The sequence below is a fragment of the Paraburkholderia diazotrophica genome, from assembly GCF_038900755.1.
GTDB classification, from domain to species: domain Bacteria; phylum Pseudomonadota; class Gammaproteobacteria; order Burkholderiales; family Burkholderiaceae; genus Paraburkholderia; species Paraburkholderia diazotrophica_A.
The window spans coordinates 229,944-345,286 of sequence record NZ_JBBPEN010000006.1; the positions used below are offsets into that span (position 1 = coordinate 229,944).

General features: G+C 62.8%; 103 protein-coding genes and 1 pseudogene (2 of these 104 cut by a window edge). 54 read left to right on the forward strand and 50 right to left on the reverse strand.

The features are described 5' to 3' along the window. From AABE10_RS20590 to AABE10_RS20600, 3 genes are all read right to left on the reverse strand, one after another. Positions 1–408, reverse strand: partial view of an ATP-binding cassette domain-containing protein gene (locus AABE10_RS20590; RefSeq protein ID WP_342935097.1) — the 5' portion only. Its footprint begins 414 nt before the window's first position; only the first 408 of its 822 coding nucleotides appear in the window; the start codon lies at positions 406–408; its stop codon lies off the left edge, out of view. Positions 409–430: 22 nt separating this feature from the next. Further along, complete coding sequence (locus tag AABE10_RS20595) at positions 431–1,420, reverse strand: ABC transporter permease (RefSeq protein ID WP_342935098.1); 990 nt, start codon at positions 1,418–1,420, stop codon at positions 431–433. A gap of 150 nt (positions 1,421–1,570) precedes the next feature. After that, the gene (locus tag AABE10_RS20600; protein WP_342935270.1) at positions 1,571–2,557 is read right to left on the reverse strand and encodes a sugar ABC transporter substrate-binding protein; all 987 of its coding nucleotides are present in this window, start codon (positions 2,555–2,557) and stop codon (positions 1,571–1,573) included. A 497-nt stretch (positions 2,558–3,054) separates the two neighbouring features. On the opposite strand from AABE10_RS20600, the gene AABE10_RS20605 reads away from it, so the two are divergent. From AABE10_RS20605 to AABE10_RS20630, 6 genes are all read left to right on the forward strand, one after another. Continuing rightward, positions 3,055–3,948 carry a YihY/virulence factor BrkB family protein gene (locus tag AABE10_RS20605; protein WP_342935271.1) on the forward strand — a complete coding sequence of 298 codons (894 nt, stop codon included), beginning with the start codon at positions 3,055–3,057 and terminating at the stop codon, positions 3,946–3,948. A 240-nt stretch (positions 3,949–4,188) separates the two neighbouring features. After that, on the forward strand, positions 4,189–6,579 hold the full coding sequence (locus AABE10_RS20610; protein ID WP_342935099.1) for an ATP-binding protein: 2,391 nt from the start codon (positions 4,189–4,191) through the stop codon (positions 6,577–6,579). A 17-nt stretch (positions 6,580–6,596) separates the two neighbouring features. Then, the gene (locus AABE10_RS20615; protein ID WP_342935100.1) at positions 6,597–7,331 is read left to right on the forward strand and encodes a methyl-accepting chemotaxis protein; all 735 of its coding nucleotides are present in this window, start codon (positions 6,597–6,599) and stop codon (positions 7,329–7,331) included. Beyond that, positions 7,328–7,867: a hypothetical protein gene (locus tag AABE10_RS20620; protein WP_342935101.1), complete on the forward strand. Its 540-nt coding sequence runs from the start codon at positions 7,328–7,330 to the stop codon at positions 7,865–7,867. Before AABE10_RS20615 ends, AABE10_RS20620 begins: the two co-directional genes overlap by 4 nt. 76 nt (positions 7,868–7,943) lie before the next feature. Continuing rightward, the gene (locus tag AABE10_RS20625) at positions 7,944–8,309 is read left to right on the forward strand and encodes a response regulator (RefSeq protein WP_152755941.1); all 366 of its coding nucleotides are present in this window, start codon (positions 7,944–7,946) and stop codon (positions 8,307–8,309) included. A gap of 200 nt (positions 8,310–8,509) precedes the next feature. Beyond that, positions 8,510–8,821, forward strand: a complete 312-nt coding sequence (locus AABE10_RS20630) for a DUF4148 domain-containing protein (protein WP_342935102.1) — start codon at positions 8,510–8,512, stop codon at positions 8,819–8,821. Here the strand turns inward: AABE10_RS20630 and AABE10_RS20635 are convergent. Beyond that, entirely contained in the window at positions 8,815–8,961 is a 147-nt protein-coding gene (locus tag AABE10_RS20635; protein ID WP_342935103.1) for a hypothetical protein, read from the reverse strand. The genes AABE10_RS20630 and AABE10_RS20635 overlap by 7 nt on opposite strands. Positions 8,962–9,484: 523 nt before the next feature. Here AABE10_RS20635 and AABE10_RS20640 point away from each other — a divergent pair. After that, on the forward strand, positions 9,485–10,060 hold the full coding sequence (locus tag AABE10_RS20640) for an H-NS family nucleoid-associated regulatory protein (protein WP_342935104.1): 576 nt from the start codon (positions 9,485–9,487) through the stop codon (positions 10,058–10,060). A gap of 322 nt (positions 10,061–10,382) precedes the next feature. Here the strand turns inward: AABE10_RS20640 and AABE10_RS20645 are convergent, their stop codons facing one another. Then, a complete protein-coding gene (locus AABE10_RS20645) occupies positions 10,383–10,643 on the reverse strand; it encodes a DUF1488 domain-containing protein (protein WP_087737022.1) in 261 nt (86 codons plus the stop codon). Positions 10,644–10,878: 235 nt separating this feature from the next. Then, positions 10,879–11,754, reverse strand: coding sequence for a LysR substrate-binding domain-containing protein (locus AABE10_RS20650; RefSeq protein ID WP_342935105.1), 876 nt, complete (start codon positions 11,752–11,754; stop codon positions 10,879–10,881). A gap of 122 nt (positions 11,755–11,876) precedes the next feature. On the opposite strand from AABE10_RS20650, the gene AABE10_RS20655 reads away from it, so the two are divergent. The 3 genes from AABE10_RS20655 to AABE10_RS20665 all read left to right on the forward strand — a co-directional run bounded on the left by AABE10_RS20655 (position 11,877) and on the right by AABE10_RS20665 (position 15,664). Next, positions 11,877–13,397 carry an MFS transporter gene (locus AABE10_RS20655; RefSeq protein ID WP_342935106.1) on the forward strand — a complete coding sequence of 507 codons (1,521 nt, stop codon included), beginning with the start codon at positions 11,877–11,879 and terminating at the stop codon, positions 13,395–13,397. 69 nt (positions 13,398–13,466) lie between these two features. Continuing rightward, positions 13,467–14,888, forward strand: a complete 1,422-nt coding sequence (locus tag AABE10_RS20660) for a PLP-dependent aminotransferase family protein (protein ID WP_342935107.1) — start codon at positions 13,467–13,469, stop codon at positions 14,886–14,888. A 308-nt stretch (positions 14,889–15,196) separates the two neighbouring features. Further along, positions 15,197–15,664: a PRC-barrel domain-containing protein gene (locus AABE10_RS20665; protein WP_342935108.1), complete on the forward strand. Its 468-nt coding sequence runs from the start codon at positions 15,197–15,199 to the stop codon at positions 15,662–15,664. Positions 15,665–15,753: 89 nt separating this feature from the next. Here the strand turns inward: AABE10_RS20665 and AABE10_RS20670 are convergent, their stop codons facing one another. Continuing rightward, positions 15,754–16,650: a fructose bisphosphate aldolase gene (locus AABE10_RS20670; protein ID WP_428983360.1), complete on the reverse strand. Its 897-nt coding sequence runs from the start codon at positions 16,648–16,650 to the stop codon at positions 15,754–15,756. A gap of 299 nt (positions 16,651–16,949) precedes the next feature. Here AABE10_RS20670 and AABE10_RS20675 point away from each other — a divergent pair, with 299 nt between their 5' ends. Next, positions 16,950–17,531, forward strand: coding sequence for an SRPBCC family protein (locus AABE10_RS20675; protein ID WP_342935109.1), 582 nt, complete (start codon positions 16,950–16,952; stop codon positions 17,529–17,531). A 26-nt stretch (positions 17,532–17,557) separates the two neighbouring features. On the opposite strand, the gene AABE10_RS20680 is transcribed toward AABE10_RS20675, so the two are convergent. Further along, entirely contained in the window at positions 17,558–18,445 is an 888-nt protein-coding gene (locus tag AABE10_RS20680; protein WP_342935110.1) for a DMT family transporter, read from the reverse strand. A 499-nt stretch (positions 18,446–18,944) separates the two neighbouring features. Here AABE10_RS20680 and AABE10_RS20685 point away from each other — a divergent pair, with 499 nt between their 5' ends. Next, a complete protein-coding gene (locus AABE10_RS20685) occupies positions 18,945–19,214 on the forward strand; it encodes a DUF1488 family protein (RefSeq protein ID WP_342935111.1) in 270 nt (89 codons plus the stop codon). A 535-nt stretch (positions 19,215–19,749) separates the two neighbouring features. Here AABE10_RS20685 and AABE10_RS20690 read toward each other — a convergent pair. From AABE10_RS20690 to AABE10_RS20725, 7 genes are all read right to left on the reverse strand, one after another. Then, positions 19,750–20,760, reverse strand: coding sequence for a DUF2891 domain-containing protein (locus AABE10_RS20690; protein WP_342935273.1), 1,011 nt, complete (start codon positions 20,758–20,760; stop codon positions 19,750–19,752). Positions 20,761–20,925: 165 nt separating this feature from the next. Beyond that, a complete protein-coding gene (locus tag AABE10_RS20695) occupies positions 20,926–22,362 on the reverse strand; it encodes an aspartate aminotransferase family protein (RefSeq protein WP_342935112.1) in 1,437 nt (478 codons plus the stop codon). A 59-nt stretch (positions 22,363–22,421) separates the two neighbouring features. Beyond that, entirely contained in the window at positions 22,422–23,756 is a 1,335-nt protein-coding gene (locus AABE10_RS20700) for a glutamine synthetase family protein (protein WP_342935113.1), read from the reverse strand. A gap of 16 nt (positions 23,757–23,772) precedes the next feature. Then, positions 23,773–24,570 (reverse strand): gamma-glutamyl-gamma-aminobutyrate hydrolase family protein, encoded by a 798-nt coding sequence (locus AABE10_RS20705; RefSeq protein ID WP_342935114.1) that lies wholly within the window; start codon positions 24,568–24,570, stop codon positions 23,773–23,775. A gap of 341 nt (positions 24,571–24,911) precedes the next feature. Next, entirely contained in the window at positions 24,912–25,118 is a 207-nt protein-coding gene (locus AABE10_RS20710; RefSeq protein WP_342935274.1) for a hypothetical protein, read from the reverse strand. Positions 25,119–25,645: 527 nt separating this feature from the next. Further along, complete coding sequence (locus tag AABE10_RS20720) at positions 25,646–25,897, reverse strand: hypothetical protein (protein WP_342935115.1); 252 nt, start codon at positions 25,895–25,897, stop codon at positions 25,646–25,648. Then, complete coding sequence (locus AABE10_RS20725) at positions 25,894–26,427, reverse strand: MarR family winged helix-turn-helix transcriptional regulator (RefSeq protein ID WP_342935116.1); 534 nt, start codon at positions 26,425–26,427, stop codon at positions 25,894–25,896. The genes AABE10_RS20720 and AABE10_RS20725 overlap by 4 nt, the downstream gene beginning before the upstream one ends. 209 nt (positions 26,428–26,636) lie before the next feature. On the opposite strand from AABE10_RS20725, the gene AABE10_RS20730 reads away from it, so the two are divergent. Beyond that, complete coding sequence (locus AABE10_RS20730) at positions 26,637–27,203, forward strand: glycine zipper family protein (protein ID WP_428983361.1); 567 nt, start codon at positions 26,637–26,639, stop codon at positions 27,201–27,203. A 138-nt stretch (positions 27,204–27,341) separates the two neighbouring features. Here AABE10_RS20730 and AABE10_RS20735 read toward each other — a convergent pair whose 3' ends face one another. From AABE10_RS20735 to AABE10_RS20745, 3 genes are all read right to left on the reverse strand, one after another. Further along, positions 27,342–27,743, reverse strand: coding sequence for a PRC-barrel domain-containing protein (locus AABE10_RS20735; protein ID WP_342935117.1), 402 nt, complete (start codon positions 27,741–27,743; stop codon positions 27,342–27,344). A 101-nt stretch (positions 27,744–27,844) separates the two neighbouring features. Then, a complete protein-coding gene (locus AABE10_RS20740; RefSeq protein ID WP_342935118.1) occupies positions 27,845–28,015 on the reverse strand; it encodes a hypothetical protein in 171 nt (56 codons plus the stop codon). Between the two features lie 77 nt (positions 28,016–28,092). Continuing rightward, complete coding sequence (locus AABE10_RS20745) at positions 28,093–28,872, reverse strand: TetR/AcrR family transcriptional regulator (protein ID WP_342935119.1); 780 nt, start codon at positions 28,870–28,872, stop codon at positions 28,093–28,095. Between the two features lie 304 nt (positions 28,873–29,176). Between AABE10_RS20745 and AABE10_RS20750 the strand changes: the two genes are divergently transcribed. The 4 genes from AABE10_RS20750 (at position 29,177) to AABE10_RS20765 (ending at position 34,888) form a co-directional block, all read left to right on the forward strand. Next, the gene (locus AABE10_RS20750; protein WP_342935120.1) at positions 29,177–30,358 is read left to right on the forward strand and encodes an isovaleryl-CoA dehydrogenase; all 1,182 of its coding nucleotides are present in this window, start codon (positions 29,177–29,179) and stop codon (positions 30,356–30,358) included. 30 nt (positions 30,359–30,388) lie between these two features. Further along, positions 30,389–31,996, forward strand: coding sequence for a carboxyl transferase domain-containing protein (locus AABE10_RS20755; RefSeq protein WP_342935121.1), 1,608 nt, complete (start codon positions 30,389–30,391; stop codon positions 31,994–31,996). Between the two features lie 26 nt (positions 31,997–32,022). Next, a complete protein-coding gene (locus AABE10_RS20760) occupies positions 32,023–32,808 on the forward strand; it encodes an enoyl-CoA hydratase/isomerase family protein (RefSeq protein ID WP_342935122.1) in 786 nt (261 codons plus the stop codon). Between the two features lie 67 nt (positions 32,809–32,875). Then, the gene (locus AABE10_RS20765; protein ID WP_342935123.1) at positions 32,876–34,888 is read left to right on the forward strand and encodes an acetyl/propionyl/methylcrotonyl-CoA carboxylase subunit alpha; all 2,013 of its coding nucleotides are present in this window, start codon (positions 32,876–32,878) and stop codon (positions 34,886–34,888) included. Between the two features lie 28 nt (positions 34,889–34,916). Here AABE10_RS20765 and AABE10_RS20770 read toward each other — a convergent pair whose 3' ends face one another. The 7 genes from AABE10_RS20770 to AABE10_RS20800 all read right to left on the reverse strand — a co-directional run bounded on the left by AABE10_RS20770 (position 34,917) and on the right by AABE10_RS20800 (position 42,469). Continuing rightward, entirely contained in the window at positions 34,917–35,705 is a 789-nt protein-coding gene (locus tag AABE10_RS20770; protein ID WP_342935124.1) for a phosphate/phosphite/phosphonate ABC transporter substrate-binding protein, read from the reverse strand. 74 nt (positions 35,706–35,779) lie between these two features. Beyond that, positions 35,780–36,607: an ABC transporter permease gene (locus AABE10_RS20775; protein WP_342935125.1), complete on the reverse strand. Its 828-nt coding sequence runs from the start codon at positions 36,605–36,607 to the stop codon at positions 35,780–35,782. Positions 36,608–36,661: 54 nt separating this feature from the next. Continuing rightward, positions 36,662–37,918 (reverse strand): ABC transporter permease, encoded by a 1,257-nt coding sequence (locus tag AABE10_RS20780; protein ID WP_342935126.1) that lies wholly within the window; start codon positions 37,916–37,918, stop codon positions 36,662–36,664. A gap of 39 nt (positions 37,919–37,957) precedes the next feature. Beyond that, positions 37,958–39,013, reverse strand: a complete 1,056-nt coding sequence (locus tag AABE10_RS20785) for an ABC transporter substrate-binding protein (RefSeq protein ID WP_342935127.1) — start codon at positions 39,011–39,013, stop codon at positions 37,958–37,960. A gap of 2 nt (positions 39,014–39,015) precedes the next feature. After that, positions 39,016–40,218: an ABC transporter ATP-binding protein gene (locus AABE10_RS20790; RefSeq protein WP_342935128.1), complete on the reverse strand. Its 1,203-nt coding sequence runs from the start codon at positions 40,216–40,218 to the stop codon at positions 39,016–39,018. Between the two features lie 44 nt (positions 40,219–40,262). Then, positions 40,263–41,414: an SRPBCC family protein gene (locus AABE10_RS20795; RefSeq protein WP_342935129.1), complete on the reverse strand. Its 1,152-nt coding sequence runs from the start codon at positions 41,412–41,414 to the stop codon at positions 40,263–40,265. 131 nt (positions 41,415–41,545) lie between these two features. Beyond that, the gene (locus tag AABE10_RS20800) at positions 41,546–42,469 is read right to left on the reverse strand and encodes a LysR family transcriptional regulator (RefSeq protein ID WP_342935130.1); all 924 of its coding nucleotides are present in this window, start codon (positions 42,467–42,469) and stop codon (positions 41,546–41,548) included. A gap of 219 nt (positions 42,470–42,688) precedes the next feature. Here AABE10_RS20800 and AABE10_RS20805 point away from each other — a divergent pair, with 219 nt between their 5' ends. The 4 genes from AABE10_RS20805 to argE are packed head-to-tail and all read left to right on the forward strand — an operon-like array spanning position 42,689 to position 46,334. Next, entirely contained in the window at positions 42,689–44,047 is a 1,359-nt protein-coding gene (locus tag AABE10_RS20805) for an NAD(P)/FAD-dependent oxidoreductase (RefSeq protein ID WP_342935131.1), read from the forward strand. Beyond that, positions 44,047–44,478, forward strand: coding sequence for a RidA family protein (locus AABE10_RS20810; protein ID WP_342935132.1), 432 nt, complete (start codon positions 44,047–44,049; stop codon positions 44,476–44,478). Before AABE10_RS20805 ends, AABE10_RS20810 begins: the two co-directional genes overlap by 1 nt. A 10-nt stretch (positions 44,479–44,488) precedes the next feature. Continuing rightward, on the forward strand, positions 44,489–45,166 hold the full coding sequence (locus tag AABE10_RS20815) for a DUF1028 domain-containing protein (RefSeq protein WP_342935133.1): 678 nt from the start codon (positions 44,489–44,491) through the stop codon (positions 45,164–45,166). Next, the gene (gene argE, locus AABE10_RS20820) at positions 45,159–46,334 is read left to right on the forward strand and encodes an acetylornithine deacetylase (RefSeq protein WP_342935134.1); all 1,176 of its coding nucleotides are present in this window, start codon (positions 45,159–45,161) and stop codon (positions 46,332–46,334) included. Before AABE10_RS20815 ends, argE begins: the two co-directional genes overlap by 8 nt. 106 nt (positions 46,335–46,440) lie before the next feature. Here argE and AABE10_RS20825 read toward each other — a convergent pair whose 3' ends face one another. The 4 genes from AABE10_RS20825 to AABE10_RS20840 form a co-directional block, all read right to left on the reverse strand. Continuing rightward, positions 46,441–47,880, reverse strand: coding sequence for a sialidase family protein (locus AABE10_RS20825; RefSeq protein WP_342935135.1), 1,440 nt, complete (start codon positions 47,878–47,880; stop codon positions 46,441–46,443). A 497-nt stretch (positions 47,881–48,377) separates the two neighbouring features. Further along, entirely contained in the window at positions 48,378–49,706 is a 1,329-nt protein-coding gene (locus AABE10_RS20830) for an MFS transporter (RefSeq protein WP_342935136.1), read from the reverse strand. A gap of 85 nt (positions 49,707–49,791) precedes the next feature. Beyond that, positions 49,792–50,772 (reverse strand): 4-hydroxythreonine-4-phosphate dehydrogenase PdxA, encoded by a 981-nt coding sequence (locus tag AABE10_RS20835; protein WP_342935137.1) that lies wholly within the window; start codon positions 50,770–50,772, stop codon positions 49,792–49,794. Positions 50,773–50,870: 98 nt separating this feature from the next. Further along, the gene (locus tag AABE10_RS20840) at positions 50,871–51,800 is read right to left on the reverse strand and encodes a LysR family transcriptional regulator (RefSeq protein WP_342935138.1); all 930 of its coding nucleotides are present in this window, start codon (positions 51,798–51,800) and stop codon (positions 50,871–50,873) included. Between the two features lie 113 nt (positions 51,801–51,913). Between AABE10_RS20840 and AABE10_RS20845 the strand changes: the two genes are divergently transcribed. The 3 genes and pseudogenes from AABE10_RS20845 to AABE10_RS20855 all read left to right on the forward strand — a co-directional run. After that, positions 51,914–52,423, forward strand: a complete 510-nt coding sequence (locus AABE10_RS20845; protein ID WP_342935139.1) for a hemerythrin domain-containing protein — start codon at positions 51,914–51,916, stop codon at positions 52,421–52,423. Between the two features lie 56 nt (positions 52,424–52,479). Further along, positions 52,480–53,676 carry a 5-demethoxyubiquinol-8 5-hydroxylase UbiM gene (ubiM, locus tag AABE10_RS20850; RefSeq protein WP_342935140.1) on the forward strand — a complete coding sequence of 399 codons (1,197 nt, stop codon included), beginning with the start codon at positions 52,480–52,482 and terminating at the stop codon, positions 53,674–53,676. 51 nt (positions 53,677–53,727) lie between these two features. After that, a pseudogene (locus AABE10_RS20855) lies at positions 53,728–53,955 on the forward strand (IclR family transcriptional regulator domain-containing protein); the annotation flags it as partial. A gap of 72 nt (positions 53,956–54,027) precedes the next feature. Here AABE10_RS20855 and AABE10_RS20860 read toward each other — a convergent pair. Further along, on the reverse strand, positions 54,028–54,777 hold the full coding sequence (locus AABE10_RS20860) for a DUF899 domain-containing protein (RefSeq protein ID WP_428983367.1): 750 nt from the start codon (positions 54,775–54,777) through the stop codon (positions 54,028–54,030). Positions 54,778–55,086: 309 nt separating this feature from the next. On the opposite strand from AABE10_RS20860, the gene AABE10_RS20865 reads away from it, so the two are divergent. Then, on the forward strand, positions 55,087–55,629 hold the full coding sequence (locus AABE10_RS20865) for a helix-turn-helix transcriptional regulator (protein WP_342935142.1): 543 nt from the start codon (positions 55,087–55,089) through the stop codon (positions 55,627–55,629). Next, positions 55,629–56,042: a VOC family protein gene (locus AABE10_RS20870; RefSeq protein WP_342935143.1), complete on the forward strand. Its 414-nt coding sequence runs from the start codon at positions 55,629–55,631 to the stop codon at positions 56,040–56,042. Before AABE10_RS20865 ends, AABE10_RS20870 begins: the two co-directional genes overlap by 1 nt. 106 nt (positions 56,043–56,148) lie before the next feature. Here AABE10_RS20870 and AABE10_RS20875 read toward each other — a convergent pair whose 3' ends face one another. From AABE10_RS20875 to AABE10_RS20910, 8 genes are all read right to left on the reverse strand, one after another. After that, a complete protein-coding gene (locus tag AABE10_RS20875; RefSeq protein ID WP_342935144.1) occupies positions 56,149–57,288 on the reverse strand; it encodes a GGDEF domain-containing protein in 1,140 nt (379 codons plus the stop codon). Between the two features lie 386 nt (positions 57,289–57,674). Continuing rightward, on the reverse strand, positions 57,675–58,673 hold the full coding sequence (locus tag AABE10_RS20880) for a fatty acid desaturase (protein WP_342935145.1): 999 nt from the start codon (positions 58,671–58,673) through the stop codon (positions 57,675–57,677). A 139-nt stretch (positions 58,674–58,812) separates the two neighbouring features. Then, a complete protein-coding gene (locus tag AABE10_RS20885; protein ID WP_342935146.1) occupies positions 58,813–59,562 on the reverse strand; it encodes a CDP-diacylglycerol diphosphatase in 750 nt (249 codons plus the stop codon). A gap of 15 nt (positions 59,563–59,577) precedes the next feature. Next, complete coding sequence (gene iaaH / locus AABE10_RS20890; RefSeq protein ID WP_342935147.1) at positions 59,578–61,032, reverse strand: indoleacetamide hydrolase; 1,455 nt, start codon at positions 61,030–61,032, stop codon at positions 59,578–59,580. 91 nt (positions 61,033–61,123) lie between these two features. Then, on the reverse strand, positions 61,124–62,023 hold the full coding sequence (locus AABE10_RS20895) for a ferritin-like domain-containing protein (protein ID WP_342935148.1): 900 nt from the start codon (positions 62,021–62,023) through the stop codon (positions 61,124–61,126). 138 nt (positions 62,024–62,161) lie between these two features. Further along, positions 62,162–62,380, reverse strand: coding sequence for a transcriptional regulator (locus AABE10_RS20900; RefSeq protein ID WP_152756140.1), 219 nt, complete (start codon positions 62,378–62,380; stop codon positions 62,162–62,164). A gap of 415 nt (positions 62,381–62,795) precedes the next feature. Next, positions 62,796–63,494, reverse strand: coding sequence for an NAD(P)H-dependent oxidoreductase (locus AABE10_RS20905; protein WP_342935149.1), 699 nt, complete (start codon positions 63,492–63,494; stop codon positions 62,796–62,798). 383 nt (positions 63,495–63,877) lie between these two features. Further along, positions 63,878–64,879, reverse strand: coding sequence for a toll/interleukin-1 receptor domain-containing protein (locus AABE10_RS20910; RefSeq protein ID WP_342935150.1), 1,002 nt, complete (start codon positions 64,877–64,879; stop codon positions 63,878–63,880). 284 nt (positions 64,880–65,163) lie between these two features. Here AABE10_RS20910 and AABE10_RS20915 point away from each other — a divergent pair, with 284 nt between their 5' ends. The 3 genes from AABE10_RS20915 to AABE10_RS20925 all read left to right on the forward strand — a co-directional run bounded on the left by AABE10_RS20915 (position 65,164) and on the right by AABE10_RS20925 (position 69,717). Continuing rightward, entirely contained in the window at positions 65,164–65,748 is a 585-nt protein-coding gene (locus tag AABE10_RS20915; protein WP_342935151.1) for a hypothetical protein, read from the forward strand. 257 nt (positions 65,749–66,005) lie between these two features. Beyond that, positions 66,006–66,761: a glycoside hydrolase family protein gene (locus tag AABE10_RS20920; protein WP_342935152.1), complete on the forward strand. Its 756-nt coding sequence runs from the start codon at positions 66,006–66,008 to the stop codon at positions 66,759–66,761. 61 nt (positions 66,762–66,822) lie between these two features. Further along, the gene (locus AABE10_RS20925) at positions 66,823–69,717 is read left to right on the forward strand and encodes a CHAT domain-containing protein (protein WP_342935153.1); all 2,895 of its coding nucleotides are present in this window, start codon (positions 66,823–66,825) and stop codon (positions 69,715–69,717) included. Positions 69,718–69,738: 21 nt separating this feature from the next. Here AABE10_RS20925 and AABE10_RS20930 read toward each other — a convergent pair whose 3' ends face one another. After that, positions 69,739–70,521 carry a hypothetical protein gene (locus tag AABE10_RS20930; protein ID WP_342935154.1) on the reverse strand — a complete coding sequence of 261 codons (783 nt, stop codon included), beginning with the start codon at positions 70,519–70,521 and terminating at the stop codon, positions 69,739–69,741. A 339-nt stretch (positions 70,522–70,860) separates the two neighbouring features. Between AABE10_RS20930 and AABE10_RS20935 the strand changes: the two genes are divergently transcribed. The 4 genes from AABE10_RS20935 to AABE10_RS20950 all read left to right on the forward strand — a co-directional run bounded on the left by AABE10_RS20935 (position 70,861) and on the right by AABE10_RS20950 (position 75,086). Then, a complete protein-coding gene (locus AABE10_RS20935; RefSeq protein ID WP_342935155.1) occupies positions 70,861–71,625 on the forward strand; it encodes an SDR family NAD(P)-dependent oxidoreductase in 765 nt (254 codons plus the stop codon). A gap of 104 nt (positions 71,626–71,729) precedes the next feature. After that, the gene (locus AABE10_RS20940) at positions 71,730–73,058 is read left to right on the forward strand and encodes an MFS transporter (RefSeq protein WP_342935156.1); all 1,329 of its coding nucleotides are present in this window, start codon (positions 71,730–71,732) and stop codon (positions 73,056–73,058) included. 39 nt (positions 73,059–73,097) lie between these two features. After that, positions 73,098–74,276, forward strand: a complete 1,179-nt coding sequence (gene rhmD, locus AABE10_RS20945; RefSeq protein WP_342935157.1) for an L-rhamnonate dehydratase — start codon at positions 73,098–73,100, stop codon at positions 74,274–74,276. Positions 74,277–74,303: 27 nt separating this feature from the next. Further along, a complete protein-coding gene (locus AABE10_RS20950; protein WP_342935158.1) occupies positions 74,304–75,086 on the forward strand; it encodes an SDR family NAD(P)-dependent oxidoreductase in 783 nt (260 codons plus the stop codon). 954 nt (positions 75,087–76,040) lie between these two features. Here the strand turns inward: AABE10_RS20950 and AABE10_RS20955 are convergent. Further along, positions 76,041–77,003, reverse strand: a complete 963-nt coding sequence (locus tag AABE10_RS20955) for a LysR family transcriptional regulator (RefSeq protein ID WP_342935159.1) — start codon at positions 77,001–77,003, stop codon at positions 76,041–76,043. 158 nt (positions 77,004–77,161) lie between these two features. On the opposite strand from AABE10_RS20955, the gene AABE10_RS20960 reads away from it, so the two are divergent. The 6 genes from AABE10_RS20960 to rhaS all read left to right on the forward strand — a co-directional run bounded on the left by AABE10_RS20960 (position 77,162) and on the right by rhaS (position 83,203). Then, the gene (locus tag AABE10_RS20960) at positions 77,162–77,488 is read left to right on the forward strand and encodes an L-rhamnose mutarotase (protein WP_342935160.1); all 327 of its coding nucleotides are present in this window, start codon (positions 77,162–77,164) and stop codon (positions 77,486–77,488) included. Positions 77,489–77,534: 46 nt separating this feature from the next. Beyond that, complete coding sequence (locus AABE10_RS20965) at positions 77,535–78,428, forward strand: amidohydrolase family protein (protein ID WP_342935161.1); 894 nt, start codon at positions 77,535–77,537, stop codon at positions 78,426–78,428. 57 nt (positions 78,429–78,485) lie between these two features. Beyond that, positions 78,486–80,015, forward strand: coding sequence for a sugar ABC transporter ATP-binding protein (locus tag AABE10_RS20970; RefSeq protein ID WP_342935162.1), 1,530 nt, complete (start codon positions 78,486–78,488; stop codon positions 80,013–80,015). After that, positions 80,012–81,085 (forward strand): ABC transporter permease, encoded by a 1,074-nt coding sequence (locus tag AABE10_RS20975; RefSeq protein ID WP_342935163.1) that lies wholly within the window; start codon positions 80,012–80,014, stop codon positions 81,083–81,085. Before AABE10_RS20970 ends, AABE10_RS20975 begins: the two co-directional genes overlap by 4 nt. Continuing rightward, entirely contained in the window at positions 81,078–82,097 is a 1,020-nt protein-coding gene (locus tag AABE10_RS20980) for an ABC transporter permease (RefSeq protein ID WP_342935164.1), read from the forward strand. The genes AABE10_RS20975 and AABE10_RS20980 overlap by 8 nt, the downstream gene beginning before the upstream one ends. A gap of 98 nt (positions 82,098–82,195) precedes the next feature. After that, entirely contained in the window at positions 82,196–83,203 is a 1,008-nt protein-coding gene (gene rhaS, locus AABE10_RS20985; protein WP_087739263.1) for a rhamnose ABC transporter substrate-binding protein, read from the forward strand. A 102-nt stretch (positions 83,204–83,305) separates the two neighbouring features. On the opposite strand, the gene AABE10_RS20990 is transcribed toward rhaS, so the two are convergent. Then, positions 83,306–83,965 (reverse strand): response regulator transcription factor, encoded by a 660-nt coding sequence (locus AABE10_RS20990; protein ID WP_342935165.1) that lies wholly within the window; start codon positions 83,963–83,965, stop codon positions 83,306–83,308. Between the two features lie 360 nt (positions 83,966–84,325). Between AABE10_RS20990 and AABE10_RS20995 the strand changes: the two genes are divergently transcribed. From AABE10_RS20995 to AABE10_RS21010, 4 genes are all read left to right on the forward strand, one after another. Next, positions 84,326–84,841 (forward strand): fimbrial protein, encoded by a 516-nt coding sequence (locus AABE10_RS20995; protein ID WP_342935166.1) that lies wholly within the window; start codon positions 84,326–84,328, stop codon positions 84,839–84,841. Between the two features lie 171 nt (positions 84,842–85,012). Further along, the gene (locus AABE10_RS21000) at positions 85,013–85,705 is read left to right on the forward strand and encodes a fimbrial biogenesis chaperone (RefSeq protein ID WP_342935167.1); all 693 of its coding nucleotides are present in this window, start codon (positions 85,013–85,015) and stop codon (positions 85,703–85,705) included. Between the two features lie 101 nt (positions 85,706–85,806). Continuing rightward, positions 85,807–88,926, forward strand: coding sequence for a fimbria/pilus outer membrane usher protein (locus AABE10_RS21005; RefSeq protein ID WP_342935168.1), 3,120 nt, complete (start codon positions 85,807–85,809; stop codon positions 88,924–88,926). 510 nt (positions 88,927–89,436) lie between these two features. Then, on the forward strand, positions 89,437–90,345 hold the full coding sequence (locus AABE10_RS21010) for a fimbrial protein (protein ID WP_342935169.1): 909 nt from the start codon (positions 89,437–89,439) through the stop codon (positions 90,343–90,345). 805 nt (positions 90,346–91,150) lie between these two features. Here AABE10_RS21010 and AABE10_RS21015 read toward each other — a convergent pair. Further along, positions 91,151–91,309, reverse strand: coding sequence for a hypothetical protein (locus tag AABE10_RS21015; protein WP_342935170.1), 159 nt, complete (start codon positions 91,307–91,309; stop codon positions 91,151–91,153). Positions 91,310–91,568: 259 nt separating this feature from the next. Here AABE10_RS21015 and AABE10_RS21020 point away from each other — a divergent pair, with 259 nt between their 5' ends. The 6 genes from AABE10_RS21020 to AABE10_RS21045 all read left to right on the forward strand — a co-directional run bounded on the left by AABE10_RS21020 (position 91,569) and on the right by AABE10_RS21045 (position 98,154). After that, on the forward strand, positions 91,569–91,808 hold the full coding sequence (locus AABE10_RS21020) for a hypothetical protein (RefSeq protein WP_342935171.1): 240 nt from the start codon (positions 91,569–91,571) through the stop codon (positions 91,806–91,808). 474 nt (positions 91,809–92,282) lie between these two features. Then, positions 92,283–93,056, forward strand: coding sequence for a hypothetical protein (locus AABE10_RS21025; RefSeq protein WP_342935172.1), 774 nt, complete (start codon positions 92,283–92,285; stop codon positions 93,054–93,056). Positions 93,057–93,137: 81 nt separating this feature from the next. Further along, positions 93,138–94,334 carry an HlyD family secretion protein gene (locus AABE10_RS21030; protein WP_342935173.1) on the forward strand — a complete coding sequence of 399 codons (1,197 nt, stop codon included), beginning with the start codon at positions 93,138–93,140 and terminating at the stop codon, positions 94,332–94,334. 11 nt (positions 94,335–94,345) lie between these two features. Next, positions 94,346–96,463: a peptidase domain-containing ABC transporter gene (locus AABE10_RS21035; protein ID WP_342935174.1), complete on the forward strand. Its 2,118-nt coding sequence runs from the start codon at positions 94,346–94,348 to the stop codon at positions 96,461–96,463. Continuing rightward, positions 96,456–97,763 carry a TolC family outer membrane protein gene (locus tag AABE10_RS21040; protein ID WP_342935175.1) on the forward strand — a complete coding sequence of 436 codons (1,308 nt, stop codon included), beginning with the start codon at positions 96,456–96,458 and terminating at the stop codon, positions 97,761–97,763. The genes AABE10_RS21035 and AABE10_RS21040 overlap by 8 nt, the downstream gene beginning before the upstream one ends. A 151-nt stretch (positions 97,764–97,914) precedes the next feature. Beyond that, the gene (locus tag AABE10_RS21045; protein ID WP_342935176.1) at positions 97,915–98,154 is read left to right on the forward strand and encodes a hypothetical protein; all 240 of its coding nucleotides are present in this window, start codon (positions 97,915–97,917) and stop codon (positions 98,152–98,154) included. A gap of 63 nt (positions 98,155–98,217) precedes the next feature. Here AABE10_RS21045 and AABE10_RS21050 read toward each other — a convergent pair whose 3' ends face one another. Both AABE10_RS21050 and AABE10_RS21055 read right to left on the reverse strand, forming a co-directional pair. Then, positions 98,218–99,159, reverse strand: coding sequence for a dihydrodipicolinate synthase family protein (locus AABE10_RS21050; RefSeq protein WP_342935177.1), 942 nt, complete (start codon positions 99,157–99,159; stop codon positions 98,218–98,220). 13 nt (positions 99,160–99,172) lie between these two features. Then, positions 99,173–100,885 (reverse strand): IlvD/Edd family dehydratase, encoded by a 1,713-nt coding sequence (locus AABE10_RS21055; protein ID WP_342935178.1) that lies wholly within the window; start codon positions 100,883–100,885, stop codon positions 99,173–99,175. Between the two features lie 470 nt (positions 100,886–101,355). Between AABE10_RS21055 and AABE10_RS21060 the strand changes: the two genes are divergently transcribed. From AABE10_RS21060 to AABE10_RS21075, 4 genes are all read left to right on the forward strand, one after another. Continuing rightward, positions 101,356–102,537, forward strand: a complete 1,182-nt coding sequence (locus tag AABE10_RS21060; protein ID WP_342935179.1) for a glycine betaine/L-proline ABC transporter ATP-binding protein — start codon at positions 101,356–101,358, stop codon at positions 102,535–102,537. Further along, positions 102,530–103,435: a choline ABC transporter permease subunit gene (gene choW / locus AABE10_RS21065; RefSeq protein WP_342935180.1), complete on the forward strand. Its 906-nt coding sequence runs from the start codon at positions 102,530–102,532 to the stop codon at positions 103,433–103,435. The genes AABE10_RS21060 and choW overlap by 8 nt, the downstream gene beginning before the upstream one ends. Before the next feature lie 134 nt (positions 103,436–103,569). After that, positions 103,570–104,547 carry a GlxA family transcriptional regulator gene (locus AABE10_RS21070; protein ID WP_342935181.1) on the forward strand — a complete coding sequence of 326 codons (978 nt, stop codon included), beginning with the start codon at positions 103,570–103,572 and terminating at the stop codon, positions 104,545–104,547. A gap of 24 nt (positions 104,548–104,571) precedes the next feature. Next, positions 104,572–105,513 carry a choline ABC transporter substrate-binding protein gene (locus AABE10_RS21075; RefSeq protein ID WP_342935182.1) on the forward strand — a complete coding sequence of 314 codons (942 nt, stop codon included), beginning with the start codon at positions 104,572–104,574 and terminating at the stop codon, positions 105,511–105,513. 62 nt (positions 105,514–105,575) lie between these two features. Here AABE10_RS21075 and AABE10_RS21080 read toward each other — a convergent pair whose 3' ends face one another. The 6 genes from AABE10_RS21080 to AABE10_RS21105 form a co-directional block, all read right to left on the reverse strand. Continuing rightward, the gene (locus tag AABE10_RS21080) at positions 105,576–106,730 is read right to left on the reverse strand and encodes a CmpA/NrtA family ABC transporter substrate-binding protein (RefSeq protein WP_342935183.1); all 1,155 of its coding nucleotides are present in this window, start codon (positions 106,728–106,730) and stop codon (positions 105,576–105,578) included. Between the two features lie 10 nt (positions 106,731–106,740). Then, entirely contained in the window at positions 106,741–107,316 is a 576-nt protein-coding gene (locus AABE10_RS21085; protein ID WP_342935184.1) for an ANTAR domain-containing response regulator, read from the reverse strand. 72 nt (positions 107,317–107,388) lie between these two features. Beyond that, positions 107,389–110,082, reverse strand: coding sequence for a molybdopterin-dependent oxidoreductase (locus tag AABE10_RS21090; protein ID WP_342935185.1), 2,694 nt, complete (start codon positions 110,080–110,082; stop codon positions 107,389–107,391). A 27-nt stretch (positions 110,083–110,109) separates the two neighbouring features. Further along, positions 110,110–110,439, reverse strand: coding sequence for a nitrite reductase small subunit NirD (nirD, locus tag AABE10_RS21095; RefSeq protein ID WP_342935186.1), 330 nt, complete (start codon positions 110,437–110,439; stop codon positions 110,110–110,112). A gap of 35 nt (positions 110,440–110,474) precedes the next feature. Then, entirely contained in the window at positions 110,475–112,907 is a 2,433-nt protein-coding gene (gene nirB / locus AABE10_RS21100; protein ID WP_342935187.1) for a nitrite reductase large subunit NirB, read from the reverse strand. Between the two features lie 416 nt (positions 112,908–113,323). Then, positions 113,324–114,586, reverse strand: coding sequence for a cyanate transporter (locus AABE10_RS21105; protein WP_342935188.1), 1,263 nt, complete (start codon positions 114,584–114,586; stop codon positions 113,324–113,326). A gap of 222 nt (positions 114,587–114,808) precedes the next feature. Between AABE10_RS21105 and AABE10_RS21110 the strand changes: the two genes are divergently transcribed. Beyond that, positions 114,809–115,343 carry the 5' portion of a GntR family transcriptional regulator gene (locus tag AABE10_RS21110; RefSeq protein WP_342935276.1) on the forward strand. It continues 173 nt past the right edge of the window, so only the first 535 of its 708 coding nucleotides appear in the window; its start codon is at positions 114,809–114,811; the stop codon falls past the right edge of the window.

A 115,343-nucleotide genomic window follows, 5' to 3' on the forward strand; every position in this document is an offset into this window, starting at 1 on the left:
GATCATCTTGAAGAGCTTGCCGCGCCAGCCCGGTTTCACCAGTTCGCGCGCGAGGAACAGGTTCTCCGCGATGCTCATCGCCGGCGCGACGGCGAGATCCTGATAGACCGTTTCGATGCCTTGCTGGCGCGCGTCGATCGGGCTGCGGAAGTTGACGGGCTTGCCGTCGAGCAGCAGTTCGCCTTCGTCGGGCACGAGCGCGCCCGAGAGCGCCTTGATCAGCGACGACTTGCCCGCGCCGTTATCGCCGATCACGGCCATGATCTCGCCGGGCATCACTTCGAAGTCGCAGCCGTCGAGCGCGGTGACCTGGCCATAGCGCTTGGTCAGGCCGCGCGCCTGCAAAACGGGGGTCTTGCCGTTGGCGGCGCGGGTGGTGGTGTTGGCGGAAGAGGGGGTTGTCGACATGACAGTCTCCTTCAGATAACGATCAACGTGCGCCACGGCGCGACAGCTTGTCGGCGGCGACGGCGAGAATCACGAGAATGCCGGTGATCAGCACCTGGTACACCGACGACACGCCCATCAGCGTCAAGCCATTGCGGAACACGCCGACGATCAGCGCGCCCAGCAGCGTGCCCGCAATCGAGCCGCGTCCGCCGAAGAGGCTCGTGCCGCCCAGCACGACGGCCGTGATGCTGTCGAGGTTCTCCGTCTGACCCGCTTGCGGATCGCCGACACCCGTGCGCGCGACGGACAGCAGCGCTGCGATGCCGTAGATCGCGCCCGACAGCGTGTAGACCGTGATCAGGATGCGTTGCGCGGAAAGGCCCATCAGGCGCGCGGCTTCCGGGTTGTTGCCGAGCGCGTACAGATGGCGGCCCGGCACGGTGTCGCGCAGCATGAACCACGTCGCGAGATACATCAGCAGCGTGAGGACGGTGCCGTACGTGACCGTCGCGGGACCGACGCTGAAGGTGCTGCCGAAGAACATGATCGCGTCGGGCAGATTCGACACGCTCTCCGCGTTCGAATAGATCTGCGTGGCCGCGAACGCGATATTCAGCGTGCCCAGCGTGACGATGAACGCGGGGAGCTTGATGCGCGTGATCAGCACGCCGTTGAGCAATCCGAACAGCGTGCTTGCGCCGACGCCGCACAGGATCGCGATCGCAGGCGGCACGCCCATCACGACGGCGAACTTCGTCATCACGATCGAGCCGAACGCCATCACCATCCCGCAGGACAGATCGATGCCGCCCGTCAGCACGATCAAGGTCTGGCCTATCGCGATGACGGCGACGACCATCGTCTGCTGCAGGATCAGCGACAGGTTCTGGAACGACAGGAAGCGGTTGCTCTGCGAGATGAAGAAGATGCACGCGAGAACGAGCGCGATCAGCGGACCGGCCTCGGCGAGCGTCGGCATATGATCCGCGAACCGGCGGTGGTGTTGGGCGGGGACGGTGGGAGTCGACATGATGTGTTTCCTCGAAGCGATGCGTGATCTGTATGCGGCGGGTTTCATGCAACGCAATGGAACCCGCCGCGCTCACGCTGGAGAACTCGCGGAGATGCGCGCCTTGCGCATCTCCGTTACTGCCCGGTGACGGCTATTCGAATCGCGCTGTTACTTGTTGCCCCAACAGTTCTCGAGGCCGAACTTCGTGTCCTTGCTGTCGACGCCGCTTTGCGCCTTGTCGGTGATGAGCGTCACGCCCGTGTCGTGATACCCGGACGCTTTCTTGCCCGACTTCGCGTACTCGACGCCTGCTTCGACGCCGAGCGCGGCCATCTTCAGCGGATACTGCTGCGACGTCGCGGCAAGCTCGCCGGCCTTCACGTTGCGCACGCCTTCGCAGCCGCCGTCGATCGACACGATCATCACGCTCTTTTCCTTGCCCGCATTCTTCAGCGCGCGATACGCGCCCGCCGCGGCCGGTTCGTTGATCGTGTAGACGACATTGATGTCGGGCGCCTTCTGCAGGCAGTTTTCCATCGCCGTCTGGCCTTTCGCCTGATCGCCGCGCGTGTCCTGGCTGCAGACGATCGACGGATCGCCTTCCTTGATGCCGAAGCCCTTCAGAAAACCGTTATGACGCAGCACGCCGACGGAGACGCCGGGCGCGAGATCGAGCGTCGCGATCTTCGCGGGCTTGCCGGCGAGGGCGGCCTTCGCGTATTCGCCGATCAGCACGCCTGCCTTGAAGTTGTCGGTGGCGAAGAGGGCGTCGGTGGCGTCCTGCGGATCGGTCGGCGTATCGAGCGCGATCACGAGCGCGCCCGCCGCGCGTGCCTTCTTGATGCTCGGCACGATCGCCTTCGTGTCGCTCGGCGTGATGAGGATCGCTTTCGCGCCCGCCGTCAGCATGTTCTCGATGGCCGTGACCTGCGCGGCGTTGTCGCCGTCGAACTTGCCGGCGGCCGTGATCAGCTTCGCGCCGTCCTTCTGCGCGGCGGCTTCCGCGCCTTGCTTCATCTTGACGAAGAACGGATTGGTGTCGGTCTTCGTGATCAGGCCGACGACGGGCTGATCGGCCGCGAGACTCGCGCTCGCGCACCACAGCGCCGACGCGGCGACGCACGCTGCGGCAATGCCCTTGACGACGGGCTGCATGTGGGACGCGCGGCGTAACGGCCTGCGGAAATTCGGGTTCATGGACGCTCCTCCGGATGTTTGACGACGACGTTGTGAACAGCTATCGGTTCGACGGCTTCGGCGGGCGCTGATCGCGCCTACTGTCTACGCGCCACCATGCGAACGATCGGCGGCGGCGCGGGCCTTACTAAATCAAGTTGTTTTAGTTAGTACAGCAGCGACCTTCGCAAAAATCAAGAAGCGAGTTTTGATGCGGCGCGACGCGCAGCGGGCGGGCGGCGACGCGCGAAGCCTTGCGGCACAAGGCTCGGCGCCGCGTGAGGCAGGGCCGCGAAGCGCCTGACGGATAGGGGTAAATCAGGAGTTTCGCGGTGTGCGAGTTAAGTTCATTTGTTCTTTTAGTGAGCAAATGCTCGCGAAAGCGCCATGTTTTGCCCTCGTCGGGACCGTCGCTTGCTGGCGTTCGGGCGAGGGCGCGGGCACGCGCGCGACAAGCGGAGGCGAACGTGAAGACGATGCGCAATCGCGCGCTGCATTACGTCGCGAAGCATCCTGCGCAATTCACGTTGCAGGTGTTCAAGGCGTTCCGCAAGAACCAGGGCCTGCTACTCGCGGGCGCGATTGCGTACTATGCGCTGCTGTCCATCGTGCCGTTGCTGATACTCGTCGCGATCGCGTTCAGTCATTTCGTCGGCCAGCAACTGCTGCTCGATACGCTCGCGCATCTGCTCGAATGGCTGGTGCCGGGGCAATCGAAAGCGATCGTGCAGGAGCTTGCCAATTTCCTCGCGCATCGCGCGGTGATCGGCTGGTTCCTCGTCGTCACGATGATCTTCTTCAGTTCGCTCGCATTCACCGTGCTCGAGAATGCGCTGTCGATCATCTTCGTGCATCGCGTCGCGATACGGCGCAGGCACTTTCTGCTGTCGGCGATTTTGCCGTATCTGTTCAGCCTGTCGCTCGGCGTCGGGGTGCTGCTCGTCACGTTCGTATCGAGCGGACTTCGCGCAGTTGCGGGCGACAGCATCGTATTGCTCGGTCACGCGATATCGCTGACGGGCGCGACGCGTGTCGTGCTTTATCTGCTGGGTCTTGCCGGCGAGATCTTCGTGCTCGCGGCCATCTATCTGGTGATACCCGCGGGACGCACGACGCCGTGGCACGCGTTCGTCGGCGCGGTGGCGGCTGCCGTGCTGTGGGAGATCACGCGTCGCGTGCTGGTGTGGTACTTCGCGACGCTATCGCAGGTGAGCGTCGTCTATGGCTCGCTGACGACGGCCATCGTCGTGCTGTTCAGCTTCGAAGCGCTCGCGACGTTGATGCTGTTCGGCGCGCAACTGATTGCCGAATACGAGCGGCTGAACGCGAGCGGTAAAGAGCGCTCTGCGCAGCCGTTCGTCACGGGTTGAGTTTCAGCAGCACGCAAAACGTTTGCGTCGGTGATCTGGTGTTCTGGTTAACGGCGATGAATACGAGAACTTTAGGCCGGTTTACGCACATGTTGTATTGCGCTTTTTAGCCGGCAAAACAATTCGTCTGGTCACAGCTTCGTCATGAGCCACCGACGATAATCGCGTCGCCCGTCAAATGGACAAATCAGAACGGGCAGCCCTGCGCAGCGCAGTGCAAGACCTCGGGGAATACAGCAAATGACCATCCGTCACCGCATCACTCTACTCGTGGTGTTGATGCTGGTTGCCTTGTCGGCAATCGGCGGATACGCCGTCTATCAGACACGCGGCAGCGCTACAGACGTCCGGCAAGTGACGCAAGGCGTCGTGCCGAGCGCGCTCGCTTCCGCCGACCTTGTTTCGCAGGTCAAGGACGTTCAGCTCGCGACGATGACGCTCGTCTATGCGCCCGATGCGAATATGGTCGAGCAGGCGCAAAAGGAACTGGCCACCAAAGAGAAATCGCTGCGCGAAGCACTCGACGTGCAGGCGAAAGCCGCAGCGAGCCACGCGCAGGAAGGGCTCGTCACGCAGGCGCGCGACAGTCTCGCGAACTACTTCGCGGCGATCAACGACACCGCAAAAATGAAGGCGGACGGGAAGAACGATCTCGCGCAAGCGTATCTGTTCGCCAACGTTGCGCAGTATCGCGACGAACTGGAAGGCATCGTCGAAACGCTGCGTATCGAGAAGAACCGCCAGAAGGATGACGCAATCGACGCGCTGAACGCGGGCCTCGCCACGACGACGACGGCGATCGCGGGCGCGGCGGGCGCGGCCATTCTCGTGCTGGTGCTGATCGGCTCGCTTCTGTACCGCCAGATTACGCGGCCGCTTTCGCGCATGCAGTCGATGATGAGCGAGATCGCATCGAGCCAGGATTTCACGCGGCGCGTACCCGTGGGCCGCATGGACGAGATCGGCCATTCGATCGTCGCGTTCAACGGCATGATCGAGAAGATCCAGCAAAGCTCTGCGCAACTGAAGCAGAAGACGGCCGATATTCAGGCGATGTTGCAGAACATGCAGCAGGGCATTCTGACCGTCGTCGAAGGCGCCGTGATTCACTCCGAGTACTCGGCGTATCTGGAAGCGATCTTCGAAACGAAGGATATTGCGGGCCGCCCGCTGATGGATCTCGTGTTCGGCGACAGCGAGCTCGGCGCCGATACGGTGTCGCAAGTCGAAGCGGCCGTCGAGGCCTGCATCGGCGAAGACAGCATCAACTTCGAGTTCAACCAGCATCTGCTCGTCAACGAACTGACGCGCAAGATGCCCGATGGCCGCGTAAAGACGCTCGATTTGAGCTGGTCAGCGATCACAGACGAAAGCGACACTGTGATGCGCCTGATGCTGTGCGTGCGCGATGTGACGGAGCTGCGCCAGCTTGCCGCCGAAGCGGGCGAGCAGAAGCGCCGCCTTGAAATGATCGGCGAAATTCTCGCAGTGAGCGAGGAGAAGTTCCATCATTTCGTCGAAAGCGCGACGGGCTTTATCAACGAGAACGAACGCATCATTCGCCAGCACGCGCAGGCGGACGGCTCGGCCGTCGCGGAGCTGTTCCGCAACATGCATACCATCAAGGGCAATGCGCGGACCTATAGCCTTCAGCATCTGACGAGCATCGTGCACGAAACGGAGCAACGTTACGACGCGCTGCGCCGTCCCGAGACCGCGCACGAATGGGACCAGGATCAACTGATCGACGAGCTCGCGCGCGTGAAGGAAGCGCTGCAACACTACGCGACGATCAACGAAGTGAGCCTTGGCCGCCGCAATGCGGGTCGCCGCACCAGCGTCGAGCGCTATCTGATGGTCGACAGCGAACACATTCGGGAGAGCCTGCGTCTGCTCGATGCAGCGAATCCCGCCGACGTGCGCGATCTGCTGACGGCGCGCGATGCGGTGCGCAGAACGTTGCGCCTGCTCGGCACGGAGAAGGTCGACGACGCACTCGCTGGCGTGCTGGAGTCGCTGCCTTCGCTTGCGACGGAACTCGGTAAGGCCGCGCCGACCGTGCGCATCGACGATAACGGCTATCGCATTCGCACGCAGGCAGGCGGCGCGCTCAAGAATGTCTTCATGCACCTGTTGCGCAATTCCGTCGATCACGGCATCGAAACGGCGGCGCAGCGCGTGGCGCTCGGCAAGCCCGAGGCCGGCGTGATCGACGTCGAAGTGGGTGTCGCGGAAGGGGCGTTGCAGATCACGTTGAGCGACGACGGACGAGGCCTCGCGATGTCGCGCATTCGCGGCATTGCCGCCGAGCGCGGCTGGCTTCAGCCCGATGCGCAGTTGAGCGACGAGGCCGTGGCGGAGTTCATTTTCCGGCCAGGTTTCTCGACGGCGCAAAACGTGACGGAAGTCTCAGGTCGCGGCGTCGGCATGGATGCCGTGCGCGATTTCATCCGGCGCGAAGGCGGCCGCATCGAACTGCGTTTCACCGACGAGCGCACGGGCGCCGACTTCCGCCAGTTCCAGACTATCGTCTATCTGCCGGAAAACTGCGCTGTCGATAGCGTCGGCACGTCGATGCACGATGCCGCCAAAACGGTGAATTCGATTCAGGCGAATGCACTTTCCGAATAGCACTACGGGGATTCGTTGTGGTTGAACAGTATGTGATCGCGGCGCTGGCCGGCGTCGTGGCGAGCGCGCTGGTCGGCGTGCTCGCGCATCGTTGGCTGATCAAAAAGTCCAGCGAGCAGCACCGGACGGCGCTCGAGTCGCTCGGGAATGAACTGGCGCAAGCGGAAGAGCGACACGCAGCCGAGATCCGGCAGCACGAGCAGCAGGCGCGCGAATTGCACGCGCTGGCCGACACGTTGCGCGAAGATCTTGTCCATCATTCGACGCAGGCCGAAGAGGCGCGCGCCGCTTTCAATGCGCTATTGAACCAGAAGGACGAATGGCTTCAGCACGCGACGCGTCTTTCCGGCGAGGCGGCGCGCTTGCGGCATCTGTCGGCGACGTTCGAGCGCTGGCATGAGCAGATGATTTCGCTGATGTCGCAGAACCACGACATGCACACGAAGAACAATGAGCTGTCGTCGATCGTGCGGCATGTGCTGATCGTATCGTTGAACGCTTCGATCGAAGCGGCGCGCGCGGGTGCGGCGGGACGCGGGTTTTCGATCGTCGCGAGCGAAGTGCGCGCGCTGGCTTCGCGCTCGCAGGAACTGTCGAAGAGCTATCACGACAGCCTGAACCGCAACGACCTCATCACGACGGCCACGTTTCAGGACATTCAGGCAGGCGGCAAGATGATCGCTGCGTCGCTGGCGAGCGTCGAAGCGCTCGCCGGCCAGATTCAATCCCGGTTAGAGCAGGCGACGTCGTGATCAGTCAGCAAGCGAAAGAAAGTATCGAACGGATTTTCTATCAGTCCGCGCGCACGCGTTTGCCCGCCCATGCCGGCGACGCATGCGAGATCACAGCCCTCGACGCACATCTGGCCGATAAGGCGCTCGCGAGCCATATCGTCGTTTTGACCATTTCATCGATTGCATTCCGCTTTCTGCTCGTGCTGCATTTCGACGACGACCAGATGACGCGCGACTACTACTTGCGCGACGCCGAAGACCGTTCGCTGGCGGAAGCATTGATGGAAGTCGGCAATCTGTGCTGTGGCGCGATCAATCAGCAACTGGTCGAGTATTTTCCTGATCTGGGCATGTCGACGCCCTATCAGCTGAATGGCGCGTGTGTGCCTTTTCTAACGGAACTGAAGCCGGCGTACCTCGCGGCTTTTCGCGTGACCATCGGCGCAAACGTACAAATCGGCGCGACGCTTTGTGTGTGCGCGAGCGCCCCCGTCGATTTCGTCGCCGATGTGTCCGAAGTCGAGGAAAGCGGCGGAGAACTCGAACTGTTCTGAACGGTTCCGGCTTTCGCGCACGACGCATATCTTCAATCAATCAATGCGCCGCTTCAAAGGCGCTACGGGGTGAGCAATGGGAAAGGTTCTGGTAGTGGACGATTCGAGCACGGTTCGCGATGAAGTGGCGGGCTTCCTCAGAAAGAACGGCCTCGATGTCGAGACGGCCGTGGACGGCAAGGACGGTCTCGCGAAGCTGAAATCGTCGCCGGGCATTCGTCTGATCGTCAGCGACGTGAACATGCCGAATATGGATGGCCTCACGATGGCCGAAAAGATTCGTAGCGAACTGGCCAACGCGAGCGTCAACATCATCATGCTGACGACGGAAAGCAGTCCCGCGATGAAGGAACGCGGCAAGGCGGCAGGCGTCAAGGGCTGGATCGTCAAGCCGTTCAAGGGCGACGCCGTGCTCGAGACGTTCAGGAAGCTGGCGGGCTGACGGGCCGCGCGCCGCGGATCGGGCTCGGAATGCCCGCTGCAAGCGGGCGCAGCGATGCATCGCGGATTGTCGCGATTCCCTGAATGATCTTTTCACGCGTCGCGGGTTTATCCGCGGGCGCCGCGCCTCTAGACTGCTGTTCAACGGTTGCAGAACGCAGGTTCGAAGCAACCCAAACGAACAGTCCCGGAGGTGTTGCCATGAAAACGTTTGCTAAAGCTTTTGTCATTGCGGCTCTCATTAGCGCTCCCCTCGCTGCATTTGCGCAGACCAGCCAGCCTGTGACGCGCGCGCAGGTTCGCGAAGAGCTGGTGCAGTTGCATAACGTCGGCTATAGCCCGCTCGACGACCGCAACAGCTATCCCGTCCACATCGAGGCCGCCGAAGCTCGTCTCGCCGCGCGGAATACAGCGTCCGCGCAGGAAAGCGGATACGGTGCGGCGGCGAATGGTTCGTCGCAAGCGGGCGGGCGTGACGTGCACACGAACGCCATCACGTTTGCACATCACTGATCGCGTGCGTTGCCTGCGATAACCGTGACAAGACAGATCGCTATGAATCGCTGATGCTGCGGCTGGCGTTTTGATTCGGAGTCAAGGCCGGAACCTGTGTAATGCAGGTTCTGGCGTTTTTCATTGTTGAGCTTGCTCATGAGCGGCTTATCCGATGCGTGACTCAACACGCCGGCTCGCACAGGCACCCACGGAATGAGGATTGCGAAAATCGATTCGCGACCGTCGATCGAAAAGAAAAAAGAAAAGCTCGGCAGCGTGTGAACGAGAGTGGCTCGCGTCAACTATGCTTTCAAAGCAATGCATCGCCATCGCGCGAAGCCGCCGACGCGAAAACTCAAAGTCGACACGCTTTGTAAAGACTCGTTGAAGCCATACCGTTCGTTCGCCGCGCGATGCTCAAAGACTAGACCTTTGACCGGTTTATCTCTCTTCTGCATGGAACGCTGCGTAGAACGGTTAGCTGACCGCCCGACGCCAATGCAAGCAATTTGACATTCTCGCTATTCCTTACGCAAATCGGATTTTTTCTTAATGCTCTCGTTGAATGCCGCGCCTGGTAGCGAAACGAAAGGCGTCTGACTTTTCATGTAATAGATGAACTCTAGCCATATATGACATGTCCATGGCATAGTGCCGGTATCTTCAATCAGGAGTTTCAATATGGCTACACTCGAAGCACTTCAAGCAAAGATACAAAAGCTTCAGCAGCAGGCCGATGCCATCGCTTCTCAAAAGTCGGCGGCGGCGCTCGAAAGCATTCGCTCATTGATGGCCAAGCACAATCTGACGACGGCCGATATCGATGCGCATCTCGGCCATAGAAAGCGCGGCCGTCCTTCGCTGAAGTCGGCAGGTGTGCAGACGAAAGGTGTAGCCAAATATCGCGATCCCAAAACGGGCGCGACGTGGACGGGGCACGGCCGCGCGCCGGCCTGGATTGCAGGTGCGAAGGATCGCAACAAGTACCTCGTTTCCGGCGCAGCGAGCCAGGTTGCGACGAGCGTGTCCGCCAAGAGCGCGAAGAGCAACGGTCAGCCTAAGGGACCGCAGCCGGCCAAATATCGTCACCCGGAGACGGGCGCGACCTGGAGTGGCCGCGGTCCGGCGCCCGCATGGCTGGCAGCGGAAAAAGACCGTAACAAGTTTCTGATTGGAGGTGCAAAGGCCACGGGAATGAACGGTGTTGCACGGAAAAAGACAGCGGCCAGGAAGGTTGCGAGCAAGTCACGCGCTTAAAAAATCCAAGTAAGGGCGGGGCGTTGCTGCCTCGTCCGAACGCCCCGCACGGCGGCGGACTGAAGGTACGTCGTCGTGCCGGATCTTTTCGCTGTTGCTGAAAATTTTCGTCAGTGCTATCGGCGCGAGCCAATGCGCAATGGGTTGTCGGGCCAAGCGAAAACCAGAAGTTCATCTCTTTCGACATTCCCCCTTCATTTCCACCAGAAAGTACTGCAAGCCGAACGCGATGATGAATTTGCGTGGATCGATTTTTGATCCCGTGGGCGTCGCGCGCGCCGGTGTTGCTCTTTCTGCCCGCGACGCCGCTTTCGAGCGGTATCTAATGGAAGTCGCGCGTCTCCAGTTCGACCGACTGTCCCCCATTTCGCTGTAGCACACGTCGAGCGGCAGCTTCAATTGCCTTCCTGTTACCCTCGAACGCCGCGATCAGATCGTGGGACGACGTGCCCGTATTGCCGAAGTGGTCGTTAAGGGCGTCGATTGATACGCTGCACCATACCTCCTTTCCTTCGACGTTCGCTTCGAATGCGACTCGCGATGCGGCTACGACGTGCCGGCGGCTGGTGAATTCGATGGTCATCTGATTTCTCCGTGAGTGCCAGGTGTGATACGCGAACGCTCGCCAGCGCGGTTTTCCGGGCGATTGTTGCTTTGCCCGGGGCCAGGTGGTCCGGTCTGAGGCGTTCGCTTCGGTGCTGTGCAGCAAGGAACGATCCAGTCCGCTTCGGCATGCGCTGCGGAACGGCAGGCGATGTCGAGCGTCGGTCTCGCTCTCCAATGATAGGTCGCGAGGCGCGTAAAAGCCCGGGAAAGTACTAAGCCGCCTTGCCCGTCATCTGCTCGATCAGCTTTTTCGTCGCGGGCGAATGCTCGAATTTGCGGAACACGGCGGCGACCTCCGACACAACCGGCTCGCCCGCGAGCGTCTTGAAGACGACGTTCGGCAAATTGACGACCCGAGTCAGCACATTGGGGACGATGGCCACGCCCGCGCCCACGGAGACCTGTGTCAACACGGCCAGCAGTGTGCCCGGCGCGCTCACGATGCGGGGATTGAAGCGGCCTCGCCGCGCGATTTCGCGCGTGCCGAGATCCTGTTCGGGCACGACAAAGATTTCGCCCGCCAGCGCGCGCGCCTTGATCGGCCCGGCTGCTGCCGCGAGCGGATGCTCGGCGGGCAGCGCCGCGCAGAACGCATCGCGCGCCAGCACGTGCGCGCGCAGCGAGGACGGCAGGTCGACGGGCATGCGCACGAACGCGACATCGACGCGTCCTTCCTCCAGCAACGCGGGCAGTTCACCCATTGGATGCTCGGTCGCCTGCACGAGGACGCCCGGCCGCGATTTGCGGAACGCGCGAATCTGTTTCTGGAGGACACCCGAAAACGCAGCCGAGCCGACATAGCCGATGTGGATTCGCCCCAGTTCGCCGCGTCCGGCGCGCTTTCCGGCATTCAGCGTGCGTTCGAACTGCGCGAGGGTTTCGCGCGCTTCCGCGAGAAACGCTTCTCCGGCGGGCGTCAGTGCGACCGTGCGTTTGGTGCGGCGAAACAGTTGCGCCTGCAGCGTGCGCTCCATTTCCTGGATCTGCACGGTCAGCGTGGGCGGCGCGATGCCGAGCGCTTCGGCGGCCTGTGCGAAATGCAGCCGCTCGGCGACGGCGATGAAATAACGCAGATGCCGGAGTTCCATGAGGCGGGTGTCGTTTATTAGCTTGCACCTAATTATATTGAACAGATGCGGGAATGAATGGAATAGAAATAACTGGTGAAATACGGGCTCATCGTCCGCCGTCTTTGCGCAAAAGCAAGCTCATGAGTTCAATTACCGCTAGCCGTTCGGCCTCTCGCGGCACGCCGCTGCTGCTCATTGCGTCGATGGGGTGCGCGATGACCGTGCTCGACACGAACGTCGTCGGCATCGTTCTGCCCACCATTGCGCGCGACCTCAATGCATCGTTTGCCGATATCGAATGGGTGATCAGCGCTTATGTGCTGTGCTTCGCCGCGCTGTTGCTGCCCGCCGGCTCGCTTGCCGACCGCTTCGGGCGCAAGCGCGTGTTCCTCGCGGGCATCGCGCTTTTCGCGCTCGCTTCGTTCGCATGCGGCATCGCGCCGAGCGCGGCGCTGCTGTATGTCGCGCGAGCCGCGCAGGGCGTGGGCGCGGCGTTCCTGCTTGCGCCCGCGCTCGCGATCATCGGCCATGCGTTCCACGACGAGCGCGAACGTGCACGCGCGTGGGCTGTCTGGGGCGGCATCATGGGGCTGACGATGGTTCTTTCGCCGCTGATCGGCGGTGTCGTCAGCGCGTATCTGGGCTGGCGCTGGGCATTCACGATCAATGTGCCGATCTGCGCGCTACTGGCGACGGGTGTCGTCAGGATCGTCGACGAGTCGCGCGACCCGACGCCGCGCTCGCTCGATCTGCCGGGTATTGCGCTCTTTGCGGCAGCGATGTTCTCGTTGACGTGGGCCCTGATTCTTGGCCCCGAACGCGGATGGTTCAGTACCGCTGCCGTATCGCGCGCGTGTGCCGGTGTCGCGCTGTTCGCTGCGTTCGCGCTGGTTGAAAGCAGGCGCGCGCATCCGATGCTCGATCTCACGCTGTTTCGTTCGCTGCCCTTCGTCGGCGCGATCGTGGCGATGTTCGCGTATGCGTCGTCAGCGCAAGTGATGGCCTCGCTGTTGCCGCTGTTTCTGCAAAATGCGCGAGGCGAGAGCGCGCTCGGCGCGGGAGCCGGCATGTTGCCTTTCGCGCTGGCGATGCTGTTGCTGCCGCAACTTGGGCGCAAACTCTCGACGTATATGGATTCACGGCGGATTCTGACGCTCGGCCTCGCAGTGGTTGCATGCGGCAATCTCGCGATGATGCTCGCCGCGCGCCGCGCGGACCATGCATGGCTAATCGTCGCGATGGCGCTGCTCGGCAGCGGCGGGGGACTGCTGAACGGCGAAACGCAGAAGGCGATCATGGGCACGGTCCCGCGAGAACGTGCGGGCATGGCGTCCGGCATCAGCACGACGTCGCGCTTCACGGGCATTCTTCTGGGCTTTTCCGGCCTCGGCGCAGTGCTGGCCGAGGGTGTGCGTTCGGCGCTGACCACGCAGATGTCCCACGTGCAGGTGCCTTCCGTGCCTGGCTTCGCGGAGCGTGTGATGGCGGGCGACTTCGCGCGCGCCTTCACGCTGTATCCGCCTGCACTGACGGACACGCTGCTTCGCATTGCGCGTTCGAGCTACGGCGAGGGCTTCTCGCAAGCATTTGGCGCGGCTGCGCTGGTTGCGGCCGTTTCGGCATTCGTGGTCTGTCTGTCGATGAGAAGCAGCAAACGTTGATTGCGCGGTGCGGTACCGATTAGTATAAAAAGCTCTCCATAAAGAGCGCTCTGCCGCGCGCACCATTCGATGACTCGCTACGAATCACTCGCCAACACAATGGCGGCGGAAATACGCTCGGGCGGCCTCGCCGTGGGCACGCGGATGCCTTCGTTGCGACAGGTCATCGCGCAGCACGGGGTCAGTCAGTCGACGGCGTTTCGCGCCTACTATCTATTGGAAGAGTGGGGGCTCATTCGCGCGCAGGAGCGCTCCGGCTATTACGTCGCGCGCGGCGCGGCTGTTGCCGAAAGTCGCGAAGCCACGGCGAAGCGCGTCCTTGCCGAGTCCGCGAAAGTCGATATCAGCGAACTCGTTTTTAGCGTGCTCGAAGCTGCGAGGCATCCGGGCGTCGTGCCGCTTGGTTCCGCGTTCCCTTCGCCCATGTTGTTTCCGTTGCAGCGTCTTGCGAAGTCACTCGCGCAAACGGCGCGCACGGTGAATCCGTGGAGTACTGTCGTCGATTTGCCGCCCGGCAACGAGGCATTGCGTCAACAGATTGCGCTGCGTTATCTGGGCATGGGGCTGTCGCAGCGGCTCGATGAAATCGTCGTCACCAATGGCGCGCTGGAAGCGTTGAATCTATGTCTGATGGCCGTGACCCGTCCCGGCGACGTCGTGGCCGTCGAGTCTCCGGGCTTTTACGCTGCGCTACAGGCGATTGAGCGACTGGATTTGCGCGCCGTCGAAGTTCCCGTCGATTCGCAAACCGGCCTCGATCTGGGTGCGCTCGAGCAGGCGCTCGACAGGCATCCCATTCGCGCCTGCTGGTTCATGACGAATTACCAGAACCCGACGGGCGCGACGATGCCGCTCGAAAAGAAGAAGGCGCTAGTCGAGCTGCTCGCGCGACACGAAGTTCCGTTGATCGAAGACGACGTGTATGGAGAACTGCATTTTCAGGCGGATTATCCTTTGCCCGCGATTGCATTCGATCGCAAGGGGCTTGTCATGCATTGCAGTTCTTTCTCGAAGACGCTTGCGCCTGGGTATCGAATTGGCTGGGCTGCCGCAGGAAAATTCGCGGAAAAAGTACAGCGCGCGAAGCTGATGACGACGCTTTCGGCGAGCATTCCCGTGCAGGCGGGTATCGCCGATTATCTTCAACATGGCGGATACGACCGGCATTTGCGTAAATTGCGTGCGGCATTGCGCGCACAACTCGATGCGATGAACGTGGCGTTGCGACGTTACATGCCAAAGGGCGTGAAATGGACGTGTCCGTCGGGCGGCTATTTCGTATGGCTCGAATTGCCTGAATCGATCGACGCGTTGACGCTGCACAGGCGCGCAATCGAGCAGGGCGTGAGCATCGCGCCGGGGCCCATTTTCTCGGCGGCGCGCAGCTTTCGACATTGCGTGCGCCTCAACTTCGGGCATCCGTGGAATGCGGATATCGACCGGGCCGTCAAGGTGCTCGGCGAACTCGTTGCGCAGGCAGTGAAAGAGTAGCGCGCGTTTCAATCAACAGACTCCGCGATGGATTCGCCTGGAGCCTCGCGCGCGTTCACTGGCGCGGAAGTTCAAGGCGTGATCACTGCTGAGTTGCCAATATCGCTGTTCTACTCAAAACCGTTCGATACCGTCTCCAGTAGACCCGGATCTCTCCCGCGACAACGGACAACAAAGAGTCGTTTTCGGAAAAGATGACTCAGACTCGCGCCTACCAGGTAAGGCTTGCTTGACAACTGTCTTCGCGAAGCGCTTCGGGTACAGCCATTGCGCGCCTACAGGACACTCACGTTCATAGGAGGTGAACTATGGGTTCAATCAATCCGCAAACGCGCAGAACAGGTGGAGCAGGGATTGTCGGCGGTGGTGTCGGCGAAGGCCCGAGGCCGGAAGTGATGGCCGCATCGACACTGGACGGCAACAAGGTGATCTCTTCGGACGGTGAACACGTGGGCAAGATTTCGGACATCATGCTCGACGTGCGCAGCGGACGAATCGCCTATGCAGTGCTTTCCGAAGGCGGCTTTCTCGGCATGGGTGCAAACCTGCACGCTATTCCGTGGAGCGCGCTCACACTCGATACCGCGGAGAAATGCTTCCACGTCGATATTAGCGCGCAGCGGCTAAAGGACGAACCGGGTTTCGACAAGGACCACTGGCCGACGATGGCCGACGCAAAATGGGGCGAGTCGCTGCACACGTATTACAACCGCGATCCGTACTGGCTCTCGCGCAACGAATACGTCGACCCCGACGTTCCGCCAACGGCGCATTGATACCGCGCATCAGCGCGTAGAGGCCAAGCCGCGCGAAATCGAAATGCAGCGGCACTGCATCCCGCGCGGCTTGCAGAGGGCTTTTCCGCTTAGACCTTGACGGAGGAAGCTTCGTAAATTTCATCGATGGCTTCGGCGAGTTTCGCATTGAACTCGTCGTCGCTCATCTGCTTCTTCAGGTCGTTGATCAATGCACGCGAGAAGCTCGCGATCATGCCGTGATTGTGCGCGAGCTTCTTGCACGCGTCCGTGCGCGTATAGCCGCCCGAAAGCGCGACGACTCGCGCAACACGCGGGTGATCGATCAGCGGCTTATAGAAGTCGGCGACATCGGGAATGGTCAGCTTGAGCATGACCTGCTTATCGGCCGACAGTGCATCGAGGCCCTTGCTGATTTCATCGCGCAGCGTCTTTTCCGCGCCCGCCTTGTCCGGCGCCTTGATCGACACTTCGGGCTCGAGAATCGGCATGAGTCCGCTCGCGTCGATCTGCGCGCCATATTCGAATTGCTGCTTGACGATGGCGGCAATCCCCGACGGAGAATTCTGCTCGATCACCGAGCGCATCTTGGTGCCGAAAATACCGAGCTTGCGCGCGCGGTCAAGCAACGCATCAAGCCCGGGGATCGGCTTCATCAGACGCACGCCGTCCTTTTCTGCTTCGAGCCCCTTATCGACTTTAAGAAACGGCACGACGCCGCGATCTTCCCAGAGAAACGACGGCACGGATTTGCCTTGAGCCTGCCCATCCATCGTGGCCTCGAAGAGAATGGCTGCGATGACTTTTTCGCCAGTGAAGGCGGGGGAGGTGATGATCCGCACACGCATTTCATGAATCAGCTTGAACATTTCGGCGTCGCCGTTGTAAGCATCGTCGGGAATGCCGTACTGCCGCAGCGCGCCCGGCGTCGAGCCGCCGCTCTGGTCGAGCGCGGCAATGAAGCCGTCCTTTTCAGAAATCTGCTTCAACATTTTGTCATTTGCCACGGACGTTCCCTCCTTGAACAACTGATTTGTGGACCATTCGTTTCCGCCTCGACAAGTGTACGGCATTGCAGCGCGCACTCCTATATCGTGCGAATTGAGGTTAATTGAACACATAAGCGAGGAATGTTCCAGGCACAATGTGTCAGGAAACGCATGATCCGGCAGTGTGATTGGCAACACTGGATGTGATCCCGCTCCGAATAGCAGGGTAAGATCGACAAGCCGGGCTCTGCCATTGGGTAGATGGCAACGAAAGTACTTCCTTCATTCGGGGGCGCGCGAACACGGCGCGAATAGCAATGAAAACGCTGCTGCGAGCGATCGCGACTGTCGCATGTATGGCGGCCGCGCTCGGTCTCCTGTTCGTTCCGTTGCCGCGCGTTTTTCATCTTTCGACGCGCATTGTCACTGTTGAACGCATCGCGCGGCCCAGTACGGCCGTTTTCGACTATGTAACGACGCCTGCGCACTGGCCGGCATGGCATCCGTCGTCGCTGTCGGTCACGGGCGCAACAGATCATTCGTTAGTCGTCGGCGAGCAGACGACGGAGGAGTTTCGCGTCGCGGGACGACGTGGGCGCGTCGTGTGGACGGTCGTCGCGCGCAACCGGCCGTACAAGTGGACGATCGAAGGCACGATCGAAGGCCGTCCCGCAGGCATGGTCAACTACACGATGACACCCGATACCAATGGTACGAACGGCACAAATGGAGCAAATGGAGCAAATGGCACGCGGTTCGAGCGCACGTTTATCTACCGTTCGCCGACGCTCTGGTTCGCGTTGCTGAATGCGGTGCTATTACGCGAGAAGATACAGGCGGAATCGGACGAAGCCGTTGAGCGACTCAAGAAGACGCTGGAGCAGCAAGCAGGCGAGTAGCGAGCGTTCAGGTCGGGCCGACGGACTCATTCTTCTTGCGGTGCCTTCCGTCGCAGTGCAAGCGCAACACCGCTCAATGTCAGCGCCATCGCTGCTGCTTCCTTCCAGCCGAGTGGCTCGCCGAGGGCGAGTGCCGCAGCGACGATCCCCATGATCGGAACCAGCAGCATGCCGATCGATGCGATCTGCGGCGGCAGATGCCGCAGCGTTGCGAACCACGCGAGGTAGCAGATGCCCATCGGCACAAGCGTCATATAGATCATCACGGCCCAGCCGTCGACGTGCAGCGACGCGTAAGCGGGGTGCTCGATCAGCAGGCCGGCGACAATCATCGGCGCGCAGCCGAGTCCCACTTGCCACGCGACGAGGCTGATCGGCGCGACGGGTATGGGCGTGCGCGCAATCACGGTCCCGAGCGCGAACAGGACAGCCGCGAGCAGCGCGAAGGCAATGCCAGCGATCTTGCCGGCATCGAACGCGACGCCGCGTCCTCCGAGTAGCACCACAACGCCGGCAAGTCCGAGCAGCAAGGCGAGAAACTCCATGGCAGATGGCTTGCGCGAGAGGATCGGCCACGCGAGCAGCATGGCCCAGATGGGCATCGTGTAGACGAGCAGCGCGCCCTCGCTGACGCTGAGCCACTTCATCGATAGCGTGGAGAAACCCATCCATGCGAAGACGTTCGTGCAAGCTGCGAGAATCAATCGCGGAATGTATCGACGCGGCACGCGCGGCGCCTCGCCCGCGCACACTGCGACGATGCCCAGCAGCACGGATGCCGTCACGCCCGCGACTCCGCGTGAAAACAGCGGCGGCCATTCGCGCAGCAGAACCTTCATTGCGGGCCAGTTGAGGGCCCATCCCGTTGCGGTGATGAGCAGATAGAAGAGTCCTGTCCAGCGGGGATGCTTCATCGAACGATTCGTATGAGTTCTTTTTTAGAGCCTCGATCATACGAGTTTCCGCGATGACGTGGATTTTTCTGTCGCGAGCAATGTGACATGTGGCGCAAACGATTGCGTTGTATCCTTGAGAAAGCTTTAACGCACGTTGTCGATTCATTTGCGCGCAATCTTTCGTCAGACAGAAATCTGCGCGACGCAAGCGATGCAACCGTAAATGAGATCTTCTGTCTGACAGCGGGGATCAGCCCCGACGCAATTGTTCAAAATGGGTACGTTCCAGACGTTTTCTCCGTTATGAAAATGCCCCGGAATGTACTCCGCCACCCCTGACTCGTGCCTGTTACTGGCGTTGGGTGCTATCAAACGTTTGCGACGAGTGTGTGTCAAGGGTTCTTCCGAACTGATCGATGCCTAACGGAGTGAGATAGTTTCAATGCGGGATGATCGGTGCATGGTTCGTGAAAGCAACACGAAATACGGTTAGATCGCAGTTCATGAGAGGCTGAAAATGGAACAGTCCGTACGCAACTTCGCCCTTTCGACCAACGGCCAATCCGTGACCTTCGATATCGTCGTGCAAAAGCGCGCGATAGGATGTTCGATCACGCGCGATGCGCTCGAACAGCATTTCTGGCTGGAACGTGGCGCGGACGAATCGCATCTCACGAAGGCATTCGGCAACGGTCAGCGCCGCATAGCGGCAGTGGCCGAACGCAAGGCGCTCGCAAAGGGCTCGACGCACGTGTCGATTACTGCGGACGATTTCGAGTACCGCTAGACGGTACCGCGTGGCACGCAGTTACGTTCGGGGCGCGGCTGCGCGTCAGGAAGTTAGTGATCCTCGTTAATCTGGGTTCGTCTTCGAAATCTGCGACCTGTTACCGCGGCTACGTTGCCCCCGCTGATGACAGGCGGCATTCTCTCTCTCTTCGGGCAATATGAATTTCTGGCGCTCCTTCGTAGAGGTGGTGTCCCGGGAATATTTGCCGCCTGTCTAGTTTGGGCGGTTTCGCAGAGGCTCGAAACCACTTTCCAAGGGCCTCGGGCTGGAAAAAATTTCCTGTTAGCAGGATTCCCACCGCGCCCGTTGTTGAGATGACACATCCACTTGCATCACGGCGCTAAGGGTTTATACTAGGAACTGTCTCCTCCATGTCTCCTCCATGTCTCCTCTTGATATGGATTCGGCCCACCGCTCGGTGGGCCTTTCTTTTTGTCCGGCTCCTTTCGAACCGAGAACCCGATAGTTGAAAAGCAAATGGCCAGTGCACTACACCGGCCATTTTGATGTCACTGCGATGCTCGACCAGTCATCAAGCTTCCAGCGCAAGCGTCGCGAAAGTGGCAAGCCAATGCTCGCCCATATAGTCGCCGGCGACATGCTGCAACGCGCTTTCCAGATGTATGTCAGCGGCTTCGAACAGCACTGAGCGGCGTGGATCGTCATTCGGCAGCGCGCGCGCAAGCGACCGCTGGCACCAGGCGCGGCTCAGATTCAATCCGTCCAGATGCGCGATCTTGCCGTCGCTGCGGTCGGTCACGGTGGCGGGCACGAACAGGGTCGCGGGTTGGCGCTGCGCGAGATCGGGCAGAAAGCGCGTGAACCATCCGTCGAACTCGGCGGGCGGCAACACGCGCCGCATCAACTCAGCTTCCATCAGCGAAGGCGACAGAAACTCGTCGCCCGATGGCTCCCACGCCTGGCAACCTGCGTCGTTCAGATACCAGCGCTTCGACGTTTCGACGATCAGCATGGCCAGCGAATCGCGTTGCGTGCGATGCGCGAATTCGAGTGTGAGCGCCAGCGCAAATGCCGTGTTGAAATGCGTGCCGACGCGCAGCGGATAAGTCGCCTTCGGCAAGAACTCTTCGAAGCGTTCGACGAATGCATTCGTTAGCGGCTCGATCGTCTTCGACCAGCGTTCGGCTTGCTGCAACTTAAGCGATGTGGCCTGGGCCGACAGCGCAAGCAGCCATGCCCAGCCATACGGCCGCTCGAAACCGCGGTTATGCGGAAGATCGAGATAGATACATTCCCCCGCGACCTTTTCTTCAGTGAAGTGCTCGTCGACGACAGCAATGATTTGCGGCGCCTCCGGCAACTCGGGGAAGCGTTCGAGCAGATGCAAGAGCAACCAGTAGCCATGCACGCACGAATGCCAGTCATAGCTGCCGTAGAAAATGGGATGCAGCGCTCGCGGACCCTGCACGTCTTGCGGACCGGCGAGCGAGTGCGTGAGCTTGTTCGGATACTCGCGCGTCAGATGTTCAAGCGCGAGACCCGCGAATTTCGATGCGATTTCAGATGTGAGCACGGCATTCATCGACGCCTCGTCATAACGGATATAGAAGTTACGGTAAGCCTTCAATCCGTTTGCTCAGTCACGCACGGGCCGAACTTCGTATTGAAGGCGAGGAGCACATTCTGCCCCTATCGCCCCCTTTCTGTCATGCGCGAGACGCGTTATTCGCGCGTGATCCGAGTACCGTTACGACAGTCCTAGTTGCCGCGCGGTTGCATCGATGGCTTTTTTCGCCTTCGATACGATCTCGTCGATCTCGCTCTTCGTGATAACGAGTGGCGGCGAGAGCAGCATGCGGTCGCCCGTTGCGCGCATGATCAGATTGCCGTTGAAGCAGAAGTCGCGGCAGATCGTACCGACGTCGCCGCCGTTTTCGAAGCGCTTTCTGATCTTCGGGTCCTGCGCGAGCTGAATGCCCGCGACGAGACCCGCGCCCACCACTTCGCCGACGATGGGATGATCGGCGAATGTCTCGCGCAGCGACTGCTGAAAGTACGGACCCGTTTCGTTCTTCACGCGCTCGACAATCTTTTCGTCGCGCAGCAGTTTCAGATTCGCGACGGCGACGGCAGCGGCAACAGGATGCCCCGAATACGTGAGGCCGTGATTGAATTCGCCATTCTCGATGATCGCCGTGGCGATGCGATCATGCAGGCCGACGGCGCCCATCGGCACATAGCCGCTAGTCAAGCCCTTGGCCATCGTGATCAAATCGGGCTCGAAGCCGAAATGCAGATGCGCGAACCATTCGCCTGTGCGGCCAAAGCCGCCGATCACTTCATCGGCAACGAGCAGCACGTCGTACTTGCGGCAAATGCGCTGGATTTCAGGCCAATACGTCGACGGCGGGAAGATCACGCCGCCCGCTCCCTGGAACGGCTCACCGATAAACGCCGCGACGTTCTCCGGTCCCAGTTCGAGAATTTCCGTCTCGAGTTGCCGTGCGCGTTCAAGGCCGAATTCTTCAGGCGTCGTGTCGCCGCCTTCGCCGAACCAGTATGGCTGGTCGATATGCACGATGTGCTCGACCTGCGACGGCATCTGCTCATGCATGTAGCTCATGCCGCCGAGCGTGCCGCCCGCGATCGTCGAGCCGTGGTAGCCGTTCTTGCGCGAAATGACGAACTTCTTCTGCTTCTGGCCTTGCGTCGACCAGTATTGGTGAACGATGCGCAGCACCGTGTCGTTGCCTTCCGAGCCGCTGTTGCAATAGAAGAAGTGATTGAACGGCGCGGGCGTCAGTTCGGCAAGCAACGCCGACAACTCGATCACGGGCGGATGCGTCGTCTTGAAGAACGTGTTGTAGAAGGGCAGTTCCTGCAATTGCCGATAAGCGGCGTCTGCAAGTTCCTTGCGGCCATAGCCGACGTTCACGCACCACAGTCCCGCCATGCCGTCGATGATCTTGTTGCCGTCGGAATCCCACAGATAGACGCCTTCGGCTTTCACGATCACGCGGCTGCCCGCGCGATTCAACGCGCCCATATCCGAGAACGGATGAATGTGATGCGCGGCGTCGAGCGCGCGATATTCGGCCGTGCTGCGCTGCTGTCGCGATGCGCTGACCTTTGCGGCCGGCTGCGCGGGTTGCACGTAAGTGATTTCTTCTGTTCTATAGCTCATGTTGCCTCCAATTGTCGTGCGCTGCGCGTCGCATGCCGAGTACTCCGATGAATTCCGGCTCAGACGTGCAGCAGCAAATGCTTGCGTTCCCACGAACTGATCACGCGGAAAAACGCCTCGTATTCGGTTTCCTTTAGCGTGAGATACGCCTTGACGAACGGCTCGCCCATGATTTCGGCAAGCGGCTCGCATGCGGCCATCAGCGTGAGCCCTTCTTCGAGATTGCGCGGCAACTGATAGGGCAACTGGTAGCCGTCGCTCGTGAGCGGTTCCGTCGGCGTCAGACGCTGCGTGATGCCGAGGTAGCCGGCAGCGAGCGTGCCGGCAATCGCGAGATACGGATTGCAGTCGACACCCGGAATGCGATTCTCGATACGGCGCGCCTGCGGATTCGAATGTGGAATGCGGAATCCGACAGTGCGATTGTCGTAACCCCATTGCACATTGATCGGCGCAGCCATGAAGCGCGACAGCCGGCGATAAGAATTGATGTACGGCGCGAAGATCGGCATCAGCGCAGGCGTGTACTTCTGCAGTCCCGCGAGGTACTGGTTGAACAGCGCAGTCGGCTTGCCGTCGTTGCCAGTGAAAAGGTTCTGACCCGTCTCTTCATCGACGATGCTTTGATGCACGTGCATCGCCGAGCCGGGTTCGCCTTCCATCGGCTTCGCCATGAACGTCGCGTACATGCGATGACGCAGCGCCGCTTCGCGCACGGTGCGCTTGAAAAGAAACACGCGATCCGCGAGGTTGAGCGGATCGCCATGCAGGAAGTTGATTTCCATTTGCGCGGCGCCCACTTCGTGAATCAGCGTATCGACTTCCAGTTCCTGGATGTCGCAGTACTCGTAGATGTCTTCGAAAAGTGGATCGAACTCGTTGACGGCTTCGATCGAATAAGCCTGGCGTCCCGTCTCGGCGCGCCCCGTGCGCCCGACGGGAGGCTGCAAAGGCAGGTCGGGGTCCTTGTTCATGTCGACCAGATAGAACTCGAGCTCCGGCGCGACGACGGGCTTCCAGCCCTTGGCCTTGTAGAGATCGAGCACGCGGCGCAGTACACGGCGCGGCGAGATCGCGACGGGCGTGCCGTCGAAATGCACGCAGTCGTGAATCACCTGCGCAGTGGGATCGACGGCCCACGGAATGATGCGGATCGTCGAAGGATCGGGCACGCATACCATGTCGGGATCGGTGACGCCCGTGAGCGAGCCGTCGTCGGGATATTCGCCCGTCACGGTCTGGATCATCACGGCCTGGGGTAGCCGCATCGATTCGCCCGATTCGAATTTGCTGCGCGGAATGATCTTGCCGCGCGCGATGCCCGCCATGTCGGGAATGATCGCTTCGATTTCGGTGATGTGATGCTTCTTCAGAAATTCATCAATGTCTTGCATGATCGTTCTCTCTGTTTTATTGCGCGAGACGGGGATCAGGCGTGCTTGCAGCCGATCCCGTCCTCATGCGCATTCGCTCGCGGCACGCTGCGCCAAACGCGCGGAAGATCGCTGTCGATAGCGCATCGTTCGCATGCTTCCATTCCGGATGCCATTGCACACCCAGCGCGAAAGCACGCGAATTCGCGACGCTGATCGCTTCGATCAAACCGTCAGGCGCGTGGGCTTCGACCGTGAGGCCGTCACCGAGCCGCTCAACGCCTTGTCCATGCAGTGAATTGACGCGCGCTTCCCTTGCGCCGCCAGCGAGCTTCTGCAACAGCCCGCCTTGCGCGAGACGCAGTGCATGCGAAGGCCCGTACTGCACGTCGACGTCGTCTTCCTTGTTTTCGCGATGGTCGGCGTATCCGTCCACTGTGTGAACGCTTTGATGCAACGTCCCGCCGAATACGACATTCATCTCCTGAAAGCCGCGGCAAATCGCAAGAACAGGGATGCCCGCGTCGATGGCGGCGCGCATCAGCGGCAGCGTCGTTGCGTCGCGTGCGGGGTCGTGCAGCGTGCCTCGCGCGCTCGCATGACCGCCATAGCGATGCGGTTCGACGTTCGAATCGCTGCCCGTAAACAGCAGGCCGTCGACGTGCGCGAGAACGTCTTCAGGCGTCTGCCGTTCGGCTAGCGCGGGAAGCAATACCGCCAGCGCGTGCGCGCCGTCGACCACAGCCGCGATGTACTTCTCGCCGACCACATGCGACGGATGAGCGCCCCTCATCATTCTGTCGGCGCTGATTCCAACCAAGGGCTTCGTTTGCATGACTAATCGTATTCGTTGATTGCTGTCTTAACGCGGCAATGCGTTGCTCTACGCGGCTGTATAGAAGGTTGCGTGTGCTGTGGTTGCGTGCGCGCGGCACGATCCCGCAGCCGTGCGCAACGCGCAAAGCCGCTTCAAGAGTGATTGCTCGTCACGGTCGTCAGCGGATAGCGCCGCGCGTTGCAATCAGATACGCTCGCCGGTTTGCTCCGCTGCGTGCTACTGAGGGCGTGCAGCGGCGCGTGCCTGGCGTAGACGCGAGCGCAAGCGAAGACGCGGCGTAATGACGCGCGCGAAGCATTGACCCACGAGCGGGCCCGACAACGGAAGATGGAGAGACGCTAGGGCAACAGCGATGCGACACCGTCGGTGTGCACCGCGATAAAGGCACGCGCTGAAATGGAGTTATGACGTCGGACGGAACGGCGCGACAGGATCGTCGAGACGGACAGAAAGCGGCTAAACGCAAGCCTGCCGTTGCTGCCGTCGGCGATGGCGTCGTCATCGCGAAGACACCTCGCGAACTGACTACGATCCCACCTTACCAAAGGGCCTCGGACTCTCACGATGACACTCGACTGGCACGTTGAAGTATTGAGCGCCCCGCACGAAAAACGCATCAATAGAAAGGAAAAACGGGACGCGAGGTTGTCATTCAAAATACATTCTTTATCGCTATGACGCTGCTCGAATTGCTCAGCGCATTGGCTAACCGAACGAAAGAACATCAACCTGTTACCAGCATATACGAGTCGTAAATGCCGGAAAAGCCTTTTCGTCAATTTATGCGGGCTTACCCTGAGCTATCTATCGATATTGAAATCGAATTTGAATGCGTCAAGTGTCGAGAAACGCCGATTTTTGCAGGGCTTTCACCGGCGGCAGTCGATTTAAAGTGCCTGTTATATTCACTACACGTGTGTGCTATTCGAACTGCTGTTCTCGCACAGTTCTCGCTCATTGAACGAATAGCGTGAGTTCTTCTGTCGGCGCATTGAAGAAACAGCGAGCATGTATTCCAATGAGCACCGCGGAATTCTTCACATTGGAATTGCAAGCGGCGTGCGTAGCCGTCTCATGCTGCGCGGAGATGCGCAAGCGCGGCAAGTCCGCAAGACTGGTGGTCCACGTCACTCATATAACGTTTAGACATCTTGATGGATAAGACGACATGGACTGACTGACAGGGAAAGGCAGCGGCCCTTGCAATCGAAGGCCGTGCGTTTATCGCGCTGGAAAAATACACGGAGTTGAAGCCGACGCTCGTGCGCTTGCGTTGAATGACTTTCGCGCGGTTAATGGTATTGGGCTGGATGCGCGCGCTCATGATTCGCTGCGCGCGGGCATCGGCATGCCTTGCTCGCGACACTCGACAGGGCAACCGGCCTTCATGCAGGGCTTGTCGTCGCAGAAACGGCAGAGTTGCATCGCGTGCGATGCGTCGCGTGTTTCGTTCCAGAGTATCTTGATCAGCAGGTCTTCGAAGACGGCGCGCTCGTCGTGGCCGAGCCGTCCGACGATGCGCTCCAGCAAGCGTCCACGCGCAGTGCGCAAGCGCCGGGCTTCGCGGCGCCCCGAAGGCGTCAAAGCCAACGCGACCGAGCGCTTGTCGTTGCCCGCGTTCTTGTCGACGAGGCCCGCGTCGACGAGTCCAGCGACTGTGCGCACGGCGGCAGGGTGCGACAGCGCGACGGCTTCGCGCAGCACTTCGATCGACGTATCCGGGTACTGGCCGATCGCATTGAGCATCGCGCGCGCCGTCGGTCCGGCGAGCGCGGGCAGCGCGGATGGCGAGCTCAGATCGTCGTTCACCAGAACGGCGAGCACGCCGAGCAGATTGGCCGTGCGCTGGATCATGACGCCACCTCGATGTGTGCAATGGGAATATGTGCATGATGCACATATCGAAGCGCGGATTCAACGCGAATCCGGCGGACCCTCTTTCTTGCGTTTTTCAGTGAATTGCGCGGAAATATCCAGTAACGGATTCGTAACTCATCGACGGGTCGCTTCGACTATTGTTCTTGTATTGGACTCTGGATTTACATACTGGCGTGTCGACGAAGATGAACAGAACACAGATCGCGAGAAAGCTTGCGGCGCCGGCGCTCGTCGTCGGAACGATGCTCGCGTTGGGCGGTTGCGCAGTCGCGCCGCCCAGCGGGCCGAGCGTGGTCGCGCTGCCGCGCAAGGGCGAGCCGCTCGAGCAGTTCCAGCAGGAAGATTACGCGTGCCGGGACTATGCGTTCCGCAGCACCGATGCGAACGGCGCGTCGCAGGCGGCGACGCACAATTCCGTGAACAGCGCGGCCGTCGGCACGCTCGGGGGCGCCGCGATCGGCGCGCTGTTTGGCGCGGCGGCGGGCAATGCGGGCGCGGGCGCGGCGATCGGCGCGGGCAGTGGCTTGCTGCTCGGCGGCGCGACAGGTGCGAATAGCGCGTCGTATTCGGGTTACGGTTTGCAGGCGCGCTACGACGCCGCCTACGCGCAGTGCATGACGGCGAAGGGTAACTCAATCGCTCAGCCGCCCGCGCCCGCGTATTACTCGGCGCCGCCCGTCTATTACGCGCCGCGTCCTTACTACTACTATGGCCCGCCGGGCGTGGTCTACTCGCCGTATCCGTACTACTGATCGGCGTGAGTGTTGTAACACGCGAGCGTCGTCACGGCGCTCGCGTCTTGTGTCCGAAGATGTGCAGCGCGCACATATCGGCACAGTCTCCTGCCGCGCGATGAAAGTGACGAACGCGACGAAAGCGACGAAAGCCCGTCAGTCCGGCGCGTATTTGAACTCGGGCAACGCCTCCAGCGATGACTTCGTCGCGTCCGGCATCGTCACCTGCTTGCTGTTGATCTGCAGATCGCTGAACGGCACGGCGACATAGTGCTTGCCCATGCCGAGAAAGCCACCGACCGAAAGTATCGCGAATGCAGTGTGATCGGACGGCGAGACGACCAGATCGTCGATGACGCCGATCTGGTCTTTGTCGCGGTTATAGACAGTCGCGCCGGAAAGCTTCGATGCGCGAAAGCCGGTTCCCGTCTGCATGACCTGGGTGTGACGCTCGGTGATCGACTGCTGCGCGCCTTGCGCGAGCGCCGTCGTCGAGACGAGCGCGGCCAGCAGGCTGGCGAGGCCGATCCGGCATGTTCGATTGAATGCTTGTTGCACGATGGTCCTCCCTGTCGACCATAGTTGGCGCCTGTGGCGCGTGCTCCCCTGATCCCATGCGTGGTGGTTGTCGTCATTCTTTTTGACGAGCGGCGCGCACCCTACGGCTTGTCGTCCTCGTAATCGGGGTTGACGTCGGGATCGAGTGGCGGAGCGTCCGGGTCCTGCGGCGGACCGACGTCAGGCACGTCGGTTTTGACAGTCCCGGGCGAGGGCGAATCGGACTGATCGCGGCGGATCGGATTGTCGCCTTGGCGGGGCTTCGTGGGCATGGCCGGTCCTCCTTGCGTTCGTTGCTGGCATAGGTGTTGCCAGCAAGTAGCGCTCCCGGCCGGGCGCGGAGCGCTATCTACGCGTTCTCGCTGTTTTTCGCGGCGGCGCTCGCCGACTCGCGTGGTTTCGCCAGCTTTTGCGCGGCTTCGGCTTCCGCGAGCCGGCGCGCCGCTTCGCCCACTTCCTGGCGAAACTGCACCAGCGCGCTGAGCGATGCGTCGGGCGGTTGCAATGCCGACCACAGCACGTCGATCAGCCGGTCGGCCGTCGCATCGATATCGGTGCGGCGATTGCCGAGCGTCGCGTCCCACAGCACATGCTCCATCGGGCCGAAGACCAGCGAGCGCAACAATCGCAGCGGCATGTCCGAGCGAATCTGCCCTGTTTGCTGGCCCTGCGAGAGGACGCGCATCAGTGGCGCGGTGTAGCGCCGTTGCAGGCCCGTCAGTTCTTCGCTGAGCTCGTGCTGGCGCGTGCGCCCCTCGGACAGCACGAGCGCGCACAAGCCCGTTCCGTTGACCAGCATCAGCCGCAAATGCGTGCGGACGATGAACGCGAACTGCTGGCGGATGCTGCCGTCGCGAGGCAGGCCCGACTCGATGGCCTCGATGATCTCGTCGTACCAGTCGCCGATCACCCGCGCGCACAGTTCGCGTTTGCCGCGAAAGTAGCTGAACACGGTGGCCTCGGAAATGCCTAGCCGTTGCGCGATTTCCGCCGTGGTCGCGCGCTCGTAACCCTTTTCTGAGAACACGTCCCGCCCCGCCTGAAGAATTTCCTTCACGCGCTGCTGCGATTTGCGTCCCGCCGGCTGGCGGCGCGATCCCGGCACTTCGGCCCTTGCTACGCCCATCATATGAGTCCAGTTCAGATTTCAGGGCAGGAAAGCCCCGCTTTGGCCGATACTACCACGGTAAATAGCGGTTCAGCGCGCACTTAATGGTTTTGAGTGACACTCAAAAATACCGATTGACGCTTACGTAAATCTGGAGTGAAATGCGGTCTATGCTGTCGCGCGCCGGTCATTCGGGCCCCATCGGCCATCACACCGGCTGTGCGGCTGACGAGCTGGCTGAGCCTTGCTCAGAAACAAAGGTTGATGCGATGCGGCGCGCACCCCGCGCGCGGTCCGCGCACGATGAACTCCTGGAGACACACAAATGATTAACCTGCCCGGTTTGCAGTTCCCGCTTGGTGAAGAGATCGAGATGCTGCGCGACAGCGTCGCGTCGTTTGCGGCGAAGGAGATTGCGCCGCGCGCGGGCGAAATCGACCGCACCGATCAATTCCCGATGGACCTGTGGAAGAAGTTCGGCGATCTGGGCGTGCTGGGCATGACCGTCTCCGAAGAATACGGCGGCGCGAACATGGGCTACACGGCGCACATGGTTGCGATGGAGGAGATTTCGCGGGCATCGGCATCGGTGGGTCTTTCTTATGGCGCGCACTCGAACCTGTGCGTGAACCAGATTCACCGCAACGGCAACGAAGCGCAAAAGCAGAAGTACCTGCCGAAGCTGGTGTCGGGAGAGCACGTCGGCGCGCTCGCGATGAGCGAGCCGAACGCGGGCTCGGATGTCGTCAGCATGAAGCTGCGCGCGGAGAAAAAGGGCGAACGCTATGTGCTGAACGGCACGAAGATGTGGATCACGAACGGCCCGGATTGCGACACACTCGTCGTCTATGCAAAGACCGACATCGAAGCCGGTCCGCGCGGCATTACTGCGTTCATCGTCGAGAAGGGCATGAAGGGCTTTTCCGTTGCGCAGAAGCTCGACAAGCTCGGCATGCGCGGCTCGCACACGGGCGAGCTGGTGTTCGAGAACGTCGAAGTGCCCGAAGAGAATATCCTCGGCGAACTGAACGGCGGCGTGAAGGTGCTGATGAGCGGCCTCGACTACGAGCGCGCCGTGCTTGCTGGCGGCCCGACGGGCATCATGATGGCGGTGATGGATGCCGTCGTGCCGTATATCCACGACCGCAAGCAGTTCGGCCAGTCGATCGGCGAATTCCAGCTGATCCAGGGCAAGGTTGCCGATCTGTACACCACTCTGCAGGCGTGCCGCGCGTATCTGTACGCGGTCGGGCGTCAGCTCGACACGATCGGCGCGGGGCACGTGCGCCAGGTGCGCAAGGACTGCGCGGGCGTGATTCTCTACACGGCAGAAAAGGCCACGTGGATGGCGGGCGAAGCGATCCAGATTCTCGGCGGCAATGGCTACATCAACGAGTACCCGGTGGGCCGTCTGTGGCGCGATGCGAAGCTCTATGAAATCGGCGCGGGCACGAGTGAAATCCGCCGCATGCTGATCGGCCGCGAACTGTTCGCGGAAACGATGTAAAGCACGCGCATCGAAAAGGAGAACAACGCGATGCCGATCATCGAATCAAAGTTGAATCCGCGCTCCGACGATTTCCGCACGAACGCGGCGGCGCTCGAAGCCCTCGTCGAAGACCTGAAGGCGAAGATCAGCAAGCTCGCGTTGGGCGGCGGCCCCGCTGCGCGCGACAAGCACGTGTCGCGCGGCAAGCTGCTGCCGCGCGATCGCATCGCGCAACTACTCGATCCGGGCACGCCGTTTCTCGAACTGTCGCAGCTTGCGGCGTTCGGCATGTATCACGACGATGCGCCGGGCGCGGGCGTCATCACGGGCATCGGCCGCATCGCGGGCCAGGAATGCGTGATCGTCTGCAACGACGCGACCGTGAAGGGCGGCACTTACTATCCCGTCACGGTGAAGAAGCACGTGCGCGCGCAGGAAATCGCGCAGGAAAACCGCTTGCCGTGCGTGTATCTCGTCGATTCGGGCGGCGCGAACCTGCCGAATCAGGACGATGTGTTCCCCGACCGCGATCACTTCGGCCGCATCTTCTACAACCAGGCGAATCTTTCGGCGCAAGGCATTCCGCAGATCGCCGTCGTGATGGGCTCGTGCACGGCGGGCGGCGCGTATGTGCCCGCGATGAGCGACGAGTCGATCATCGTGAAGAACCAGGGCACAATTTTTCTGGGCGGGCCGCCTCTGGTCAAAGCGGCGACGGGCGAAGAGGTCAGCGCGGAAGATCTCGGCGGTGGCGACGTGCATACGCGTCTCTCCGGTGTCGCCGATCATCTCGCGCAAAACGATGCGCACGCACTCGCGATTGCGCGCAGCATCGTCGGCAATCTGAACCGGCGCAAGGACGTGCCCGTCGCGATGCAGGAGCCGAAGCCGCCGCGCTATGACGTGAAGAGCATGTACGGCGTGATTCCCGTCGATACGCGCAAGCCCTTCGATATCCGCGAAGTGATCGCGCGCATCGTCGACGATTCCGCGTTCGACGAGTTCAAGGCACGTTACGGCACGACGCTCGTGTGCGGCTTCGCGCATATCTGGGGGCACCCGGTCGGCATCGTCGCAAACAACGGCATTCTGTTTTCCGAGTCAGCGTTGAAGGGCGCGCACTTCATCGAGCTGTGCTGCCAGCGCAAGATACCGCTCGTGTTCCTGCAGAACATCACGGGCTTCATGGTGGGGCGCAAGTACGAGAACGAAGGCATCGCGCGCAACGGCGCGAAGATGGTGACGGCCGTCGCGACCGCGAAGGTGCCGAAGTTCACGGTGATCATCGGCGGCTCGTTCGGCGCGGGCAACTACGGCATGTGCGGCCGCGCGTATTCGCCGCGTTTCCTGTGGATGTGGCCGAATGCGCGCATCTCGGTGATGGGCGGCGAGCAGGCGGCATCCGTGCTCGCAACCGTGAAGCGCGACGGCATCGAAGCGAAGGGCGGCACGTGGACGGCCGAGCAGGAAGAGGCGTTCAAGCAGCCGATCCGCGAGCAGTACGAGCATCAGGGCCATCCGTATTACGCGAGCGCCCGCTTGTGGGACGACGGCGTGATCGACCCCGCGCAGACGCGCGACGTGCTGGGCCTTGGGTTGTCGGCGGCGATGAACGCGCCGATCGAAGAAACGCGCTTCGGCGTGTTCCGCATGTAATGCCATCGATCGAGGAGCCCAGGATCATGCAATACGAAAACCTGATCGTCGCGTTCGATAACCGGATCGCCACCGTCACGCTCAATCGTCCCGACGTGCGCAACGCGTTCAACGAAGCGATGATCGCGGACATCGCTTCGGCATTTCGCGCGCTGGACGAACGCGACGACGTGCGCGCCGTCGTGCTCGCCGCGAACGGCAAGGCGTTCTGCGCGGGCGCGGACCTGAACTGGATGAAGAAGATGGCTGGTTACTCGGATGACGAGAACCGCGCCGATGCGATGCGTCTCGCCGACATGCTCGCGTCGATCTACCGCTGCAACAAGCCGGTGATCGCGCGCGTGAACGGCGACGCATACGCGGGAGGCATGGGCCTGATTTCGGCGTGCGATATCGTCGTGGCCGTCGATAGCGCGAAATTCTGCCTCTCCGAAGCGCGCCTGGGGCTGATTCCCGCGACGATCGCGCCGTATGTGATCCGCGCGCTTGGCGAACAGGCATCGCGCCGCTACTTCACGACAGCCGAGCAGTTCGACTGCGCGACGGCATATCGTCTCGGGCTTGTGAGCGAATGCGTGAGCGCTGACAAGCTCGACGAAACCGTGCAGCAGATCGCAGCGACGCTGTGCGCGAACGGCCCGCAAGCGGTGAAGGCCTGCAAGCAACTGGTTCAGGACGTAGCAGGCCGCGAGCTGAACGCGGCGTTGATCGAGGATACGGCGGCGCGCATCGCGCAGATTCGCGCGAGCGTCGAAGGACGTGAAGGCGTCGCGTCGTTCCTCGAAAAACGTTCGCCGTCGTGGCGCGCGTGAACGCGCGGCATATGAAGCCGAACGCGACGGCACGCGCACACAGAACAACACCCCATCGAGACACCTCATGTTCAACAAGATCCTGATTGCGAACCGGGGCGAAATTGCCTGCCGCGTCGCCGCGACCTGCAAGCGGCTCGGCATCACGAGCGTCGCGGTCTATTCCGACGCCGACGCGAACGCGAAGCACGTCGCCGCATGCGACGAAGCGGTGCACATCGGCGGATCGACGGCGGCCGAGAGTTATCTGCGCGTCGAACGCATCATCGAAGCGGCGCTTGCGACGGGCGCACAGGCTGTTCATCCCGGCTACGGCTTCCTGTCGGAGAACGAGGACTTCGCGCACGCGTGCGAAAAGGCGGGCATCGAGTTCATCGGGCCGCCCGTTGAGGCGATTGCCGCGATGGGCTCGAAAGCAGCCGCAAAGGCGCTGATGCATTCGGCCGCCGTGCCGCTCGTGCCGGGCTATCACGGCGACGATCAGAACGCCGATCTGCTGCATCGACAGGCCGACGAAATCGGCTATCCCGTGTTGCTGAAGGCGAGCGCGGGCGGCGGCGGCAAGGGCATGCGCGTCGTCGAGCGCACGGAAGATTTCGAGGCCGCGCTCGCGTCGTGCAAGCGCGAAGCGGCGAGCAGCTTCGGCAACGACCGCGTGCTGATCGAAAGGTATCTGACGCGGCCGCGCCACGTCGAAGTGCAGGTGTTCGCGGACAAGCACGGCGGCGCTGTGTATCTGTTCGATCGCGACTGCTCGGTGCAGCGACGCCATCAGAAAGTGCTCGAAGAAGCGCCTGCGCCGGGATTGCAGCCGCATGTGCGGCGTGCGATGGGCGAGGCGGCCGTCGCGGCGGCGCGCGCGGTGAACTACGTCGGCGCGGGCACGGTCGAGTTCATCATGACGGCGGGCGGCGAGTTCTACTTCATGGAGATGAACACGCGCCTGCAAGTCGAGCATCCCGTCACGGAGATGGTCACGGGCCAGGATCTCGTCGAATGGCAGCTGCGCGTTGCGTCGGGCGAGCCGCTGCCGCTTGCGCAGGACCAGTTGAAGATCGAAGGCCATGCGATCGAAGCGCGTATCTACGCCGAGCATCCCGCGCGCGGTTTCCTGCCGTCGACGGGCACGTTGAAGCATCTGCGCATGCCGGAAGGCGTCGAGTTCTCGCTCGGCTTGGGCGGCGAACGCGCGCCTGTGCGCATCGACAGCGGCGTGCGCGAAGGCGACACGATCACGCCCTTCTACGACCCGATGATCGCGAAGCTGATCGTGCACGGCGCGAGCCGCGACGAAGCGTTGAAGCGCATGAGCCATGCGTTGCGCGACTGCGAAGTGGTCGGGCCGCATACGAACGTCGAGTTCCTGCAACGGATCATAACGAGCGTGCCGTTCTCGACGGGCGACCTCGACACGGGTTTGATCGAGCGTCATCGCGATGCGCTGTTCGCGCCCGTCGCGAAGCCGTACCGCGAAGCGCTGGCGCTCGCTTGCGGCGCGCTGATGACGCGCGAAGGCGGGGTCGCGCACGGCGCGTCGCCGTGGGATGCGCTGTCGCACTGGCGCCTGAACGGCGGCTATACGCAGACGCTCAACTGGCGCGACGTCGAAAAAGAGTCTGCATTTACAGCGGTTTTCTCGCGCGATGGCGAATCGCGGACGCTTACGCACGATGGCATGACGGAGCCGTTCAGATGGTGGACGGGCGCGGGCAAGCATGAATACGGCGCGACGATCGGCGACGCGCACGTGACAGGCCGTGTGTTCATCGACGGCGATACGTTCCATGTGTTTTGCCGCGGCGAAGCGCTGGCGTTCGAATGGCAGAACCTGCTCGCGCATGCAGCCGATGCCGAGCACGGCGAAGGACGTCTCACCGCGCCGATGCCCGGCAAGGTGATCGCGGTGCTGGTCGAAGAGGGCGCCGTCGTCGAGAAGGGACAAGCGCTTATCGTGATGGAAGCGATGAAGATGGAGCACACGATCGGCGCGCCCGCAGCGGGCAAGGTGGCGGAGGTGCTGTACGGCGTCGGCGATCAGGTCGCCGACGGTGCGCAGCTGCTGGTGCTCGACGTCGAATAACGCACAGATAACGCTTAGATACTCGACGTCATGCGAGGCGCGCGTAGTTCGCTACGCGCGCCTCGTTTTCCATATGCGCGATGCAGTCGTACGCTTCGCGCGGCAACACCGAAAAGCCCTTGAGCCGCAGGCGTCGCGCACGCGCAGGCTGTGTCGCGATGGCGTGATTGAGCGCGACGCGCAGGGCGCCGATCTGTTCGCTCGATATGTTCTTCGACGCGATCAACGGCAAGCCCGTCGAGGCGCCCGCATAGCCGATTTCCTTCACCGCGCGTGCGAGCTGCGGATACGCGTCGCGCACGAACGCCATCGTCACGCAATCGATCGCGGCGATGTCCGCGCGGTTGTCGGCGAGCGCGCGAAGCGAGCCGAGATGCGAGCCCGTCTCCAACGTCGCGCCGAAGAACCGGCCCTTGTGAGCGAGCGGCGCAACCGCGTGCCGCAACGCGTTGTAGCCGCTGTTCGAATCGGTGGAGTTGTATGCGGCACGCGCGCCGCGACATGCGTCGAGAGAATCGTACTGCGCGCTGGCCCGGGTGACGAGCACGCTCGAATACGTCGCGCCCTCGCAGCCCGGCGCGTCGAAATGCGGTGTCGCGATCAGTTGCACATGCTCGTGCAGGCCGAGCACGTACGGATAGCCGCATGTCTGCGAGATCAGCAGGCCGGGTTGACGCCAGAACGCATGCAGATCGTCCGGCTCGACGATTAGCGTGGCTGGATCGACATGCTTTAGTACGTCTTTGAGCAGCGCGTGCCAGTCGGCCGCGAGCGCGGGCGACACGTTGTACATCGGCAGGGCGGCGATTGCGTTCATGCCTGCGATTCTAAGCGCGGACGGGCCGTGACGGGTCGATGCCTCCAATGTCCGGATGAAATGAAACGTGCGGCTCACGCAAACGAGCGGCTAGCTGCCGCAGCGCGCTTGCGTAACCAGTTCATGCACGCAAACAGCGCGATGGCGAATGCCATCAGCAGTGTGGCGACGGCAAGAATCGACGGGTCGATCTGCTCGCGGATGCCGCTCCACATCTGCCTTGGCACGGTGCGCTGGTCCGGGCCGCCGATAAACAGAATGACGACCACTTCGTCGAATGAAGTCGCGAACGCGAACACGCTGCCCGTCGCGACGGCGGGCGCGATCAGCGGAAGCGTGACGCGGCGGAATGCGACCCACGGCGGCGCCCCCAGTCCCGACGCGGCGCGAAGCAGGCTCTGGTCGAACGACAGCAGCGACGCCGTCACCGTGACGACGACGAACGGCGTGCCGAGCGCGGCATGCGCAAGCACGACGCCGAGGTATGAATTCACGAGGCCGAGCGGCGAAAAGACGAGATAGAAGCCCGCCGCGACGACCACGATGGGCACGATCATCGGCGACACGATGACGGGCATGATGACCGAGCGGAACGGAAACTGCGCGCGGCTCAAGCCGAGCGCGGCCAGCGTGCCGAGCACCGTCGCGATCAGCGTCGATGCCGCGCCGATGCCGATGCTGTTCACGAACGCGCGCTGCCAGTCCGGCGAACCGAGCGCCTGCGCGTACCAGCGCAGCGAGAAGCCCTGCATCGGATACGAGAAAAACGAGCCGGAGTTGAACGACAGCGGCACGATTGCAAGGATCGGCGCGACCAGGAAAAAGAACATGGTTGCGCAATGCACGCGTAGCCCCGCGCCGGCGATGCGCTCCGAAAGTAGCTGCGTGCGTCCGTCTTTCATGTGAATCCGCCTGTCGATGAGCGATACGGAGTGATCGTCGCGCCTCGCTGCGTGCTAACCGAAGCGCAAGCGGTCGATCCCGACCAGCCTGTTGAAGATGAAATAGAACACGGCCGTGAAGACGACCAGATAGCACGACAGCGCCCCCGCGAGGCCCCAGTTGAGCCGCTCGTTGGTCTGCGACGCGATCAGCTGGCTGATCATTTCGTCGCCGGCGCCGCCCAGCAACGCGGGGGTGATGTAATAGCCGAGCGCGAGCACGAAGACGAGAAAGCATCCCGCGCCGACACCCGGCAGCGTCTGCGGAATGTAGACGCGGACGAAAGCCACGGCCGGATGCGCACCGAGCGATTTCGCCGCGCGCATGTACACGGGCGACACATTCTTCATCACCGAGTAGATCGCGAGGATCATGTACGGCAACAGAATGTGCGTCATGCCGATCAGCACGCCGGTGCGGTTGAAGATGAGCGGCAGCGGATGGCTGACGAGCCCGAGACGCGTCAGTGCGCTGTTGATCACGCCGCCCGGTTGCAGCAGCACATACCACGCGGTCGTGCGCACGAGCAGCGAGGTCCAGAACGGCACGATCACGAAGAGAATCAGGCGGTTGCTTTGCTTGTCCGGCAATGTCGCGAGCAGATACGCAACCGGGTAGCCGAAGAGCAGGCACAGCAGCGTGACCGTCGCGCTGATCGTCACGGTGCGTCCGAAGGCGGCGCGGTAGACGGCGCTGTCGGCTGCGACGGGCGCAACCGAGCCGTCGGGTGCGACTTGCGCGTCGACGGCGTTCAGCAAATAGTCGGGTGTCGGCGAAACGGACGCGCGCTTGAGCAGACGCCAGGTTTCCGCTTCGTTCCAGCGCGCATCGAGATAGACCAGCGCAGGCTTCCATTGCGCGGGTGTCTGCGAACGCGTGGCGCGCGCCGTCTTGAAGAGCAGGCTGCGGAATTCCGGCTGATAAAAGTTCATGCGCCGCGCGATGTTGCCGAGCTGGCCGTTTTCGCCCGCACGCTTCAGGTCGTGCGCGAGCGCGGCAAATGCCGGCTCGCCGGGCACGCCCGCGCCATTCCATGCGGCCAGCGCCGCACTCAGTTCGGGCATGCCGTCACGCACTTCGGGGTTCTGCACGCTGCGGCCGAGCAGGCTCGCGATCGGCGCAACGAACGTCACCAGCAGAAAGACGAGCAGCGGCAACGCGAGCAGCAGCGCGCGCATCGCAGCCTTGCGGCGCACGGCGCGAAACGACTCGCGATCCGCGGCACGCGGGCCGCGGCCAAAAGGAGCAGTGGTCGGCAGCGGCGTGTTCATCGTCGTGAATCTCTCTGATGACGTCTTTGCGCGCTGGCGTTACTGCGTGAGCCAGTTCTGAAAGCGCTTGTTGATCGCGTCGGCGTTGTCGGCCCAGAACGTCGCATCGATTTGCAGCGGACGCTTGAAGTTCTCCGGCGCGGTCGGCAGGTCGTTCAGGCGCGCCTTGTCGATCAGCGCAATCGCGTTCTTGCGCGGCGGCGCGTAGGCGATGTACTTCGACAGGTCCGCGTAGGCTTGCGGCGTCGAGGCCGACACGATGAATTTCTGCGCCGCCTCGGCATGTTTCGCGCCGCTGACCACGGCCCACCATTCGTAGTCGTACACCTGCGCGTCCCAGACGATCTTGAACGGCTTCTTGTCCTTGTGAACGGCATCGTCGATGCGGCCGTTGTAGGCCTGCGTCATCACGACCGCGCCGTCGGCGAGCAGCTGCGGCGCCTGCGCGCCCGCTTCCCACCAGACGATGCTCGACTTGATCGTATCGAGCTTCTTGAATGCGCGATCGACGCCGGCGGGCGTGCCCAGCGTCTTGTAGACGTCCTTCGGCGCGACGCCATCGGCGATCAGCGCCCACTCCATCGCCACCTTCGGCGACTTGCGCATGCCGCGCTTGCCGGGGAATTTCTTCAGGTCGAAGAAATCGTTGATGCTGGTCGGCGCCGTTTTGAGCTTGCTGGTGTCGTACGCATAGACCGTGGACCACACCATCGCCGCAACCGCGCAGTCGCTCAGCGAGCCCGGCAGAAAGTCGCTGGTGCTGCCCAGCGACGCCTTGTCGAACTTCGCGATCAGGCCCTCGTCGCATGCGGTGATCGCGTCGTTGGTTTCGAGGTCGATCAGATCCCACGTCGGGTTCTTCGCCTGTTCCATCGCCTGCAGCTTCGCAAGTCCGCCGTCGTACGATTCGGTTGCGAACTGATCGCCCGTTTTCGCGGTGAACGGATCGAACCACGCCTTTTTCGCGGCGGCTTCATAGGCCCCGCCGAACGTGACGACGGAAATCGTATCGGCCGCGTGAGCCGTAGCGGCAGCGAAGACACCTAGCGCGCACGCCGCGACGGTGGTCCGGAATAACGAAATGTTGGTTTTCATTTTCAGTTGACTCCTGCGATGAGTGGCGAGGCGGACGAGGAACGGAAAGTGGCGGGGCGGGTTGCGCTGTCAGAGGGTCCGGCGGCGCGCAGGACTTCGGCTGCGGGCAGCACCTTGCAGTCGTCGCGATGCCAGGTCACGGCCGTCTGATGACCTGGCGCGGGCAGATCGCGGTGCTGCGTATTCGGCACCTTGACGACCACGGTTTCGCCGTGGCCGAGCTTCAGATGAACGCGATGATGGTCGCCGCAATAAACGAGTTCTTCCACGTGCGCATGCAAGACGTTCATGTTCCGTCGTGACGCTTCCTGCTCGGCGTCGGGCGTCGCCGCGATGTGCGCGCGCTCGGGGCGCAACGCCAGCATCGCGTGATCGCCGATCGCGAGTCCCGCGCCCGCGCGTCCATAGACGGTGCTGCCGTCGGCGAGCTGCATCGCGGCCCATTCCCCGTTGTCCGGAATCACGCGGCCCGTCAGTCCGTTGTTCTCGCCGACGAAATTGGCAACGAATGCGTTCGCCGCGTTTTCGTAGAGTTCGGTCGGCGTGGCCGCCTGCTGGATGCGCCCATCGGAGAACACGGCGACGCGGTCCGACATCGTCAACGCTTCGTTCTGGTCGTGCGTCACATAGACGATCGTGAGCGATAGTTCGCGATGGAGCCGCATGATTTCATATTGCATGTTTTCCCGTAGCCGCTTGTCGAGCGCGCCGAGCGGCTCGTCCATCAGCACCACGCTCGGCTCGAACACCAGCGCGCGTGCAAGCGCGACGCGCTGCTGCTGGCCACCCGACAGTTGCGATGGACGCCGTCCCGCCAGATGCGATAGCTCCACCATGTCGAGCACGCGCATCACGCGCGTCTTCTGCTCGCTGCGGCTCACTCTGCGCACGGACAACGGGAAGGCCACGTTCTCGGCGATCGTCATGTGAGGGAAAAGCGCATAGTTCTGGAACACCATGCCGATATCGCGCTGATGGGGCGGCTTGTCGTCGAGACGCTTGCCCGCGAGGCGGATCTCGCCGCGCGTTGGCGATTCGAAACCGGCGAGCATCATCAGCGTCGTGGTCTTGCCCGAACCCGATGGCCCGAGCAACGAGACGAACTCGCCGCGCGCGACGTCGAGATCCAGTCCTTCGACCACGCTATGCACGCCGTCATACGATTTGCTGACGCCCGCGAAGGAAATAAATGGTTGGCTTGACATGGGTGGCTCGGCAGAGTGTTGGCAGTCCATGCGAGGCGTCGATGTCACATCGCGCCGAGGCGTCCCGCGAGATAGCGTGCGAAGTCGTAGTTCGGCCGCTCGAGATGGCTCAGATTGCCGGGCTTCGCGAGCGGCGCGTGCACGCCGCGAAACACGGCCTCGACGCCGCGCCTGTCCTCGGCGTTCACTTCGTCGAGCAGCGTCTTGAGCGTCGCCATGTAGTCGGCTGCTTTCGGATCGTCGATGAATTCAGGCGCAAGGCCGCCGCCAAACTGGATATGCACGCGGCCCACGCCCTGCGGCTGCAGGATCAGATACCAGAAGTAGCCGGGCGTCAGCGTGATCAGATGCGTCGGATAGATCGCCAGCAACGCCGTGGTCCGGCGCCAGTGGCCTTGCAGGCGCGTGTTGCCGGGATGCGCGTTGCCGATCGGCAGCGAAGCTTCCTTCGTGATCCAGTGATAGTTGAACGCGGGAAAGCCCGGCGGGCATTCCATTTCTTCGAGCTTCGAATGCGGGCCGACCGTTGCGCGATGCAGCATCGGCAGGTGATAGCTCTCCATGAAGTTTTCCGCGAGGATCTTCCAGTTGGTGTTCCACACGTGCTCTTCGTGGAAGGTCTCGACGTAATCGCCCATGCCGTACGGCTCGATCAGCTTCGTCAGACCGGCGAGGTGCGCGTTCACGGGCGGCGCGTCCGCGTTAAGCGTCACATAGATCCAGCCTTGCCATGTCTCGCAGCGCACCGCGGGCAGCCTGTATTGTTCCTTGCAGAATCCCGCTTGCCGATCCATCAGCGGCGCGCCCGCGAGCGCGCCGTCGAGCGTGTAATTCCACGCGTGATACGGGCAGACGATGCGGCGCACGTTGCCGCGTCCTTCGAGCAGTACCGACATCCGGTGCAGGCAGACATTCGAGAACGCACGCAATTCGCCGTTGACATCGCGCAACACGAAGATGGGCTGATCGTCGATCGTCCCGGTCAGATAGTCGCCATGGTTCGCGAGCGCGCTCGCGCGGCCCATGCACAGCCACTCGCTGCGAAAAACATCACGCCGTTCGAGTGCGAGAAACGCCTCCGACGTATAGACAGCGGGAGGCATCGAGTGCGCGTCCTCGAACGGGCGCGCGCAGTTCTCGCGCAGATTGCGAACGACGTCGAGCCCATTGGTCGTCGGAGTGGGAAGAGCTGCCATGCGGCCTCCGTGTCAGCGTGTGTATCGCGATGAACTCCAATCTAACAATCCAAATTTCAAGTCAAAATACTGTTTTTGGATGCACTGAATAGCCTGGTGCTATGCAGCGCTTCTGCCCGCTTCCATTACTTCTATTCGATGTGCAGGCGGCGAATGTATGTTTCGCAGAATGCCGAGAAGCGTTTGACGATTTCGCGCGGCTTCATGCCGCCGGATCGCGCGATGCCGAGCGTGGTGGCGTTCACGTTCTCCTTGAAGCGCTTGGTCACGAAGTCCTCGCCGTCGACGGTCCGGTTCGACTTGAGCGGGAAGTTAAGGATGCTGTAGCCGAGTCCATTGGCGACCATGCCGCGCACCACTTCGGGCTGCGACGAACGGAAGGCCGCGGTGGGGCGGCTGCCGACCGCATCGAATAGTGCCGAGAAGTACTCCCGGCTATGCGGAAGGTCCAGCATCACATAAGGCTCATGAAGCAGATCGGCGAGCGATACCTTGCGTGCCCGCGCAAGGCGGTGCGTCTTTGGCAGGATCACATAGGGCGGCAGCGAAAGCAGTGGTGTAAACGCGATGCCATCGGCGATATCGAGGCTATAGGTCAGCGCAATATCGAGTGAGCCGTCGTGCAGTCCGTTCAACAGCGTGTCCTGATGGGCCTCGGTGGTCCGGAACGAGATGGCGGGATACTCCTGCACGAAGTGGCTGATGATGCCCGGCATCAGGGGCGGCGCAAGCGACACCAGGCACCCGAGCGAAATCGAGCCGGACATCCCGCCGTCCATTTCTTTGGCCGTCAATTGCAGTTCTTCGGCGTTCTTCAACAGATTGCGTGCGTGCCCCAGCAGATCGCGGCCCGGTTGCGTGAGAGACAAGCCGCTCGCGTGATGTCTGATGAAAAGCTGCACGCCGAATGACGCTTCGAGATCGGCCAGCGCCGTCGAAATCGACGGCTGCGAAATATGCAGCCGCTTGGCCGCTGCGGTGAAAGAAAGCGCTTCCGCCGCCACGACGAAGTACCGCAACTGGCGCAACGAATAACGCACCGTATGTCCGTCCATGGGTTTCGTCCAGAGCATCGTTCAAGCGCATTGTCGTCGCAATCGGGATGAACTGCATAGCCAAAAACAATGCATGGCATTTTTTGAATGTATTTTTGTTTATGGAGAGCGCGGCGTACATTGTGTCCGGACAGTGACCGGGCGTGACATTCGCTGCGTTCTTGCACTGCGTCATGGAAGAGGCGCCTGAGTCGGAGTGCTTTTCAAAAGGAGACAGCCATGACGGCTGAACGGTTGTCGATCGACACACTGGTAATCGGCGCGGGTCAGGCGGGCATCGCGATGAGCGAGCATCTGGGCAAACTGGGTGTGCCGCATGTCGTACTGGAGCGTGACCGCATCGCCGAACGTTGGCGTACATGTCGCTGGGATTCGCTGGTCGCGAACGGCCCGGCCTGGCACGACCGTTTCCCCAATATGGAGTTCGAAGGACTCGATCCCGATGCGTTCGCTGCCAAGGATCGTGTCGCCGACTACTTCGAAGCCTATGCGCGCAAGTTCGACGCGCCGATCCGCACGGGCGTCGAAGTGACGAGCGTTGCGCGACGGGCGGGGCGTCCGGGCTTCACGATCGAAACGTCCGATGGCGTGATCGAAGCGAATCGCGTGGTCGTCGCAACGGGGCCGTTCCAGCGTCCCGTCATTCCGCCTATCGCACCGCAAGACCCGAATCTCACACAGCTTCATTCCGCGGGCTATCGCAACCCCGCGCAACTGCCGGAGGGCGCCGTGCTTGTCGTCGGTGCGGGTTCTTCCGGCGTTCAGATCGCGGACGAACTGCAACGCTCGGGCCGCAAGGTGTATTTGTCGGTGGGCGCGCACGACCGTCCGCCACGCGCCTATCGCAATCGCGATTTCTGCTGGTGGCTGGGCGTGCTCGGCGAGTGGGACAAGGAAGTCGCCACGCCGGGACGCGAGCACGTGACCATCGCGGTGAGCGGCGCATACGGCGGCCAGACGATCGATTTCCGCAGGCTCGCGCATCAAGGGATGACGCTGGTCGGTCTCACGAAATCGTTCGACAACGGCGTCGTGTCTTTCGAACAGGACCTCGCCGCGAATCTGAAGCGCGGCGACGAAAACCTGATGTCGCTGCTCGATGCGGCCGACGCCTATGTTGCGCGCACCGGCATCGACCTGCCCGAAGACCCCGACGCGCGCGCTATTCCGCCCGACCCGGAATGCGTGACTCATCCGCTCGCCGAACTCGATCTGGCGAAGGCGGGAGTGAACGCGATCATCTGGGCCACCGGCTATGCCGTCGACTTCAGCTGGCTGCATGTGGATGCGTTCGACGCGAAGGGCAAGCCGCAGCATCAGCGTGGCGTGTCGAAAGAGCCGGGCCTGTATTTCCTTGGCTTGCCGTGGCTCTCGCGTCGCGCGTCGTCGTTTATCTGGGGCGTCTGGCACGATGCGAAGCATATTGCCGATCACATCGTCACGCAGCGCAAATACCTCGCGTATCGCGATGCATCGCAGCGTCAGCAGGACGCGCGGCGCACGCATGATGACAACGCAAGCGATGCCGCGCCCGACGAGCCTCACGCACGGAAGGTCAACGAAATGGGAGTGAATTGATGCCGACGCATACCCGCATCCGCATGTTCAATACGAAAGATACCTACCCGAACCAGTCGCTCGACAACGATCTTTGCCAGGCTGTTCGCGCGGGCAATACGGTCTATGTGCGCGGCCAGGTCGGCACGGATTTCGAAGGCAACCTGATCGGCCTCGGCGATCCGCGCGCGCAGGCCGAGCAGGCGATGAAGAACGTCAAGCAGTTGCTCGACGAAGCGGGCAGCGATCTGTCGCACATCGTCAAGACGACGACGTACATCATCGATCCGCGTTATCGTGAGCCCGTGTATCAGGAGGTCGGCAAATGGCTGAAGGGCGTGTATCCGATTTCGACAGGGCTCGTCGTCAGCGCGCTCGGCCAGCCGCAGTGGCTGATGGAAATCGACGTGATCGCGGTGGTTCCGGACAACTGGCATCCCGCGCAGGCGTAAGGAGCGACTCATGACATTCTCGATCGTCGGACGCTGCGACAAGACGGGCCAACTCGGCATCGCCATCAGTTCGTCGAGCATTTCGGTGGGCGCGCGTTGTCCGTGGGCGCGCGCGCGGGTCGGCGCGGTGGCCACGCAGAATGTCACGCTGCCGGCGCTCGGTCCGCAGATTCTGGATCTGATCGAACGCGAACAGCTCACGCCTGACGCGGCACTACAACGCGCGTTGAGCGCGAGCGAATGGAGCGAGTACCGGCAGGTGACAGTGATCGACGGTCAGGGCCGAACCGCGATGTTCACGGGCAAGGAGGCGCTCGGCGTGCATCACGCTGTCGCTGGAAAGCAGTGTGTCGGGGCGGGCAATCTGCTCGCCGGCCAGCACGTGATCAATGCGATGGTGAAGGCGTTCGAGAGCGCGCAAGGCACGCTCGCCGATCGGCTGGTGCAGGCGCTGCACGGCGCGATCGAAGCGGGCGGCGAAGCGGGGCCCGTGCATTCGGCCGCGCTCAAGGTCGTCGATGCGCAAGTCTGGCCCGTCGTCGATCTGCGCATCGACTGGGCCGACGATGATCCCATCGGCCGGCTCGATGCGCTGTGGCAAGCGTATCGGCCGCAGATGCAGGACTACTTCGTGCGCGCACTCGATCCGACCACGGCGCCACGCTATGGAGTGCCGGGCGATGAGTGAGTTGTCGAGCCGTGATCTGCTGGAACGGCTGATCGGATTCGCGACGGTCAGCCGCGATTCGAATCTGGAACTGATCGCGTTCATGCAGCAATATCTCGCGGACCTGGGCGTGGAGAGCGAACTCTTTCACAACGCCGAGCGCACCAAAGCCAATCTGTTTGCCACCATCGGTCCGCAAGATCGTGGCGGCATCGTGCTGTCCGGTCATACCGATGTGGTGCCCGTCGACGGGCAGGCGTGGACCGTGGAGCCTTTCCGTCTCACGCAGAAAGACGGGCGCCTGTACGGACGCGGCACGGCCGACATGAAGGGCTATATTGCGTCCGTGCTGGCGGCCTTGCCCGCTTTTCTGAAGCAGAAGCTGGAACTGCCCGTTCATCTCGCGTTCTCGTACGACGAGGAAGTGGGTTGCCTCGGCGTGCGGCCGATGCTCGCCGAACTCGAAAAACGCGTGCACAAGCCGCGTCTGTGCCTGATCGGTGAGCCCACTGCGCTGAGGCCGGTGCTCGGGCACAAAGGCAAGCTCGCAATGCGCTGCCATGTGAAGGGCGCGGCATGTCATTCGGCGTACGCGCCGCAGGGCGTCAACGCGATTCAATATGCGGCGCGGCTGATCAACCGGCTGGAAGAAATCGGCGACGAACTCGCGCAGCCAGAGCATCACGACGCGCGTTTCGATCCGCCGTTTTCGACGGTGCAGACGGGTGTCATCAAAGGCGGACGCGCGCTGAACATCGTGCCCGCGGAGTGCGAGTTCGACTTCGAGGTGCGCACCGTGCCCGGTTTCGACGCTAACGTCGTCGCGGATAAGCTGCAAGCCTATGCGAAAGCCGAACTGCTGCCGAAGATGCGCGCGGTGCAAGCCGATACGGGCATCCGCTTGCAGGCACTGAATGCCTATCCGGGCCTTGCGACTTCACCCGATAGCGACGCCGCGCGCCTGCTCGCGTTGCTGAGCGGATCGAATGCATTCGAAACGGTGGCCTTCGGCAGCGAAGGCGGATTGTTCACGCAGGCAGGCATTCCGGCCGTGGTCTGCGGACCCGGCAGCATGGACCAGGGCCACAAGCCGGACGAGTTCTTGACGGTCGAGCAACTGGACCAATGCGACGCGATGCTGATGCGCCTGGCGGAGCATCTTCGGAGCGAGAAGAAGCGACCGCAATAAGAACGCGATGCTGTCGACGGAGCGGCGATGGTCTTGAAACCATCGCCGCTCCGCGTACTCCATTTCGCCGATACCTCAGGCCCGCGTTCAGACACGACGCTGCGAACTATGGCGCTGCGAATACATCGGTGGGGTTAGCGGTATTGCCCGAGTTCGTTTGCACGAAGAACGGCACGAAGTTCGTTCCCCGCACGTCTAGGCCCTGGTAGTCGCCCACGAAATAGCCTTCCGCGAAAGGCGCCGTTCTCATATCGAATGGGCCGGCCACCTTTGCTTCGCCGCCGAAGCTCTGTCCGCCATTGGTCGATGTCGTGCGCCAGATGTTGGTGGGCAACGTCGTCATGTTTCCGGCCTCCAGGTCGCGAAGATCGTAGTAGGTGACGGCGACCGTGCCGGCGGAGTTCACGCGAATGGACGGATTGAAAGCGGCACGCCCCGTCGGCGTGTTGACATGGACGGGGCTGCTCCAGGTTTTCCCGCCGTCGGCGGACGTGGACAGCGCAATCTCGTCAAACTGGCCGCCATTGAAGCGCGAGTCCTGCCAGACAACGTAAAGCTGGCCTGTCGTCGGATCGATTGCGGGCTCGGGAATGATATCGCCGGTACGCAAAGGCTCATTCGTATTCGGGTCCGTGACACCGACGGTTCTCAAGTCGGCGATGATCTGTGGCTTCGTCCATGTTGCGCCATCGTCGGTCGACTTGATGAATGCGACCTTGTTGGCCGTCACGCTAAAGGGCGGCGTGATCAGATTGAAAAAGTCATAGAGGGTTCCTTTCTGCGAATCGACGACGATCTGATTGCCGATAGTCTGTTGCCGCGACGGAACCTTCACGATGACGGAAGGCGAGCTCCATGTCTTGCCGCCGTCCACGGTCTTCGAAAAGTAAGCCGGTCCGCGGTAAGCGGCCGTGTGCAGGTTCGCGTACGGATTGCCATTCGGCAACTCGAGCCGGTCCCATACTGCGTACGCGACGCCCGCTTTGATCGGATTGGCCGTGACCGACTCCTTGTCGTTGAAGAACTGCACTGTCGGTTCGTTGTCGGCGATGAGCACGCTCAGGTTTCCCCACGTGATGCCGCCATCCGTCGACACTGCCGCAGCCACTGCATTGTTGTTATTGGACTGGTTGAAGGAAATGGATACCGAATACGCGGTGCCGTCCGGTCCGATCGACACCCATGGGTCCGACGCGCGCTCATACCCGAGTCCGTTTGCGCATGCGCTAAATGGAAGATTGGTCTGCTTCCACGTCTGGCCGCCATCGAAAGAGTAGCCGGCGACGAGACCGTGTGCGCCGCCATTGTCCCAGCGGTCCTGTTGCCATGCACCGATCAGATTCGACTGATTGGCGGGATTGACGGCCAGCCACGGTTCGACCTCGGCGTTCACGAAGTTCTTGCCGGGTCCGCCGATCGTGCAGTTTGCAAACGGGCTGGGTGTAGCGGAAACGAGAATGGGGGCAGCCAGGCTCGTTGTACTCGCGGCGAACGCGAGCACCAGTGTTGTCCCTGACAGAAGTACATTGGATGTGTTGCGACGCATGAAAGCCCTCTCTTTTCATTTGCGGTCTGCAACAGACGCGACGGTAGCTTCCGAGGCTGCACATGCGCTACCCATCCGGCTGCTGCATGCCACCAGCGGTGAAAACCGACACCGCGTCGGTTACGGCTCTATCACAACTTCGAGGTCTGCTTCTGTCGTCGGGAGGCAGTACTTTGCTTTGGCCGCCCGCCGTTTTACAGCTGATTATCGTCAGCCGAATGCAATGGACTTTAGGTCGCGGCAGCATTTGTAGCAAGAATCTTTTGTGACGGCGAGGGTATTTGCCTGGCGTTACGGAACATCGATACGCCATTCAAAGAGATCTGCGGCTTTGGAAGTGCGCGTGATGATTCGACGTTTGAAGTCGCTAAAGAAAGGACTTTAAATGTTCTCAAACTGCGAGTTGTTCTCATGCTATTCGGAGTGGATGCTTTTCGACGTATGTGCTTTGCGATCCACTCCTGATCCACTCTCTCGTTTAACGCCAGTGAAACGGATCAACGTTCAGGATTAGCAAATCGTGGCGACGCGGGAACGGCGTTTGCTCTCGAATCGACGCCGTCACCAATGCCGATATCCGGCCGGATTTTCAACGTCATCACCGCGCCGAGCAGCAGGAACAGCAGCGATCCCACGAAAGGCAAACTCCAGTTGCCCGTCGCATCGATCACCGCGCCGAACACCACGGGCGAGATGATCGTGGCGATGGCCGCACCCGTGTTGAGCATGCCGCTCGCCGTTCCTGCATGGCTCGATGCCACATCCATCGGTACGGCCCAGATCGGTCCGATCGTCAGTTCGAGCATGAAGAACGCGCCGGACAGGCATAGCGTGACGATGGTCAGGTCCCGGCTGATCATCACCGGAATCATGAAGACGAAGGCCCCGAGCAGACTGAATGCAATCACGCCCTGGCGCGCGAACTTGAGGTTGCCCGTACGCTTGAGCACCCGGTCGCTGAGGAAGCCGCCGAGCACGTCGCCCACCACGCCGGAGAGGAACACGCCTGAAGAGAACACGGCGGATTGCTTGAGATTCAATCCATAGCCATGCAGGAAGAAGAGCGGCACCCAGCTAAAGAACAGCGTGTTGCTCCACACCTGGCAGAAGTACACGAAGATGGCGGGCGACATCCGGCGCAGGATGCGGCGCCACGGCGTGCCGCCCGATTCCTTCGTCTTGCCGGCGACACTCAAGGGCAGGCACTCCAGTTCGGCCTCGTTGATGCGCCGGTGTTCGCGCGGATCGTCGCGGTAGTACAGCATCCAGACGATGATCCACACGGCCGTGAAAGCGCCGACGATGATGAACGACAGACGCCACGAATAGAGCGTCGCGAGCAACGCGACGAGCGTCGGCGCGGCGGCATTGCCGAGTCGCGACGACGAATGCGTGATGCCCTGCACGAAGCCGCGGTCCTTCGTGTTGAACCAGTTCGCAATTGCGCGCGCCTGAGCAGGCAGCGCCGCGCCTTCGCCGATGCCGAGCAGCAGACGCGCCGCGCACAGCGACGCAAGACCGCCGACCAGACCCGTTGCGATCGTTGCGACGACCCAGATCGAGCCGCAGATCAGCAACGTGCGGCGCGCGCCCATGCGATCGGCGAGCCAGCCGCCGATGATCTGAAAGATTGCATACGTATAGCCGAACGCCGAGAAAGCGACGCCCAGCGTGGTATTCGACAAGCCGAGTTCGGCTTTGATCGGGCCGGCTGCAGCAGCGAGATTGACCCGATCGAGATACAGGATGAACGACATCGCGCACAGCAGCGCGAGCACGGCTTGCTGAACGTGCGTACGTGGGGAACGCGTCGATTGCGGATTCATGTCTCCTCCGTGAATTGCCGGCTCGCGCGCTGCGCGCGCGGCCAGTCTGAATTAATTGTTCGTGAGGGCGAGCGAGCGTCGCCGCTCAGACGACGGCGGCCTGCCGCGAGCGCGCCATGCGGCACGCGACATCGAAGGCGCGCGCCATCGCCGTGCCGCTCGCCTTGCCCTTGCCGACGATGTCGTATGCCGTGCCGTGCGCGGGTGTCGTCACGGGAATGGGCAGGCCGCCTTCCACGGTCACGCCCACGTCGAAGCCGAGCAGCTTGGTCGCTATCTGCCCCTGGTCGTGGTACATCGTGACGATGCCGTCGAGTTCGCCGGCTCGCGCGCGCAGAAAGATCGTGTCTGCCGGATAAGGTCCCGTCGACGGGAAGCCTTGCGATGCGGCGAGCGCGATGCCCGGTTCGATGATCTCGCTCTCTTCGCTGCCGTAGTTGCCGTGATCGCCGTTGTGCGGGTTGAGCCCGCATACGCCGATTCGCGGCGCTTCGTTGCCCGCTGCGCGAAGTGCTTGCGTAAGCATCTGGATCGCGTCGGCCACGGCTCGCGGCGACAGTCGCGCGGACACTTCCCTGAGCGGGAGATGCGAGGTGACGCGCGCCGTCCATAGCGGTTCGAGCACGTTGAGTTCACCGCATACGCCCTGGTGATCCAGCAGCTTCGCAAACCAGCGCATCTCGTCTTCTTCGTTCATGCCGCCTGCGCGCAGCGCGCTCTTGTTGAGCGGGCCGAAGCAGACGGCATCGGCGCGCCGATTGTCTACATACTGCACGGCAAGACGCAGCGAATCCAGCATGAAGCGGCCGCTCGCCTCGCTGATGACGCCCGGCGCGAACAGCGCATCGCTGCCTGCCCACAATGGAATATCGAGCCAGTCGGCGGCGCGCGGCAATTCGACGCCGGCGGCCGACGCGCCGCGCGCGATCGCATCGCGATTGCCGATGAGCGTGACGTGCGCCTTCTGGCGCGTGGAAGGATCGGCAAGCAGACGCGCGATGATTTCGGCGCCGATGCCAGCGGGATCGCCGATGCTAAGCGCGATTCGAACGGGTTGTGCGGACATGGAACTCCAGCAGCGGGAACGATGGGAGCGCAACCTTTCCAGGCGGCGACGACGCCTACGATAAAAAGGATCGGACGCGCACGCCATCGCTCATTGAGCTACGCAGGTTTCGAATTCTGCGAAACCGGCGCCGCGAGGAGTTCGATTACGGAGAGAGCGGACGAGGAGATGGATTCGGGCGGAAGGTTGCACAGCAGGAATTGCCGCGTCGCCCACGGGCCTTCGATCGGCAGCATGCGGAATCGTTTGCCGCTCGCCAGCACGCGCGCGACACCGAGCGGCATCACGCCGATGCCGACGCCTGCGGCGACCATCGCCGTCATGCTGTCGAAGCTGCCGACGCGGATGCGCATATGCAGCATGCGATCACTCTGGTTCGCGAGACGGCCGAGCGCGAGCGAGATCGCGGAACCTTCCGTCAGGCCGATCACGTCGTAGGCGAACAGGTCGTGCAGCGTGACCTGCTCGAGTCCGGCGAGGGGATGACCGGCCGTCGTCAGCACGACGAGCCGGTCCTCGCGATAGGGTTGCGTCGGAAGATCGAGGCGCCCCAGCGACGCCTCGTAGATGCCGATATCGACCACATTGCGCGACAGCGCCTGCATCACGCCATGACTGTTCAGTTCTTGCAGATCGACGCGGATGCCGGGATAGATCGCATGGCATCGCTGTATGTCTTCTGCGAGAAACTGAAGCACCGCCGAGGTACAGGCTGCAATCTTCACGACGCCGCGATCGCCCTGGCGGAACGCGGACGCATCGTCGTGCATGCGCACGGCCGAGTGAATCATGCTGCGCGCGTGCGCGAGCAAGGTTCGGCCTGCGTCCGTGAGCGTCATGCCGTGAGGGCGGCGCTCGAACAACGCGACACCGAATTGCGCTTCCAGTTCGCTGATCCGCCTCGATGCCGCTGCGGGTGCGAGCGCGAGACGGTCCGCTGCTTTCGTCACGGCGCCCAGTTCGGCCGTTGCTTCGAATAGACGGAGCGTCGTGAGATCGAATCGTAGGTTCTCTGCCCGGCGAGTCATTGGAGTGAAGTAGTGGGAATCGCGCCAATTGTATCGTCGCGGATAAATGTATTGACGGCGACATCTTTCATGAAGATTCTCAAGCGTCCATTAAACCATCAATGATTTGACGCTTGATCGAGATCAGCGGAGGAATTGCAGTACTTTGCTATCTTCATTTCTCTCCCAAAAGGCCATACCCGCTGCTTCGAGTTCCCGCTATGTCGACATCCGCAATGCAATGCGCGCCAGTACTTCCTCCCGATCTGCAACTGGGAGAACCGATAACCGACGCAACGCACAGCGAGTTTATTCGCCTGCTCGACCTCGCGGACGCCGCCACTGACGAATCGCTCATCGCTTCGCTCGACGTTTGGATCGAGCACACCAGGGAACACTTCGCACAGGAAGAATCGTGGATGGAAGCATTGGACTTCGGCGCGCGTCATTGCCATGCGGGCCAGCATCGTCACGTGCTGCATGTGGCCGACCTGGTGCGCACGGAAATGGCGGACAACGGCCGCTTCGACGTGGGCCGGCAGCTGTTGGGCGAATTGCGCGTGTGGTTCGCGCATCACGTGAAAACGATGGATGCGATGATGGTCGTCTACATGCAGGAACACAGCATTCCTCAGGCTGCATGAACGGCACGCGAGCCACGCTCCCGATTCACGCAACTTCAGACCAGTCATTCGCTTATATGGCAAACGACATCCTTATCGTGGGAGCAGGCCCTGTCGGGCTATGCCTCGCGCACTCGCTCAGTGGCCTCGGCCTGCGAATCACACTGATCGAGCAGCAGCCTTTGAATGAAATCAGCGACCCGAAATTCGATGGCCGCGAAATCGCGCTGACTCAAAAGTCGGTTCGATTCATGCAGCGATGGGGTCTCTGGGATCTCATCGACCCGGATTCACGTTCTCCGCTTCGCCGCGCGAAGGTATTCAATGGCTCGTCGCTGTCCGCGCTGGAGATCGGGCACGAGCTGGCCGGCCACACCGAACTGGGCTGGCTGGTTTCGAATCATCTGATCCGCAAGGCCGCTTATGACGCGGTACATCGCAGCATTGCCGAGTCCCATGACATCACGCTGCTCGCGTCGGAAAGGGTGAGCAGCGTGAAGAGCGATGACGTCGTCGCCAGCGTCACATTGGAGAGCGGAAAGACACTCTCGGCAAATCTGATCATTGCAGCGGATAGCCGCTTCTCGGCGACGCGCAAGATGATGGGCATTTCAGCCGAAATGCGCGATTTCGGCAAATCGATGCTGGTGTGCCGAATGACACACGAGCAGCCTCATCAGTACACCGCGTGGGAATGGTTCGGCTATGAGCAGACGCTTGCGCTGCTGCCGATGAATCCGGATCGGTCGACGAACGCGCATCAGTCTTCAGTGGTGCTCACGCTGCCCGGGTGCGATGCGACGCGCGTTGCATCGCTCGATCCTGACGAATTCAGCGCAAACGTCGAACAGAGATTCGCGCGGCGGCTCGGCACGATGAGACTGGCGAGCACGCGTCATCTGTATCCGTTGGTCTCCGTTTATCCCGCGCGATTCGTCGGAAAGCGCTTCGCGACAGTGGGCGACGCCGCCGTCGGCATGCATCCCGTGACCGCGCACGGGTTCAACTTCGGACTGACGAGTGTCGAGACCCTATGCAAAGAAATCGTCGCCGCGCATAGAAACGGCTTCGATGTGGGCGCCGAGTCCGTCTTGAGCCGCTACGGAGATTGCCATCGCCGTGCGACCAGACCGCTCTATCTCGCCACTCGCCTTGTCACCGACATCTATACGAACAGCAGCGTTCCAGCGAAGCTGGCGCGAAGCATCATGCTGCGCGCCGCTTCGTTCGCGATGCCTTTCAGAAAAGCGATTGCGGCTTCGTTGACCGGCTAGGCATGTCCTATGCGGCCGTCTTTCTGCGTAAGCCCGCTTGCACCACATTTCCGCATCGTGCAGATCCCCAAGCAGGGCTATGCGCTTACGGAGGATGAGCATTTCGTCAGCGACATCGCGACGGCCGCGGCGATCACGAACGCGCATGGGCGCGGCATCGGCGCGCTGAACATCGCAGTGGCGAGATCGCGATGGCAAGCGGACTGCGACGAAAAGCGCTTTGCCGATCTGGTCATTTCCACGGCTTCGGCTATTTCGACGCGGCGTCGTATCGAATAGCTTTGGCAACCGATGGCGGCCCGTCACAACGGTCCTGACCGTTCAGCGAGGAACGCCATCGGACGGGTCGGTTCACGGCTGCCCGTTCGTCTGCTGGTTCCTGAACGCGGCTTCTCCGGCATCCGACACCTCGACCCACTTCTTGTCGGGCGGCGCGTCAGCGACATAGCTGTCGTGCCAGTTCCACCATTTGTAGGTCGGCGTCTGCGGATAGCCCTCAGGCGAATCCTCCCAGACTTCCTGCCGTCCGAGCGGCGTGATGTCGAGATAGTTCCAGGTGCCGCCCATCTGTTCGTCGCCGCGGTTGTTGATGAAATACGTGCGGAACACGCGGTCGCCGTCGCGGTAGAACACGTTCGTGCCGTGCCATTCGTCGACGCCGAAGTCGGCGTCGAAGCTGTCCGTGATGGTGAACCACGGTATCTGCCAGCCCATTCGTGCCTTCAGTCGCTCGATGTCCGCCTGAGGCGCGCGCGAGACGAACACGAGGGTCGTGTCGCGGGCGTTCAGGTGGGCGAGGTGCGCAACCTGGTCGGCCACCATCGAGCAGCCCCGGCACGCGTGGTCGGGCCAGCCGAAGACACCCGGCTCGTAGAACGCGCGGTAGACGATCAGTTGACGCCGGCCGTCGAACAGGTCCAGCAGGCTCGCCTTGCCCGCAGGCCCCTCGAATGCATATGTTTTCTCGACGGCCATCCACGGCATGCGGCGGCGCTCGGCGGCCAGCGCGTCGCGCGCGCGGGTGTGAGCCTTTTCCTTCACGAGCAACTGCTGGCGAGCCTCTTCCCACGCCTGCTGCGAAACGACGGGTGGCGTATGCATGGCGGGCTGTCCGTCTTTCGTTGCGTCCTTCGTCGTGTTTCCGGCTGATGTAATCATGGCTTTTGCAACCTCCTGATCTGGGGAAAATTCCTGCGTCGCGCGGCTGATCGCGATTTCACACAGCACGCGTCGCTGGATGTTTGCTGCCAGACAGTTTGGGCCGTTGAATCGAACGCGGGGAGTAACAAGTGTGGCGGTATTCCGGCGAACGATCCGGCGCTGGCGCGCGTCTATTGGGGCATCCTTCGCCAGGCGAGCACGCCCGGCGGGCCTTAAACTCTGCTCACATGCCATCAGATCCGAAAGCTCATGCCTCCACGCGAAAACCACAATGCCCGGCAAGCTGCCTCTTCATCCGCGCCGGCCGATGACGGCGCGTTGCAAGACCCGGTCCTGCTGCGTCGCCTGCTGCGCGCCAGGGATCGCATGGATGCTGCATCGCACGAGGCCTGGCCCGTCAGGCGCCTGGCTGAGATCAGCGGCGTATCCGAGACCCACTTCGCGCACTCGTTCAAGCGAGCGTTCGGTGTTCCTCCGCACCGATATCTGCTGACACGGCGCATCGAGCGGGCCACGAGCCTGTTGCGCGACACCGGGCTCAGCATCACGGAAATTGCATTCGCCACCGGCTGGGAGAGCTTGGGTACTTTCGGCCGCACATTCCGCGACATCACGGGCCACAGCCCCAGCGGGATGCGCGTCGAAGCGCGGGCCGCTAGCGCTCAACTCGGCCACGTGCCCGCCTGCGTGCTGATGGCGGCGCAGCGGCCGGACCTCACGATCGCAGTATTGGAGAAGCGCCGCCGCGTGGCCGAAGGTACATTCCGGACATCTATCGAGGAGGTGTCGTGATGAACCAGGGTATCAACGTGGTGGGCTTGTACGTCGACAATCAGGACGAGGCGCTTGAGTTCTATGTCGACAAACTCGGATTTCGCGTGCATACGGACGTGTGCAACGGCGACTATCGCTGGCTCACGGTCCAGCATCCGGAGCAGCCGTCGTTCCAGCTCGGCCTGTTCAGGCCCGGCCCGCCCATCCACGACGAAGCCACCGCGCAAACCCTGCGCGCGATGGTCGCCAAAGGGGCCATGCCGCCGCTCGTTCTCTCCGTGACCGATTGCCGCGCGAGCTATGAGCAATTGAAAGCGCGAGGCGTGGAATTCACCCAAGAGCCCGTGGAGCGCTTTGGCAGCGTCGACGCCGGCTTCCGCGATCCTGCGGGCAATGGCTGGAAGATGATCCAGTCTCCCGCGTCGAAGTAAAGCCATCCAGGGGCGTTCCCGCGCCGCTCTCGTGCCCTCGCACCGTCAGACGCACGCTGATGTAGCCGGCGCGCAAGGAAATCGGATCTACGCGCGTCGAACCGCTTCAAGCGGCGACCGCGCTCTTCTTCTTGTGGCGTTTGGCCTCATACATTGCGACGTCCGCCGATCCGAGCACCTTGTCGATTCCGTTGCCGACGCCAGTCACGGGCGCAATACCGATGCTGGCGCCGATTTCGATGACGACATCGTCTGCCAGACGGAACGGCCTCTCGATCTCGGCGATGACGCTGTCCGCAAAGGTGTTCGGTTCCGCCGCGCCCGGTACCTGGCCGACGATCACAAACTCGTCGCCGCCCATGCGCGCGACGAGGGCGTCCGGTCCGGCGAGCTGGCGCAGTCTCGCCGCGACCTGCACGAGCAGCTTGTCGCCGAACTCGTGTCCGTGCGCATCGTTCACCGCCTTGAAGCCGTCCAGGTCGATATAGAACAGCGGTACGCCGGTTCCGGTACGGGTGGATCTGGCGAGTTCATAGGTCGTCGCATGGAAAAGTCCTGCGCGGTTGAGCAGTCCCGTCAGGCCGTCATGGCGCGCGCGGCGATCGTTCTCGCGCTCCGCCTCCATCGTGGTAATGAGCATCGCGTTGAGCTTTCTGGCGGCGATGCTCATCGCGAACAGATAGAACGGAATCTGAACCAGCGTCAGCAGCAGCACAGGTTCGCCGGACAGCACCGCGCCAAGACAGCACGGGCCGAGCGACAGAAAGATCATGATGGCGACGAGCCGCGGCGCAGCGAAGTTCCGGAAGCAGATGCCGCCGACCATCGCCGCCGCCGAAAGGAAGGAGAGCGTCGCCGCCACCCAGTCGCCGCTGATCGAGCTGATGAACGCGCCATAGCCGACCGTCGCGCCCCATAGGGGCGCAAGAAGAATATAGAGGTCAGTGGGCGTGGACTTGCCCTGTTGCGCCCGTCGATGCGCCAGCATGAGCACGAACAGGCGAGCCACGCAGACGACGATCTCCGAGATCAGCCAGAACCGGAACAGTGCGCTCGGATGGCGGTATTCGAGCACCCAGGCAACGGCTATCGTGTTGAATACGCCACCCAGAAAAATCGGCAGCGTGCCGAACAGCGTATAGACAAGCGCCGTCCGGATCTCTTGCGGAGTGTCTCTGCCGGGGTGCAGCAGCCAGCGAGCAAGCGTGCCCCGCGGCAAGCTGAATGATTTGGTTGGATTCGTCACTTGAGCACCTGCGAATTGCCTCGCGACGATTATTTGTCGCCCCATGCGGTGACCGGGAGCGCGAAAAGGGCAGGGATCGACGTTTCCGCGGCACGTGCCGGATGTCCGTCAGCTTCAACTGGACAGCGGGATGGCCGTCCCGTGAGTGAAGCGATCGACACCGCATGACCGGTTATCGGCGCATGCGGGGGACAACTTTAGGACGGAAGCTTCAGGACGGAAACTTTCGGGCAACAAGCTCGGTTCTGCGAACGAGCGACGGGCACAAGCCAATGCACGTAGCCGCGACCACGAATCTCATCGTGTTTATCGTTTGGCCTGACGTTCGACGATCGAGGATACATGAGCTTCATGACGGAGTGCAGACCAACTGTCTCTTATCAGTTCTACCGCGATGGACGCGCGAATTCGGCGGATGCAGGCGGATTCGACCTGATGCCGTCGCGACGATCGGCGTGCGCCGGATGAGTGACGGGCACGAACGAATAGCACCTCGCCCATTCGCCATAGCCCTTTACCAGAAAGCCTCCCGAGCGTTCTATATATTGCTGGCGGGATCTTTGATAGACGTCCCGAAGCGCAAACCACGGCACATGCGGCAAGTCGTGGTGAACCAGATGGTAGTTGTTGTTCAGAAACAGCAGCCGCCAGAACCATGCGGCTTCATTGATGACCGAGCGCTCCTCGTGCGAAGCCGCAACGCGATGCTCATGGAACGAGCGCACCGAACTCAGCGCGAGCGCCGGATAGCCGACGCCCGCGATGAAGAGCCACGGCGCAATCCCGCACGCGCGATCGAGCCAGATGATCAGCACGGCAAGCGCGACAAAATGCGCGAGCCACGCGGGCACATCGGACCCGTCGCCGCGCAAAGGTTTGCGCAGTGCCTGGGTGGCCGTCGCCGCAATCGAGAACGCGGGACCGAGCAGAAGACGTCCCGCAAACGTATTGCGCGCGACGAGCAGCGCGCGCGTCAGCATACCGGCCTGGTCCCATGTTTCGACGCTCACGAAAAACGTCTCGGGATCGACCTCGGGATGCGTCAGATGCGCGTCGTCGTGATGCTGCAAATGCAGATCGCGATAGACGGCATACGGAAACCACACGGCGAGCGGCGCAAAGCCGATCAGGCCGTTGACGAGCGCCGAGCGCGTCGGATGACCGTGCAGCAGTTCGTGCTGCAAGGACATGTACCACGCGCTGAACAGCGCGAGCAGCGGCAGTGAAACGCTCAGCCCGAGCGTCTGCGAATGGCTCGCGATGAAAAACCACCCGCCGTAGATCGCGCCGATCAGGAGCCACGTCGGCCATTCGGTGCGCCATGCGAGGCGCGTGCGTTGATGCGAAAGCGCCAGACGTTGCGTGTCGTCGAGATAAATGGCCATCGGCGGATCGGTCGATTTGCAGTCGGTACGATCCTAATGGCGGGCACGCAGCGGCCGAACCAATTTGTTTGGCTAAGCTTTCGAGGAAAGCGGGTTAAGCGAACTGCGTCTGCGCGATCGGCGCGAAACGGAATCGCCTTTACTGATGCATGCCGATCTCGCAGGAATGATCGAGCAATCCTTCCGCCGTGCCGCTGCCGTCGTCGAGTTCGAGTCCGCTGTTCACGACGAGCCAGCCGTCGCTGTCCGACGGGCCCGCGCCCGTCACGAGGATGGTCTGCTGCGCCATCGCATCGCTACCCTGACGGTCGCGCGCGACGATGCGAAACGGGTCGCTGTCGCCCGTCAGCGAGAGGACACGCATCACGCGATACCGGTTGCCGTCGAGCGTCGTCCATTGCCATTTGCCAGGCTCCGACGCGCGGTAGCGCGCGAGGTGCCTGATGATGTCGTCGTGCATGCAGTCCATATGGATATGCAACTGCTGCTGCGTGCGGCGGTACTTCGAGTTGATCTCGAGTCCCAGCTGATTGGGCGGAAACGTCAGGCCGATGCGCGAGCCGACATACTGCCGCGCGTTCCACGCATCGGCCCAATACGTGGGCGCATCGGTGTCGAGCACGCTCGGGCTTTCGATGCCCATCACGCGGTCCGTCGGAATCAGCAGATATTGCGTGTTGCCGTTGATGTCCTTCAGGATCGCATAGTGTTTCGAGAGATCGACGGCCGTGCAGAAGCCGGGGCTGCCCGTCGCGCGCGCAACAGGCACGCATTGACGGTTGACGATCGACCACAGCGCGTTGGGGTCGGCGGCCGCGATGATCGCGCAGCCCGATGTGCACAGCGCGACGGCCAGCGCGGCCAGGTGTCGAAGACGTGGTCGGAGCATTGGAGCATGTAGTTGTCAGATGGTGGGCGCCGGAACTGCCCCCAGTACGGCCTCGAATGCGATGCCGATCGCGAGCAGCCGCCGGTCGTGGCCGAGCGGCCCGTCGATTTCGATGCCAACGGGCAAGCCGTCCCGCGTCAGGCCCGCAGGCAGCGACAGGCCCGGAATGCCCGCGTTGCTCGCCGGATCGGTATTGCGCAGATAAGCGGTCATTTCGTCGATGGCGGGCGCGCCGTCGATCGACACGACGGACGAGCCGTTTACTTCGTCGAGCGGCACAGCGACGAGACGCGTGGTCGGGAAGAGCAGTGCGTCGAGGCGCCCGGCAGCGAAGGTGTCAGCGTAATGCTGCTGCAGTTGCGGACGCCAGATGGTCATCGCGTCGTGATACTGCTGCGCGAGCGCGCGCGCCATCACCACGTCGTACACATGGCGGACATCGGGGCTCGCGATGTGCGCGGCGATTTCGGCGACGGTCTTGACGGGCGCATCGTTCGCGACGAGATACGCGCGCACGTCGTCGAACGCTTCGTGAATCGCGACCGGGCCGCCCGTCTGGTCGTTCAGATGCAGCAACTCCGGCATATGGACGGGCACGAACGTGACGCCCACGGCTTCGAGCTTCTTGAGCGCAGCGCGCGCGGCGTCTTCCGTCGCCCGTTCGAGATCGGCCCACAGCGGCGACGGCAAGCCGATGCGCAGCGCCGACAGTTGCACGTCGGGCAAGCTCGTGTCGCCCGTGATCACGCCGTCGAGCAGCGCGACGTCCGCGACGGTGCGCGCCATCGGACCGACGGTATCGCGCGTATGGCTGATGGGAACCACGGCTTGCGGATCGTGATAGCGGCGCTCGCCGCCGCCATTGCCCACGGACGGACGAAAGCCCGCAATGCCCGTGAGCGCGGCGGGAATGCGCGTCGAGCCGCCCGTATCGCTGCCGAGCCCCGCCGTCGAGATGCGCGCGGCGACGGCAACGGCCGTGCCGCCCGACGAGCCGCCCGCGATCAGCGACGGGTCGTACGGGTTGCGCACGGGGCCCGCGTGCGAGGCCAGATTCGTGCTGGTGATGCCGAACGCGAGTTCGTGCATGTTGGTCTTGCCGAGCACGATCGCGCCCGCATCGACGAGCTTGCGCACGGACGGCGCGTCCGTTTTCGGCTTGAAGCCGTCGAGCGCCGGCGTGCCGGCCGACGTCAGCAGCCCGGCGGTGTTGATGTTGTCCTTGATGACGACGGGCAGCCCGGCGAGCGGAAGGCGGGCTTTCTCGTCGGAGGTCAATGCGTCGATGCGCTTCGCGGCGGCAAGCGCGCCTTCCATGTCGAGCGCCGTGAACGCGTTGAGCGTCGCGAGCGCGGCGGCGCGCGCGAGCAGCGTCGCGACGTAATCGGTTGCATTGAGCCGGCCCGACTGGATGGCGGCGACAGCCTGCGTCGCCGTCAGCGCGAGTTGTTCATCGACGGTCCATTGCATGTAGTGTGTCCCCCTTGGTTCGACGGCGCGTTGCGCCGCGCGACGTGTCGTGAATGTGCCCATGCCCGCCCGTACCGAGCGCGCGGCGCGCTCACTTGCGCATGAACAGCAGCGCGAGGCGCGCGAGTTTTGGAACGAGCGCCGGACGAACGAGCCGTTTGTCGTAGCCGCTCATTCGTTGGTCGTTTTCCTGAAGGCACAGTTCGATCAGCTGACGCGCGGAGAGTGCCTGGCCGATCGTCGAGCTGTTGGCAGCCAGAAAGTTCGAGTCGTGCGCGACGCCTTCGGCATCGATGCCTTTCGCGATTGCGACGCGGTCCCAGATCAGCTTGATCCAGATTGCGCCGACACGCAACGCATGCCACGGACGCCGCCACCACGGCATCGTGCGCCGATACCACGCGACCCAGTTGACGAAAAAGAGAATGTGGCGCGCTTCTTCCTGAATGACGGGCTCGAATGTCTCGACGAGTTCTTCCGGGAAATAGCCCGACAGCTGCGCGGAGCGAAACAGGCCGAACGCGAAGAAGCTGTCGATGCACTCACTGTAGCCGGTGAACATCCACGCCCATTCGGCGTCGCGCGGCGCGGGGTAATGGGGCTCGGGCGCGAGCTCGATGCCGTACGCAGCGACGAGCCGCGACAAGACGTGCTTGTGGCGCGCCTCTTCGGCCGCGTCCATTTGGATTGCTTCGCGCACCAAAGGGTCTTGCAGCTGCGCCGCATACGTGGCGACCCGGATCGATGCGCGGCCTTCCGTCTGCACGGCGATGTCCCAGATGGGGAGGGACGTGATGCGCTTGAGCGCGTCGGTGGGCAACTGCGGCCAATCGATGACGGCTGGCTTGTACGGGTTATGCGTTTCCAGCAGCATCCGGCAGAACATCTGCTTGTGTTCTTCGGAACCGATGGGCATGCGCGCGTGTCCGTGAAACGTCCAGTGACGCAGCGCGCGATCGTGATCGGCTTCTGTTATCAGGGTGTCGGACATGACAGGCGAATACGTTGGCGAGTTATTCCGCCTATTCTGTCATACCCCGTCATTCTGTGGCGTGGAGCGGGTCCTTACGGTAGCGCCGCACGCGTTTTCGCGCTGCGTGGCGTGAAAAATTGCAATGCAGTATTGCGCTCATTGCTGACTGTCGACCCACAGGCGGCCCCAGCGGAACGCATACGCGAGCGCGTGTTCTTCGTCGAAGAAGTAGTCGAGCGCGTCGAACGAATACGCGTGTCCGTCGTTGGCGGCCGTGGCCTTTTCGATCGTGAGATTCGCTGCAAAGAGCCCGTTGGGCAGGCGCTGCGCAGCGGGGGCGACTTCATAGCCTTTGTAGCGGATGTGTCGGTTCATCTGTTTCATGTTCGATCGCCTCCCCGCGGCGGATGGCGCGCAGCGCGGCGATCAGTCGAGTGAAGCGGGCAGGGACTAGCGTAGGCTGTGCCGTGTAGCGCGTGAACCAATCTTTCGTCGCAAGCAAATCACGGGTGGCCGGGAACGGTCTTCGAAGATCTGGATGTGGCGTTATCGCGTGCGTTGTCGCGATCATCCGGCGGCGCGCGCGGCCGTGTCTGTTGTTTGGGCCACGATGGCGGGCTCGGGTGTGTTGGCGAGCGCACGGAGCGCGCGTGCGTCGAGAGGCACGCACGCCGTTAGTTACTGGCTGTTAGCCCGGCAATGGCCAGACCGAAGTGCATGGGCGCACATGCGTGAACGCGATGCGCCGCTGCATCGCGTTACCTTGCAACCGCGCCGGTCCACAAGCGTTTTAGTTCGCGAGTGCGCAGACCTTGCTGGCGTGCGTGTCGTCGGCGGAGTCAGGCGTCGCGGCGGCCAGATGCGATGCGGTGCCCGCCTGCTGCAAGTGCTGCGAATGTTGCGAGTGTGAGCGGAACGCGAGCGCGAACTGCGCGGCCTGCTCGCCGACCATCGACAGCTGTTCGACGACCTTCGGATCGGAGCACGTATCGGCCGTATCGAAGCGCGTTTCGAGCGTATTGATGCCCGCGCCGAACGGCGTCGGCCAGCCACGCAGCGCGTGCACGATCGAGCGCAGCGAGGTCAGCACCGAGCCCGCCGCCTGCCATCCATACGCAGTGACGATGCAGCCGACTGCGCGGCCGTCGAGATAGGGCCGCGCTTCGCCGCGCAATTCTTCGAGCGTATCGAGTGCGTTCTTCACGAGACCGGATACGCCGCCGTGATAGCCGGGCGTCGCGATGACGAGGGCGTCGGCGTGACGGACGGCTTCGATCAGTTCGAGCTGTTCGTCGGTGCGATGCGTGCTTTCGGGCGCGTAGTGCGGCAGGCTATGCAGGAACGTGCCGCCGAAGAGGCGCGTGCGCGCGCCAGCCTGCTGCGCGCCGCGCAGTGCGAATCCGAGCGCGCGTTCGGTGGACGACGCGGCGCGCGTGGTGCCGCCGATGCCGATCACGAGCGGGCGGCGGTTCTGATCGAAACGGGTCAACTGGATGCTCCTTGCTGCTGTGACGGCTGGCCCGATGCACGGTCGATAACGTGAAACGTGACGTGTTTTCCATGCGAACGGCGCGTGAACCTGAACTGCCATCTTAGTGACCGATGGTAGCAGCGCGAAACGACTTTTTGTTCTAACGATATAACGGAGAAAGGGTCTTTCGCCGCGCTGCGCCGGATGGAATGCTTGTGCGAAAGGCTTCGTTGGCGGGCGCGGGGACGGGCGTTATGATGGACCCGTCTCCTCCATGAAAACTCCTTGACATGGGATTGGCCCCGGCTCGAAACAGACCGGGGCATTTTTTTGCGTTTTCGGATGCGTGCGCGATGTATGCAACGCGTGCGGCAGCGCAAAGTAGAGCCAACGTAGGGGCCCTATTGCGGCATCGGCACGATCCGCTGCACGGCGAGCGAGTTGTCCTGCGCCGTTTGCTCGCGCGCATCGGGCGTGACGCATACGTCGTCTCCCTGAAAGGCCTCGCGCCACACGAAGCCGTTCTTGCAGGTGTTCGGCCCGTAGGCGCCGCCTGTCGGCGAGCGGTTGTCGGCGGCGGCCCTGTTTTCAGCGTAGATGCGCGCCTGCGTATCGGGTGTCACGCATACGCGGTCGCCGGGCCGTGCCTGCCGCCACACGTAGCCCTTGATGCACGCGCCGCGCAAATGCGCGCGCCGTTGCAATTCGACCTTCGATATCACGCCGCTGGCGACGGGACGATCGACGGCAACGGAAGCGGGCGATGCGGCCGCGTCCTCGACGGCGGGCGCGTGCTGATTCGAACCCGACATCTTGAGCAGCACCGCACCCGTCAGTCCGACAGCGGCCAGCGCGCCGACGATCGGCAGCAGGCGCGTGCGCCGCTTCGTCTCGACCGGCTTGTCGGGAACGGGTTGCGCGGCAGGCGTCGTGTCTTTCTCTGCGCCCGTGTGTCCGCGCAACGCGTTGATCAGCAGTTGCACGTCGCTGTCCCATCTTGCGTGCGTCAGCTCGATCGAGTTGCGATAGGCGAGGTCCTTGATGTCGTCGGGCAGGTCGGCTTCCTGCGGCATCGTCGCGCCCTGCACGAGCACGGGAATCAGCGTCACGCCGCGCTTGAGCGCCGACGACGTCTCGAGCCGCACGAAGTCGTTCGGATTGTCGAGCCGCCGCTTGCCGTCCTTGCCGGTGACGGTGAGCCACGTGCGCCCGATCAGCGAGAGCACGACGCCGCACTGGTCGATATTCGTCTCGATAGCGCGGCGGAAGTCGGCGCCCGGTTCGATCGTCGCGACGTCCATGAACACCATCTGCTCGCCGAACACTTCGCGCAACGATTCGAACAGGCGTCCCGCCTGGCCTTCCGAATCTTCGCGCCTATAACTGATGAAAATGGGCCGCATCGAACGATTCCTCCCTCAACGGGTTGAACGGCGAGCTGAACCTGCAATTCAAAGCCTTTTAATTAAAGCAGAGCAATGCGTGTCGTGTGAGGAATGCGAGCGGGCATCCGCTGCTCGCACTGCGGACGTTATGTGCGGCAGCCAACTGACCTTGCCGCGCAAAGCGGATAACGCTTTCTGGTCCGATGCGCGCGTGGCGCGGGATATGTCCGTTGTGTTCAATGCGTCCGATGCACTCGCGCAAGGCCGTACCGAATGCGCGCTGTCCCGGGAGGTCGAATCGAATGACGGCGGATGTTGCAGACCAGGTCGTGCTTTTCTCCGGCCATATGATCGATGCGCCGGGGCGGCTCATCGAACGTTTTCCGGCGAGGCTCGTGCCGCGCGTCGCGCAGGCGATCGGCGGCGAACTGGACGCGTTACGCGCTGGCGGCGCGGATATCGGGCTGTGCGGCGCCGCGTGCGGGAGCGATCTGCTGTTCGCCGTCGCGGCGCTCGAACGGCATATGACGTTGCGCATTCACCTGCCTTTCGACGAGCGAGCGTTCATCGAGCGCTCCGTCGCGATCGGCGGCGAGCGATGGGTCGAGCTTTATCGGCGCGTCACGGAAACGGCGACCTGCATCGTTGCGGACGACGTGCCCGGTCCGCTGCCGCCGGGCGCCGATCCATTCACGCGCAACAATCTGCTGATGCTGTCGGAAGCGAGGCGGATCGGCGCGCGCGCGTTCACGTTCGTATGCGTGTGGGACGGCCAGCCCGGCGACGGGCCGGGCGGCACCGCGCATCTGGCGAGTGCGGTGCGTGCGGCTCACGGCGATGTGCGAATCATCGATATCCATGCGCTTACGGACGAGCCGGGAACGTGACGCGCGAGGTTCATTTCCCGCGCGCCATGATCGCCATAAACGGCCAGTCGAAAGCCGACTTCGGACGCCCTATCAGCCTTCGCACGCCGCGTTCTGTTCGGCATCGCGCAAAATCCGCAAACTCACCTTGGCAAGTCAGCCCTCTTTGCTATGCTCATTGAAGCCTGGGCAAGCCTGCCGATCTCTCAGGTGCAGACGCGCTGGCGCGCACGCGCCGGATTTTTCGCGCTCTTCTCGCGCTCATCGGGAGCCTCGCCATGAATGCGTTCGACACGCTGCTTGCGCAAACCCTCAGCTTGCCCGATCTGCTCGCGGATACAGCGGGCAACGAAGAGCGCCAGGCGTACGACGCGGAGCATCCCGTCACGCTGCCCGTGCGCCGCGCGGCATTGCCCGCGATCTCCGACCGGGCCGTCGAGCTGATCGTCGCCTTCGAGGTTACGAGCGAGGCCGTGTACAACCGGCTTTACATGCACCCCGTCTGGCCGCAAGGGCAATCTGGCTGCACGATCGGCGTCGGCTACGACCTCGGCTACGTGGACGCCCAACGCATGACGTCCGACTGGAACGCCGCGCAACTAGCGGCCGCCGACATCGCGCTGCTCGCGCGCGTATGCGGGCTCAAGGGCACGGCCGCGCAACAGGCGCTCGCGGACGTGAAGTCCGTGAACGTGCCGTTCGCGGCGGCGAATACCGTATTCAGACAGGTGACGCTGCAACGCACGATTGCGCAGACGATTGCCGTATTGCCCAAAGCCGATCAGCTGAAACCCGATTGCCTCGGCGCTCTGGTCTCGCTCGTCTACAACCGCGGCGCGTCGTTTGCGGCGGCGGGCGACCGGTACACCGAAATGCGCGCAATCGCGGCCGATGTCGCCAGCGGCAATCTCGCCGATATTCCGGCGCAGTTTCGCGCGATGAAGCGGCTGTGGCAGAACCAGCCGAACATGCAGGGCCTCGTGCGCCGCCGCGAGCTGGAGGCGCTGTTGTTCGAACAGGGATTGAGCAGCTGACACGTCCGCTGTCGGCGAACCGCGGCGGGTTCGCGCAACGACGGGCCCGATGGAGTGAAGCGTGCAAAACATCGAAGGGGCCGTGCCGCCCGACGTGCTCGCGGGACTGCCGCAAGAGCGCGCACCCGCTGCTGCCGCCGACACGCGGCTGAAGATCAGTGTCATCAACGGCAATCTGCAGTTCATCCAGGAGCCGCTGCTGATCGGGCATTACCGCGATGCGTCGCTGACGGGCGTCGAGCGCGTCGTCGACGATCTGATCGGCGGCGCGTTGAGCACGTCGATCCGTCTCGGGCGCTATCCGCAGCATCTCGGCAGCCAGCAGGTGTTCGTCAACGCGGGCTTCCGTTCGCCGCATCCGTTTCGCCTGCCGCGGCCTGCGGGGCTGATCGTCGTCGGTCTGGGCAGCGAGGGCCAGCTTCGCGCGAGCGATCTCGCGACGACCGTGCGCCTCGGCGTGATCGCGTGGGCGCAGCGACTGGCCGAGAACGAGGCGCAATGCGCGGAGCCGTTCTCGCTCGCGGCGACGCTGATCGGCAGCGGCGGCACGGGCATCGCGCCCGGCCAGGCGGCGCGGCTCGTCGCCGAAGGGGTGCGCGACGCGAACCTGCGGCTTGCGAGCACCGACTGGCCGTGCGTTCGACACCTGCGGCTGATCGAGCTGTACCTCGACCGCTCGGCGGAAGCGTGGCGCTCGCTGAAGCTGCTCGAACAGGCGAGCCCTGAGTGCTACGAGATCGACGACGCGATCCTGCCGTCGACGGGCGCGCTGCTGCGGCCTCTCGACAGCAGCTATCGCGGCGCCGACTACGATCTGATCAGCGCCGTCACGCAGATCGATGCGTCGGGTGACACCAACATCGTCTACACGCTCGACACGCGCCGCGCACGCACGGAAGTTCGCGCGACGGCGACGCAAGGGCGTCTGCTTGCGCAACTCGTGAAGGCGGCGTCGAGCGCCGACAACGACGACGCCAATATCGGCCAGGTGCTCTATCAGCTGATCGTTCCGCGCGAAATGCGGCCGTTTCTCGCGGGCGGATCCGAGATGCAGATCGAAGTCGACAGCGGCACGGCGGGCATTCCGTGGGAAATGCTCGACACGTCCGGGAACACGCCGCAGCGCAACGCCGATTCGCCGCGGCCATGGGCGATACGCGCGAAGCTGCTGCGCAAGCTGCGCATCGGCGACTTTCGGCATCGCGTCGACGATGCGCCGCGCGATGCGCAGATTCTTGTGATCGGCGAGCCGTACTGCAACGATCCGCGCTATCCGGCGCTGCCGGGCGCGCGGCACGAAGCGCAGGCGATCGCGACCCTGTTGCGCGAGAAGATCGGCGCGGCGCGCGTGACGGGGCTCGTCGCCGCGTCGGACGACGAACGCGGACCGGATGCGCGCAACGTGATCAGCACGCTGCTCGAACGCGACTGGCGCGTGCTGCACATCTCGGGACACGGCGAGCCGCCCGCCGACGACGCAAACCCCGTCGATCCCGGCGACGACCGCCTGCGCGGCGTCGTGCTGTCGGACGGCATCTTTCTCGGGCCGCGCGAAATCGGCATGTTGCAGCGCACGCCCGAGCTCGTGTTCGTGAACTGCTGCTATCTCGCCGCGCGCAGCGGCGACCAGTTGCTGAAGGCCGCGAACGTGTCCGTCTACGACAGGCCGCGCTATGCCGCGAACGTCGCCGAGGCGCTGATCCGGATCGGCGTGAAGTGCGTGATCGCGTCGGGCTGGGCCGTCGACGATGAGCCCGCGCAACAGTTCGCGACCACTTTCTACCGGCAGATTCTCGAAGGCGAGCGCTTTCTCGATGCCGTCGCCGTCGCGCGCGACGCGGCCTGGCTATGCGGCGGCAACACGTGGGCCGCGTACCAGTGCTACGGCGACGCGAACTGGACGCTCGAACCGGCATCGGGCAACGTGGGCGCGCGCGAGCGCACGGCCGAGGACCGCTATGCGGGCATCGCGTCGTCCGTGTCGCTGATCCTCGCGCTCGACGAACTGGAGACGAGCGCGCGCTTCGACGCGTCGGGCTCGCCGGACCGGCTGCGCTATCTCGACGAGCATTTCGGCTCGCGCTGGGGTGCGCAGGGCGACGTCGCCGAGGCGTTCGGCAGGGCATGGGCCGCGTGGGGGATCGAAGAGAAAGCGGTCGAGTGGTACGAGCGGGCCGTGCGCGCGGGCGACGGCCACACGACGTTCGCCGCGACCGATCAGCTCGCGAATTTGCAGGCTCGGCTCGCGTGGACGACGCTGAAGGCGAAGGCGGCGCAGGGCCAGAGCGTCATATCCGCAGCCGATATCGGCGCCGCGCGCGCCCAGGTTGGCAACAGCATCGCGCTGCTTCAGTCGCTCCTCGACGTGCGCCGCACGGTCGACCGCTTGAGCATTTGCGCGGCGGCGTACAAGCGGATCGCGCTCGTCGAGCGGATCGCGGGCGACGAAGCGGCGGAGTCGGCGGCGATCGGCAAGATGCTCGCGCTGTATCGGGAAGCGGAGCAGCTCGGCGACGCGCAAGGCGATGCCGCGACGTTCTACCCGCTGATCAACCGGCTCGCGGCCGAACTGATGCTGGGCATGGGCGCGCCGTCAGCGGATGGATTCGACGCGGCGTCCGTCGACAGGCTCAGGCACATGCTCGAGCAGTGCGCACACGTGGAACCGGACTTCTGGAACATCTCGGCGATGACGGAGCTGCGGATCTACGAAAGCCTCGCAGCGAAGCAACTGGAAGCGAGCTTTGCCGCGATCCGCGCGGATTTCGTCGATCTGCACACGCGCGTGCCGTCGAGAAGCAACTGGAGTTCGGTGCTCGATCAATACGATTTCGTGCTTTACCGGTACGCGAAGCAGCCGGCTATCGCAGACAGCGAGAAAACGGCCGCTTCGCAGTTGCTCGACACGCTCAGGCAATGGGTGCATGAGGACCAGTCGCCGCAACCGTCGGCGTGAGCGTTCTTGGCGCATGTAACGTCACGACAGATCGGGCAGCGCGCTCAGATAGCCGCTCGTGAAGCTCGCCACCTTCTGTTGCAACGTCGCCTGAACGGAATCGAGCACCGACAGGTTGATCTGCGCCGTCGTCGAGAAGCGCTTGAGGTTCGCCTCGTTGTTCTGCACCTTGACGAACAGCACTTGCGTGATCGTCATGCTCGCCGCCAGCGAAAACGCCATCAGCGATACGCTGAGGTCGCCCGCTTCCGTCGGCTCGGCGAGCGCGATCTGGAAGCTCGCCGTGTTCGCGCGGCGGCTTTCGCGATTGAACAGCGTGATCCACGGCGTCGACGTATCCATCGAACGCAGCGCCTTGAGCGTCGCATCGATCAGCGGCGCGGCGGCGATGGCGCCCGGCCCGAGCAGCAGCGCCGCGACGGCCGTGATCGCTTCGTGCACGTCGAGTCCCGCGTCGCCGGATACATAGTCGGTCATCTCGCAACTCTCGACGCGCCATCCGAGATTCGACAGCACGCCGCCATAGCCGCGATACCAGTTCTGCGTGTCGTCGGGCGAAACCCCCTGGTGCTTGAGGATCAGTTGCGCGAGCAACAGCGAGTCCGCGACGGCCTGGCGCCGGTTCGCCGGAACCCCCGACTTGAACGACACGACGCCCGAGCCCGCGACGATCGCCTGGTCCTTGCTCGCGTCGAACGCCGGCGGCGGATTCGACGCGCCGGGATCGGCGCCGCGCCGGCGCTGGTCGGGCAGAACGGCGCCCGTCACGAAGGCGGTCGCCTGCTCGGCGGTGGCAGTGGTCATGACGATGCTCCTCGGCGGATAGGGACGGGTCGATCGTTCGCGGGATGCGGCGCATGTGGCGTACGCGGCGCATGTGGCGCATGTGGCCAGCGGCGGCACGTTCAATCAGGTTAGGTCATCGATGCGCATCGGCGGTGTTTTTTTGGCTTCGATATCAGTCCAACGCGCCGTCCGCCGCGCGATCCGCTTTTGTTATCACCCCATCCAAACCTCGGATTGTTCCCGTATCGGGCACCGATTTATATTGCGTACACCGAGGGCCGTCACTGACCACGGACCCACAACGAAGAATGCGCGGCCCGTCGAGACCGAGCATCGAAGCAAAGGAGGAGCGCAGGCATGAATCGTATCGATCTGGAGGGCCGTGTCGTCGTCATCACGGGCGGCGCGCGGGGTATCGGCTATGCGGTTGCGCAGCGCGCGCTGCACTCGGGCGCGAGCGTCTCGCTGTGGGACCGGGACGGCGAACGGCTCGCGCGCAGCGAGCGCGAGCTTGGCGAAATCGTCGGCGAACCCGGCAAGGTCTCCGCCGTCACCGTCGATCAAACGAAAGAAGCCGAGATCGATGCAGCCGTCAGCAAGACGCTCGCCGCGCACGGCGCGATCGACGTGCTGATCAACTGCGCGGGCATCACGGGCGGCAACGGCACGACATGGGAACTCGACCCGGGTGTATGGCGGCAGGTGATCGACGTCAATCTGATCGGCCCTTATCTCGTGTGCCGCGCCGTCGTTCCGCAGATGCTGAAGCAGGGCTACGGGCGCATCGTCAATATCGCATCGGTGGCCGCCAAGGAGGGCAATCCGAACGCGTCGCACTACAGCGCGTCGAAGGCGGGCCTGATCGGCCTCACCAAATCGCTCGGCAAGGAACTCGCGACGAAGAACATTCTCGTCAATGCCGTCACGCCCGCTGCCGCGAAAACAGAAATCTTCGATTCGATGTCGCAGCAGCACATCGACTACATGCTCTCGAAGATACCGATGAACCGCTTCCTGCTGCCTGAAGAGGCGGCATCGCTGATTCTGTGGCTGTCGTCGGAAGACTGCGCGTTCAGCACGGGCGCGGTGTTCGATCTGTCGGGCGGCCGCGCGACGTATTGAGCGTGCCGCGCGGCAACACGCCGTCGCTTCACGAAGAACAACAGCGGCACACGCATGCCGCCCGCGCGCTCGCTCGCGCGCTTAAGGAAACACCAGGAGACACGATGAGCCGGACCCCACCCGAATCCATCGATGGCATCGTTGGCCAGGTCATGCGGCGGCTGTTGCCGTTCCTGCTGCTGATGTATGTGCTCGCGTTTCTGGACCGCGCGAATATCGGCTTTGCGCAAAAAGCGTTGCAGCACGACACGGGCATTTCCAACGCGGCGTTTGCGTTCGGCGCGGGCGTGTTCTTCGTCGGCTATGCGCTCTTCGAGGTGCCGAGCAATCTGCTGCTGTATCGCGTCGGCGCGCGGCTGTGGATGTGCCGGATCATGGTGACATGGGGCATCGTGTCGGCGGCGATGAGTCTCGCGCATACGGCGACGGCCTTCTACACGCTGCGCTTCCTGCTGGGCGTCGCGGAAGCCGGCTTCTTTCCCGGCGTCATCTATTACCTCACGCGCTGGTTTCCGCAAGCGGCGCGCGGACGTGCCGTCGGCGTGTTCTATTTCGGCGCGCCGCTCGCGTTCATGTTCGGCAGTCCGCTGTCAGGTCTGCTGCTCGATCTGCATGGCGTGCTGGGCCTCGCGGGCTGGCAGTGGCTGTTCCTGATCGAGGGCGGGCTCGCGTCGATCGTCGGCGTGTGGGCGTTCTTCTATCTCGACGACCGGCCCGACGACGCCACGTGGCTCACGCCCGCGGCACGCAAAACCTTGAGCGCGGCGCTCGACGACGACGCCCGCGCCGCTGCCGCGCATGGCCCGCGCAACATCGCTGCGGCGCTGGTGGACAGGCGCGTTCTGCTGCTGTCGGCGATCTATCTGCTGATCCAGATGAGCGTCTATGGCGTGATCTTCTATCTTCCGCAGCAAGTGGCCGCGCTGATGGGCGAATCGGTGGGCTTGCGCGTCGGTCTCGTCGCGGCCGTGCCGTGGATCTGCTCGCTCGCGCTGACCTGGATTGTGCCGCGCCGCGCCGATCGCACGGGCGCACACCGAAGCTGGGCCGTCGCGCTGCTCGTGCTCGCGGGTTGCGGCATCGGCGTGTCGGGTCTCGCGCATAGTCCGCTCGTCGCGTTGCTGGCGCTGTGCTGCGCGGCAAGCGGCTTCATCGCCGCGCAGCCGCTCTTCTGGACGTTCCCGACGCGCTATCTGACAGGCGCGGCGGCGGCGGGCGGCATCGCGCTGATCAATTCGCTCGGCAGCCTGGGCGGCTTCATCGCGCCGACGCTGCGCACGAGCGCCGAGCATGCGTTCCAGTCGACGTCGGCGGGGCTGCTGTTGCTGGGTGCGGCGAGCCTCTTCGCCGCATTGCTGATCGGCACGGCGGTTCGCCTTCGCGTCGCGCGCGAAACGCCCGCTTTCTCGCAACCCATTCACCGCGTCCGCTGACACAAGGGCGCGCGCAAACCACGAACGGAGCTCTAGAACATGGCGATGCCCACTATCCGGCACGTGCGTGCCTTCGTTGTCCGCGGCGGCGGCGCGGACTATCACGACCAGGCCGACGGACACTGGATCGACGACCACATCTCGACGCCGATGGCGCGTTACCCCGAGTACCGGCAAAGCCGGCAGTCGTTCGGCATCAACGTGCTGGGCACGCTGGTCGTCGAAATCGAAGCGAGCGACGGCACGGTCGGCTTCGCGGTGACGACGGGCGGCGAGATCGGCGCGTTCATCGTCGAGAAGCATCTTGCGCGCTTTCTCGAAGGGCGGCTCGTCACCGACATCGAGAAGATGTGGGATCAGATGTACTTCTCGACGCTCTACTACGGACGCAAAGGGATCGTGCTCAACACGATTTCGGGCGTCGATCTCGCGCTGTGGGATCTGCTCGCGAAAGTGCGCAAGGAGCCCGTGTATCAGCTATTGGGCGGCCCGGTGCGCGACGAGCTTCAGTTCTATGCGACGGGCGCGCGGCCCGATCTCGCGAAGCAGATGGGGTTCATCGGCGGCAAGCTGCCGTTGCAGCACGGTCCCGCCGAAGGCGAAGCGGGCCTGAAGCAGAACATCGACAAGCTCGCGGACATGCGCAGCCGCGTCGGCAGCGACTTCTGGTTGATGTACGACTGCTGGATGAGCCTCGACGTCACCTACGCAACGAAGCTCGCGAAGGCCGCGCACGAACATGGACTGAAGTGGATAGAAGAAGCGCTGCCGCCCGACGACTACTGGGGTTACGCCGAACTGCGCCGCAATGTGCCGCGCGGCATGATGGTATCGACGGGCGAGCACGAAGCGACGCGCTGGGGTTTCCGGATGCTGCTCGAGATGAACTGCTGCGATCTGATTCAGCCGGACGTGGGCTGGTGCGGCGGCATCACCGAGCTGATCAAGATTTCCGCGCTCGCCGATGCGCACAACGTGATGGTCGTGCCCCACGGCTCGTCGGTGTACAGCTATCACTTCGTCGTCACGCGCCACAACTCGCCGTTCGCCGAGTTTCTGATGATGGCACCGAAGGCCGATCAGGTCGTGCCGATGTTCACGCCGCTGCTGCTCGACGAGCCCGTCCCCGTCAACGGCCGCATGAAGGTGCCCGATACGCCGGGCTTCGGCGTGCGCCTGAATCCCGAGTGCAAGCTCGAGCGGCCTTATCAGCATTGATCCACACGTCGATTGAAGGAGAGGCACGTGCTGCTGGAAGACAAAGCGGTGATCGTCACGGGCGGTTCGCGGGGCATCGGTCGTGCGATCGCGGTGGCGTGCGCGAAAGAGGGCGCCGATGTGGCGATCAACTATTGGGGCGACAACGACGCGTCGTATAACCGGCGTTCCGCTGTCGAAGAAGTGGTCGGCGAGATCGAGGCGTTGGGGCGGCGCGTGATCGCCGTCGAAGGCAACGTCGCAGCGAAGGAGACGGGCCCCGAGCTCGTGCGCCGGACTGTCGACGCGTTCGGCAAGGTGGACGTGCTCGCGAGCAACGCGGGCATCTGCCCGTTCCATGCATTTCTCGACATGCCCGCCGACGTGCTCGAAACCACTGTCGCCGTGAATCTGAACGGCGCGTTCTTCGTCACGCAGGCGGCCGCGCGGCAGATGAAGGCGCAGGGCACGGGCGGCGCGATCGTCGCGACCAGCTCGATCAGCGCGCTTGTCGGCGGCGGCATGCAGACGCATTACACGCCGACCAAGGCGGGCGTCCATTCGCTGATGCAGTCGTGCGCGATTGCGCTCGGGCCTTATGGCATCCGTTGCAATTCGGTGATGCCCGGCACGATCGCGACCGATCTGAACGCCGAGGATCTCGCTGACGAAGCAAAGAAAGCGTACTTCGAGAAGCGCATTCCGCTGGGGCGTTTAGGGGCTCCGGAAGATGTGGCCGATTGCGTGGTGTTTCTCGCGTCGGACCGCGCGAGGTATGTGACGGGAGCGGCGCTGCTTGTCGATGGGGGGCTTTTTGTTAATCTGCAATAGCGGGTTGCTTTTGTCTGCGACCGGTTTGTTTTGGTTTTTACGGCTGGCTGCCGGCATCCGCGTTTGCGGTGGTTTTCTTTGCCCTTCGCGGGCATCCGCAATGCGTTTGGTTGCCTTGCCCTTCGCGGGCATCCGCGATGCGCCTCGCGGCGCGGGTGTTGCCCCTGTGCGGGGCGGCACCTACTTTTCTTTGCCGCCGCAAAGAAAAGTAGGCAAAAGAAAGCGGGCTAACACCGCCCGCGCTTGACGATTACCCACGGGCTCTCAACGGCCCCATCCTTCATACGGCAACGTACTGGCCGATGCGCGTTGCCAGCGCATCGATCGGATGCACCACCCGCTTCATGCACCCGCGTCGCAGCCCACGACATCGAATATCCCCGGCCCCTTTGCGGCAAACTGTGTGTAGGCATTCGCACCACACAGGACACCCTTGCTACACGATACGGCCGCAGGCGAGAACGTTGCCCTGTACGACACAACAACCCATATTCACTACCGACGTGCGGCGCCGGACCATTTGATATCTTTAGCCATGCCAAAAGTGTATGAAGCGGGTGAGGCGTTAGCTAGCGCGTTGGCGACCAACAGAAGCCAGAACGCTGCAACTCGAAACACGGGGCCGTTGAGAGCCCGTGGGTAAACGACAATCGCGGGCGGTGTTAGCCCGCTTTCTTTTGCCTACTTTTCTTTGCGGCGGCAAAGAAAAGTAGGTGCCGCCCCGCACAGGGGCAACGCCCGCGCCGCGAGGCGCATCGCGGATGCCCGCGAAGGGCAAAGAAAACCAACGCAAACGCGGATGCCCGCGAAGGGCAAAGAAAACCAACGCAATCGCGGATGCCGGCAGCAAGCCATAAAGACCAAAAAAACAAAAACCGTCGCAGACATAAACCGCATTCGCAGATGCCCGCGACAAGGGCAAAAAACGAACAGCGTCGCAGACAACAAAAAAACTCAAACTGTCAGGGTCTCCCCACCCGCCAGCCGATGCGAATGCACCCTCAGCAGTTCGACGAAGCGCTGCGCCGGTTCTGCCAGCGCTTCATCCTTCCGCGTAAGGATGCCAAAACCCGCAAGGCTCTTGCCGATCTCAACAGGAAGCGCGACCAGCAGCTTGCCGCGCACGTGATCGCGCACGACGGACTCCGGCAGCATCGCGACGGCGTCGTAGTTTTCGAGCAGTTGCAGCGTCGCAAAGATCGACGCGCATTCCGTCAGGTTCGCGGGCGTGCCAAGACCCGCGCGCGCCAGCTCTTCTTCGAACAGGATGCGCGCCGGACTCGTGATCGGTTGCGCGACCCACGGCCAGGCCATCAGCTCGGGCAGCGTGATCGACGCGCGCTTCGCGAGCGGATGCACCGCGCGCACGACCAGCACGAGCGTCTCGCGCGCGAGCGGCTCGAAGCCGAAGTCGTTGTGCTGCAGCGGATCGGTCAGACGTCCGAGCGCCAGATCGATTTCGCGGCGATGCAGCAACTGCACGACCTGATCGCTCGTTTCGCCGAGAATGCACACATGCAGCAGCGGCCTTTCGGTTTTCAGCGCGGCAACGGCCATCGCGAGCAGATCGGGCGCGGCGCCCATGATCGCGCCGACGGTCAACTGCCCGTGGCCGCCTTTGCGTTTCATATCGAGGTCTTCGGCAAAGCGCGTGAGGTCCGCGAGCGCGCGCCTCGCATAGGCAAGCGTGACGACCCCGAGCGGCGTCGGCTGCATGCCGCGCGCGTTGCGTTCGAACAGCAGAAAGCCGAGCGCTTCTTCGATGTCGCCGAGCATGCGGCTCGCGCTCGGCTGCGCGACGTTGATCGCGTCGGCGGCCTGATGGACGTTGCGCGCGTCGTCGAGAGCGACGAGCAGCGCAAGATGCTTGAACTTGAGCCGGTTGACGAGGGCGACGGTGGCGGCGTTCTGGCTCATGAAAGGTCGGCAGTATGGGACAGTCAGCGATTCGGTTTGCGTATCGCCCAATCCCAACAACGGATTGAGATGCTATCGACGCCCGAATTATAGTCGCATCGAGACGCTTCCTCAGAGAGCGCAGCGTATAAACGAACAAGAGTGGAGACACGCCCGGCATGGAGACAATCGCTTTCCGGATGGTGCTGAACCCCGGCATGCGCGACGAGTACGAGCGCCGGCATCGGGAGATCTGGCCTGAACTCGTCGATGCACTGCATCAGGCGGGCGTGCGCGACTACCGCATCTTTCTCGACGAAGGCACGCAGCATCTGTTCGCGATCCTGACGCGCACCGCCGATCATTCGATGGAGCGCCTTCCCGATCTCCCCGTGATGCGCAAATGGTGGGATTACATGGCCGATATCATGCAGACGGCGCCCGACCACACTCCGTTGCAAGCGCCGCTCGTTCCTGTATTTGAATTGAAGCATCCCTTCAACTGATTCGCGACGCTCGCCGCGCACATGCGCCGGCGACGAAGGACGCGCCATGAAAGTTGTCGACCCGCACATCCATCTGTGGGATCTGAAGACGCATCACTACCCGTGGCTCGCCAATCCGGGCGTGTCGTTCGCCGGCGATGCGCGCGATCTGAAGCACGATTATCTGATCGCCGACCTGCTGAACGATGCAGCCGGTATCGAGTTGCTCAAATGCGTGCACGTCGAGGCGAATCACGATCCCGCCGATCCCGTCGAGGAAACGCGCTGGCTGCAATCGGTGGCCCAGGCGCCGGGCTCGCGTTCGATGCCGAACGGCATCGTCGCGGGTGTCGACCTGTCGGCGAAGAACGCCGCGCAGATACTCGAAGGACATGCGGCTTTCGCCAACACGCGCGGCGTGCGGCAGATCCTCAACGTGCACCACGACAAGCTGTATGACTACGTCGGCCGTCATTTCATGCGCGAAGCGCCGTGGCGCGAAAACTTCGGGCTGCTGCGCCGACACGGCATGTCGTTCGACATGCAGCTCTATCCGTCGCAGATGGAGGAAGCGGCCGCGCTCGCGAAAATGCATCACGACACGCAGTTCATCGTGAACCACGCGGGCATGTTCGTCGACCGCAATAGCGTCGCCGGCTATCGCGCGTGGCGTGAAGGGATGCGAGCGCTCGCGCAATGCCCGAACGTCGCGGTGAAAATCAGCGGGCTCGCGATGTTCGATCATCAGTGGACAGTGGAAAGCCTGCGCCCTTATGTGCTCGAAACCATCGATACGTTCGGCGTCGAGCGCGCGATGTTCGCGTCGAACTTCCCGGTGGACCGGCAGTTCGGCGCATATGGCGACCTGTGGCGCGCGTATGCGTCGATCGTCGGCGCAGCGAGCGACGCGGAAAAGGACGCGCTCTTCATGCACAACGCCGAACGGCTCTATCGCATCTGACGCATCGGCGCATCGAAGCATCCGACAACACGCGGTCGCAGCATCAAGGAGGAGACGGTGCAGCAACACACTCAGGAAGTGCCGAGGCTGGAACTGCGGCACGCGAGCAAATCGTTTGGACGCGTGCGCGCGCTGTCGGACGGCGAACTCGTACTATGGCCCGGCGAAGTGCACGCGCTGCTCGGAGAAAACGGCGCGGGCAAGTCCACGCTCGTGAAGATTCTCGCGGGCGTGCATCAGCCGGATACGGGCGAGCTTCGCATCGACGGCATCGAGCGCCGCTTCGCGACACCCGCCGAAGCGCGCGACGCAGGGCTCGCCGTCATCTATCAGGAGCCGACGCTGTTCTTCGATCTGTCGATCGCCGAGAACATCTTCATGGGACGGCAGCCTGTCGATCGCTTCGGGCGCATCCAGCACGACGCGATGCGCCGCGAAGTCGATAGCCTGCTCGCGTCGCTCGGCGTCGATCTGCGCGCGGATCGCCTCGTGCGCGGGCTGTCGATCGCCGACCAGCAGGTGATCGAGATCGCGAAGGCGCTGTCGCTGAACGCGAACGTGCTGATCATGGACGAGCCGACAGCCGCGCTCTCGCTGCCCGAAGTCGAGCGGCTCTTTGCTATCGTGCGCAAGCTGCGCGAGCGCGACGTTGCGATTCTGTTCATCACGCATCGGCTCGATGAAGTGTTCGCGCTGACGCAGCACGTGACGATCATGCGCGACGGCGCGAAAGTATTCGATGCGCCGACGTCGGAGATGACGACGGAATCGGTTGTCGCGAAGATGGTCGGGCGCGATCTGGAAACGTTCTACCCGAAGGCGGACGTGAAGCCCGGCGACGTGCGGTTGTCGGTGCGCAACCTGACGCGCATCGGCGTGTTCAAGGACGTGTCGTTCGACGTGCGCGCGGGCGAAATCGTCGCGCTCGCGGGGCTCGTCGGCGCGGGCCGCAGCGAAGTGGCGCGCGCGATCTTCGGCATCGATCCCATCGATTCGGGCGACGTGCATATCGCGGGCAAGCGTCTGAAGACGGGCAATCCCGCCGCGGCCGTTCGCGCGGGGCTCGCGCTCGTACCGGAAGACCGGCGTCAGCAAGGGCTCGCGCTCGAACTGAGCATCGCGCGCAATGCGTCGATGACGGTGCTCGGACGCCTCGTGCGCCACGGGCTGATTTCGGCGCGCAGCGAAACGCAGCTCGCGACGCGCTGGGGCACGCGGCTGCGACTGAAGGCAAGCGATCCGTCCGCGCCCGTCGGCACGCTGTCGGGCGGCAATCAGCAGAAAGTGGTGCTCGGCAAGTGGCTCGCGACGGGCCCGAAAGTGCTGATCATCGACGAGCCGACGCGCGGTATCGACGTCGGCGCCAAGGCCGAAGTGTATGGCGCGCTGTCCGAGCTCGTGCAGGAAGGCATGGCCGTGCTGATGATTTCGAGCGAGCTGCCCGAAGTGCTCGGCATGGCTGACCGCGTGCTGGTGATGCACGAAGGCCGCATCAGCGCGGAGATCTCGCGCGCCGACGCGAGTGAAGAGCGCATCATGAGCGCCGCGCTCGGACAATCGGCGGCAATACTGGGGCGCGCAGCATGATCCGGCATTCGACTGCTTCACATACTTCTTCGCACGCGGCGCCCATCGGGCACGCGCCACTGCAACACGCGAGCACGGGTCGTGGCGGCTTCGTCTCGACAATCGCGAAGAGCCGCGAGACGACGCTCTTCATCGTGCTGATCCTGCTGATACTCGGCACGTCGCTCGCGCGGCCGCAGTTCGTGAATCTGCAGAATCTGCGCGACGTGCTGCTCAATGTGTCGATCATCAGTTTGCTCACGGCAGGCATGACGGTCGTGATCCTGATGCGGCATATCGATCTGTCCGTCGGCTCGACGGTCGGGATCAGCGCGTATGCCGTCGGCAGCCTCTACGTCGCGTTCCCGCACATGCCCGTGCTCGTTGCGCTCGTCGCGGGCGTCGCGATCGGGCTGATTGCGGGCGGCATCAACGCGCTGCTGATCGCAGTGGGGCGCGTGCCGTCGCTCGTCGCGACGCTGTCGACGCTCTACATCTTTCGTGGCGCCGACTACGCGTGGGTGCACGGCGGCCAGATCAACGCGACGAGCCTCCCCGATGCGTACTCGCGTCTCGCGACGGGCACGCTGCTCGGCATTCCGACGCTTGCGCTGATCGCCGCCGTGGTACTGCTCGCGCTGTCGTTCTATCTGAAGCATTTCCGCGCGGGACGCGAGCATTACGCGATCGGCTCGAACCCCGAGGCGGCGCGGCTCGCGGGCGTCAACGTCGAGCGGCGCGTGATGTCGGGCTTTCTGCTGTCGGGCGCGATCGCAGGTTTTGCAGGCGCGTTGTGGCTCGCGCGCTTCGGCACCGTCGACGCGAGCACCGCGAAAGGCATCGAGCTTCAGGTCGTGGCGGCCGCCGTGGTCGGCAGCGTCGCGATCACGGGCGGCGTCGGCACGATACTCGGCGCGACGCTGGGTGCGCTGGTGCTCGGCGTGATCAGCATCGCACTCGTCGTGCTGCACGTGTCGCCGTTCTGGGAGCAGGCGATCGAAGGCGCGCTGATCGTCGCGGCCATCGCCGCCGATACGCTGCTCGCCCGCTCCGTCGCCAAACGCATGATGAGGAAACGCGATCATGGCTAAACCCGATTCCGCGCTGCTCACGCGCAAGCGCGAAACGCCGCTGCGCTGGGAGACGTTGCTCGTCATCGTGCTGATCGCGTCGCTCGGGCTCGGGCGCGCGCTGTCGCCCGTGTTTCTGACGGGCGCGAATCTCAGCAACGTGCTCGCCGATCTGACCGAGATCGCGCTGATGGCGCTGCCGATGACGCTGATCATCGTCGCGGCGGAAATCGATCTGTCCGTCGCGTCGGTGCTCGGCGCGTCGAGCGCACTGATGGGCGTGCTGTGGCACATGGGGCTGCCGATGCCCGTCGTGATCGCGCTCGTGCTGCTTTTCGGCGCGATTGCCGGGCTGCTGAACGGGCTCGTGATCGTGAAGCTGAATCTGCCATCGCTCGCGGTGACGATCGGCACGCTCGCACTGTTTCGCGGCCTCGCGTACGTGCTGCTCGGAGATCAGGCCGTCGCGGATTTTCCGGCGGGCTATACGGCGTTCGGGATGGACACGCTCGGCGGCACCTTCATTCCGCTGCCGTTCGTGATCGTCATCGTGTGCGCCGTGCTGTTCACCGTGCTGTTGCAGGCGACGGCGTTCGGCCGCAGCCTCTATGCGATCGGCGCAAACTCGACGGCGGCCGCGTTCTCGGGCATCGAGGTCGCGAAAGTGCGGCTGCGTCTCTTCGTATTGTCGGGGCTGGTGAGCGCGCTCGCGGGCATCGTCTACACGCTGCGCTTCACGAGCGCGCGCGGCGACAACGGCGAGGGCTTCGAGCTGTCGGTGATCGCGGCCGTGCTGTTCGGCGGCGTGAGCATTTTCGGCGGCCGCGGATCGATGGTCGGCGTGCTGCTGTCGCTGCTGATCATCGGCGTGCTGAAGAACGCGTTAACGCTCGACGACGTCTCCAGCGAAACGCTGACCATCGTGACGGGCGCGCTGCTGCTCGCATCGGTGCTGATTCCGAACGTGGTCGCGCGCTGGCGCGCGATGCGCGACCGCAAGCTGATTGCCGCGCAAACGAAGGCCATTCCATAGAAGAAAGCAGAAGAAGGCAGAAGAAGCGTCAGACGGGCAACGTGTTCAATCGACAAACCCGGACAGCACAAGTCCGATCCACCACCAGGAGACAACACATGAACAGACCACTGCGTCACGCGGGAGCGCTGATGCTCTGCGCGGCCTTGCTGGGCATCAGCGCTGCGGCGGGCGCGGCCGGCATCAAATCCGGCCTGAAGATCGCGTTCGTGCCGAAGCAGATCAACAACCCGTACGAAGTGATCGCCGACGACGGCGGCATGGCCGCGATCAAGGAATTCAACGGCGCGGGCAAGGTGGTGGGACCGTCGGACGCGGGCGCTTCGTCGCAGGTGTCGTACATCAACACGCTGACGACGCAGCGCCAGGACGCAATCGTGATCGCGGCGAACGACGCGAATGCGCTCGTGCCGTATCTGAAGAAGGCGATGTCGCAAGGCATCAAGGTCGTGACGTTCGACTCCGATACGGCGCCCGAAGGCCGCCAGCTGTTCGTGAATCAGGCGAACGCGGAGAGCATCGGGCGCGGTCAGATCCAGCTGGTGTCGAAGCTGATGGGCGGCGAGGGCGAGTTTGCGATCCTGTCCGCGACGCCGAACGCGACGAACCAGAACACGTGGATCAAGTGGATGCAGGAGGAACTGAAGAAGCCCGAATACTCGAAGATGAAGCTCGTCAAGATCGCGTACGGCAACGACGACGACCAGAAGTCGTTCGTCGAGACGCAAGGGCTGTTGCAGGCGTATCCAAACCTGAAGGCGATCGTCGCGCCGACGTCGGTGGGCATCGCGGCGGCGGCGCGGTACATTTCGTCGTCGTCGAGCAAGGGGAAGGTCGCCGTCACGGGACTCGGCACGCCGAACCAGATGCGCGCGTTCGTCAAGAACGGCACCGTGAAGGCGTTCCAGCTGTGGGACCCGGGCCAGCTGGGCTATCTCGCGGCCTACGCGGCGGCCAGTCTCGCGTCGGGCGCGATCACAGGCAAAGAGGGTGAATCGTTCGACGCGGGCAAGCTCGGCAAGCGTACGATCGGCCCGCAAGGCGAGATCATTCTCGGACCGCCGACCACCTTCGACGCGAACAACATCGACAACTTCAATTTCTGACGCGTTTCAGTCTGCTCGATGGAAGAAAGGCCGCTCGCGCGACGCGAGCGGCCTTTTTCTTTGCTGCGCACGTCGTGAGCGCGGCGAGTTATGCGTCACGCATCAGGCGAGGCCGTGCTCGTGCGCGTATTTGACGAGATCGGCGTTCGTCTCCAGGCGGAGCTTTTTCATCGCCGTACTCTTTTGCGTGGCGACTGTCGAGATCGACCGGTTCACCTGCCGCGCGATGTCGGTCAGCGATGCACCCGACGCGAAGTGACGTATCACCTCCAGTTCCTTCTTCGTCAGCGTCGGCTTGCCGCTTTGCAGCGCGTCGCCACCCATGCGACTCAACAGGCGTTCGCGGATCTTCTGCGAAAAGTAGGGCCGGCGATGGCTGGTCACTTCGCGTACCGCGGCCTGAAATTCCGCGATCCCCTCGGTCTTGTCGACAATGCCGGCCACACCGGAGCGGGAGAGCCGGATCAGCGTGTCGTCGTTGTTCAGCATCGTGAACACGACGATGGGAATGCGCGGGCATTGCCTGCGCAGGCGAGCGATCAGGGCGAGTCCGTCGCTGTCGCGCTGCGTGCTGTCCATCGAAAAGTCCGTGACGATCAGGTCCCAGTGGCCGCTGGACAGCTTCTCCAGCAACTCCATTCCCGACTTCACGGCTGCGTTGACGGTAAAGCCGGGAAGGTTGCTTAGCGCATTGATGACGGCATGTCGGATCACCGGGTGGTCATCGGCAACGGCAATCCTGAACTCGCGTGTGGCGTTCATGATATTAGGGCGGCGCGGGTCCTGCGGCCGCTGCATGCGGAAGATTTGAGATGAAGACCTGCTGATCGATGATGACTTGTCAGCAGTTCTGAAGTGACGCGGATTCTATATCGCAGTGTGCCGACGAATCAAACATATGTCGTAAGGATGACGAAAATATACGCGAGTGATCTGGTTCTATCGCAATCGCTAGAAATTTCGAAGAAATCCGATACCGAAATGCATCAACGATCAGCATAATTTCGTTGGACGGTTCGCGGCACTTTCTGGTCGTGAACGGGACCGTCCAACAGTTTGATGCTCCCCGATTCTATTTGTGAGAAAGACATGAAAGTAAAAAAATCAGGATTACTGATCGCGATGGCTATCGCTGCAGGTGCCGCGCTGCCGACGGCTGCGTTCGCCTATGACGGAACGATTACGTTCAACGGCAACATCACGGCGACGACATGCCAGATCAGCGGCAATGGTCAAGGCAACAACTTCACCGTGTCGCTGCCGACGGTGTCGGTGTCGTCGCTCACCCAGGACACGGAATGGGCGATGCGTACGCCGTTCACGATTGCACTGACGAACTGCACGCCGGCATCGGGCAGCGCGGGCGTGTACTTCGAGCCGGGCGCGACGGTCGATACGACGACGGGGCAGTTGATCAACTCGACGGGCACGGCAGCGAACGTTGAAGTGGGCCTGCTGAACGCCAACACCAGCAAGATCAATCTGGGTCAGGGCGCTACCACGCAGAACGTGAAGATGGCCTCGATCGCCTCGGGCAGCGCAACCCTGTCGTACATCGCGCAATACGTGGCAAAGGGCGGCGCAGCGGGTGCCGGTTCGGTCCAGACCACGTCGCAGTACACGATCGTCTACCAGTAATCGTTCGACGATTCAGGTCGAGATACGCGATCATGCGGCCACCGTTCATGCAAGGGTGGCCGCGACGGATTTCATTGCGAACCACGGTTCGCGAAGTCAAGCGAGCGAAGTGAAATGGCAGTGCGGAACAAACTGATAACGGGGTTGACGGCGGTTGCGTTGGCGCTTTGTATGGCTGGCGCGCAGGCGAGTGTCGTCATCAACGGAACGCGTGTGATCTATCCGTCGGACGAGCGGGAAGTCACCGTCAAGCTCACCAACGAAGGCAGTCTGCCTGCGCTCGTGCAAGCGTGGCTGGACGATGGCGATCCCCGGACGTTGCCCCAGGATACCAAGGTGCCCTTCACGCTCGCACCGCCGCTCTTTCGTCTCGATTCGAAGAAAGGGCAGACGCTGCGTGTCGTCTACACGCACGAGCCCCTCGCGCAGGACAAGGAGACGCTCTTCTGGCTCAACGTGCTGGAAGTGCCTCCGAGCGACACGAATACGGATAAGAACATGCTGCAACTCGCGTTCCGCTCGCGCATCAAGTTCTTCTTCCGCCCCGCGGGATTGCCGGGTAACGCTCGCGAAGCGCCCGCGCAGGTGACATGGAAGTTCGTGCCCGGTCACAACGGCGGATACGCGTTGCAGGCCACGAACCCGACACCGTATCACGTGACGTTCACGAATATGACGGCGACAGTCGGCTCGTCGAAATGGACGAATCAGACGGGTGGCATGGTCGACCCCGGTGCGACTGCCGAGTTCGATGTCGGCAACACGCCGCCGCCAGGCGCAGTGCCGACCGAAGTGGACTATCGCTTTGTCGACGATTACGGCGCGGGCGTGAGCGGGAAGTACCTCGCACATACCGAGCACTGATTTTCATTACACGTCATCGGGACTCGACGCGTCTGCCATCCGGCACCGCGCTGGGTGTCTGCGCGCAGCGCATCCGTACCACACGAACTGCGATCCTTGATATGCGCTTCAACGATAAGAGTGTTTTTGCCTGCGATCTGAATCGCCCCGCGCTCAGGCGTAGTCACGCATTGGTGCTCGGCGCGCTTGCGGCCTGGGTTCCCATGGCGGGCCACGCGCAAACGATGACGGTTGCGGACGTTCATTTCAACGACGAGTTGTTGATGAAGCCGCGCGGGCAAAGTCTCGATGTTTCCCGCTTCGAACGTGGCACTCCCGCGCCGGCCGGCGATTTTCCCGTCGACGTCTATGTGAACGGCAACTGGGCGGGAAAAAGCACGGTGCGCTTCATTGCGCAAGACGGCCGGGACAGTGCGGTGCCCTGTTTCGACAAGTCTTTGCTGCAGCATTTCGGCCTCAACATCGAAGCGCTTCCCGATTCCGCGCGAGCGGAGGTTGCAAATGCCGTGGCCGGGCAGTGCGCGAGCCTGTCGGGTATCTCGGATAGCGCGACGTACCAGTTCGACATGTCCGAGCTGCGCCTCGACGTGAGCCTGCCTCAGGCAATCGTGCTGCGCAATCCGCAAGGGTACGTGAGCCCCGAGCTTTGGGATGAGGGCGTCACGTCGGCAACGCTCGGCTATAACGCCAACACGTTCCACTATTCGGGGCACGGCTATTCGGGCACGCAGTCCTTTCTTGGCCTGACGGCGGGCATCAATGTCGGCAGCTGGCATCTGCGCCAGCAGTCTTCGATCCAGCAGACCACGGGACAAGGCACGAAGTATCAGAACATCGCGACGTATCTGCAGCACGACATTCCGTCGTGGAAGAGCCAGCTGATTCTCGGCGATTCCTATACGGATGGCGCGGTGTTCGACAGCATTGGCGTCGAGGGTGTGCAACTCGTCACCGACGATCGCATGCTGCCCGATTCAATGCGTGGTTACGCGCCCGTCATTCGCGGCATCGCGACTTCGAACGCTCACGTGACCGTGACGCAGAACGGCAATCGTCTATATGAAACGGTCGTCGCGCCGGGCCCGTTCGAAATCAACGACCTGTATGCGACGGGGTACGGCGGCAACCTGGTCGTGACCGTGACGGAGGCGGACGGCAGCCAGCACAGCTTCACGGTGCCGTATGCATCGGTGACGCAGCTGTTGAGGCCGGGCGCGACCCGCTACAACGTGGTCGCCGGCGCGGTGCGCGACACCGACGTGTCGGGTCACAAGGCGCTCGTGCAAGGCACGATCCAGCACGGCTTCAGCAACATGGTCACGGGCTACGCGGGGACGATCCTCGCGGACGGCTACATCGCCGGACTGGTCGGCGCGGCGCTCAATACGCCACTCGGCGCGCTGTCGGCCGACTTCACGGAAGCGCAGTCGGATATTCCGCGCGCGCAGGCCACGACGGGGCAGAGCTTCCGCATCGGGTTCAGCAAGTTTTTGCCGGAGACGAACACGAACGTCGCCGTTGCGGCATATCGGTATTCGTCGAGCGGTTTCTGGACGCTGCGCGACGCAATGGTCGCCCGTAGCTGGGTGGACCAGGGCCAGGATCCCAATCGCGTCGATCATCAGCGCAATCAGCTTCAGATCACGCTGAACCAGAGCCTCGGCGACAAGTACGGCAACCTGTATGCCGTCGGCTCGACGTCGGACTACTGGAACCGTCACGGCACGCTGACGCAGTTCCAGCTTGGCTACAACAACTTCCTGCGCGTGCTCGATACGAACGTTGCCTACAACCTGTCGTTGTCGCGGCAGACCAATGGCGTGTATGGGCAGGTGAGCAACCAGGTGTATGCGAGCCTGTCCGTGCCGCTCGGCAAATCGCAGCACGCTCCATCGCTCACGATGGCTGCCATGCGCGACAGCAATGCCGGCTGGTCGGAGCAGGCGATGCTCTCGGGTGCGGCGGGCTCCGACAACCAGTTCACGTATGGCGTGTTCGGCTCGCATTCGGACAACTCGACAACGGGCGGCGGCAATGCGCAGTACCGCGCACCGTTCGCGACCGTGTCCGGAAGCGCCAGCGGCGGATCGGGTTACTCGCAGGTGTCGGCGGGCATTCAGGGGGCGGTTGTTGCGCACCCGGGCGGCCTCACGCTCGCGAACTATCTTGGGGACACGATCGCTGTCGTCGAGGCGAAGGACGCGGCGGGCGCGCGCGTCACGAATTCGCCGGGCGTGCGCATCGACAGCCGTGGCTATGCGGTCGTGCCGTACCTGTCGCCGTACACGCTCAATACGGTCGATATCGATCCGAAGGGCATTCCGCTCGATGTCGAACTCAAAGTCACGAGCCAGCAGGTTGCGCCGCGCGCGAACTCGGTCGTGATGGTGCGCTTCCCGACTTCGAGCGGGCGCGCGGCGATTATTTCGACGCGTCTGCCCAACGGCGCGCAGTTGCCGTTCGGCGCGACGGTCACGGACGGGAGTGGCAAGGCCGTCGGTGCAATCGGTCAGAACAGCCAGCTGTTCGTGAGCGGCGTCGCGGACGAGGGGACGCTCGTCGCGAAGTGGGGCGGCGAGGCGGACCAGACATGCGCGATCACGTACCGCTTGCCGCCGAAGTCCGAGGACAGGGGCGCGTATGCGCACGCGACGGGTGTATGCGGTGATGTCGGCATTGCATCGAATGGCGCGTCGAAGCAGGCGGGCGTGCAAAAGCCGGTTGCCGTCGAAAGCAAGCCGGTCGCGGCGGCAGACGGTGCGCAGTCCACGGGACGTGCGCCTGCCGCGAGCGTGGCGCCCAACGCGCAGGAAGCCGCGCGCCAGGCGGTGCCGGCGACACCGGCTCAACCTGTGGCTGCGGCAAGTGCAATCAGGCCCGTCGCGTTCGTGCCGGTTTTCCCGACGCTCGCGCCAGCGGCTAGCGCGCCGTTGCAGGTATCGACAGAGGTCGTCAAGCGCACGTCGGTGTGGGACGACTGGCAGCCGAAGCCCACCGTATCCACGGGCGACAGCCAGCCGCCAGCCGAAGCGGCGCCTGTGGTCAGCACGAGCTACGCGGCGCCCGCGATCGAAGAAGCGGTTGCATCGAATGTCGCGACGACCGATCAGACGGACGGCGCCGGGCGGCTGTTGCAGTTGATGAGCGCTGCGCCTGTGACGACGAAGGCACGTGTTTCGACTTTGTCGATGGTGTCAATGGAAAGCGGGACTGGGCAATGACGCGGCATCGCGCGGACGCTGCGATGCAGACATCGCGCAGGCGGATGAAATGACAGGAGCAAAGAAAATGCAGGGATATCTGTATCGAGTGGCGCGAGCTGCGTCGATGGCTGCCGCTTTCGCAGCGACGATAACTTTCGCGAGCAACGCGCTGGCGAGTGGGCCTGTGGCCGGGCCTTTCGAGCAGCAGTTCACGATGCGCGGCGCATCCGCGCGTGGTCCCATCGTCACCCAGCCGGGGATCGCGGCTGCACCTGCCGGCGCTTCGGCGGCAGGTGCGAACCGGCCTGCCAGCGTGGCCACTCAACCCACCCAACAGAGGGGTGGTGGACGGACGGGGGGGCTGTAATGCGTGCGCTTCTCTCATGCATGATCGGATGCTTTACGCGTAGTAGGCGAAAGGCAGGTCGGCTCGCGTTTTTGCCGTACGTTGTGTTGTGGGCTTTGCTGCCCGCTGGCGCGAACGCGGCTACGTGCACGGCAGCGACGGGGGGCGGTGCGTCCCTTACGATGCCTATCCCTGCCACGATCGTCGTTCCACGAGATCTGCCCGTCAACGCCGACATACCCGGCTCGGCAGTTACACAGATCGCGCCCAGCGACGGGAGTGTTGGAGTCAGATGCACCTTTACTGGTTCGGAAACCGTGCCTGCGCTTTTCACGAACTATCAGGGTGGTTCCTCAAACGGCAACAACGCAACGCCGATTGGAAATACAGGCGTTGGCTACAGGTTGCAGTCAAATAGCACCGGCAGTATCTACGTGACAGGCACGAAAAACCTGGCGTCAGCTGCATTCACGAGCCCCCAGGTATGTGCCACTCCACCGTGTTACCTGGTGATGGGGCCGTCTTTGACAATGACGCTGGTCAAGCTGCAACAGACACTCAACAATCCAACCTTGCCGAGCGGCAAGTACATGGATGTCACCATCAATGGATTGCTGGCTTCGACGGTGTCGCTCGGTTATCCCGTTCAGATCATCAGTCAGACGTGCTCGGTCACCACGCCGTCGATCCAGGTCAATCTCGGCAGCGTACCGAGCAAGCTGTTCACTTCGGTAGGTACGGGTTCTACCGCGGCAAATTTCAATATCACAGCCGATTGCAGTGGCTTGCCTTCGACGAATCTGGGCATAACGTTCACGGACGCGGCCAATCCGTCGAATCAGACGAACACGCTGCCGTTGAGTTCGACATCGACGGCTAGCGGCGTCGGCATCCAGATCATGTACAACGGGACAGCTGTTTCGTACGGTCCCGATTCGAGCGTCAAAGGAACGACTAATCAGATCATGATCGGCCAGGTGAATGGCACGATGGTCACGATCCCGCTGGCAGCGCGCTACGTGCAGACGGCGTCGTCCGTCCACGGAGGTACGGCGAACGGGACGGCCACGTTCACCATGTCCTATCAATAACCGTGGGCCACGAACCCGCATTCAAGAATTGACGGAGGTAGCGATATCTCCGTTGGTGTTAGCAGTAGAAGTAATCTTGTTTTCGCAATCTTTTTTTCGTAGGGCATAGAAATGCAAAAAGTCGAACGTAACGCATTGGAACAATCGAACGTCGCAGGCGGTTGCTGCAAGTGCTGCTGCAAGCCGAAGACGCCGCCGGCTCCGCCAGCTCCGCCGGTGAACGGCGGCGGCCTGTAATCGCCGCACTTGAGTCTTTCGGTCGTCATTGACCGTATAGCAAGAGAGATCCCCACGCCTCGTGCGTGGAGATCTCTTTGTTATCAGATCAACTTCTTTCTGCACAAGGTAGGGAAATGCAAGCAATCAGTCGTGCTCAAATCATTGATTCATCGATCGCCGGAGGTAGCAGCAAGGGTAATAACAGCGCGACTGCAACTGCATCTGGCGATGGAACGGCCGCAGCGACTGTGACGATCAACCCGGGCGCCACAACGCCTGCTCAAGGCGACGGCAGTATAGGGGGCGGGCTGTAAGCCGTGCGCCAGATGTTTTGCGACTGTCGCGACTAAACGGCATCTGTCGTCTCGAAGCCCTGCGCATTGAGCGTAGGGTTTTTTGCTTATCGGACTGCTTTTGCTGCGAGAGAAAATTGGAGGCTTTGCTGGAGAGGATCTGGCCGCACACCCATTCTGGGTGCCGCCGTAAGGCGTTGCGGGCGTTAATAAAAATCTTCGCTTCGCGAAGCCCACCGAGCGTGCGCTTCGCAAAGCGTAGTCACAGGAGACGAACGGTGTGCGTCCGTTCCTTAATGGCGGCTGTGTTCCTTGACAACCACTTTTTCGCGAATGACGACTTTGGCGGTTGCCTTGCCGTTGTCGCTAGCGATTGCGGTGGCGGTCGTATTGCCCTTGCTGCCACCAGCGATGGTGTTTTGAGCCAGCTGGCTGCGTTCGATCTTCTTCATAAGACTCGTTTATAAACTAAAGGTTTGGTTTTTATTGTCGGGTGATTAAACCCGCAATGAATATCACATGAAACGATGTATATGTAAAGTCAAAAAATGCATAGGCGGGATTTAATCGATCGGTGTTTTACAGACTGAATCCATGATCTGAAAGACTCCTACGGATCATGTCAGAGTGAGGATGTAGTAAGTTTTATTGCCGGCCCGATCGAACGTCATATCCAAATAATTTGGTAAAAGAATCGGGTTAGACGTTTATTTGAATGGCAACCGCAACTACAATTCCTCCGTCCTGCTAATCAATGATTTGCGGGACGTTTTATTAACTTTTTATCTGAGAAGAAAAATGCAAAAAATCGAACGTAACCAACTCGTCATGTCCGCAATCGCCGGCGGCGGCTCGAAGGGCAACAACTCCGCGTCGGCAACGGCATCCGGCGACGCAACGGCGACGGCAACCGTGACGGTCAACCAGCCGGCACCGACGCAAAGCGCTTAAGGGGGACCGGGCGTGCAACAGATCACACGTCTCGAGCTTACGCGATCGGCTGTCGCTGGCGGTGCATGCAAGTGTCATTACATTGCCGATGGCAAGCGCAATGATGCAACGGTGACAGTCGTGGCGGTGGATGGCAATGCTACGGCAAGTGCGTCAGTGAACGTCCAACACTCCTAATACTCTTCCCGCGACGAAGCTGTTGCGGCGACGAGTGGTGGCAACCTCGACAGTTGCCGCCACGAAGGGGCTCTCCTTTTTTTGGAGAGCCCCTTTGGCACATCGTGGAATCAAAGCATGTTGTTATGGAATACATTGCGGAAGGCGCCGGCCGCTTTCAGGCGTTCGTGCAAGCGAGGCGTTTTCCGGCTGAAGGGCATGCTGATCGCGCACACGCCGCTTCGGCTAATCGAACCGATTGCCGTGCTCATCTGGTCAGTGCAAAGCCTCTTCAGTGCCCGCGTACGCTGGAGTGGCGTGGAACGTTGCGAGGTCGCCCGTGAAGTGCTGAAGCTGAATGGCCTCGACAGATGTCGCGTGCTGACGGGCAAGGTACTTGAGACGCTTATCGACAAGCGGCTTCATTTTGGCCGCCAACGATATTTCAAGGAGGCGTGGCCCGATCTGCAACACGTTGCGCGCTCGCTCGCGCAGACCATTGCGAGGCTGAAGAACGAGACTCCGGGCCGGCCCATCATCGTTTCGCCGTTTCACTATGTATCGCAGTACGCGAACATCTATGTGGTGGACGATCTTCGCGCGCAACTCGGTCTCGCGAGAATCGGAGTGGTGTCGGGCATGCCGCGCGATATGTATGGCAGCGACAATGCGATGATTCCCGACATCGACGTCCTCTATACGTACGGGCAATCGAACCGAAGCGGTCTCGGCTTGCAGATGGCGCGCTCGCTTCGACGCAACGGCGTGGTGGTTCTCTTCTCCGACGTGCCGCCGTTCACGCTGAGTCTTTATCCGATGGAGACCGTCGGCGTGTCGATCTTCGGGCGGCCCTCGCGCATTCACAACGGCGTGTTCCGCATGGGCGCGCCGCTCGATGCATTGCTTCTGCCGTTTTACCTCTGCTTCGAAGGGGGACGTTTTAGCGGAAAGTTCTTCGATCCCATCGAGCTGGCAGCGGCGGACGCTCCGCAACGCGTCGCGCGATGTATCGAGACGGCGCTCGCGGACAACTATGCCCGCTCGCTGATAGCGGGCCATCCTTCGATGTACGCGTTCTCTCCCGCGAAGTAACGCCTTAGGCTTTAGGACGCGATCAAACCACCCGCTTCAGACACACACGGCGCGCCGGCCACGCCCGGCGCGCAAGACAGTATGGAACCAACCAGTATTCCCCAATTCAAGGACGTCCCGTGCCGGTCGATCGCCTATGCGGCGTCGACGATCGTCATCGTCGCGATCGCCTTTGGCTTTCTGCACGAGGTCGAGTTGAAACAGGATGTGCAGTGCGAGATCGTGTCGCCGTCGGACGTGAAGGTGCAAGGATCAAGCGGTCTCGTTTCGGCCGTCTACGTCCGTCCCGGCGAGCGTGTCGTGCAAGGCGAGCCGCTTTTCAGCGTGCAGCGAGACCTGTCGCTAGCGAGCGATGGCCGTCGGCGTCCCGTCTTCGACGAGCAGATGCGCGACGAACAGATCCGCAACGTGGACCAGCAATACGAGCAGCGAAAGACGCAGCTCGCGGCTCAACTCGATGCATCGATCACGACGGGGGCGAGCCGCCGCGCCGAAATGGCTGCGCTCGACGAGCAGATTGCGCAGACGCGACAACTGGTTGGCGAAGCGGAGCGCAAGCTGGGGCGATTGCAGTCGGTGTCGGACTTCGTTCCCGCCGACCGCATCGAGCAGGCGAGTGCGGATGCGCACCAGATGAAGGTATCGGTGGCACAAGGGCTCGCACGGCGCCAGCAACTGATGGGCGAAATCGCAACGCAGCGCAGTACGCAAAGCGATCTGCAAGCGCAGATCAAGGAGAACGACGCGCGTCACGCAAGCGACGTCCAGAGCGTTCAGATGCGCTTCGAACAGTCACGCCAGGATTCGACGATATCGGCACCGAAGGACGGGCTGGTCTCGTTTTCGAGTCTCATAACCGGCCGCACGCTGGAAGCCGCCGACGTCGCGCTCGTTATCTCGACCGACGACAAGGGCGCGCTGCGTGCCGCGCTGCGCATCCCGTCGCGCCGCCGCGGCTTCGTGCAGGTAGGGCAGACGGTCCGGCTCAAATTCGATGCATTCCCTTATGTCAAGTTCGGCACGTACGAAGCGCGCATCGACGCGATTTCGCAGACAACGGTGGAGTCGCCCATGTCGCAGTCGCCGGCTTCAGGCGCGAAAGACGGCGGCAACGGCGACTACATGGCGTGGGCGACGCTGCGCGGCAAGACCTTCGACTACGGCAAACGTCACTTCGACATACTCCCCGGCATGCGCGCGACGGCGAGCATCGTCATCGAGCGGAGAACGATTGCGGAATGGGTCCTCGAGCCGTTGTTCCGGATGATTAAAGGTTGATGGGAGGCAGAGTGCGCACAATCTATCAAAACGAAGTCGCCGAGTGCGGCTACGCGTGTCTCGCGATGGTGCTCACGCACCTGGGGCGCGCCACGGAAGTGCGGGAGCTGTCCGCATACAGGCCGATTTCGGCGAATGGTCTGTCCTTGATGGACCTGTACGACATGGCTATCGAATTCGGTCTCGCGGTGCAGGCCTATCGTTTCGGCACGGAAGATCTGTCGAGCGTCAAGCGCGGATCCATCCTTCATTTCGGCGGCGCGCATTTCGTTGTGTTCGAGAAGTACGGCCGCGGGTACGTACAGGTGCTCGATCCCGCGTCGGGACGGCGGCGCGTGTCGCTCGATACGTTCACGTCGAGCGTATCCGGCTTTCTGCTCGAATGCTCGCCGACACCCACGATGCCGCGCATCCGCGCCAGATCGCAGGTGCCGAAGGCGCTTGCGCGCGTGCGCGCGCTCAATCCCGGACTACGCAGACACCTCGCCAAAGTCATGTTCGTCATGCTGGGCAGTCAGTTCGCGATTCTCGCTGCGCCGTATCTCGGCAATCTGGTGCTCGACTACGTCGTCGCCGCCGACAACATCAATCTGCTGAACGTGCTCGCGCTGACGTTCGCGGGGATTTTCGCGGTGGGCGCGCTGAGCCAGTACGTTGAAGCGCGGCTCGTCGAACTGCTGCATCAGCGCGCGCAGATCAATACGACGGAAGGGCTGCTGGGACATCTTTTGCGCAACCCGATGTCGTGGTTCGAGAAACGCCACGTCGGCGATGTGTTCGCCCGACTGAAGGCGCAGGACGAGATCAGCTTGCAGGTGACGCGCACGTTTACCTACATGTGCGTCGATACGACGGTCGGGCTGTTGGCCTTCGTGCTGATGATCATGCAAAGTCCGATGCTGGCGGCTGTTGCAGTGGCCATGTTCATCGCCTATCTGGCGATTGCGCTCGGCATGTTCGCGCAGATGCGCGACAGCCACGCGCTCGTGCTGGAAACGTCGGCGCGCTGCGACGACGCGCTGATCGAAACGATACGCGCGGCTTCGCTGATCAAACTGGCGCAAGGGGAGACGAGGCGCACGGGAATCTTCATGTCGAAGTACAAGGAGTACGTGGCTGCGCTTCTCACCTCCAACCGCCTGAGCAGCGCGCGCGACGCCATTCTCAAGGCCGTGCAGTACACGGACACGATCCTGATCACGTGGTTCTCCGCCCGGTTGATGCTGGGCGGGAAGGTATCGGTCGGCGTGTTCTATTCCTTCCTGATCTACAAGTCGCTGATGTCCGAGCGTTTTGCGCGCACGGTCAACGGCGTATTCTCGCATTTCATGCTTAGCGTGCCCGTCGCGCGCGTGGACGATATCGCGGAGTGCGAAGAAGAGCGTTACGCGCCGCCTTCGGATACCAACCGTGCAACGGAAGTGCACGCGTTCGAGCGCATCGACATGCGCGACGTGACATTCAGCTATGGCGTGTCCGACCAGCCGGTGCTGAAGAACGCGAGCATCGACATCCGCGCGGGCGACAAGATTGCGATCATCGGTCCATCGGGCGCGGGCAAGTCGACGCTCTTCAAGCTGCTGTCTGCGGCAGTGCCGCTTCAGCATGGAGAGATATCGCTGAACGGCATCGCATGGCCGAACCTCACCGTCGATGAAATACGCCGGCACGCCGCGCACATGCGGCAGGGCGACCTGATTCTGCACGGCTCGATCGCGGATAACGTGTCGCTGTTCTCGGGAAATATCGACGAAGCGCGCGTGCAATCGGTGCTCGAAGACGTGGGCCTGTGGAACGACGTGATGCGTCTGCCGATGCGCACGCGCACTGTCATCAGCGACACGATTGCCAACATCTCCGCGGGTCAGCGACAGCGGCTCCTGCTTGCACGCGCGCTCTATCAGCAGCGCAGCCTGTTGCTGCTCGACGAGCCCACGTCGAACCTCGATCCGGCATCCGTCGAGCACATCGGCGCGCTGCTGCAGCGCCTCGATTGCACGGTCGTCGTGATTACACACGACATGTCGCTTGCCGCGAGCTTCGGCACGCGCTACCGGCTCATCGACGGCGCGTTGATGCGCGAGCCGTCAACTCATGGTCATATCGAAGTGGACGCGTTGCATGCATAGTTTCAAACACTCACTCGCGATGGCGGCAGCATTCTGTTTGCTCAACCTCGGCGCAAGCGCTCGGGCCGCCGATCTCGTCACCGTCGTGCAGCAGGCGCTCGGGCACGACGCCGATCTGGCGCAGGCGCGGGCCGCTCAGGTCGCCGCGAAAGAGGCGGTGCCGCAGGCGCGCGCAGCGCTTTTGCCGCAGATCTCGGGAGGCTGGGGACGCACGTACAACAGCATCGCGACGCAAGGCTTTCCGCGCACGTCGTACTGGCAGAACGGCTGGACCGTGTCGCTCACGCAGCCGATCTTCGACTGGACCAAATGGGAAGCCTACAGGCAGGCCGATTATGTCGAAGCGCTGGGCGCGGTCAACGTGGACTTCGCGCAGCAGACGGCGTTGCTGCGCGCCGTGCGCGCCTACTTCGACGAACTCGCGGCGGAGGACGAAGTGAAGCGCGCGTCCGACTACGGCGCCGCCATCGACACGCAGATCCAGATTCTGCAACGCAACCGCGCGGCCGGCGAGGCAACCGTCATTGACATGCACGAAGCGATGACTTCGCGCGAGCAGGTCACGTTGCAGCAGTCGGACGCGCAAAACGCGCTTGCCGCGAAACGCCGCGCGCTGGAGCAGGTGACGGGCGTGCCGCTCGACGCGCTGTCGCGTTTGCCCGATACGCTTGCGCTGCCGCGTCTCGCGCCCGAGGACGCCGATTCGTGGGCGAATCAGGCGAAGGATCACGGCTATCCGGTGCAACAGAAGCAGCTCGAATGGCAGGTCGCGAAGTTCGATGTTGCCAAGGCGAAGGGCGAGCACTATCCGTCCGTGTATCTGACGGGCAGTTATACGCCGTCGGGCGCGGCATCCGGCTACGCACGACCGACGACGACGGCAACGGGCATGCTCGGCGTGTCGATTCCGCTGTACGCGGGCGGGGCGACGCAATCGAAAGTCAGGCAAACCGAGGCGCTGCAGGACGAGGCGATGCAAGCGCTCGTCGGCGCGGCGCGCACGGCCGACGCATCCGCTCGGGACAACTACGCCCGCTATCAGCAAGGCCGCGCACGCGTGGACATGCTCGTGCATCTGGTCGCGTCGTGCCGCGAAACGCTCGCGGCGACACGGATCGGCTACAAGGTCGGCACACGCACGAGCATCGACGTATTGCGCGCAATCGATACGCTCTATTCCGCGCAGCGAGATCTGCTCGCAGCCCGCTACGACGCCGTCGTCACGTTGTTGCAGCTAAAAGGCGATACGTCGACGTTGAGCCTCACGGACGTCGTCGAAATCAACACGATGCTTCGTTGAGCGTTCAACTGTTCGTCAATAACTGTCAAAAATGAAGAGGCGCGGAAAAAGTCGTCAACGCTTTGTCAGGCGAGGCGTTTAGAGCGATGACCTGTCGGGTCGGCGGCCCGTGAGCCGTTTAATCAATGCAAGGTTTTGAGGAATCAAGTCAATGAACAAGCACATCATCGCTGCCGCTCTGGCAGGTCTGTTCTCGGTCGCCGCATTCGCGCAGGCATCGGCACCTGCCGCCACGGCATCGGCTGCCGCTGCCACGGAACAGGCACCGGCGGTTGCATCGGCATCGGCCGCAAAGCATCACGCGAAGAAGCATCACGCCAGCAAGCACCACGCTCACAAGGCAGCGCCGGCAAAGGCAGCCAGCGACGAAGCAGCATCGGCAGCGCAGTAACGCGCGCGTCACGCTGAAGCTGAAGGGGGAAGCGCGCAAGCGTCTTCCCCCTTTGCATTTGCATCAGACGCGCGTCTGACGCTGGTCCGCGAACGGACGGAGCCGGCTTGCGAACCGCCGCGCGCATTCGAGTCCGAACGCGGTTGGGCGCATGCCGCGATCATGTACGACGTCGAAACCCATTCGCCATGCAGCGATGCGTTTGCCATAGCACGTCAATGCGTCGAGCGATTGCATCACGAATACGACCGACGGCAGGATGCGTTCATACAGCGCTTCGGCGTTCGCGTGATCGCCTTTGACAAAGGCGTCGAAAATAGCGGCTTGCCAGTCGAATGTATCGGGTGCAACGATCAGTCCCGCGCAACCGCCGCGAAGGTTGTCGATGAGTTCCTGTCCGCCGCGTCCATTGAAAACGGGCAGTGGGCTGCCTTGTTCGCGCAGGCGTTCTATTGTCGATTGAATGACCGTGGCCGGACCTTCACCTTTTAGCCACTGGAATTGCGGGCTCTGCGCGGAAAGCGTGACGAGCGATTGCACCGACAGGCCCACGCCCAGATACTCGGGCGCATTCTGAATTCCCACAGACACTTTTATCCGCGCCATGACTTGCGAGAAGAACTCGAAGTAGAACGATTCGGGTTTGTCGCGCATGGAAGGCGGCTGAAGGATCAGCGACGACGCGCCGTGTTCCACTGCGTAATCCGCGAGCGCGAGTTGCGCATCGACGGTATCACCTGTGATCGTGACGGCCAGCGGAACGCGGTTGCCGACGTGTTCGCGGGTCCATTCGATAAAGCGTTGTTTCTCGTCCAGCGACAGGCGGTTCGCTTCAGTCGCAAGACCCAGAATCGCGATGCCGCTCGCGCCCGCTTTGATCGTGTGATCGATCTGCGTGTGAATGGCATGCCGATCGAGCGCGTTGTCGGCGTCGAAGTACGCGTAGAGCACGGGCCATATGCCGCGCGGCGAAAACGAATCCAGGCGTGACGTGATGATCGTCATGATCGATGCCGTATCAATGCGATTCGCGCGGCACGGGTGCGCCGCTCGCGCCGACGAGGAAGTCCAGATCGGCGCCCTCGTCGGCCTGCAATACGTGCTCGACGTAGAGCCGATAGTAGCCGCGCGCCGGCAATTCAGGCGCGCGCCATGCGGCGCGGCGCCGTGAGAGCTCTTCATCGGACACGTCGAGATGCAGGCGCCGCGCGTCGACGTCGAGCTCGATCATGTCGCCCGTCTGCACGAGTGCGAGCGGCCCGCCTGCCGCCGCTTCGGGCGACACGTGCAGCACGACGGCGCCATACGCGGTGCCGCTCATGCGGCCGTCGGAAATGCGGACCATGTCCGTAATGCCTTTTTTCAGGACCTTTTTCGGCAACGGCATGTTGCCGACTTCCGCGAATCCCGGATAGCCTTTCGGTCCCGCGCCTTTGAGCACCATCACGCAGTGCTCGTCGATATCGAGCGAGTCGTCGTCGATCTTCGCGTGCAGTTCTTCGACGTTCTCGAATACCACCGCGCGGCCTCGATGCTTCAGCAACGAAGCCGTCGCCGCCGACGGCTTGATGACGGCGCCATTCGGCGCGAGATTGCCTCGGAGCACGGCGATGCCCGCGTGCGGCTTGAACGGCTCGGCGAAAGTCGTGATCACTTTCTGGTCATAGTTGGCCGCGTCGAAAACGTTCTCCCAGATCGTCTTGCCGTTGACGGTCATTGCATCGCGATGCAGAAGACCTTGTTCGCCCAGTTGACGCAGCACCGCAGGCAAGCCGCCCGCGTAATAGAAATCCTCCATCAGGTACTCGCCGGACGGCTGCAGATTCACGAGGCACGGCACGTTCGATCCGAGTTCCCAGTCTTCGAGCTTGAGGTCGACGCCGATGCGCTTTGCGAGCGCGATCAGATGCACGACGGCATTCGTCGATCCGCCGATTGCCGCGTTCGTGCGGATCGCGTTCTCGAAGGCCTCGCGCGTGAGGATCTTGTCCATCGTCACGTCGTCACGCACCATCTCGACGATGCGCCTTCCCGCGAGATGCGCAAGCACCTGGCGGCGCGCATCGACGGCGGGAATCGCCGCATTGTGCGGCAGCCCCATGCCGAGCGATTCGACCATCGACGCCATCGTCGATGCCGTGCCCATCGTCATGCAATGGCCGCGCGAGCGGTTCATGCACGATTCCGCGTCGATGAATTCCTGCTGGCTCATCGCGCCCGCGCGCACTTCTTCGGACATCTGCCACACGCCCGTGCCCGAGCCGAGCGTGCGTCCGCGAAAGCGGCCGTTGAGCATCGGCCCACCGGATACCGCTAATGCGGGCAGATTGCACGACGCCGCGCCCATCAGCAGCGCAGGCGTGGTCTTGTCGCAACCGACGAGCAGAATCACGCCGTCGATAGGATTGCCGCGTATCGACTCCTCGACATCCATCGAAGCCAGGTTGCGAAACAGCATCGCCGTGGGCCGTAAATTCGATTCGCCGAGCGACATCACGGGGAATTCGAGTGGCAGGCCGCCCGCTTCGCGCACGCCGCGTTTGACGTACTCGGCGAGCTCGCGAAAGTGGGCGTTGCAGGGCGTGAGTTCGGACCACGTATTGCAGATGCCGATCACGGGGCGGCCGTCGAATTCGTCGTGAGGAATGCCCTGGTTCTTCATCCACGAGCGATGAATGAAGCCGTCCTTGTCGTTGCCGCCGAACCAGCTTTGCGAGCGAAGTTTGCGCATGATGTCTCCTGGGTCTGCTTCGTTTTGTCTGCTTCTTCGTTGTCCTGTCGCTGCAAGATGAGCTTAGCCGATTCGCCACGCGATGCATGCATCCATGCCGTAGCGGCTCGCGTCACGGAGCAGCGCAGTTGCATTGCAGCAGAGCGCGACCACGGACAAAACCGCATCGACATCGCCGCACTTCTATGGCAGGGCAAGGCCGCGCAAGCCGCGCGACGCATCGCCTGACTCGCCGAATGGACACGCACCTTTCCACAAGCGACATGCGCATCCGCGCATCACGCACTGCACCATCGTCACAAACCCTTGCTGGGCAAGCCTTGCGCCCATCCCCTAACGGCCGTTCTCTTTTGTCCGTGTCGTATTTCCGCAAGCGTCTGTCGCAATTAGTCGGCTAGGCGGGGTTTTTTCTGGCAACTATGTAGTCACACTGTGCGGGCCGGCGCCTGCACCACGAGGAGATGGACTCAATGAAATCCCCAAAGGTCGTGGTCGAAGGATTATGTAAGGTTTTCGGACCCAACCCGAAACTGGCTCAGGACATGCTCTCGCGAGGCGCGTCGAAAGACGAGGTCTTCGCGAAAACGGGGCATGTCGTGGGCGTTCACAATGCGTCCTTCGACGTACAGGAAGGCGAGATTTTCGTGCTGATGGGCCTGTCGGGTTCCGGCAAGTCCACGCTGATCCGTCTCATCAACCGGCTCGTCGAACCGACGGCCGGCAAGGTCGTCATCGATGGCCGCGATGTTGCAGCCATCAAGCGTTCCGAGCTGACGTCGCTGCGCCGCACCGACATGAGCATGGTGTTCCAGTCGTTCGCGCTGATGCCGCAACGCACGGTGCTGGCGAATGCCGCGTTCGGTCTCGAAGTGGCGGGCATGGGACGCAAGGAGCGCGAGAAGCGCGCGCTCGACGTGCTCGAGCAGGTGGGTCTCGCGACGTTTGCGGGCAAGCTGCCATCGGAGCTGTCGGGCGGCATGCAGCAGCGCGTGGGTCTTGCGCGTGCGCTTGCCGTGAACCCGTCGCTGATGATCATGGACGAAGCGTTCTCCGCGCTCGATCCGTTGAAGCGCAAGGAAATGCAGAACGTGCTGCTGGAACTGCAAAAGAACCAGCGCCGCACGATCCTCTTCGTGTCGCACGATCTGGAAGAGGCGCTGCGCATCGGCAGCCGCATCGCGATCATGGAAGGCGGTCGCGTGGTGCAGATCGGCACGCCGCAGGACATCATCGCAAATCCCGCCGACGACTACGTGCGCGCGTTCTTCGAAGGCGTCGACACGAGCCGCTATCTGACAGCCGGCGATCTGATGCAGGCGAACGGCGTGCCCACCGTGCGCGATCTGGACCAGAAGAGCGTCGCCGAGTCGCTGAACGGCAGCGCCGAATACGCGTTCGTGCTGGATGCGGAGCGCCGCATTCGCGGCTTCGTCACGCGCGATGCGGTAGGTAACATGAGCAACGGCACGGCGTCGCTCAAGAAGATCGAATGCATTTCGCGCGGCGCGCCGCTCGACCATGTGGTGTCGCGCGTGTGCGCGAGCACGACCGCGCTGCCTGTCGTCGACGACGAAGACCGCTATTGCGGTTCCGTCGATCAGGCGGCTGTTCTGAAAGTCATTACGCGCAATCGAGGTGGTGCCCATGTCTGAGATCATTCCACTCGGCCGTTGGGTCGACCAGTCCGTTCACTATCTGCTCGACCACGACGCGAGCACGTTCGATTCGATCGGCAAGGCGATCGAGAGCTTCGCCGCAATGATCGAACATGGCCTGCAAGCCATTCCGATGTGGGCGTTGATGGCGTTCTTCATCGCGATCGGCTTGTGGCGAGTCGGCTGGCGCTTTGCAATATTCGCGACTGCTTCGCTATTGCTGATCTACGCGACGGGTTTCTGGGACCAGACGGTCATCACATTGGGCCTCACATTGTCGTCGACGCTCATCAGCCTCGTGTTCGGCATTCCGCTCGGCATCTGGGCCGCGAAGAACAAGCACGTGCAGATGATCGTGCGCCCGATTCTCGACCTGATGCAGACGATGCCCGCCTTCGTCTACCTGATTCCCGCTGCGATGCTGTTCGGCCTTGGCCGCGTGCCTGGCATTCTCTCTACCGTGATCTTCGCGATGCCGCCCGCCGTGCGTCTGACGAGCCTCGGCATCAAGCACGTGAACCGCGAAATCGTCGAAGCAGGGCAGGCCTTCGGCTGCACGCCGTGGCAACTGCTCTACAAGGTGCAGTTCCCGAATGCGCTGCCTTCGATCATGCAGGGCGTGAACCAGACGATCATGATGGCGCTGTCGATGGTGATCATCGCGTCGATGGTGGGCGCAGGCGGCTTGGGCAACGATGTGCTCGCGAGCATTCAGCGCCTCGATATCGGCCTCGGATTCGAAAGCGGTCTGTCCGTCGTGCTGCTCGCCATCATTCTGGACCGCATCACCGAGAGCTTCGGCCGCTCGCCCGGCTCGGCTGCCGCGCCGCGCTTCGCCGGTCTGCGCAGCGTGATGCGTGTGCGCCGCGAACAGGCGGTGGTCGCGCAAAGCTAAAACTCCGTCGTATCGACACTGGCGCCAGTTCTCCGGCTCGCCTGCAATACAACCAATAAGTGGTCGTCCCGCGAGAGCCTCAGGGCTCTCGCGGTGGCCGAACACACTCTTCTTTGTGCATCACGGAGCGCGACGTGTCGTCTATCAGGGCCGAAGCGGCGTTGTCGAATCTTGCGCATGTGGGCTTTCTGACGTTGCCCAGTTTTTCGATGATCGCGTTCACGAGCGCGGTCGAGGTGCTGCGAATGGCGAACTATGTGTCGCGCGCGCAGCACTATCGCTGGTCGGTCCTCACGCATGACGGCGTGCCCGTGCGGGCGAGCAACGGCATGACCGTCAAGCCGACGCGCTCGCTCGAAGAAGCGGGCATGCCCGATGTGCTGATCGTCTGCGGCGGCACGCAGATCCGCAATGCCGTCGATGCGAACATCAGAACCTTGCTCGCGGATGTCGCCGCGCAAGGCGTACCGTTGGGCGGCATCTGCACGGGCGCGTATGCGCTGATGGCGGCGGGCCTGCTCGACGGATACAGCTGCGCGGTGCATTGGGAAGATATGTCCGTGCTGCACAAGGAATATCCGCACGTGCGCTTCGCCGACGAGCTGTTCGTGATCGATCGAGATCGCTTGACGTGCACGGGCGGCACTGCGCCGCTCGACCTGATGCTGAATCTCGTCGGCAGCCGATTTGGACAGAACCTCGCGGCGCAGGTATCGGAGCAGTTCATCCTCGAACGCATCCGCAGCGCGAGCGATCCGCAGCCGATACCCGTCGATGCGCGCGTCGGCTTTTCGCGCGCCGAGCTAATCGAAGTCGTGCGGCTGATGGAAGCGAATATCGAAGAGCCTTTGTCGCTCGAAGAACTCGCGCGGCTCGTGCAGCTGTCGCAACGTCATTTGCAGCGCATGTTCAAGGTCTATCTGAACGTGTCGCCGACCCACTACTACCTGTCGCTGCGTTTGCGGCGCGCGCGCGATCTGCTGCGCACGACGGACGCATCGATTGCGCGCGTGACGGCCGTGTGCGGCTTTCACTCGCCGTGTCATTTCAGCAAAGCCTATCGCGCGCAGTTCGGCCATGCGCCGAGCGTCGAACGGCGTCAGGCGAGCTAGCAAAATTACTCCGAGGAGAATGCAATGAAACGCAAGCTGATGATGGCGGCTGCCCTGCTGGGCACGGCCGCCGCAACCGCGCACGCCGCCGATCCCGCCGTGTGCCGCAACGTCCGTTTCGCCGACGTCGGGTGGACCGACATCGCCGCGACGACGGGCCTTGCGTCGACGATCTTTCAGGGGCTCGGCTACAACCCGACGAAAACGATCGCGTCCGTGCCGATCACGTTTGCGGGCATCAAGAGCAAGCAGATCGACGTATTTCTCGGCTACTGGGCGCCGACGATGGACCCGATCATCCAGCCGTTCGTGAAGGCGGGCTCGATCAAGGTGCTCGCGACGCCGAACCTGACGGGCGCGAAATACACGCTCGCCGTGCCTGACTATGTGTATAACGGCGGCCTGAAGAACTTTAGCGACATCCAGAAGTACGCGGACAAGCTCGACGGCAAGCTTTACGGCATCGAGCCGGGCAACGACGGCAATGCGCTGATCAAGAAGATGATCGACGGCAATCAGTTCGGGCTCGGCAAGTTCAAGCTGGTCGAGTCGAGCGAGGCGGGCATGCTGGTCGAAGTGAACCGCGCGATTCGCGAGAAGAAGTGGATCGTGTTCCTCGGCTGGGAACCGCATCCGATGAACGTGCAGATGAAGATCGATTATCTTGCCGGCGGCGACGACGTATTCGGGCCGAACTACGGCGAGGCAAAAGTCTTCACGGCCACGCCGCCCGACTATGCGCAGCGTTGCCCGAATGCGGCGAAGCTCGTGTCGAACCTGCAGTTCACGACATCCATCGAGAATCACGTGATGGTCCCGATCATGAACAAGGAAGACGCGAACAAGGCCGCGCTCACGTGGCTGAAGGCGAATCCGCAAGCGCTGGACAAGTGGCTTGCGGGCGTGCAGACGATCGATGGGAAAGATGGGTTGCCGGCTGTGAAGGCTTATATCGCCACGCATTGAGTGTCGGCGATGGGGCGCCCCGGCGTGCTGCAATTCACGCCGGAGCGCAGTCGAAACATGCTTCACGCCCTGATCGAGAATCCCTTCACATAGGCCTCGTCGGCAATGCCGTTCCATTCGCGTCCGTCGATCAATAGCGAAGAGGGCGAGTGTGCAGGGACATTCACGCCCACATTCGAGGCTGCCTGACGATACAACGCCGTCTGATTGACTTCGCCAGCAATCTCTGAAAAATCTCCACGCCAGTCCGTCATTCGCCAGCGCGCGAATTGCGTAAAGAACCACGTCCCCTCTGACGGATGCGGATAGTTCACCATGCCGTCTTCGAAGAACTGCACAGCGCGGCGCTTTGCATCCGGGTTCGCATCCGAACCCGCCTTGAGCAAACGCGGCGTGATCGAACCAGCAGGCACGCCGATAAACTCATCGGCAGCAAGCCAGCGCGAGATCTCCACGCGATGCTCATCGTCGTCGAGCCAGCGGCACGCCTCGAGCATCGTTTGCACGAGCGCACGCGCCGTGTTCGGATGGCGCTTGACGAAATCGCGCCGGCTAGCGAGCACTTTCTCCGGATGATCGGGCCACACTTCGCTCGTCGCCGCAATCGTTCTGCCCACGCTTCGCTCCTGCGCGACGGCATTCCACGGCTCGCCGACGCACAGCCCGTCGAGCCGGTCCTGCGCGAGCGCATCGACCATCTGCGGCGGCGGAATGACCACGCTTTCGATATCGCGCAACGAATGCACGCCTTGCGACGCGAGCCAGTAATACAACCACATCGCGTGCGTGCCCGTCGGGAACGTCTGCGCGAAAACGGGCTTGCGGCCGAGCGTCGCGAGCGCGGCGGGCAGCGTCTTGTGTTCGTCGAGCGCGTCGGCGAGACGCTTCGACATCGTGATCCCCTGGCCGTTGCGGTTGAGCACCATCAGCACGGCCATATCGGTTTGCGGTCCGCCGAGGCCGAGCTGCACGCCATACACGAGGCCATAGAGCGCATGCGCGGCATCGAGATCGCCGGACAGCAGCTTGTCGCGGATCGCGGCCCACGACGGCTGCTTCAGCAGTTCGATCGTGAGTCCGTGCGCGTGGCCGAATTCGAGCAGCTTCGCGGCGACGAGCGGCGCGGCATCGCTGAGCGCGACGAAGCCCAGGCGCAAGTGAGTCTTTTCGAGCGTGCCCGTTTCGTCGAAGGAGCGGATGTGTGCGGAAGTGTTCATGGACAGCGCCTCAATCTGGCGAGCCGGCCGTGGCGACGATCTGGCGCGCGACCTCGGCGAGCTTCACGCCCTGATTCATCGCTCGCTTGCGCATCGTCGCGTAGGCGGCATTTTCGGTCATCTTCTGCGAGTCCATCAGCAGGCGTTTCGCGCGGTCGATCAGCTTGCGCTCGGCGAGTTCGTTCTCGGCCTGCGCAAGCCGCTCGCGCAGTTGCGACTCCTGTGCAAAGCGCGCGAGCGCGACTTCGAGTATCGGCGCGAGACGCTGTGTCTCGAGCCCTTCGACGAGATACGCGGTGACGCCTGCGCTGACGGCGTCGCGAATCAGCTGCTGGTTCGCGTCGTTGCTGAACATCAGCACGGGGCGCGGCGCCGTCGCGTTCATCACGGCAAGCTGTTCGAGCGTATCGCGCGACGGCGATTCCGTGTCGATGATGATGACGTCCGGCCGTTCGCTTTCGACGGTCTTGTGCAGCGCTTGCGGCGAGGCCGTGGCGGCGAGCATGTGATAGCCGAGCCGCGCGAGCACGTCGCGCAACTCGCCGATCGGCTTGTCGGTATCGGTTACGAGCAAAACGCGCAGCATGGATGGCACGGCATCGAATGGTGTGGGTTCAAGCAGGTTCGTTGCGTCGGATCGCGGGTTCCGCCCTACGCTTCAACTGGCGACAGCAACAGTCTCGCACATTCGCTTCAATTCCGGCACACACGACCCACAGACCGTGCCGCAACCGAGCGCCGCTTTCAGCTCGGGCACTGTCGCGCCGTGCGCGATCGCCTCGTTGATGCGCGATTCCTTCACCTGCTTGCAGCTGCACACGACGCGATCGCGCGGCGCCGCATGCTGACGTTGCTGTGAGAACGCGGCGAAGCGCGGGCCGAGCCACGGCTGCGCGGCGCGCAGTTGCTCCATCAGCGTGTCGCCGTTCGCGACATCGCCCGCGAGCACAAAGCCGTCGATCACGTTGTCGCGCCAGATCACGCGCTTGTCCGTTTGACGCCGCGCATCGCGGTACTCGAGCGTGTCGTCGCCCTTGGGCAGATCGAGCGCGGCGTAGACGCGTTCGAGCCAGCCTTGCGGCGCTTCGGCGTGAGCGGCTCGCAGCACGATCAGATCGCCTTCCTCGAACGACACCGATGCATACGCGCATTCCGCGAGCAGCGGCTGCACGGCCGCGTGCATCGCGAGCGTGTCGCCGCGGCGCGCGGCGAGCACGCGCCAAGGCAGTTCGGCGCGTTCGATGCGCACGGCCGCGTGCTTCAGTTCAGGCTGCTTCGAATGCGGATCGACGGCGCCGTGCGTCGTTTCGTTGATGCCGCCGCTGGCGAGGAACTGGCCGCTCCAGTGCATCGGCGCGTACACGGTGCCCGAGGGCACGTCGCTTGAAAGCTGCAACGGCAGCACGAGGGCGCCGCGGCGGCTCGCGATGCGCACGAGGTCGCCTTCGCTCAGGCCGCGTCGCGTGGCATCCGCGCGTTGCATCGTGAGCGCGGGTTCCGGCGCATGCGAGAACAGCTTGCCGACGCGCCCCGTGCGGCTCATGCCGTGCCACTGGTCGCGTAGCCGGCCCGTGGTCAGACGGAACGGATAGCGCGCGTTGACGGCATCGGCGACGCCCAGATACGGCGTCGCGTGAAAGCGCGCCTTGCCGTTGCCGGTCGCGAACACGCCGTCCGTGTAGCGGCGCGCTTCGGCTTCTTTTGCATCGGCGCGATAGGGCCATTGCTGCGGACCCGCTTCGTCGAGCAGCCCGTAGCTGATGCCCATGATGTCGAGATCGCGGCCCTGCGTCAGCGTGCGGTGTTCGTCGAAAATCGCTTGCGTCGATGCATAGCCGAACAGCGTCGAGCCTGCATGCGCGATGCGCTTTTCGAGGCGCTGCGCGATTTCGCGGGCGATCCACCAGTCGGGCTTCGCGTCGCCGGCAGGCTCGACTGCGGCGCGCACGCGCGAAATGCGGCGCTCGGAATTCGTGACCGTGCCGGACTTCTCGCCCCACGTCGCGGCGGGCAGCACGACGTCCGCGAACGGAACGGTGTCCGTCTGCATGAACGCCTCCTGCACGACGACGAATTCGGCCTTGCTCAATGCCTCGCGCACCTTCGCGATATCGGGCATCGAGTGAGCAGGATTCGTGCACGCGATCCATACGGCCTTGATCTTGCCGCTGCGCATCGCCTCGAACATCTCGACGGCGGGGAGACCCGGGCGATCGGACAGGCGCGCGGCGTCGGCGAGGCCCCAGAGCTTCGCCACTTCGTCGCGATGCGCGGCGTTGCCGATGTCGCGATGCGCAGCCAGCATCGTCGCCATGCCGCCGACTTCGCGCCCGCCCATCGCGTTTGGCTGACCTGTCAGCGAAAATGGGCCCGCGCCGCGTTTGCCGATCTGGCGCGTCGCGAGATGCAGATTGATCAGCGCGAGATTCTTGTCGGTGCCGTGGCTCGACTGGTTCAGGCCCATGCAGTAGAGCGACAGCGCGGCATCGCTCGCGCCGAACCACTCGGCTGCCTGCATCAGATCGTGTTCCGCGATGCCGCACAATTCGGCGGCCGCGCGCGGCGTGAACTCGCGCACGAGACGCTTCAATGCATCGAAACCTTCCGTGTGACGCTCGATGTAATCGCGATCGATCAGCCCCTCCCAGATCAGGTGATGCAGCATGCCGTTGAAGAGCGCGACGTCGGTGCCGGGTTGAATCTGCAGATGCAGGTCGGCCATCGACGCCGTATCCGTGCGGCGCGGATCGACGACGATCCAGCGCACGGCCGGGTTCTTCGCCTTCGCGTCTTCGAGCCGGCGAAACAGCACGGGATGCGCCCACGCCATGTTGCTGCCCGCGAACAGCACGGTCTGCGCATGTTCGAGATCGTCGTAGCACGTGGGCGGGCCGTCCGCGCCGAGCGCCATCTTGTAGGCGGCGACGGCGCTCGACATGCACAGCCGCGAATTCGTATCGATGTTGTTCGTGCCGATCAAGCCCTTCGCGAGCTTGTTGAATACGTAATAGTCTTCTGTCAGCAACTGGCCCGACACGTAAAACGCGACGGCGTCCGGGCCATGCCGTTCGATCACGTCGGCAAAGCGCGCGGCGACGTGATCGAGTGCATCGCTCCATTCGACGGGGCGGCGTGCTTCCGCGCGATACATGCGCATTTCAGGGCGGAGCGCGCGGCCCGTCAGGCTCTGCGCACTCGACGCGAGCGCGAGCCCCTTGCTGCACAGCCTGCCGAAATTCGCGGGATGCTCGGGGTCGCCCTGAACATCCGTGATGCGCCCGTTCTCCGCTTCGATCAGCACGCCACAGCCGACGCCGCAATAGCAGCAGGTGGATCGGGTAACGGTTTTCATCGTGACTCCCTGTTGCCGCGACGACACTCAGTCAAGGTCCAGCCACACCGCGCCGTCGCTGTCGACGCGCACGGGGAAATGACGCGCGCAGCCTTCGTCGGGGGCTTTCGCGGCGCCGCTCGCCAGATCGATATTCCACGCGTGCAGCGGGCACGTGACCGTTTCGCCGTGCACGATGCCTTGCGACAGCGCGCCGCCCTTGTGCGGGCAATGGTCGAGCAGCGCGAAGACGTTGTCGGCGGCCGTGCGGAAGATCGCGACGTTGCCGCCGTCGCGTTCGAGCACGCGGCTGCCCAGGCGCGGAATATCGGCGACGTCGCACACGCGCGTCCAGGAGTGAGTGACCTGCATGTCCATGTTTCTCTGTCCTCTGCGTTGTCCGGTGCCGCGCTTCAGGCGACGACCTTGAGCGGAATGTATTCGTGCTTCTGCTTGCCGCCGATGCGCGCTTCCCACGGATCGGGCAAGCCTTCGAGCGAATAGAGCAGGCGCTCGTACAGTGCGTTGCGATTCGCCGCATCGTCGACCACTTTCTGCTTCACGTAGTCGAGCCCGACACGCGCGATGTAATGCACGGTGCGGTCGAGGTAATACGCTTCCTCGCGATACAGTTGCAGGAACGCGCCCGTGTATTCCTTCACCTCTTCGGCCGTCTTCACCTTCGCGAGAAATTGCGCGACTTCCGTCTTGATGCCGCCGTTGCCGCCCACGTACAGTTCCCAGCCGCTGTCGACGGCGATCACGCCCACGTCCTTGATGCCCGCTTCCGCGCAGTTGCGTGGACAGCCGGATACGGCGAGCTTCACCTTGTGCGGTGACCACATGTTCGCGAGCATCGTTTCGAGGTCGATGCCCATCTGCGTGCTGTTCTGCGTGCCGAAGCGGCAGAACTCGCTGCCCACGCACGTTTTCACGGTGCGGATCGACTTGCCGTATGCGTGCCCCGACTTCATGCCGAGGTCCTTCCACACGTTCGGCAGGTCTTCCTTCTTCACGCCAAGCAGGTCGATGCGCTGGCCGCCCGTCACCTTGACCATCGGCACGTTGTATTTGTCCGCGACATCGGCGATGCGGCGCAACTCCGCCGGGTTCGTCACGCCACCCTTCATCTGCGGGATGACGGAGAACGTGTTGTCCTTCTGGATGTTCGCGTGCACGCGTTCGTTGACGAACCGGCTTTGCGGATCGTCGACGGCTTCGCGCGGCCACGTCGACAGCAGGTAGTAGTTGATCGCGGGGCGGCACGTCGCGCAGCCGTTCGGCGTGCGCCATTCGAGGAAGTCGTATACGTCGCGATGCGTGAGCAGATGCTGGTCGCGGATCGCCTTGCGCACTTCGCCGTGGTTGCGGTCCGTGCACGCGCAAATGGCCTTTGTTTTAGGGGTTTCCTGAAAGTCGGAGCCGACGGTGCTCATCAGGATCTGCTCGACGAGACCCGTGCACGAGCCGCATGAGCTCGCGGCCTTCGTGTGCTTCTTCACGTCGTCGACGGTGAAGAGTCCTTTTTCCGTGATCGCCTTGACGATCGTGCCCTTGCATACGCCATTGCAGCCGCACACTTCGTCGCTGTCGGCCATCGCGGCGGCGCGGCTCTGGCCTTGCACGCCCGCGTCGCCGACACTCGATTCCCCGAACATGATGTGATCGCGCAACTCGCCGAGCTTGCGGCCTTCGCGCAGCAGCTTGAAGTACCACGCACCGTCGGCGGTATCGCCATAGAGGCACGCGCCAACGAGCTGATCGTCCTTGATCACGAGCTTTTTGTAGACGCCGCCCGACGGGTCCGACAGCACGATTTCCTCCGTGCCTTCGGTGCCCATGAAGTCGCCGGCCGAGAAGAGATCGATGCCCGTCACCTTGAGCTTGGTCGACATCACCGAGCCCTTGTAGCTGCCGATGCCCATCAGCGCGAGGTGATTCGCGCACACCTTCGCCTGCTCGAAGAGGGGCGCGACGAGACCATACGCGATGCCGCGATGGCTCACGCATTCGCCGACGGCATAGATGCGCGGATCGTACGTTTGCAGCGCATCGCTCACGACCACGCCGCGATTGCAGTAGAGGCCCGCCGCTTCCGCGAGCGCGGTGTTCGGACGAATGCCCGCTGCCATCACGACGAGATCGGTCGCGAGCGTATCGCCGTTCCTGAAGCGCACGCCCGCCACTTCACCCGCATCGTTGCCGATGATTTCCGTCGTCGCCGTGCTCAACAGGAAGCCGAGGCCGCGCGCTTCGAGCGAGCGTTGCAGCAGCTTGCCCGCCGTCGCGTCGAGCTGACGTTCGAGCAGCGTGTCGGCGAGATGCACGACGGTCACGTCCATGCCGCGCAGCTTCAGGCCGTTCGCCGCCTCGAGCCCGAGCAGCCCGCCGCCGATCACCACCGCGTGCTTTTTGACGGCGGCCGTATCGATCATCGTCTGCGTGTCGTAGATGTCGCGATACGTGATTACGCCTTTCAGCGTGTTGCCGGGGATGGGCAGGATGAAGGGCGTCGAGCCCGTCGCGATCAGCAGGCGGTCATAGTGTGCCTCGGTGCCGTCGCTCGCGACGACCTTGCGGCGCACGCGGTCGATGCGCTCGACGGTCTTGCCCATGTGCAGCGCGATGCCGTTCGCTTCGTACCATTCGAGCGGATTGAGAACGATGTCGTTGAAGGTCTGCTCGCCTGCTAGCACGGGCGACAGAAGAATGCGGTTGTAGTTCGGATGCGGCTCGGCCCCGAAGACAGTGATGTCGTAGTGGTCGGGCGCGATCGTCAGCAACTCTTCGAGCGTGCGGATGCCGGCCATGCCATTGCCGATGACGACGAGTCGGGGTTTGCTCATGATCGATGTTCTGTCGTGGGTCGCGCCGGGATGCTTTGCCCGATGCGACGAACGTCGAACGTCATTGCCCGACCGATTATGGCGCTCCGCGGCACTCTGTTCTCTCGCGCGATGTCGCGCGGAATGCCGCGTTGCCGGGTTCCTGCGTGGCTGCGCCTTCCCGTCGCCGCCCCGCGTGCCGCCTTGCGCCCTTGCAAGGAGCGCTCACCTATTTGCAACTAGCATGCCATCTGGCAGCAATCGCTGGGAGCCTTGCTGGACAAGGCTTCGCGGATTACTCGCCGAGTTCTTGTATTGCACCGCAGCAGTGCGCGGCGCGGCCCGCTGCACTCATTTAGCGCGGTCAAGCGCATTGACGGCGCGCGCATTGCGTTGCGTGGGCGTTGTGTCGCGCGGCGCGAAGTGGAGGGGGAGCGCTATCGCGGCCCGAGCCAGCGCCCGTAGCTGCGCGGCGAGAACGCGAAGGTCAGCGCGATCATTGCGGCAATGCAGACTGCAAGCATGATCCACGCAGCGGCGAAGCCGCCCGTCAGATCGCGCAGACGCCCCGCGATCACGGGCGAAATCGCCGCGACGATAAAGCCGATGCCCTGCACGAACGCGACGAGCCGCCCGGCGATGCGGTGATCGTCGGCGTGATCGAGGGCGGTCACGAGCGTCAGCGAGAAGGTCCCGCCGAGCCCCGCGCCGGCGATCGCGATCCACGCGAGCGGCGCATCGTCGGGAAACGCGAGCAGCCCGACGATGCCGAGCAGTTGCGCGGACAGACCCGCGACGAGCCACGGCCTGCGGTCGCGGAACGACGAGGCGGCGAGCGGCAGCAGCAACGCGGACGCGGCCTGGAAGACGGTCATCGCCGCGAGCAGCGAGCCGCTGTGCGCGACGCTCGCGCCGCGCTGCTGGTAGTACGCGGGCAGCCACGCGACGAGCGTCGTATAGCCGCCGTTGACGAGGCCGAAGTGCAGCCCGAGCGACCACGCGCGGCGCTTGCGCCACATCGCAACGGATCGCGTGCGCGGCTGCGGGTCCGCTGACCGCAAGGCGCGAGCATCGGACGATGTCGACGTCGAACGATGCAGCGCGAGCCAGCATGCGCATGCGAGCGCGGCGGGCGCGGCCCAGATCGCGAGGCCCGCGTGCCACGAATCGAAGGCGCGCGCGATGTAAGGGCTCAGGCTCGCGCCGAGTCCGCCGCCACCCATGATGGACGCGGAGAACAGGCCCATCGCGAGCGGCACGCGCGCATGAAAGCGCTGCTTCATCACGCCGGGCAGCAGCGCCTGAATGGCCGCGACGCCGATGCCGGCGAACAGCGCCGTCGTCAGCAAGGCGATGCCGCTCGATGCGGTCAGGCGCGCGCCGCACGCGAGAGCGATGGCCAGAAGCCCCAGCGCGACGCCGCGCGTCTCGCCGACGACGCGCGTAAGCATGCCCGCGCCAAGCGCGCCGAACCCCATCGCGACGACAGGCAGGCTCGTCAGAAGCGATGCGCCGGAAAAGCTCAGGCCTGTGGCGGCGCGAATCGTCGCCATCAACGGACTGACCGACGTCAGCAGCGGGCGCAGATTGAGGCCGATCGCAACGATCGCGGCAAGCCAGATGCCGTCGTTCCACGATAGGCCGGTGGCTGCCTTCGGGCGCGAGATCTGGGTGTTGTCGATGCCGGGAGTCTGGTTCACTGGAATGCCTTGCAAGAAAAGCGTGGATTTTGGTCAACCATAATAGCTTAAAATGGTTAACCATTTCTCCGTGAACGGGTATCTCCGGTATTTGCAAGGCCGCGTCCGATGCCTGATGCAGTCACGCCCGCCGATGGCTACAATACGGCCGCTTCAGGCGCTTTTTCGCGCCGCTGTCTGTGCCGCCCGTTGCCTGGCTACGTCAGTCCATCTCACATCATCATGGCCTCACGCACGAAAACTCCGCCACCCGCCACCGACGACGACAACGTCGAGGAACGCATCTACGCGTCGATTACGAAGGCGCTGCTCGAAGGCCGTCTGCGTCCGGGCGCGCAACTCGTGGAGCGCGATCTCGCGGCCGCGTTCGGCTGCACGCGCGGCGCGCTGCGCAAGGTGCTCGCGCGGCTCGGGTTCGAAGGCAAGCTGGTGCTCGAAGCGAATCGCGGCGCGTTCGTGCCGTCGCCGTCGGAGGACGACGTGCGGCAGGTTTACCGGGCGCGGCAGATCGTCGAGGCGGGCATCGTCACGGCGCTATGCGGCGCGTTGTCGGCGCAGGACAGGCGTCTTTTGAAAGCGCATGTCGCAAGTGAGAAGAAGGTCTTGAAGCAAGGGCGCGTGGACGAGCAGGTGCGCCTTGCCGGGCAGTTTCATGTGCTGCTTACGCAGATCGCGGGTGGCGCGGAGCTGCAGGGTTTCGTCGCGCAACTGGTCGCGAAGACGGAGTTGTACAAGGCGCTCTTCGATCCGTCGAAGG

Bases quoted from the DNA above. Each gene is read 5' to 3' on its own strand.
- AABE10_RS20700 (WP_342935113.1), bottom strand. From the start codon at position 23,756: ATGCAAGACATTGATGAATTTCTGAAGAAGCATCACATCACCGAAATC.
- AABE10_RS20755 (WP_342935121.1), top strand. From the start codon at position 30,389: ATGCCGATCATCGAATCAAAGTTGAATCCGCGCTCCGACGATTTCCGC.
- AABE10_RS20625 (WP_152755941.1), top strand. From the start codon at position 7,944: ATGGGAAAGGTTCTGGTAGTGGACGATTCGAGCACGGTTCGCGATGAA.
- AABE10_RS20880 (WP_342935145.1), bottom strand. From the start codon at position 58,673: ATGGCCATTTATCTCGACGACACGCAACGTCTGGCGCTTTCGCATCAA.
- AABE10_RS20870 (WP_342935143.1), top strand. From the start codon at position 55,629: ATGAACCAGGGTATCAACGTGGTGGGCTTGTACGTCGACAATCAGGAC.
- AABE10_RS20915 (WP_342935151.1), top strand. From the start codon at position 65,164: ATGACGGCGGATGTTGCAGACCAGGTCGTGCTTTTCTCCGGCCATATG.
- AABE10_RS20610 (WP_342935099.1), top strand. From the start codon at position 4,189: ATGACCATCCGTCACCGCATCACTCTACTCGTGGTGTTGATGCTGGTT.
- AABE10_RS21030 (WP_342935173.1), top strand. From the start codon at position 93,138: ATGGAACCAACCAGTATTCCCCAATTCAAGGACGTCCCGTGCCGGTCG.
- iaaH (WP_342935147.1), bottom strand. From the start codon at position 61,032: ATGCAATGGACCGTCGATGAACAACTCGCGCTGACGGCGACGCAGGCT.
- AABE10_RS20600 (WP_342935270.1), bottom strand. From the start codon at position 2,557: ATGCAGCCCGTCGTCAAGGGCATTGCCGCAGCGTGCGTCGCCGCGTCG.
- nirB (WP_342935187.1), bottom strand. From the start codon at position 112,907: ATGAGCAAACCCCGACTCGTCGTCATCGGCAATGGCATGGCCGGCATC.
- AABE10_RS20935 (WP_342935155.1), top strand. From the start codon at position 70,861: ATGAATCGTATCGATCTGGAGGGCCGTGTCGTCGTCATCACGGGCGGC.
- AABE10_RS20695 (WP_342935112.1), bottom strand. From the start codon at position 22,362: ATGAGCTATAGAACAGAAGAAATCACTTACGTGCAACCCGCGCAGCCG.
- AABE10_RS20795 (WP_342935129.1), bottom strand. From the start codon at position 41,414: ATGGCAGCTCTTCCCACTCCGACGACCAATGGGCTCGACGTCGTTCGC.
- AABE10_RS20635 (WP_342935103.1), bottom strand. From the start codon at position 8,961: ATGAGCAAGCTCAACAATGAAAAACGCCAGAACCTGCATTACACAGGT.
- AABE10_RS20900 (WP_152756140.1), bottom strand. From the start codon at position 62,380: ATGAACCGACACATCCGCTACAAAGGCTATGAAGTCGCCCCCGCTGCG.
- AABE10_RS21055 (WP_342935178.1), bottom strand. From the start codon at position 100,885: ATGCGCAAACTTCGCTCGCAAAGCTGGTTCGGCGGCAACGACAAGGAC.
- AABE10_RS20705 (WP_342935114.1), bottom strand. From the start codon at position 24,570: ATGCAAACGAAGCCCTTGGTTGGAATCAGCGCCGACAGAATGATGAGG.
- AABE10_RS21040 (WP_342935175.1), top strand. From the start codon at position 96,456: ATGCATAGTTTCAAACACTCACTCGCGATGGCGGCAGCATTCTGTTTG.
- AABE10_RS20640 (WP_342935104.1), top strand. From the start codon at position 9,485: ATGGCTACACTCGAAGCACTTCAAGCAAAGATACAAAAGCTTCAGCAG.
- nirD (WP_342935186.1), bottom strand. From the start codon at position 110,439: ATGGACATGCAGGTCACTCACTCCTGGACGCGCGTGTGCGACGTCGCC.
- AABE10_RS20910 (WP_342935150.1), bottom strand. From the start codon at position 64,879: ATGCGGCCCATTTTCATCAGTTATAGGCGCGAAGATTCGGAAGGCCAG.
- AABE10_RS21085 (WP_342935184.1), bottom strand. From the start codon at position 107,316: ATGCTGCGCGTTTTGCTCGTAACCGATACCGACAAGCCGATCGGCGAG.
- AABE10_RS21090 (WP_342935185.1), bottom strand. From the start codon at position 110,082: ATGAAAACCGTTACCCGATCCACCTGCTGCTATTGCGGCGTCGGCTGT.
- AABE10_RS20660 (WP_342935107.1), top strand. From the start codon at position 13,467: ATGACTCGCTACGAATCACTCGCCAACACAATGGCGGCGGAAATACGC.
- AABE10_RS20690 (WP_342935273.1), bottom strand. From the start codon at position 20,760: ATGAATGCCGTGCTCACATCTGAAATCGCATCGAAATTCGCGGGTCTC.
- AABE10_RS20680 (WP_342935110.1), bottom strand. From the start codon at position 18,445: ATGAAGCATCCCCGCTGGACAGGACTCTTCTATCTGCTCATCACCGCA.
- AABE10_RS20645 (WP_087737022.1), bottom strand. From the start codon at position 10,643: ATGACCATCGAATTCACCAGCCGCCGGCACGTCGTAGCCGCATCGCGA.
- AABE10_RS20595 (WP_342935098.1), bottom strand. From the start codon at position 1,420: ATGTCGACTCCCACCGTCCCCGCCCAACACCACCGCCGGTTCGCGGAT.
- AABE10_RS20775 (WP_342935125.1), bottom strand. From the start codon at position 36,607: ATGAAAGACGGACGCACGCAGCTACTTTCGGAGCGCATCGCCGGCGCG.
- AABE10_RS20920 (WP_342935152.1), top strand. From the start codon at position 66,006: ATGAATGCGTTCGACACGCTGCTTGCGCAAACCCTCAGCTTGCCCGAT.
- AABE10_RS20740 (WP_342935118.1), bottom strand. From the start codon at position 28,015: ATGCCCACGAAGCCCCGCCAAGGCGACAATCCGATCCGCCGCGATCAG.
- AABE10_RS20955 (WP_342935159.1), bottom strand. From the start codon at position 77,003: ATGAGCCAGAACGCCGCCACCGTCGCCCTCGTCAACCGGCTCAAGTTC.
- AABE10_RS20730 (WP_428983361.1), top strand. From the start codon at position 26,637: ATGAACAGAACACAGATCGCGAGAAAGCTTGCGGCGCCGGCGCTCGTC.
- AABE10_RS21045 (WP_342935176.1), top strand. From the start codon at position 97,915: ATGAACAAGCACATCATCGCTGCCGCTCTGGCAGGTCTGTTCTCGGTC.
- AABE10_RS20650 (WP_342935105.1), bottom strand. From the start codon at position 11,754: ATGGAACTCCGGCATCTGCGTTATTTCATCGCCGTCGCCGAGCGGCTG.
- AABE10_RS20800 (WP_342935130.1), bottom strand. From the start codon at position 42,469: ATGGACGGACATACGGTGCGTTATTCGTTGCGCCAGTTGCGGTACTTC.
- AABE10_RS20965 (WP_342935161.1), top strand. From the start codon at position 77,535: ATGAAAGTTGTCGACCCGCACATCCATCTGTGGGATCTGAAGACGCAT.
- rhmD (WP_342935157.1), top strand. From the start codon at position 73,098: ATGGCGATGCCCACTATCCGGCACGTGCGTGCCTTCGTTGTCCGCGGC.
- choW (WP_342935180.1), top strand. From the start codon at position 102,530: ATGTCTGAGATCATTCCACTCGGCCGTTGGGTCGACCAGTCCGTTCAC.
- AABE10_RS21010 (WP_342935169.1), top strand. From the start codon at position 89,437: ATGCCTATCCCTGCCACGATCGTCGTTCCACGAGATCTGCCCGTCAAC.
- AABE10_RS20895 (WP_342935148.1), bottom strand. From the start codon at position 62,023: ATGTCCGACACCCTGATAACAGAAGCCGATCACGATCGCGCGCTGCGT.
- AABE10_RS20990 (WP_342935165.1), bottom strand. From the start codon at position 83,965: ATGAACGCCACACGCGAGTTCAGGATTGCCGTTGCCGATGACCACCCG.
- AABE10_RS20825 (WP_342935135.1), bottom strand. From the start codon at position 47,880: ATGCGTCGCAACACATCCAATGTACTTCTGTCAGGGACAACACTGGTG.
- AABE10_RS20975 (WP_342935163.1), top strand. From the start codon at position 80,012: ATGATCCGGCATTCGACTGCTTCACATACTTCTTCGCACGCGGCGCCC.
- AABE10_RS20750 (WP_342935120.1), top strand. From the start codon at position 29,177: ATGATTAACCTGCCCGGTTTGCAGTTCCCGCTTGGTGAAGAGATCGAG.
- AABE10_RS20815 (WP_342935133.1), top strand. From the start codon at position 44,489: ATGACATTCTCGATCGTCGGACGCTGCGACAAGACGGGCCAACTCGGC.
- AABE10_RS20995 (WP_342935166.1), top strand. From the start codon at position 84,326: ATGGCTATCGCTGCAGGTGCCGCGCTGCCGACGGCTGCGTTCGCCTAT.
- AABE10_RS20980 (WP_342935164.1), top strand. From the start codon at position 81,078: ATGGCTAAACCCGATTCCGCGCTGCTCACGCGCAAGCGCGAAACGCCG.
- AABE10_RS21005 (WP_342935168.1), top strand. From the start codon at position 85,807: ATGCGCTTCAACGATAAGAGTGTTTTTGCCTGCGATCTGAATCGCCCC.
- AABE10_RS20665 (WP_342935108.1), top strand. From the start codon at position 15,197: ATGGGTTCAATCAATCCGCAAACGCGCAGAACAGGTGGAGCAGGGATT.
- AABE10_RS20725 (WP_342935116.1), bottom strand. From the start codon at position 26,427: ATGATCCAGCGCACGGCCAATCTGCTCGGCGTGCTCGCCGTTCTGGTG.
- AABE10_RS20685 (WP_342935111.1), top strand. From the start codon at position 18,945: ATGGAACAGTCCGTACGCAACTTCGCCCTTTCGACCAACGGCCAATCC.
- AABE10_RS20865 (WP_342935142.1), top strand. From the start codon at position 55,087: ATGCCTCCACGCGAAAACCACAATGCCCGGCAAGCTGCCTCTTCATCC.
- AABE10_RS20630 (WP_342935102.1), top strand. From the start codon at position 8,510: ATGAAAACGTTTGCTAAAGCTTTTGTCATTGCGGCTCTCATTAGCGCT.
- AABE10_RS20930 (WP_342935154.1), bottom strand. From the start codon at position 70,521: ATGACCACTGCCACCGCCGAGCAGGCGACCGCCTTCGTGACGGGCGCC.
- AABE10_RS20885 (WP_342935146.1), bottom strand. From the start codon at position 59,562: ATGCTCCGACCACGTCTTCGACACCTGGCCGCGCTGGCCGTCGCGCTG.
- AABE10_RS21050 (WP_342935177.1), bottom strand. From the start codon at position 99,159: ATGACGATCATCACGTCACGCCTGGATTCGTTTTCGCCGCGCGGCATA.
- AABE10_RS20655 (WP_342935106.1), top strand. From the start codon at position 11,877: ATGAGTTCAATTACCGCTAGCCGTTCGGCCTCTCGCGGCACGCCGCTG.
- rhaS (WP_087739263.1), top strand. From the start codon at position 82,196: ATGAACAGACCACTGCGTCACGCGGGAGCGCTGATGCTCTGCGCGGCC.
- AABE10_RS20785 (WP_342935127.1), bottom strand. From the start codon at position 39,013: ATGAAAACCAACATTTCGTTATTCCGGACCACCGTCGCGGCGTGCGCG.
- AABE10_RS20675 (WP_342935109.1), top strand. From the start codon at position 16,950: ATGAAAACGCTGCTGCGAGCGATCGCGACTGTCGCATGTATGGCGGCC.
- AABE10_RS20720 (WP_342935115.1), bottom strand. From the start codon at position 25,897: ATGAGCGCGCGCATCCAGCCCAATACCATTAACCGCGCGAAAGTCATT.
- AABE10_RS20770 (WP_342935124.1), bottom strand. From the start codon at position 35,705: ATGAACGCAATCGCCGCCCTGCCGATGTACAACGTGTCGCCCGCGCTC.
- AABE10_RS20790 (WP_342935128.1), bottom strand. From the start codon at position 40,218: ATGTCAAGCCAACCATTTATTTCCTTCGCGGGCGTCAGCAAATCGTAT.
- AABE10_RS20805 (WP_342935131.1), top strand. From the start codon at position 42,689: ATGACGGCTGAACGGTTGTCGATCGACACACTGGTAATCGGCGCGGGT.
- AABE10_RS20605 (WP_342935271.1), top strand. From the start codon at position 3,055: ATGCGCAATCGCGCGCTGCATTACGTCGCGAAGCATCCTGCGCAATTC.
- AABE10_RS20760 (WP_342935122.1), top strand. From the start codon at position 32,023: ATGCAATACGAAAACCTGATCGTCGCGTTCGATAACCGGATCGCCACC.
- AABE10_RS20830 (WP_342935136.1), bottom strand. From the start codon at position 49,706: ATGAATCCGCAATCGACGCGTTCCCCACGTACGCACGTTCAGCAAGCC.
- argE (WP_342935134.1), top strand. From the start codon at position 45,159: ATGAGTGAGTTGTCGAGCCGTGATCTGCTGGAACGGCTGATCGGATTC.
- AABE10_RS20840 (WP_342935138.1), bottom strand. From the start codon at position 51,800: ATGACTCGCCGGGCAGAGAACCTACGATTCGATCTCACGACGCTCCGT.
- AABE10_RS21080 (WP_342935183.1), bottom strand. From the start codon at position 106,730: ATGAACACTTCCGCACACATCCGCTCCTTCGACGAAACGGGCACGCTC.
- ubiM (WP_342935140.1), top strand. From the start codon at position 52,480: ATGGCAAACGACATCCTTATCGTGGGAGCAGGCCCTGTCGGGCTATGC.
- AABE10_RS21000 (WP_342935167.1), top strand. From the start codon at position 85,013: ATGGCTGGCGCGCAGGCGAGTGTCGTCATCAACGGAACGCGTGTGATC.
- AABE10_RS20860 (WP_428983367.1), bottom strand. From the start codon at position 54,777: ATGCATACGCCACCCGTCGTTTCGCAGCAGGCGTGGGAAGAGGCTCGC.
- AABE10_RS20780 (WP_342935126.1), bottom strand. From the start codon at position 37,918: ATGAACACGCCGCTGCCGACCACTGCTCCTTTTGGCCGCGGCCCGCGT.
- AABE10_RS21075 (WP_342935182.1), top strand. From the start codon at position 104,572: ATGAAACGCAAGCTGATGATGGCGGCTGCCCTGCTGGGCACGGCCGCC.
- AABE10_RS20765 (WP_342935123.1), top strand. From the start codon at position 32,876: ATGTTCAACAAGATCCTGATTGCGAACCGGGGCGAAATTGCCTGCCGC.
- AABE10_RS20835 (WP_342935137.1), bottom strand. From the start codon at position 50,772: ATGTCCGCACAACCCGTTCGAATCGCGCTTAGCATCGGCGATCCCGCT.
- AABE10_RS20940 (WP_342935156.1), top strand. From the start codon at position 71,730: ATGAGCCGGACCCCACCCGAATCCATCGATGGCATCGTTGGCCAGGTC.
- AABE10_RS20810 (WP_342935132.1), top strand. From the start codon at position 44,047: ATGCCGACGCATACCCGCATCCGCATGTTCAATACGAAAGATACCTAC.
- AABE10_RS20745 (WP_342935119.1), bottom strand. From the start codon at position 28,872: ATGATGGGCGTAGCAAGGGCCGAAGTGCCGGGATCGCGCCGCCAGCCG.
- AABE10_RS21060 (WP_342935179.1), top strand. From the start codon at position 101,356: ATGAAATCCCCAAAGGTCGTGGTCGAAGGATTATGTAAGGTTTTCGGA.
- AABE10_RS20960 (WP_342935160.1), top strand. From the start codon at position 77,162: ATGGAGACAATCGCTTTCCGGATGGTGCTGAACCCCGGCATGCGCGAC.
- AABE10_RS21015 (WP_342935170.1), bottom strand. From the start codon at position 91,309: ATGAAGAAGATCGAACGCAGCCAGCTGGCTCAAAACACCATCGCTGGT.